The sequence below is a fragment of the Psychrobacter sp. BF1 genome (genome assembly GCF_019279065.1).
In the GTDB taxonomy this organism is placed as follows: Bacteria; Pseudomonadota; Gammaproteobacteria; order Pseudomonadales; family Moraxellaceae; genus Psychrobacter; species Psychrobacter urativorans.
Genome location: NZ_JAGYWV010000003.1, coordinates 115344 through 230686, shown reverse-complemented (window position 1 = coordinate 230686; position 115343 = coordinate 115344). Strand labels below are relative to the sequence as shown.

Annotated in this window: 100 protein-coding genes, 2 tRNA genes, 1 other RNA gene and 1 pseudogene (2 of these 104 cut by a window edge); 68 read left to right on the top strand and 36 right to left on the bottom strand. The window is 41.5% G+C overall.

What is annotated here, in order from left to right; translation table 11 throughout:
- A protein-coding gene (locus tag KZA12_RS05795) for a lysine exporter LysO family protein (protein WP_218689551.1) crosses the window boundary here: on the bottom strand, positions 1-735 show its 5' portion. Its footprint begins 177 nt before the window's first position; only the first 735 of its 912 coding nucleotides appear in the window; its start codon is at positions 733-735; its stop codon lies off the left edge, out of view.
- Between the two features lie 344 nt (positions 736-1079).
- On the opposite strand from KZA12_RS05795, the gene KZA12_RS05790 reads away from it, so the two are divergent.
- Genes KZA12_RS05790 through KZA12_RS05780 form a run of 3 tightly spaced genes read left to right on the top strand, consistent with a single transcriptional unit; the run spans position 1080 to position 6232 of the window.
- Positions 1080-4094: an alpha/beta fold hydrolase gene (locus KZA12_RS05790; RefSeq protein ID WP_218689550.1), complete on the top strand. Its 3015-nt coding sequence runs from the start codon at positions 1080-1082 to the stop codon at positions 4092-4094.
- Positions 4094-5371: a patatin-like phospholipase family protein gene (locus KZA12_RS05785; protein ID WP_218689549.1), complete on the top strand. Its 1278-nt coding sequence runs from the start codon at positions 4094-4096 to the stop codon at positions 5369-5371. Before KZA12_RS05790 ends, KZA12_RS05785 begins: the two co-directional genes overlap by 1 nt.
- Entirely contained in the window at positions 5372-6232 is an 861-nt protein-coding gene (locus tag KZA12_RS05780; RefSeq protein ID WP_218689548.1) for an SDR family oxidoreductase, read from the top strand.
- A gap of 4 nt (positions 6233-6236) precedes the next feature.
- Here the strand turns inward: KZA12_RS05780 and KZA12_RS05775 are convergent, their stop codons facing one another.
- From KZA12_RS05775 to nadA, 3 genes are all read right to left on the bottom strand, one after another.
- Positions 6237-7202, bottom strand: coding sequence for a phosphatidate cytidylyltransferase (locus KZA12_RS05775; RefSeq protein ID WP_218689547.1), 966 nt, complete (start codon positions 7200-7202; stop codon positions 6237-6239).
- A 92-nt stretch (positions 7203-7294) separates the two neighbouring features.
- Positions 7295-9616 carry an L-aspartate oxidase gene (locus tag KZA12_RS05770; protein WP_373416585.1) on the bottom strand — a complete coding sequence of 774 codons (2322 nt, stop codon included), beginning with the start codon at positions 9614-9616 and terminating at the stop codon, positions 7295-7297.
- A complete protein-coding gene (gene nadA / locus KZA12_RS05765) occupies positions 9564-10712 on the bottom strand; it encodes a quinolinate synthase NadA (protein ID WP_218689546.1) in 1149 nt (382 codons plus the stop codon). Before nadA ends, KZA12_RS05770 begins: the two co-directional genes overlap by 53 nt.
- Before the next feature lie 392 nt (positions 10713-11104).
- Between nadA and KZA12_RS05760 the strand changes: the two genes are divergently transcribed.
- From KZA12_RS05760 to KZA12_RS05750, 3 genes are all read left to right on the top strand, one after another.
- Positions 11105-12160, top strand: a complete 1056-nt coding sequence (locus KZA12_RS05760; protein WP_218689545.1) for a hypothetical protein — start codon at positions 11105-11107, stop codon at positions 12158-12160.
- 409 nt (positions 12161-12569) lie between these two features.
- Positions 12570-13439: a carboxylating nicotinate-nucleotide diphosphorylase gene (gene nadC / locus KZA12_RS05755; RefSeq protein ID WP_218689544.1), complete on the top strand. Its 870-nt coding sequence runs from the start codon at positions 12570-12572 to the stop codon at positions 13437-13439.
- A 301-nt stretch (positions 13440-13740) separates the two neighbouring features.
- Positions 13741-14382 (top strand): MarC family protein, encoded by a 642-nt coding sequence (locus tag KZA12_RS05750; RefSeq protein ID WP_201623226.1) that lies wholly within the window; start codon positions 13741-13743, stop codon positions 14380-14382.
- 144 nt (positions 14383-14526) lie between these two features.
- Here the strand turns inward: KZA12_RS05750 and KZA12_RS05745 are convergent, their stop codons facing one another.
- On the bottom strand, positions 14527-15129 hold the full coding sequence (locus KZA12_RS05745) for a LysE/ArgO family amino acid transporter (protein WP_218689543.1): 603 nt from the start codon (positions 15127-15129) through the stop codon (positions 14527-14529).
- Positions 15130-15424: 295 nt separating this feature from the next.
- Between KZA12_RS05745 and KZA12_RS05740 the strand changes: the two genes are divergently transcribed.
- The 3 genes from KZA12_RS05740 to KZA12_RS05730 all read left to right on the top strand — a co-directional run bounded on the left by KZA12_RS05740 (position 15425) and on the right by KZA12_RS05730 (position 17749).
- Positions 15425-16201, top strand: coding sequence for a hypothetical protein (locus KZA12_RS05740; protein ID WP_218689542.1), 777 nt, complete (start codon positions 15425-15427; stop codon positions 16199-16201).
- A gap of 126 nt (positions 16202-16327) precedes the next feature.
- Positions 16328-17161, top strand: a complete 834-nt coding sequence (locus KZA12_RS14850) for a hypothetical protein (RefSeq protein ID WP_256932840.1) — start codon at positions 16328-16330, stop codon at positions 17159-17161.
- Between the two features lie 45 nt (positions 17162-17206).
- Positions 17207-17749 (top strand): hypothetical protein, encoded by a 543-nt coding sequence (locus KZA12_RS05730; protein ID WP_218689541.1) that lies wholly within the window; start codon positions 17207-17209, stop codon positions 17747-17749.
- A 170-nt stretch (positions 17750-17919) separates the two neighbouring features.
- On the opposite strand, the gene rluB is transcribed toward KZA12_RS05730, so the two are convergent.
- Entirely contained in the window at positions 17920-18843 is a 924-nt protein-coding gene (rluB, locus tag KZA12_RS05725; RefSeq protein ID WP_218689540.1) for a 23S rRNA pseudouridine(2605) synthase RluB, read from the bottom strand.
- A 524-nt stretch (positions 18844-19367) separates the two neighbouring features.
- Between rluB and KZA12_RS05720 the strand changes: the two genes are divergently transcribed.
- From KZA12_RS05720 to KZA12_RS05640, 18 genes and pseudogenes are all read left to right on the top strand, one after another.
- The gene (locus KZA12_RS05720; RefSeq protein WP_218689539.1) at positions 19368-20474 is read left to right on the top strand and encodes a polysaccharide biosynthesis/export family protein; all 1107 of its coding nucleotides are present in this window, start codon (positions 19368-19370) and stop codon (positions 20472-20474) included.
- 67 nt (positions 20475-20541) lie between these two features.
- Complete coding sequence (locus KZA12_RS05715; RefSeq protein WP_218689538.1) at positions 20542-20973, top strand: low molecular weight protein-tyrosine-phosphatase; 432 nt, start codon at positions 20542-20544, stop codon at positions 20971-20973.
- Between the two features lie 85 nt (positions 20974-21058).
- Positions 21059-23263, top strand: coding sequence for a polysaccharide biosynthesis tyrosine autokinase (locus KZA12_RS05710; RefSeq protein WP_218689537.1), 2205 nt, complete (start codon positions 21059-21061; stop codon positions 23261-23263).
- 77 nt (positions 23264-23340) lie between these two features.
- On the top strand, positions 23341-25338 hold the full coding sequence (locus KZA12_RS05705; protein ID WP_218689536.1) for a nucleoside-diphosphate sugar epimerase/dehydratase: 1998 nt from the start codon (positions 23341-23343) through the stop codon (positions 25336-25338).
- Positions 25339-25505: 167 nt separating this feature from the next.
- On the top strand, positions 25506-27059 hold the full coding sequence (locus tag KZA12_RS05700; RefSeq protein WP_218689535.1) for a hypothetical protein: 1554 nt from the start codon (positions 25506-25508) through the stop codon (positions 27057-27059).
- A gap of 126 nt (positions 27060-27185) precedes the next feature.
- The gene (locus KZA12_RS05695; protein ID WP_218689534.1) at positions 27186-28064 is read left to right on the top strand and encodes a glycosyltransferase family 2 protein; all 879 of its coding nucleotides are present in this window, start codon (positions 27186-27188) and stop codon (positions 28062-28064) included.
- Complete coding sequence (locus KZA12_RS05690) at positions 28061-29311, top strand: O-antigen polymerase (RefSeq protein WP_218689533.1); 1251 nt, start codon at positions 28061-28063, stop codon at positions 29309-29311. Before KZA12_RS05695 ends, KZA12_RS05690 begins: the two co-directional genes overlap by 4 nt.
- A complete protein-coding gene (locus KZA12_RS05685) occupies positions 29308-30381 on the top strand; it encodes a glycosyltransferase family 4 protein (RefSeq protein WP_218689532.1) in 1074 nt (357 codons plus the stop codon). The genes KZA12_RS05690 and KZA12_RS05685 overlap by 4 nt, the downstream gene beginning before the upstream one ends.
- 40 nt (positions 30382-30421) lie before the next feature.
- Positions 30422-31495 carry a glycosyltransferase gene (locus KZA12_RS05680; RefSeq protein WP_218689531.1) on the top strand — a complete coding sequence of 358 codons (1074 nt, stop codon included), beginning with the start codon at positions 30422-30424 and terminating at the stop codon, positions 31493-31495.
- The gene (locus KZA12_RS05675) at positions 31485-32627 is read left to right on the top strand and encodes a glycosyltransferase family 4 protein (RefSeq protein ID WP_218689530.1); all 1143 of its coding nucleotides are present in this window, start codon (positions 31485-31487) and stop codon (positions 32625-32627) included. The genes KZA12_RS05680 and KZA12_RS05675 overlap by 11 nt, the downstream gene beginning before the upstream one ends.
- A gap of 9 nt (positions 32628-32636) precedes the next feature.
- Positions 32637-33224: pseudogene (locus KZA12_RS14845) on the top strand (sugar transferase); the annotation flags it as partial.
- Positions 33204-33854 carry an acetyltransferase gene (locus KZA12_RS14840; RefSeq protein WP_256932849.1) on the top strand — a complete coding sequence of 217 codons (651 nt, stop codon included), beginning with the start codon at positions 33204-33206 and terminating at the stop codon, positions 33852-33854. The pseudogene KZA12_RS14845 and the gene KZA12_RS14840, both read left to right, overlap by 21 nt.
- 7 nt (positions 33855-33861) lie before the next feature.
- Positions 33862-34080, top strand: a complete 219-nt coding sequence (locus tag KZA12_RS05665; protein WP_218689528.1) for an acyl carrier protein — start codon at positions 33862-33864, stop codon at positions 34078-34080.
- Positions 34081-34120: 40 nt separating this feature from the next.
- Positions 34121-35119 carry a ketoacyl-ACP synthase III gene (locus tag KZA12_RS05660; RefSeq protein WP_218689527.1) on the top strand — a complete coding sequence of 333 codons (999 nt, stop codon included), beginning with the start codon at positions 34121-34123 and terminating at the stop codon, positions 35117-35119.
- Positions 35120-35123: 4 nt separating this feature from the next.
- Positions 35124-35879, top strand: coding sequence for an SDR family NAD(P)-dependent oxidoreductase (locus tag KZA12_RS05655; RefSeq protein WP_218689526.1), 756 nt, complete (start codon positions 35124-35126; stop codon positions 35877-35879).
- Between the two features lie 9 nt (positions 35880-35888).
- Positions 35889-36902, top strand: a complete 1014-nt coding sequence (locus KZA12_RS05650) for a 3-oxoacyl-ACP synthase III family protein (RefSeq protein ID WP_218689525.1) — start codon at positions 35889-35891, stop codon at positions 36900-36902.
- Between the two features lie 155 nt (positions 36903-37057).
- On the top strand, positions 37058-38266 hold the full coding sequence (locus KZA12_RS05645; RefSeq protein ID WP_218689524.1) for a DegT/DnrJ/EryC1/StrS aminotransferase family protein: 1209 nt from the start codon (positions 37058-37060) through the stop codon (positions 38264-38266).
- Positions 38267-38407: 141 nt separating this feature from the next.
- Positions 38408-39859, top strand: coding sequence for a capsule assembly Wzi family protein (locus tag KZA12_RS05640; protein ID WP_218689523.1), 1452 nt, complete (start codon positions 38408-38410; stop codon positions 39857-39859).
- 175 nt (positions 39860-40034) lie between these two features.
- On the opposite strand, the gene scpB is transcribed toward KZA12_RS05640, so the two are convergent.
- The 8 genes from scpB to mrdA form a co-directional block, all read right to left on the bottom strand.
- Complete coding sequence (gene scpB, locus KZA12_RS05635; protein WP_218689522.1) at positions 40035-40655, bottom strand: SMC-Scp complex subunit ScpB; 621 nt, start codon at positions 40653-40655, stop codon at positions 40035-40037.
- Positions 40656-40837: 182 nt separating this feature from the next.
- Positions 40838-41701 carry a ScpA family protein gene (locus KZA12_RS05630; protein WP_256932839.1) on the bottom strand — a complete coding sequence of 288 codons (864 nt, stop codon included), beginning with the start codon at positions 41699-41701 and terminating at the stop codon, positions 40838-40840.
- 113 nt (positions 41702-41814) lie between these two features.
- Entirely contained in the window at positions 41815-42891 is a 1077-nt protein-coding gene (locus KZA12_RS05625) for a tryptophan--tRNA ligase (protein WP_218689521.1), read from the bottom strand.
- Positions 42892-43083: 192 nt separating this feature from the next.
- Positions 43084-44181 (bottom strand): lipid A biosynthesis acyltransferase, encoded by a 1098-nt coding sequence (locus KZA12_RS05620; RefSeq protein ID WP_218689520.1) that lies wholly within the window; start codon positions 44179-44181, stop codon positions 43084-43086.
- A 261-nt stretch (positions 44182-44442) separates the two neighbouring features.
- Positions 44443-44829: a 30S ribosomal protein S9 gene (gene rpsI / locus KZA12_RS05615; RefSeq protein WP_201623621.1), complete on the bottom strand. Its 387-nt coding sequence runs from the start codon at positions 44827-44829 to the stop codon at positions 44443-44445.
- A gap of 10 nt (positions 44830-44839) precedes the next feature.
- Positions 44840-45268, bottom strand: coding sequence for a 50S ribosomal protein L13 (rplM, locus tag KZA12_RS05610; protein WP_201623622.1), 429 nt, complete (start codon positions 45266-45268; stop codon positions 44840-44842).
- 273 nt (positions 45269-45541) lie between these two features.
- Positions 45542-46336, bottom strand: coding sequence for an RsmD family RNA methyltransferase (locus KZA12_RS05605; RefSeq protein WP_373416584.1), 795 nt, complete (start codon positions 46334-46336; stop codon positions 45542-45544).
- A gap of 121 nt (positions 46337-46457) precedes the next feature.
- On the bottom strand, positions 46458-48473 hold the full coding sequence (gene mrdA / locus KZA12_RS05600; RefSeq protein ID WP_218689519.1) for a penicillin-binding protein 2: 2016 nt from the start codon (positions 48471-48473) through the stop codon (positions 46458-46460).
- Between the two features lie 422 nt (positions 48474-48895).
- Here mrdA and KZA12_RS05595 point away from each other — a divergent pair, with 422 nt between their 5' ends.
- The 6 genes from KZA12_RS05595 to adk all read left to right on the top strand — a co-directional run bounded on the left by KZA12_RS05595 (position 48896) and on the right by adk (position 56133).
- Positions 48896-50230 carry a hypothetical protein gene (locus tag KZA12_RS05595; RefSeq protein WP_218689518.1) on the top strand — a complete coding sequence of 445 codons (1335 nt, stop codon included), beginning with the start codon at positions 48896-48898 and terminating at the stop codon, positions 50228-50230.
- A gap of 344 nt (positions 50231-50574) precedes the next feature.
- Positions 50575-52632 carry a heme lyase CcmF/NrfE family subunit gene (locus tag KZA12_RS05590; protein WP_218689517.1) on the top strand — a complete coding sequence of 686 codons (2058 nt, stop codon included), beginning with the start codon at positions 50575-50577 and terminating at the stop codon, positions 52630-52632.
- Positions 52633-52750: 118 nt separating this feature from the next.
- Positions 52751-53344 carry a DsbE family thiol:disulfide interchange protein gene (locus KZA12_RS05585; protein ID WP_227677295.1) on the top strand — a complete coding sequence of 198 codons (594 nt, stop codon included), beginning with the start codon at positions 52751-52753 and terminating at the stop codon, positions 53342-53344.
- Between the two features lie 89 nt (positions 53345-53433).
- The gene (locus KZA12_RS05580) at positions 53434-53934 is read left to right on the top strand and encodes a cytochrome c-type biogenesis protein (RefSeq protein ID WP_373416588.1); all 501 of its coding nucleotides are present in this window, start codon (positions 53434-53436) and stop codon (positions 53932-53934) included.
- A complete protein-coding gene (gene ccmI, locus KZA12_RS05575; RefSeq protein ID WP_201623628.1) occupies positions 53931-55214 on the top strand; it encodes a c-type cytochrome biogenesis protein CcmI in 1284 nt (427 codons plus the stop codon). The genes KZA12_RS05580 and ccmI overlap by 4 nt, the downstream gene beginning before the upstream one ends.
- 253 nt (positions 55215-55467) lie before the next feature.
- The gene (gene adk / locus KZA12_RS05570) at positions 55468-56133 is read left to right on the top strand and encodes an adenylate kinase (protein WP_201623629.1); all 666 of its coding nucleotides are present in this window, start codon (positions 55468-55470) and stop codon (positions 56131-56133) included.
- Between the two features lie 250 nt (positions 56134-56383).
- Here adk and secB read toward each other — a convergent pair whose 3' ends face one another.
- The 4 genes from secB to rsgA all read right to left on the bottom strand — a co-directional run bounded on the left by secB (position 56384) and on the right by rsgA (position 59189).
- On the bottom strand, positions 56384-56857 hold the full coding sequence (secB, locus tag KZA12_RS05565; RefSeq protein ID WP_218689593.1) for a protein-export chaperone SecB: 474 nt from the start codon (positions 56855-56857) through the stop codon (positions 56384-56386).
- A 62-nt stretch (positions 56858-56919) separates the two neighbouring features.
- The gene (gene grxC, locus KZA12_RS05560; protein WP_201623630.1) at positions 56920-57183 is read right to left on the bottom strand and encodes a glutaredoxin 3; all 264 of its coding nucleotides are present in this window, start codon (positions 57181-57183) and stop codon (positions 56920-56922) included.
- A 276-nt stretch (positions 57184-57459) separates the two neighbouring features.
- Positions 57460-57915 (bottom strand): rhodanese-like domain-containing protein, encoded by a 456-nt coding sequence (locus tag KZA12_RS05555; protein ID WP_201623631.1) that lies wholly within the window; start codon positions 57913-57915, stop codon positions 57460-57462.
- 170 nt (positions 57916-58085) lie between these two features.
- Positions 58086-59189 (bottom strand): ribosome small subunit-dependent GTPase A, encoded by a 1104-nt coding sequence (rsgA, locus tag KZA12_RS05550; protein ID WP_218689514.1) that lies wholly within the window; start codon positions 59187-59189, stop codon positions 58086-58088.
- A gap of 252 nt (positions 59190-59441) precedes the next feature.
- On the opposite strand from rsgA, the gene orn reads away from it, so the two are divergent.
- On the top strand, positions 59442-60035 hold the full coding sequence (orn, locus tag KZA12_RS05545) for an oligoribonuclease (RefSeq protein WP_201623633.1): 594 nt from the start codon (positions 59442-59444) through the stop codon (positions 60033-60035).
- Between the two features lie 144 nt (positions 60036-60179).
- Here orn and cynR read toward each other — a convergent pair whose 3' ends face one another.
- Complete coding sequence (gene cynR, locus KZA12_RS05540) at positions 60180-61070, bottom strand: transcriptional regulator CynR (protein WP_218689513.1); 891 nt, start codon at positions 61068-61070, stop codon at positions 60180-60182.
- 118 nt (positions 61071-61188) lie between these two features.
- On the opposite strand from cynR, the gene KZA12_RS05535 reads away from it, so the two are divergent.
- The 3 genes from KZA12_RS05535 to KZA12_RS05525 all read left to right on the top strand — a co-directional run bounded on the left by KZA12_RS05535 (position 61189) and on the right by KZA12_RS05525 (position 63919).
- The gene (locus KZA12_RS05535; RefSeq protein WP_218689512.1) at positions 61189-61851 is read left to right on the top strand and encodes a carbonic anhydrase; all 663 of its coding nucleotides are present in this window, start codon (positions 61189-61191) and stop codon (positions 61849-61851) included.
- A gap of 183 nt (positions 61852-62034) precedes the next feature.
- Entirely contained in the window at positions 62035-62505 is a 471-nt protein-coding gene (gene cynS, locus KZA12_RS05530; protein ID WP_201623636.1) for a cyanase, read from the top strand.
- Between the two features lie 163 nt (positions 62506-62668).
- Positions 62669-63919, top strand: coding sequence for a CynX/NimT family MFS transporter (locus KZA12_RS05525; protein WP_256932837.1), 1251 nt, complete (start codon positions 62669-62671; stop codon positions 63917-63919).
- A gap of 6 nt (positions 63920-63925) precedes the next feature.
- Here the strand turns inward: KZA12_RS05525 and KZA12_RS05520 are convergent, their stop codons facing one another.
- The gene (locus KZA12_RS05520; RefSeq protein WP_218689511.1) at positions 63926-64837 is read right to left on the bottom strand and encodes a UDP-2,3-diacylglucosamine diphosphatase; all 912 of its coding nucleotides are present in this window, start codon (positions 64835-64837) and stop codon (positions 63926-63928) included.
- Positions 64838-64910: 73 nt separating this feature from the next.
- The gene (locus tag KZA12_RS05515) at positions 64911-65426 is read right to left on the bottom strand and encodes a peptidylprolyl isomerase (protein ID WP_201623675.1); all 516 of its coding nucleotides are present in this window, start codon (positions 65424-65426) and stop codon (positions 64911-64913) included.
- Positions 65427-65675: 249 nt separating this feature from the next.
- Between KZA12_RS05515 and KZA12_RS05510 the strand changes: the two genes are divergently transcribed.
- From KZA12_RS05510 to KZA12_RS05490, 5 genes are all read left to right on the top strand, one after another.
- Entirely contained in the window at positions 65676-67418 is a 1743-nt protein-coding gene (locus KZA12_RS05510) for a glutamine--tRNA ligase/YqeY domain fusion protein (RefSeq protein WP_218689510.1), read from the top strand.
- 175 nt (positions 67419-67593) lie between these two features.
- Positions 67594-68892 (top strand): TerD family protein, encoded by a 1299-nt coding sequence (locus KZA12_RS05505; RefSeq protein WP_218689509.1) that lies wholly within the window; start codon positions 67594-67596, stop codon positions 68890-68892.
- 377 nt (positions 68893-69269) lie between these two features.
- A complete protein-coding gene (locus tag KZA12_RS05500) occupies positions 69270-69908 on the top strand; it encodes a peroxiredoxin (RefSeq protein WP_201623641.1) in 639 nt (212 codons plus the stop codon).
- Between the two features lie 273 nt (positions 69909-70181).
- Entirely contained in the window at positions 70182-70841 is a 660-nt protein-coding gene (locus KZA12_RS05495) for a glutathione S-transferase family protein (protein ID WP_218689508.1), read from the top strand.
- 41 nt (positions 70842-70882) lie between these two features.
- Entirely contained in the window at positions 70883-71779 is an 897-nt protein-coding gene (locus KZA12_RS05490; RefSeq protein ID WP_218689507.1) for an META domain-containing protein, read from the top strand.
- Positions 71780-72022: 243 nt separating this feature from the next.
- Here KZA12_RS05490 and ruvC read toward each other — a convergent pair whose 3' ends face one another.
- Complete coding sequence (ruvC, locus tag KZA12_RS05485; protein ID WP_201623644.1) at positions 72023-72607, bottom strand: crossover junction endodeoxyribonuclease RuvC; 585 nt, start codon at positions 72605-72607, stop codon at positions 72023-72025.
- 219 nt (positions 72608-72826) lie between these two features.
- Between ruvC and KZA12_RS05480 the strand changes: the two genes are divergently transcribed.
- Complete coding sequence (locus KZA12_RS05480) at positions 72827-73474, top strand: FxsA family protein (protein ID WP_218689506.1); 648 nt, start codon at positions 72827-72829, stop codon at positions 73472-73474.
- 204 nt (positions 73475-73678) lie between these two features.
- Here the strand turns inward: KZA12_RS05480 and ssrS are convergent.
- A non-coding RNA gene (gene ssrS / locus KZA12_RS05475) (6S RNA) lies at positions 73679-73874 on the bottom strand.
- 388 nt (positions 73875-74262) lie between these two features.
- Between ssrS and gpmI the strand changes: the two genes are divergently transcribed.
- The gene (gene gpmI / locus KZA12_RS05470) at positions 74263-75891 is read left to right on the top strand and encodes a 2,3-bisphosphoglycerate-independent phosphoglycerate mutase (RefSeq protein ID WP_218689505.1); all 1629 of its coding nucleotides are present in this window, start codon (positions 74263-74265) and stop codon (positions 75889-75891) included.
- 378 nt (positions 75892-76269) lie between these two features.
- Entirely contained in the window at positions 76270-77754 is a 1485-nt protein-coding gene (locus KZA12_RS05465) for a S41 family peptidase (RefSeq protein WP_256932836.1), read from the top strand.
- Positions 77755-77811: 57 nt separating this feature from the next.
- On the opposite strand, the gene KZA12_RS05460 is transcribed toward KZA12_RS05465, so the two are convergent.
- The 3 genes from KZA12_RS05460 to KZA12_RS05450 form a co-directional block, all read right to left on the bottom strand.
- Positions 77812-79458: a sigma-54 dependent transcriptional regulator gene (locus KZA12_RS05460; RefSeq protein ID WP_218689503.1), complete on the bottom strand. Its 1647-nt coding sequence runs from the start codon at positions 79456-79458 to the stop codon at positions 77812-77814.
- Positions 79459-79605: 147 nt separating this feature from the next.
- Positions 79606-81441 (bottom strand): PAS domain-containing sensor histidine kinase, encoded by a 1836-nt coding sequence (locus tag KZA12_RS05455; RefSeq protein WP_218689502.1) that lies wholly within the window; start codon positions 81439-81441, stop codon positions 79606-79608.
- A gap of 282 nt (positions 81442-81723) precedes the next feature.
- Positions 81724-82359 carry a response regulator gene (locus tag KZA12_RS05450; RefSeq protein WP_201623650.1) on the bottom strand — a complete coding sequence of 212 codons (636 nt, stop codon included), beginning with the start codon at positions 82357-82359 and terminating at the stop codon, positions 81724-81726.
- A gap of 420 nt (positions 82360-82779) precedes the next feature.
- On the opposite strand from KZA12_RS05450, the gene KZA12_RS05445 reads away from it, so the two are divergent.
- Both KZA12_RS05445 and KZA12_RS05440 read left to right on the top strand, forming a co-directional pair.
- Positions 82780-83862 (top strand): serine hydrolase, encoded by a 1083-nt coding sequence (locus KZA12_RS05445; RefSeq protein ID WP_218689501.1) that lies wholly within the window; start codon positions 82780-82782, stop codon positions 83860-83862.
- A gap of 170 nt (positions 83863-84032) precedes the next feature.
- Positions 84033-84746, top strand: coding sequence for a thiamine phosphate synthase (locus KZA12_RS05440; RefSeq protein WP_218689500.1), 714 nt, complete (start codon positions 84033-84035; stop codon positions 84744-84746).
- Positions 84747-84767: 21 nt separating this feature from the next.
- Here the strand turns inward: KZA12_RS05440 and KZA12_RS05435 are convergent, their stop codons facing one another.
- Complete coding sequence (locus KZA12_RS05435) at positions 84768-85097, bottom strand: TraR/DksA family transcriptional regulator (protein WP_201623652.1); 330 nt, start codon at positions 85095-85097, stop codon at positions 84768-84770.
- A 471-nt stretch (positions 85098-85568) separates the two neighbouring features.
- Here KZA12_RS05435 and KZA12_RS05430 point away from each other — a divergent pair, with 471 nt between their 5' ends.
- From KZA12_RS05430 to ruvB, 6 genes are all read left to right on the top strand, one after another.
- Complete coding sequence (locus KZA12_RS05430) at positions 85569-86783, top strand: phosphoglycerate kinase (protein ID WP_218689499.1); 1215 nt, start codon at positions 85569-85571, stop codon at positions 86781-86783.
- Positions 86784-86883: 100 nt separating this feature from the next.
- Positions 86884-87417 (top strand): DUF2058 domain-containing protein, encoded by a 534-nt coding sequence (locus KZA12_RS05425; protein ID WP_216581027.1) that lies wholly within the window; start codon positions 86884-86886, stop codon positions 87415-87417.
- A 178-nt stretch (positions 87418-87595) separates the two neighbouring features.
- On the top strand, positions 87596-88000 hold the full coding sequence (locus tag KZA12_RS05420; protein ID WP_218689498.1) for a hypothetical protein: 405 nt from the start codon (positions 87596-87598) through the stop codon (positions 87998-88000).
- Between the two features lie 365 nt (positions 88001-88365).
- Positions 88366-89403 carry a class II fructose-bisphosphate aldolase gene (gene fba, locus KZA12_RS05415; protein WP_216581025.1) on the top strand — a complete coding sequence of 346 codons (1038 nt, stop codon included), beginning with the start codon at positions 88366-88368 and terminating at the stop codon, positions 89401-89403.
- A gap of 61 nt (positions 89404-89464) precedes the next feature.
- Entirely contained in the window at positions 89465-90085 is a 621-nt protein-coding gene (gene ruvA, locus KZA12_RS05410; protein WP_201623657.1) for a Holliday junction branch migration protein RuvA, read from the top strand.
- 200 nt (positions 90086-90285) lie between these two features.
- On the top strand, positions 90286-91266 hold the full coding sequence (ruvB, locus tag KZA12_RS05405; protein WP_201623677.1) for a Holliday junction branch migration DNA helicase RuvB: 981 nt from the start codon (positions 90286-90288) through the stop codon (positions 91264-91266).
- A gap of 230 nt (positions 91267-91496) precedes the next feature.
- Here ruvB and KZA12_RS05400 read toward each other — a convergent pair whose 3' ends face one another.
- From KZA12_RS05400 to KZA12_RS05375, 6 genes are all read right to left on the bottom strand, one after another.
- Complete coding sequence (locus KZA12_RS05400; RefSeq protein WP_218689497.1) at positions 91497-92927, bottom strand: FAD-binding oxidoreductase; 1431 nt, start codon at positions 92925-92927, stop codon at positions 91497-91499.
- A gap of 122 nt (positions 92928-93049) precedes the next feature.
- Positions 93050-94708, bottom strand: coding sequence for an AarF/ABC1/UbiB kinase family protein (locus tag KZA12_RS05395; RefSeq protein ID WP_218689496.1), 1659 nt, complete (start codon positions 94706-94708; stop codon positions 93050-93052).
- 456 nt (positions 94709-95164) lie between these two features.
- Positions 95165-95899, bottom strand: a complete 735-nt coding sequence (locus tag KZA12_RS05390; RefSeq protein WP_218689495.1) for an SCP2 domain-containing protein — start codon at positions 95897-95899, stop codon at positions 95165-95167.
- A gap of 76 nt (positions 95900-95975) precedes the next feature.
- Positions 95976-97088, bottom strand: coding sequence for a bifunctional demethylmenaquinone methyltransferase/2-methoxy-6-polyprenyl-1,4-benzoquinol methylase UbiE (ubiE, locus tag KZA12_RS05385; protein WP_256932835.1), 1113 nt, complete (start codon positions 97086-97088; stop codon positions 95976-95978).
- Positions 97089-97182: 94 nt separating this feature from the next.
- Positions 97183-97896, bottom strand: a complete 714-nt coding sequence (locus KZA12_RS05380; RefSeq protein WP_201623661.1) for a hypothetical protein — start codon at positions 97894-97896, stop codon at positions 97183-97185.
- 61 nt (positions 97897-97957) lie between these two features.
- A complete protein-coding gene (locus KZA12_RS05375; protein WP_218689494.1) occupies positions 97958-98668 on the bottom strand; it encodes a hypothetical protein in 711 nt (236 codons plus the stop codon).
- 342 nt (positions 98669-99010) lie between these two features.
- On the opposite strand from KZA12_RS05375, the gene KZA12_RS05370 reads away from it, so the two are divergent.
- Entirely contained in the window at positions 99011-100732 is a 1722-nt protein-coding gene (locus KZA12_RS05370; protein ID WP_218689493.1) for an ATPase, read from the top strand.
- A gap of 516 nt (positions 100733-101248) precedes the next feature.
- On the top strand, positions 101249-102856 hold the full coding sequence (locus tag KZA12_RS05365) for an inorganic phosphate transporter (RefSeq protein ID WP_201623664.1): 1608 nt from the start codon (positions 101249-101251) through the stop codon (positions 102854-102856).
- A gap of 183 nt (positions 102857-103039) precedes the next feature.
- On the opposite strand, the gene KZA12_RS05360 is transcribed toward KZA12_RS05365, so the two are convergent.
- On the bottom strand, positions 103040-104833 hold the full coding sequence (locus tag KZA12_RS05360) for an aminotransferase class I/II-fold pyridoxal phosphate-dependent enzyme (RefSeq protein WP_218689492.1): 1794 nt from the start codon (positions 104831-104833) through the stop codon (positions 103040-103042).
- A 662-nt stretch (positions 104834-105495) separates the two neighbouring features.
- Between KZA12_RS05360 and msrB the strand changes: the two genes are divergently transcribed.
- From msrB to KZA12_RS05295, 13 genes are all read left to right on the top strand, one after another.
- Positions 105496-105921 carry a peptide-methionine (R)-S-oxide reductase MsrB gene (gene msrB / locus KZA12_RS05355; RefSeq protein ID WP_201623666.1) on the top strand — a complete coding sequence of 142 codons (426 nt, stop codon included), beginning with the start codon at positions 105496-105498 and terminating at the stop codon, positions 105919-105921.
- 169 nt (positions 105922-106090) lie between these two features.
- Positions 106091-106579, top strand: a complete 489-nt coding sequence (locus KZA12_RS05350) for a glutathione peroxidase (RefSeq protein WP_218689491.1) — start codon at positions 106091-106093, stop codon at positions 106577-106579.
- 383 nt (positions 106580-106962) lie between these two features.
- A tRNA-Val gene (locus tag KZA12_RS05345) sits at positions 106963-107038 on the top strand.
- Between the two features lie 64 nt (positions 107039-107102).
- Positions 107103-107179: transfer RNA gene (locus KZA12_RS05340), tRNA-Asp, on the top strand.
- Positions 107180-107396: 217 nt separating this feature from the next.
- Entirely contained in the window at positions 107397-108788 is a 1392-nt protein-coding gene (locus tag KZA12_RS05335; RefSeq protein ID WP_218689490.1) for a serpin family protein, read from the top strand.
- A 48-nt stretch (positions 108789-108836) separates the two neighbouring features.
- Positions 108837-109307, top strand: coding sequence for a DUF4825 domain-containing protein (locus tag KZA12_RS05330; RefSeq protein WP_218689489.1), 471 nt, complete (start codon positions 108837-108839; stop codon positions 109305-109307).
- A 90-nt stretch (positions 109308-109397) separates the two neighbouring features.
- Complete coding sequence (locus KZA12_RS05325; protein ID WP_218689488.1) at positions 109398-110744, top strand: serpin family protein; 1347 nt, start codon at positions 109398-109400, stop codon at positions 110742-110744.
- A 53-nt stretch (positions 110745-110797) separates the two neighbouring features.
- A complete protein-coding gene (locus KZA12_RS05320) occupies positions 110798-111082 on the top strand; it encodes a hypothetical protein (protein WP_218689487.1) in 285 nt (94 codons plus the stop codon).
- A 40-nt stretch (positions 111083-111122) separates the two neighbouring features.
- Positions 111123-111761, top strand: coding sequence for a hypothetical protein (locus KZA12_RS05315; RefSeq protein ID WP_256932834.1), 639 nt, complete (start codon positions 111123-111125; stop codon positions 111759-111761).
- A gap of 50 nt (positions 111762-111811) precedes the next feature.
- Positions 111812-112135: a hypothetical protein gene (locus tag KZA12_RS05310; RefSeq protein WP_218689486.1), complete on the top strand. Its 324-nt coding sequence runs from the start codon at positions 111812-111814 to the stop codon at positions 112133-112135.
- A gap of 269 nt (positions 112136-112404) precedes the next feature.
- Positions 112405-112767, top strand: a complete 363-nt coding sequence (locus KZA12_RS05305; protein WP_218689485.1) for a hypothetical protein — start codon at positions 112405-112407, stop codon at positions 112765-112767.
- A gap of 282 nt (positions 112768-113049) precedes the next feature.
- Entirely contained in the window at positions 113050-113592 is a 543-nt protein-coding gene (locus KZA12_RS05300) for a hypothetical protein (protein WP_218689484.1), read from the top strand.
- A gap of 74 nt (positions 113593-113666) precedes the next feature.
- Entirely contained in the window at positions 113667-113858 is a 192-nt protein-coding gene (locus KZA12_RS05295) for a hypothetical protein (protein ID WP_218689483.1), read from the top strand.
- Between the two features lie 5 nt (positions 113859-113863).
- Here KZA12_RS05295 and KZA12_RS05290 read toward each other — a convergent pair whose 3' ends face one another.
- The gene (locus KZA12_RS05290) at positions 113864-114220 is read right to left on the bottom strand and encodes a hypothetical protein (RefSeq protein ID WP_218689482.1); all 357 of its coding nucleotides are present in this window, start codon (positions 114218-114220) and stop codon (positions 113864-113866) included.
- A 69-nt stretch (positions 114221-114289) separates the two neighbouring features.
- Positions 114290-115343, bottom strand: partial view of a serpin family protein gene (locus KZA12_RS05285; protein ID WP_218689481.1) — the 3' portion only. 311 nt of this gene lie beyond the right edge of the window; 1054 of the gene's 1365 nt are visible here — the last part of the coding sequence; the start codon falls outside the window, past its right edge; the stop codon is at positions 114290-114292.

Here is a 115343-nt window from a genome sequence, read left to right as displayed (position 1 = left end):
AAATACTGGTATAAATATTAGCGCAAAGAACTCACGAATCAAGTCATTAAACAGCGCTACGCTGCCCCAAATTGCTCCATAAGCATCCGTCATTACGATAGCTGATAGCGAATACCAACCAAATCCTGATGCCAAGGCTAAGCCTTTAGTCCATGAGACATCAGTGAATATCAGCGCAAATAGCAGCCCACCACCTAGTACCGCAAGCGTAAAGACAACACTCATCTGAACGCCACGCTTATTGAGTAGTACTTCTCTTAAAGTAATGCCAGAGCCTTTTAAGCCTATGCCGACCAGCAGAATCAAGATCATCAGCAGCACCGTCATAGTGTTTTCAGGTGGCATATAACCTGCTGGCAGCAAATAACCAATGACCATGCCGACTACTACGCAAATGACTTGCACTAGACTGCCGCGAATACTGACTCGATGCTGTTTCGACTTGGCAGTAGACTGTTTGGTATCCCAAGGGTTCAAACGATCAAATAGCATCAGTCCGAATAACCCAGCACCGATAGTCAATATCGATAATACCGTCACATACAGTGCAATCTCGCCCAACTGACTGCCCAGCCCTTCAACTTGTGAGAGCTCGATACCGATCAGAGTCAAGATGATAAACACTAGATAAGTTAGACCTTTATCAGCAAAGGCAGTCAACTTGGGAATAGAGGGAATAGCAAAACCAATAAACAGCGGCATCAGAACGAGAAATAGGGTAATTAGGCTTTGCATAGTGCAGGCTCGAGAGACTTTTATTAAGCTGGAGATTGTAACATATTGGCCTATCAATACCGATATCAGCGAGTCAAATTAGCTGAGAGAAAAGTCGGTTTTAGCGCTGTAAAGTTATCGTTAAGACAGTATTGCTGCTTACTAGTTCAGTGGCTATGGGTAGGGGCTAGCACTGTTGTTAATACTGTATCGAGAACAGGGTTGGCAAGAGTATTCATAGTAAAGGTGAAAATGATCTTTCAAATACAGTTCTTCAGGCTTTAACAAAAGCTTTTATAAGTTTACCTTATAGTTTTTTGTTGCTACATTAAGGGATTAAAGCCTATAGGCGCTGGGGCAATTCTATGTCTCTATATCAGCTCAAAAGTCAATTTCAAGATCAACTGCGACCGCTAAGTGATACGCTGGTCGAGCATGAAGTTACTGCCAACCAAGTGACAGTGACTGCAGTACTATTGAGCGTGGGCACCGCTTATGTGATAGCCAAACCTGCGCAACAGAAGCCGATACTAGGGCTATTATTGCCGACCTCATTATTCATCCGCATGGCGCTCAATGCCATTGACGGTATGATGGCACGTGAGCATGGACAAGCTTCCAAGCTCGGTGCATGGCTTAACGAAGCGTGTGATATTATTGCTGATAGCGCCTTAATCGCCAGTTTGTCACCCCATATCAGCCCTATTGCTAATAGCAAAAGTGAAGTTCAAATTAATTTGCAGCGTATTAGCCGTTTTATCACTTTGAGTGTCAGTACCGAATTACTGGCGATAGTCAGTAGTCAGTATTTTAAGGTACGAGCCAACCAAGGACCGCTGGGCAAAAGTGATCGCGCCTTGTTACTAGGTATCATTGGTATAGTAATGGGCACAAAACCTTCGTTATTGACTGCTAATATAGCGCTCAAATCTTTGGGCTTATTAATACAAGCCTTATTGATCAAGACTTGCCTAAATCGTTTATGTTTTATGGCGGAGCTTTATTTATTGCGTCATCCACCAGTTGCTAGGCTCAAGTCTGCTACTGCATCCGTTATTAAGCCCAGTACTGTTGAAGCTAATAGTTGTCAAGCTAATAGCTTTAAAGCTAATATTGCGGTTAATATTCAGCCTAATATCACCTTTACGCCTAGTTTAGCGGGCTCGCTGTTACTCGCTAATCCTCTCGCTAAATCTGCTTCTACATCTACTTCAAGTTTGTGCGCAGCTCGGGTGCTCTCGCCTAAGCTGGTCTCTATTGATACTGCTAGCTACCCTTCGGAGTATGACCTTATGCCAACCTCACTTTTAGCGGCTGAGCAAAAATCTGCCAGTGCTTTTGATACTGATACTGATACTGATATTGATACTAAAGCGCTTGATAACGGCCAAATGGTCAATGTTGCAAGCTTTGATCACTCAAACCTTGATAAACAAAGCGCTGATAAGCCGACTGCTAGCCGCCAAACTGCCGTCCCTGATCTGATCGCTGGCGAGAGCTGCTACAACGCTTATGATGGCACCGCTATTTATTATCGATACTGGCTGACTATGCCTTTAGACACCCTAAAAAACGCCACCTCAGCATTGCGACAAGTCATCTTATTGCATCGCGGCCATGAGCATTCAGGACGATTAGCAGAGCTTGGCGAGCAGTTCGCTAATGCGGGTTATCAAGTATTTGCTTGGGATGCGCGTGGTAATGGACGCTCAGGGGGTATCAAGGATCATGCCAAAAGTGTCACTGAGCTTGAGCGTGATTTGGATGATTTTGTGCAGTTGGTTATCGCTCAAACAACTATAGCTATCGAAGATACCTTAATAGTGGCTAGCAGTATTGGCGCAGTGCTAGCCGCGGCTTGGGTACATGACTATGCGCCTAATATCCGCGCTATGATCTTAGGCACGCCTGCACTAAGTATTCGTTTGTATATGCCGTTTGCTATTCCAACCCTAAAAGTCGCGCGTACCCTTGGGCTTATGGCTCGGGTCAGCAGCTACGTCAAGGCACAAGTTTTAACTCATGATAAACAAGCTCAGCAAGCTTATAATGCCGATCCCTTGATATCGAGTAGTATTTCAACCGATCTGTTAATCGACACTCATGCAACTGGGCAGCGTTTGCTAGATGACGCTGCAGCGATTACCGTGCCAACGTTTATTCTGTGTGCGGGCAAAGATTATGTCGTCGACAAGCAAGCCGAACGTAGCTTTTATGAGGCGATTAATACCACTAATAAACGCTGGCAATTATATCCAGATAGCTATCATGCTATCTTTCATGAGACTAATAAAGCTGAAGTCTTTGCCGATTGTATTGAGTTCGCTGCGCAAGTCTTTAGTACTACTACTGCCACTACTGATCTACGTAGCGCCCATTTGAGTAGCGCTAGTAAAGATAAAGTTGATCGCTTAGCTATTAAGCCATTCAATGCCAACTTTGCCATCACGCGTTTTGCTATGCAAAAATTCGGTAAAGTCAGCTCCGCTATCGCCACAGGTCTAGAGCATGGTTTTGACTCAGGCAACTCACTGGATCATGTCTACTATAATCAGCCTAGTGGCAAAGGCGGCTTAGGTAAAGCTGTCGATAAGTTCTATCTTAATAATATTGGCTGGCAAGGTATTCGTATCCGCCGCGAGCATATATTAGAGCTAGGAGCGCACGCACTAGCAGAGATTGAATTAAAAAATAACTATAAAAATAAGCATGACGACACTCAGGGTAAGGGCGATTTACATCAGGGCTATCAATCAAAACCCTATCAATCAAAACCCTATGAAGCAAAGCTCTATCAACCAAAGCTGTTAGATATCGCTTGTGGTCATGGCTTTTATGCCTTTGATCTATTAACTAGCTTTGCTGAGCTACAAGCTGAACTACGTGATTATGATACTCATAATATTCAGGCGCTACAGGCCAAGGCACAGCGTCTAAATCTTGGCGATCGAGTGCTGGCTTGTCAAAGAGATGCCTTTGATCCGGCCAGTTATCAGCAAGATAACAATAGCGAAAAATTCGATATGGCCATCGCTTCTGGGGTGTTTGAGTTGTTTTCGGACAATACGCTGCCAGCTACTGCTTTAACAGGAATATATGCTAGCTTAAAAGAGCAGGGTTATTTACTTTATACCAATCAGCCTTGGCACCCTGAGCAAGAGTTTATTAGTAAAACTTTGAATAATCATCGAGGTAGCAGCTGGGTAATGCGTTGCCGCTCGCAAGCTGAAATGGATCAGCTAGTTGATGACGCCGGCTTTGATAAAATCGCTATGCGCATTGATAAGTTTGGTATCTTTACGGTATCGCTAGCGATAAAGCGGCCAATAATCAAGGATCAGTCTCTCACAGTAGGCAAGCAACAGCGGGCTGCTAGCTAATGATGGCTCAGAGCAATAAACTTTATGAGCGCTTACAGCTATTCTCAGGTGGCGGCTCACGCTTTGGCTACTATTTGGGTAGCTATGCGGCGCTAGTCGATAATGATCTGATCCCAGATATTATTATCGGTACTTGCGGCGGTAGCTTATCAGCGTTGCTGGTTCACCTTGCACCTGATCCTAAACAGTTGCAGCAATTGGCTTATAGTGCTGAGTTATACCGAGTAATCAAAGCTATCAGACACGTAGCAGCGCATGAAGCTAATATTGGTCTAAAGCTGCGTTATAGCACGCAAGCTATTAAGCGTTGGCGTTTGTCCCGTAATACCGCCCAGCGCCACCATCGACTGGCTGAGACTCATAAACAGTTGCTGGATGAACTACAGCAGTTAGCAATGTTTCGGGTTGATAATGAGGAGCAATGGCTCGATGAGCTATTGCAGTTTTTACCTAAAGACGTTTTATCTGATGCTAGGCAAGAGGGCAGTTTTAAGCCTAGTGCACCAGACATAGCTATTATCGCCAGTCGTTTACAGCCAGCGGTTAATTCAGCTCATCATCATGATAGTAATGTTGCTGCATTGCAGCCTGAGACAGCTAAAGGTAGCGCTCAATTACAAGAGCTGTTATTTGCGCCAAAGCGTTTGTCACTAAACGCTAATGACAACGCAGAGCTAGCACTAAGTAACACCTTAGTAGCGCCTGCGCACTTTTTAGCCAATGGACGCATTCAACCAGCAGTTAAGACTGTGACTGAGTGGGATTTCGCTACCGCTGTGCGGGCTTCTATGGCTGATATGTATTATCTACCGCCAATAGAGGATCAGGATTTGGGCTGGTGCTTAGGCGGAGTGATTAACCTGACTCCTGTAGAGCTGGGTTGTCAGTTGGCAACTACAGTATTTGCTGAAAGCAAAGCTGGCTACGATCTTTGGCTTGCCGCACCAGCGATTCAGCGGGTATTTGGTTTTGATCCCAATCAGCGTTTGGCACAAGTGCATAGTTTTTCACCAAGCTTTTCACCCAGTATTCACCCTCACTTCTCTGCTAATTATTCTCCTAATGCTTCAGGGCAAGACAACAGTCAATTGCATTGGTTACCGTTTGCGGATAATGGTCAGCAGCTAAGCGGACAAGTACAAAAACGCTTTAGTCTCCAGCAGCTTACGGTTGAGCTTATTCATAGTGACTACGATGGTTTTGTAGAGCAGATGCAGGCGCAATGGCAATATGGCTATCAGCGCACCGCAGATTATATCCAGCAGCAGGGGCTATAAATGCCTAATCTAGCAGTTATTAATATAGCAGGTACTGATCAGTTGGTTACTAATCAGGTAGTTATTAATCAGGCAGCAGCGCATATCATTATCATAGGAGGCACTAGCGGTCTCGGGTTGGCGCTAGCAGTAAAGCATCAACAGCTGGGCTGGCAAGTAACTGTAGTTGGTCATAGCGCTACTAAGATTACCAAGATTAATGCTGACTACCCGAATATCAGCACTTATCGCTGTGATTTAACGGACTGCACTCAGCGCCAAGACTTACTGGCTAAGTTAGCTAAGGTGAGGTTTGAGCGGCTTATTTATAGCGCCGGCAGCTATACTAACGAGCGTATTCATCATTTAAACCAAGCCGATAGTGAGCGGATGCTAGCGATTAATTTGCAAGCCTTTGAGGCGATCTTTAACTGGGCCAGTCAGCAGCTAAAAGCACAAAAGGAGGAGGGAGGTGACTCGTCAGTTGCTTCAGTTAAACGCAGCCTAATTAGTATCGCTTCTATTGCTGGTACGGTGGATTATCCTTATGCCAGTCTCTATGCCAAAAGTAAGCGGGCCATGATCGCTACTACTAGTGCTTATCGCTGCGCCCTTGCGCCTTTTGCTATTCAAGTTAATTGCATAGCGCCCGGTTATATTGATACCCAAGCCTTACGAGATTTGAATAACGGCGATGCTAGTCATAAGCCGTTTATCATCAGTATCGATACTGCGGTAACTCATATTATGCAAGCTATCGATAATAATGTAGAGCTGGCAGTGTTTCCGTCCTCTATGCGTCATATAGTTCAGCTATTAAATCGGCTGCCTAAACCGCTATTAAATCGGCTATTACGCAGTAAGTTAGATAAAGAACCTTAACCAGCTAACCTATAAGCAAATATAACAATGTGAATAAAGGCACACCTAATAGCAAGCTATCTATCCTATCGAGTACTCCACCATGACCAGCAAGTATAGTGCCAGTATCTTTGACCCCATGTTGACGTTTAAAGGCTGATTCTAATAAGTCGCCGGCGATACCTAATACTGCTAACATATAAGCCATTATTAAGCATAACCACCAACTAAACGGCGTTAGCCAAACACCCAATAGTGCTGCGAGTAGGGCGGCAAATAAACTACCAAAAATAGCCCCTTCGATACTTTTATTGGGGCTAATCCTAGGAGCAAGCCCACGTTTGAACCATCGGCCTTTAAACAGCTTACCGCATAGATACTGAGCAATATCATTAAACTGGCTGGCGAACAATACAAACAGCAGCACTCCGTATTCATGGCGCTGCCAAGTCAATATTTGCAAAAAAATAAGACTGATGATTAAGGTGATAAAAGCTAAGCTAAAGATGATATCTAAAGCATTTAGATAGGCATAAGCTTGGGCGTTATTGGGCGGCTGCTTTTGAGGGCTGTGCTGATAGTTGTGCTGAGAGCTGTTTTTATCATGATTTTGCAGACTGTTTGGATGGTCAATAGCAAATTTTTTAGGATAAGGGATGGCGACCGCGTTTGCTTGTAGGCCACGCGCTTGTAGTTTACGAATTAGCCTAGCTTTACTTTCTAAGCGCCACAAACGACTGATTTCATAGCTACCACGCAGACCAATCAACAAAAAAAGCCCAACGAGTAGCCATTGATAAGGGTAATGACTATTGATTTTTATTTTAGCAATTAAGTAGCAGACGCTAAGCACGGCTAGCATCCACCACCAAGAACGGGCTATTAGATAAACAGAGGGCAAACGCTGACGACAACGAGGTAAGGCAAGAATACCCCAAACCAAAGTGACGACAGTCATCAGTCCAATTATAAACACGCTATCAGTCATCATCATCGCAACCCTCTACTTAAAGGTATTGGCTTGACCCGCTTACCCAATGGGTTAAATCTGCTTCCATGCACATTTGGCTGACTACTATTTGACTAACCACTCTCTGCCATTGCATACGCCTGATAGTGCTGAGCATAGTTTATCTCAGCGGCCTCTGGCTCAATTACACTGACCGTGGCTTGGTTAGCTAAAGTAGGATAATCCAGTCGATAATGTCCACCACGACTTTCACAACGTTGATAAGCTGATTGTATAATCAAAGAAGCCAGTTGTAATTGACGTGCCAGCTGAAATTGGGTTAATTCATTGAGTGTAACAGAACTATTGCTAACCGTTAAGCACTCTATATCTAGCGACAGTGATTTTATACGTTTCATATCAGCAAGCTGTTGCTGCCAGTGGCTTATTTGTATTAGCGCTTGCTGCAATGATTGAGCGTTACGAGTAATCCCTAAGTGACTACTCATCAGCGCTTTTAGCTCTATGCTGATCGTGGCTAACTCAATTGACTGAGCACTATAGTTTTCAGTGCTTATTTTTTTAATAATTTGTTGTTCAGAGCTTTGTGGTTTAGAGCGTTGCTGGTTAGTTGCTTGCTGCTGGAGTTTGCCGTTTTTAGCGCTAAGGCTCTTGCTTTTACTTAATAACTGCTCATCTGAGAGCTTTTTATTTGATGCCTGTTTATCTAATAGCTGGGTACTTGACGCCTGCTTATCTAATACAAGGCAGCTAGATAAGCTTATAAGTTTATCATTGTCTATTAGGGGCGCAGTCCATTGATGGGCGTTTAAATAAGTTGGCAGATGCGCAGCAATATTACGGCCAACGACCACACATTCTAATAAAGAATTACTGGCTAGGCGATTGGCACCATGTAGGCCAGTGTAAGCCACTTCGCCGGCAGCATATAACCCCATAACGTCAGTTAAACCGTCACTACAAGTCACTATACCCCCACAGCTATAATGAGCAGTCGGCGCAACCGGAATAGGGTCAGTAGTGAGGTCTATACCAAGCGCTAATAAGGTCTGATAAATCTGCGGAAAATGCTGAGTCAAAAACAACGCTGGCAAGTGACTGACATCCAGATGCACAAAGCCAAGGCCGTTAGTAGCAATTTGTGCTGCAATAGCACGAGCGACGATATCGCGTGGCGCTAGCTCAGCGCGTGGGTCAATAGCCACCATAAAGCGCTCAGCAGTCAATGGGCAATATAGATGTCCGCCTTCACCCCGCAAGGCTTCCGAGACCAAAAAGCTACTGTTTGCTAACGCCAAACCTGTCGGATGAAACTGGATAAACTCCAAGTTGGCTAAGCGGCAGCCAGCCTGCCAGGCCATCATTACTCCGTCGCCAACACAGACATTAGGCGCGCTGGCACGAGCAAACAGCTGACCTAAGCCACCACTGGCTATAACGACAGCGCGACTGGTAATAGTTAATTGCTGTTGCTTAGTGTGATCGAATACTAACGCCCCTTGGCACTGGCGTGGCAGCTGTCCTTGCGGTTGGATATGTATGGCGGTAATAGCATTGGGTGCATTGGGCGATTTGACTGCTGTAGATGGCGCTACAGGCGTGGACGCTGAGCTAGTCAGTAACTGTAAAGCTTCGTGATAGGGCAGGATAGTAATATTAGTCGCCAGCTGAGCCTTTGCTAGTAAGGCCTGCATAGTATGAAGGCCAGTAGCATCGTCAGCATGAGCCACCCGTCGACAGCCATGTCCGCCTTCTTTGGTTAAATGTAGATCAGCGGTGGTTAACTGAGTAGTGGCGTTTGACTGGTTGGAGCTATCATTAAGACTATCAGTAGCGCTATCAGTAGCGCTATCGGCAGGGCTATCAAGACTATCAGTAGAACTATAGTTTTGCTTCTGCGCTGCTAGTGTAGTTTGGGTAAAAGGTACGCCTTGAGAGCATAGCCATTGTACTGCTTGCTGGCCTTTGGTTAGAATACGGCTAGTATTATCAGGCGCGCACAAGCCAGCACCAGCAATAAGCGTATCTGCAATATGATCATTAACGCTGTCGTCTTTATCTAAGCTGGCAGCGATACCGCCTTGCGCATAATGACTAGAACATTCTTCTAGTCCAGCTTTACTCAAGACGGTTATCTTAAGCGTGTTAGGCAAGGCCAGTGCGGTAGTTATTCCCGCTAACCCTGCACCAATAATAAGCACGTCAGTAATGAGGCTAGTAGCAGTAGCATCAGTATTAACATCAATATCAACATCAACATCAACATCAGTACTACTATCGCTACCGAGGTTGGCTGTAGCGTTAACCGCATTATTTGACTCATAGTCCGGCATTAGTAAACCCTCATCTATTGTCAGTACGGTTGCGGCTACTAAGCTCATATCAAGCTGCTCCAACATTAGCGAATAACGCGCGGTCTTTGACGATATCACCACTTGCCGCCACTCGTTGCTGCTGTGACTGAGCGAAGTCAAGCATCCGTTGTAAAGGCTTTTTGGCAGCAACGGCCATCTCTGCGCTCAAAGTTACTTCATATTTTGTGCTATTTGCCTCAGTCAAACACTTTTCAACTCCTTGTAGACCATTCATAGCCATCCAAGGACAGAAGGCACAGCTCTTACAGCTAGCACTCTCACCAGCAGTGGGCGCTGCCAAAAAGCGCTTGTTCGGCGAGCGTTTTTGCATCTCGTGCAAGATCCCTAAGTCAGTAGCTACAATAAAAGTATCCACGTCCAGCTCATAGGTAGACTGTAATAGCTTGCTGGTCGATCCGACTACATCAGCGAGTGCCACTACACTATCAGGTGACTCAGGATGCACTAGAACTTTTGCTTGGGGATATTCAGCTTTGAGCTGTGCAAGCTCAGTGGCTTTGAATTCATTGTGCACTAGACAGGAGCCTTGCCATAACAGCATATCTGCCCCTGTCTGTTGAGCAATATAATTTCCCAAGTGTCGGTCAGGCCCCCAGATAATAGTTTCTCCTTGCTGACGCAAGTGGCGGATGATATCGATACCTACTGATGAGGTCACTACCCAGTCTGCCCGCGCTTTTACAGCGGCACTAGTATTAGCATAGACGACTACTGTACGCTCAGGGTGCGCATCGCAAAACGCTGAAAACTCATCAGCTGGGCAGCCTAAATCCAGCGAGCATTCCGCCGCTAAATCTGGCATAAGAATAGTTTTCTCCATGCTCAATATCTTGGCAGACTCGCCCATAAACCGCACCCCAGCTACTACTAAGGTTTGGGCACTATGTGCTTTTCCAAAACGGGCCATCTCTAATGAATCACCGACACAGCCGCCAGTCGCTAGTGCTAAGTCTTGAATAAAGGGATCGACATAGTAATGGGCTACTAATACCGCATTGTGTTCGATCAATAGCTGTTTAATATTTTCTTCAACTTGCAAACGTTCGGAGCGTGGTAAGTCTACTGGTATTTTGGCTTTGGCATATTCGATATTGAGCTTGATGGCATTGCGCTTGTCAGCGCTTAATGTTGGCGCATCATAAGGATAACTAGTCATGCGTAGGCCTCATAGTGAGTTAAAGAGTAATAGATTTATTAGACAATGCTTTAATTATGCTCATTTTGAGCATTAATACAAGATATTTTTAAATTATTTCTCTATAAAACTGAGCTTGAGCTACGATTTATTAGCTAGTCTGAGCTAGGTTTTTGTCATCTATATAAGGCTCTACAAGGATAAAACAGTATTAAAAATACCATTCAGGCTATACTGGATGGTAATAATCAGTCTTTAAACGTATTTGAGCTTTTTTAAGTGCTTTTAAGCGTTTTTAAACGTTTTTAAACGTTTTTAAACGTTTTTAAGAATTATCAAGCGTTTTAAGCATAGTTAAGCATGGTTAAGCAATATTTTTAGAATTTTAACTCTCAAGGATAATAATAGACTCTATGAGCTTGTCTTATTCACACGCGCATCAGCAGGGCAGTGGTACTACCGAAGTAGTGGCCGTGCTCGTAGCTATCACTAACCATACCGCAAGAGTATTAACTGTTGATCAAGGTAAGTTATTGCCTAATGGTCCTCTTATGCCTCTACACCGCTCGTTGCAAGCAGGAGTACGTCAATGGGTAGAGGAGCAAACTCAACAACCGATGGGCTATCTTGAACAGCTATACACTTTTGTAGATACCAACCGCCGTAACCGTGAAGGTCATGCTTTGGTCTATGTCAGCTATCTTGGCTTAGTACAAGAGACGCAGACCCAACAGCTGCAGACGCAAGCCGTTTGGTGCGATTGGTATGATTACTTCCCTTGGGAAAATCATTTGCAGGGTATGCCAGAGATTATTACTAGCTTAATTGTACCTGCCCTTTTTGCCTGGGCAGATAGTGCCGAGGACGCTACCGTTAAGCACAGACGCTATCAACGTATACGCTTGTGCTGGGGCATAACTATAGATAGTGATGGTAATGGTAATGGTAATGGTAATGGTAATAGTGATTGGGTCGCAGAGCATGTGTTGTTACGTTATGAGATGCTCTACGAAGCAGGATTGATTGCCGAAGCGCCCAACTATCAGCCTATTTACAAACCTCGCCATCAATCCAACTCTCAGCTGAGCTCTGAACACGAGTATGAGTCTGATGAGCAAGTGGTTACTAGCGCACAGATGCTAGGCATACCGATGTACTATGATCATAGGCGAGTTATTGCTACTGCCATCTCTCGGTTGCGAGCCAAGATAGAATACCGACCGTTAATCTTTGGCTTGATGAGCGAAGTATTTACGTTATCGCAACTACAACAAAGCATTGAGGCCTTATCAGGCATCCCTTTGCATAAGCAAAACTTTCGCCGATTGCTCGATTCTCAAAACTTAGTGTTGCCTACTGGCGAGAGTAGTAGCGCTCAACGGGGCCGCCCAGCCAAACTCTATCGTTTTGCTCACGATATAGAATTACAAAGTCTACTTATGGATAGTAGGCTACCTAAACGCAAATAGTGAGCATCGATTAATTGTTAACTTATTTGTGATAGTTAAGCCTCTAGCAAATATTAGATTTAAAAATAAAGTGCTACTGGGATATGTTTTTTGCGATCTCGACCAACGTATCCCGCAAGAAAAACTTATACTAGTAATACGCGGTGACGTTTGCACTGATTTTATTTAGTATTACTATTTTATTTAGTATCACTATAGAAACTTCATTAGCCACTCCAGTCTCGATCTGAATAAATACCTCACAATAAAACTCAGCTATTGGCTATAAAAAAGCAACTTGGCTTGCGAGTAAGCTCACTTTACGTTATATTTATGCTCAGATTGAGTTTAATGATATTTCAGTATAATTCACTTATACCTCACTTATAAACAGTGATTTATAATTAATGACGTATAAAGAGGCAACTAGATGAGTAAGCAAGTATCGCCATTACTACCAGCATTAGATACCGTATTACTTGAAAGCTTAGTAAGGTTGGCACTGATCGAGGATTTAGGCCGGCGCGGTGATGTTACTTCCCAAGCGACTATTCCAGCACAGAAACAAGCGCAATTGCAGATTCGGGCACGGCAAGCTGGAGTGATTTGCGGGATGGACTTAGCGCGTTTAGCTTTTGCGTTAATCGATGGCCAGATTGAGTTTATAGCCGCAGTTAGTGATGGTGAGCGGGTAGCTGCTGATAGTGTATTAGCCACTGTACGTGGCAATGCTAGGCATCTGTTAACGGCTGAGCGCACGGCATTGAACTTTTTGACCCATCTTAGTGGTATTGCTAGTGCTACCCAGCATATTGTCGATAGCGTAGCGGATTATCCAGCGCAGATTACTTGCACACGCAAGACTATTCCAGGCTTACGTATAGTACAAAAGTATGCGGTACGCTGTGGGGGTGGTCGCAATCATCGTTTGGGCTTGGACGATGCGATCCTAATCAAAGACAACCATATTGCCATCGCTGGTGATATTACTACTGCTATTGAGCAAGCAAAACAGTTCGCCGGACACTTGATACCTATTGAGGTCGAGGTCGACACTTTAGCGCAGTTAAAGCTGGCGTTAGATGCTGAGGTTAGCTTAGTGCTATTGGATAATATGCCCGCTGATGTGTTGCAGCAAGCTGTCGCTCTGTGTAAAGGACGTGCCAAAACCGAGGCATCGGGTGGCATTACCCCTGAAACGGTGCAAATAGTAGCAAAAACAGGAGTGGATTTTATCGCTATGGGTTATTTAACTCATAGTACTACCGCTTTAGATATTGGCCTTGATTTCAGTGCTTAATTTTAGGGCTTAATTTCAGTGCTTAAATAGCTGGTAAAATTGATGTTACTCGATATATTGCAGGGATATTACGCTGATCACTTTCCATTTGAAGCCAGCGAGCAAAGGGTTTTATTGAGCGCACCTATTATCAACAATTAACCAAAGTTAATGATTTAATTAACTTATACTCCTATGATACAATATTGAGAATAGCACGGCGATAGCGTAGCGTTGCTTACTAAACACAGGGTCATCGTTGCAATTGCACGATGGCCTTATCTTTTTGCTGGTTTTATATAAATAGACGAGTGAGCGTTCAGTGAATACTGAAATTATCAAAATTATCTTAGCTTTTATGGTGTTGATCAACCCATTTAGCGCGTTGACCTTGTTTTTAGACTTGACTCGTGGCTATTCGATGACCGATCGACGTAAAGTCGCCCGGGTGGCTAGCCTAACTATTTTTATTACTATTAGCTTTTTTACCGTAGCGGGCGAGACTTTACTTAAGGCGCTAGGTATCTCTATCGGTTCGTTCCAATTAGCGGGGGGGATCTTAGTATTTTTGATCGCTCTTAATATGATGAATGGCGATGGTAACCCAGTCAAACCTGATCAAGAAAACTTCGATGTTGACCATGTGCAAAGCTCGCCACCGACTACTGCTGCGGCGGTAGTACCTTTAGCTATTCCTATGATGATTGGTCCGGGTGGTATTTCAACCGTAATTATTTACTCTTCGCAAATATCTGGGGTACTAAGAGTGTCTGCGGTGATTATTGCTGGACTATTAATTAGTATGTTTTGCTATTTAGCCTTGATGGCAGCAGGACGTATTAGCCGTCTATTAGGGGATACAGGTCTCAATATTATGAGTCGAATTATGGGGATGTTACTCGCTGCGGTGTCTATTGAGATCATCGTTAATGGCTTACGTACTTTGTTCCCAGATTTGGTATAACTTATTGAGATTTATGGTTCTGTATTCACTAGTACGTTGACATCTCAATAGCCACAATGCGGATCGAATGCTTTAAAAAACCAAACGCCCTATATAGAGTGTTTGGTTTTTTAATGGCTGATACTTACTACTTACTACTTACTACTAACTATGGGAAAGGTGCCAAGCTAGATATAGCATTAGGATACCTACTAGGCCATCTAATATATTCCATGCTTTTGGCTTAGCAAATAAGGGTGTTAATAGACGAGCGCCGTAGCCTAGAGCAAAAAAGAAAAACAATGAAGCACTGATGGCACCTAATGCGAACAATAATTTACTATCCGCACCAGTTGAAACCATGCCTACTAGCACCAAAGTATCTAGGTAGACGTGTGGATTGAGCCAAGTAAAGCCTATGCATAACAGTAGCGCTTTTTTTAGACTAGTCGCTACTTGACCCTCAGTATCTAGGGAGTGCGATAAGCGCACACTGGCATATAAACTTTGTAAGCCATAAACCAATAAGAAAATTACCCCCGAAATTTTGGCTATAGTGACAACTTGTGGATAGCGGGCAGTCACTGCGCCAAATCCTGCTACTCCAGCGCAGATTAGTAGGGCATCACTCACCGCACAGAAGAGACAAACCATAAAGATATGCTCACGTCTTAACCCTTGTTTGAGAACAAAAGCGTTTTGTGAGCCAATAGCGATAATGAGCGATAGTCCCAGTAGGAATCCAGAAATATAGTCTGAAGCAGGCATAATAGTTACTTATTATAAGAAGTAGCCGCGCAATAATATCAATACTTAGTTTGACGTTTGCTTACTGGCAGACTGCAAAAAAACTGTTAAGATACTCTATTGGCTTAGGGTGGGCAATAGTTGCTTTAACTATAAATAATAAAATAGCCCATGCTCGCCGCTATTTTGCCGCCCAAATATTTTAGCTCTGATAGCATCAGTTTCAATAACATTGGTCTCAATACCCTTAGTCTAAATACCCTTAGTCTCAGTACCGTTAGGAGCGCAGCAGGTCATGGTGGTAAGTTTGGCGAGAATGCTACAGTCATTTACACAAGCACAGGATGACCTGCCCACGCAAGCTGCTCGGTCTGTCAAAAATGCTCAGCGTGCAGCTGCGCAACAACAGACCTCAGCTTTAACTGACAGCAATAGTAAACATAGCACTAGTACCGCTAGTAACAATGAAGCTATCAATAGCAGTCAAAGCCCCATTACTGCATTGACTGAGCCTAAGCGCGTCAAACGTATCTGTGATGCTTTGGCACAAGTTAATGATATTCGCTCGCCTACGCCTTTGACCGATCGTTACTTAGCCAACCGAGCGCAAATGCGCCCAACCAATCGCCCGCCTTTTGATCCTGATACTTTGTGGTATCTTAAACATGGACGCTGCCCGATTATGACCGAACTTATCGATGTGGTTGACGAAGCCACTCTCAATGCTATGCCTATCGAGGCAGTAGCAATATTAGACCGGATTAATGATAAGCTCAAACGATATCGGGACTGGAGCGAAGAGCTCAATGAGCAACCTCAGCAGCAACATAATGAGCGCCAGTTCGTGATAGATAAGCTAGTAAAGGAGAGTATTCCTGAAGCGCTTCATCACTACGAGCAGCTTTTACGCTTTAGTCCGCACCGTACTAAGAATAGCACTGTGCAAGGTAAGATGAGCGCAGGTGATATGCTGACGGATTTGTTTTTAGAGATAGATTATGAGTTAGATGAACTATTAGATGAGCTGCATCAGACGGTACTTAATCGTCTGGCCTCAACTCATCGTTATGTCAAAAGCCGAACTCAAAACTAGTATCAATGTCAATGTCAATGTTAATAGCAGTTTTAAAGTCAGTAGCTTGTACACGTTGGTGTTAAAACTACTACTGTTAACTTAGCTATCGTTAAACCGCTATCAATTAATTACAAGGAAACCTTAATGACTCAAGTAACGGCTATGTTAGTGATGTTTGTCTTATATGGGATACTTCCAGCAGCAGGATTATACTTGGGCTATCGTGGTATTAAAAAAGTCACTGCGCCGAAGATGCTGGCCTACAAAGCTATGCCGCAGCTGGGTTATATTCCAGAAAAAAGCTTACCCAATGACGTCAAAGCTGCCTTAGACTTGATCAATCAAAAAGGCGAAAAGCTTAGTCTTATCTATGGTGATACCAATAATGATGGTCAAATAGATGACAAAGATACCGTCAATGAAACTTATATAATGCTTCAGAACTTAATGGATCGTCATGTTCCGCAAGCAGTGGCTGACTATCGTCGTTTACACGATTTGGATGGTGCACGTGCTGATACTACTAAGATTAAGCATTCTAATGTCACTGGCAAAGAGGCTCTATTAGAGGTTTTAGGAACTATTAATGTGCAATTCGACGATCTGCTCGATGCTTCTTATCACCAAGATGGGCAGAAGCTGCTAGTCACTAACCGTTATCTACAACAGCGCTTTGATAATCCAGTCTCTAAAGATCAGGCTCGACATTCTATTGAAGGCCTTGGCGAAGATAGTAATAGCAGGATAACTAATCCTATAAATAGCAACACTAACAATCCTAACCGTACTACTATCATTGAGAGTCCTGTAGCGGCTAAAAACACTCAAAGTGATGAGCTCAGTGCCAGTGCCAGTGCCAGTGCCAGTGCCACTATTAGTGACAGTAACAGCAACAGTAACAGCAACAGTGAAATTAGTAGCGTTAAGCGTGATCCTTTGATAATTGAAGAGCCGAGTCTCGATAAGCGTGAAGGGTAATAGCAAAATTTGCTAGTCAATAGCCAGGGAAGAGGAACTGCTAAGATGTTAATGTTGCTAAGTATGAGTGTACTCGGCACGGTTACTGTCTACTACTTGGGTAGGAAGGGTTGGCTGATGCTACATCAGGCAGCCGGTATTACTCCAGGCGCACTGAGCTATCAAAACCCGAACACACCGCTATTGACCAATGCTTTAGTGTGGAAAAATTTAACCATAAATAAGCAACATCTGCTTCACTTATCAGATAGACAGCTGCGCCAGCTACAAGCTATTGATAGTAAAGTCGCTATTTATCGACACTGTCAGCAGTCTTTAGCGCAGCAGAATATCACCGCTATGATGACTGAGCAGCAGTTTGTACTGCATAAGTTATTACAGACACGCTTGCCAGAAATGCTGGCCAGCCATCATCATCTAGTGAGCGTCAGTACTAACAGTAATAAGCAGACTGAAGCTAAACAGCTATTACAAAATCTATTGGACAATGTTGAGCAGCGTTTGCAGTCTTTATTAGCGCAAATGGAAAATACGCATTTGCAGGACTTGCGAGTTATGAAGCAGTATTTAGCCAGTCATGATAGGTAGGCAATAGCTTTATAGTCCGTATAGAGGCTTTAAAGGATTTAAAGGGTGTAGGGCATGCCCCATGCTTGTGATCGATAAAATCATTAACTTTAGAGTAACCCATAAAAAAGCGGCCGATGATTATTTATCATCGGCCACTTTTTTATGCTAAAACTAATACAGCGTTTAGCTTAACGCTTGCTATTGCGATCACGAGTATTACGCGAACCACGACTAGCTGGGCTAGCGCTACTTTTTGGCTTAGCAGTGCTAGTAGTACTGCGAGTGTTTTCGCTACGACGTGCTTTGAGCGGTTTGTTTTTGATACGCTCTTGCTTATCTTTGGCAGCACCATGTAGACCAGTACCATAGCGTGGGCGTAGGCTAACTAAGTCCGTCAAGGTATTGATATCTTTTCTATCTAGCTCTAAAAAGCGACCAGTACGTAGCTCTTTAGGCAAAGCAATACTGCCATAGCTAGTACGTAGCAGACGACTTACTTTAAGACCTTGCGACTCAAATAGACGACGGACTTCACGGTTACGGCCTTCATTTAGCTTAACATGATACCATTTGTTGACGCCTTCACCGCCGCCTTCTTTGATATCATCGAACTTTGCCATACCATCGTCTAGCATTACGCCCGTAGTCATCGCCCGAGCGATTTCAGGGGTTACTTCACCCAATACTCGTACAGCGTACTCACGAGTGACTTCGCTAGAAGGATGCATCAAGCGATGCGCCATTTCACCATCATTAGTGAATAATAATAGACCGCTAGAGTTAATATCTAAGCGACCGACCATCACCCAGCGATCATGCGTCAATTTAGGCAAGCGCTCAAAAACTGTTGGACGACCTTCTGGATCGTTAGCTGAGCAGATCTCGCCTTCAGGCTTATAGTAAGCTAGAACCCGACGACGTTTTTCGTTTTCAGCGGTATATTTGATCTGACGACCATCAACCCGAATTTCATCACCTTGACTGACACGATCACCAATAGTAGCAGGGCCGTTATTCACTGACACTCGTCCAGCTTTGATCACTTCTTCCATTTGGCGGCGTGAGCCAACACCCATACGGGCGAGGGCTTTTTGTAGTTTTTCGTCTTTCATAACTTAATCCTTGATTCGGTTGGTGTTACATTTCTCAATGTAGGTAACAGCATATTTATTGTGGCATTATTGCGCAGCGCCACATTATACGCTATTTATAAGCAGAGTGCAGTAATTAGCTATCATAGTTCTTTGTAAACTTAGCAAAAACTATTGATATGATTGGTTTTTTACAATAGGCACAATCTATAGTCTGGGCGCTCAAAAACCTTAATATCTGTAATATAATATTCCAAATTTTGATAGCGAAGTACCTCTTTAGTGACAGTGTCTATAACAGCTCTATACCAGTAGCGTAGTATTGTCTTAACATGGAGTGGCCTATATACTTTCAATTGCTAAAAATAAGCTATAAATTTAGAGTTGAATGATAATAAATTTAAGCGATAAGAGTTTATTAATTTTTAATCAACTATGGTATTATGGCCTTTTATATTATACGTAACATATTGATACAACAGTGGTGTTGGTGTTGCGAATGATACTTATTATTGGTTATTACTGAGTTTATAAAGGTTCTTGTTATGGGTCAATCCTCAAAGCTACTAGGGGCAACAAGCTTACTGCTGATCAGTTTGTTATCTGGTTGTGCGACTACTACTATAAACTCCGGCTTACAGTCTGGTGACTTGCCGCCAGTAGGTAGTTTCGTTGCTGAGAATGGTCTACAGTTCAATGTGCAACCGTTAAACTTAGCTACCCTACCTCCACCACAAGTATCTAGACCTAGCAATGATATCTATCAGCTAATAGCTAGCTCTACTAAGAATGAATATCGTATTGCGCCAGGTGACATCTTAAGTATTAATTTGGTAGGCTATCCAGATATTAAATCACTGCCGTCAAATGGTAACGATAATAGCCCTTCGGCCGCAGGATACCCAGTAGATCAACAAGGCTTTGTACAGTTTCCATTAGTAGGACGGATTAAGGCCAGTGGCATAAGTGTGCCGCAGTTTACAGCTAGTCTACAGAGCAAGCTACAACGCTATCTTAAATTCTCAGATCCGCAAGTAAAAATCATCAAATATCGTGGCAATAAGTTCTTTATCGATGGTGAAGTTAAGCAACCTGGCGAGTTCGCTATTGAAGACGCCCCAGTATCTTTATACAGTGCAATATCTATGGCTGGTGGTGCTACTACTACTGGTGATTCCAATAGCTTAATATTGAATCGTAAAGGTAGAAACTATAATATTGGCTTACAAGCGTTAAGACAAATAGGCTCATCAGGTAACCAAATCTATTTGCAAGATGGTGACTCCATTCATGTCAATAGCCAAAGCCGTAATACAGTCTACGTATTGGGCGAATTTGGTCAAGTCAAGCCAGTGCCTATACTAGAGCAAGGGCTAACCCTAGCGCAGGTAGTAGGGGAGTCACAAGGCTTGAATGCACTTACGGCTAATGCCTCTAAGATATATATTGTTCGCAACACCCCGGGATATCAGCTCACTGATATCTATTATGTCAATATGCAGACGATCACTAACCTTGCATTGGCCAGCCGTTTTGAGATGCAGCCTAATGATATAGTCTATGTCGATCCTACGGGTTTAACGCGCTGGAACCGAGTTATCAACTCTCTGCTACCTTCGAGTACAGCGATCAGAAGTCTTGCTGGTATATAAGTGCTGGGTCTAGAAGTGATAAGGTTCTACTTAGTACCAAATCGATATTAATTAATAGGCAATGATTATGGCATTTGATAACATTTTAGTGGTATGCGTGGGCAATATTTGTCGTAGCCCTATATTAGAAGCGTTGCTCAAAGAACAATACCCGAATAAGCATGTAGAATCCGCAGGTCTGTCAGCAGTAGTCGGTAATGGCGTTGATCCTAAGTCGCAACAAGTAATGACTCCCTATAATATAGATATGTCTGCCCATATCGCTAAGCAAATAGATGAAAAGCTAGTTAAAAAAGCAGACCTTATCTTCACTATGTCAGATGGTCAGACTAAGTGGATTGAAGAGCGCTGGCCACATTGCCGTGGCAAGACTTTTAAAATTGGTCACTGGAATGATAAAGATATTGCTGATCCTTATCAGCACGATATATCGCTATTTGAAGTAGCAAGAAAAGATATTGTTGAAAGTCTTAAACCATGGATCGATAAAATCGGTTAAAGATTATTAATTATTTGGCTTATAAGTAGTGCGTTATAAACTGATTAACTTTAACTGATTAACTTTAAGTGATGAATATACAGTTATGAATACAGATTCAAAAAGCCTATCAAAGCCCATTGAGCAAAAAGATGAAGATGAAATCGATCTATTAGCTTTGCTATTCGCATTGTTGCGTGGCTGGAAAACTATCTTGTTTTTTGCCTTGATTGGCTTACTTATAGGGGTGCTTTATAGCCGATATGTTAATCCCACTTTTAAATCAGATGCTCTTATTCAGATTGACGATAAGTCGGGAGGTCTTCCTGCCCTTGGAGAAAATATTTCTGAGCTCTTAGGATCACAGGATAGTAAGGCACAGACAGAAGCAGAGCTAGTCAGGTCACGTATGATCTTAGAGCCAGTAGTCAATCTGTTAAATCTACGTATTAGTCTTAGCGATCCACAAATAAGCTATGTAGATAGGATTAAGAATAACCGTACAGATACCCAAATTAATTCTCCCGAAGCAGTAACACTTAGAACGGCAGATGGTCAAGCAGCAATTAGCCAGTTTAATGTCTCACAAGGCTATTTGAACCAAGATTTTACTCTAACTAGGACTGACTCAGGGTTTTTACTGAGTAACGGTTTTGATGATTTTAAAGGACAGCTTAATCAGCCTGAGAAGTTCAAAGGGGTAGATGGTCAACTTCAGATTACCGTAACAGATTTGCCTAGCAATTCGCATCCTGTGACTATTACCAAGAAGTCGCTACAAGCCACTACTAATGAGATAAACCAGGCTTTATCAGTGGTAGAAAAAGGCAAGCAAACAGGTATCATTGAGCTGTCAATGACTGGGCCAAATCAAGAACAAGCCAGTTTGATTTTAAAAGAGATAGTCCTCTCCTACATAGGTCAAAACCAGTCACGCGGCTCTGAAGACACTACCAAGACTATTACCTTTATGGAAACTCAAATTCCAGTACTTAAAAAGAAACTCGAGGATTCTGAAGCCGTCTTTAATGAGTTTCGTAAAAAGTACGGTACTATTGACGTTGCTAAAGAAGCCGAACTATTACTAACAGAGAACTCACAAATTGACTTGCAGCTTAATGAGCTAAAGCTTAAAAAAGCGGATCTAACTACTTATTATACTGAAGAGCATCCACTAGTCATTCAGATCAATGAGCAATTGCAAGTACTTAATAGCAGAAAGCAAGAGATTGATACTACTATTGGCGGTTTACCAGAGCTACAGCGAGAATTTTTAAAGTTATCACAAGATACCGAGATAAACAGAGAAATTTACTTAACTCTGCTGAAAAACTATCAGCAATTACAGATTGCTAAAGCTGGGCAAACGGGTTTTGCACGTATTATCGATTTGCCTATTAGCACCTTTAAAGCTATTGCTCCTAAGAAAGCACTGATATGGATGTTAGGGCTCATAGTCGGATTGATGTTAGGCACAATGCTAGTATTATTGAAAAACTTATTAAAAAATGTAGTGAAGGATCCTGAGCGTCTTGAAGCTAAGACTGGTATACCAGTTATTGCCACTATTCCACGCTCGCCATTATTGACTAGACTCGGCAAGAGCAAGAAGTCACAAAATAGATTATTGGCTTATGCTGATAGCAATAGTTTAAGTTATGAGGCGATAAAGAGCCTTAGAACCAACCTTATGTTTGGTATGCCTATCACTAGCGACAGCGCTCAACGTGCCAAGGTCATCCTGATTACTGGCGAGAGTCCAGGGGTCGGTAAGTCATTTATATCTTCTAATCTATCTGAGGTATTCGCCCAGCTCAATAAGAAGGTATTAATAATTGATGCTGATATGCGTTTAGGTGAGCTGCATAAGATGTTCAATATGACTCAAGACAATGGTTTGGGAGACTACCTAGCACACGATGCTGCTATCACTACGGTAGTTCATCCTACTATTATGGATAATGTTGATTTCATGCCTAGAGGGCAACATCCTCATAACCCAGCATCACTACTGTCAGGGGATAAGTTCACTACTATGATGACTGAGCTAAATGCTCATTATGATTATATTATACTAGACTCCCCACCGATATTAGCCGCTTCTGATGCCATCATTATGTCACAATATGCTGATAAGGTATTGATGGTCACCCGTTATGATAAGTCAATCGAAGGCCAAGTGGTTTATGCTATCAAGCAGATGCATAAAGCTAATGTTCAAGTAGATGGCATTATCCTTAATGATGTGCAACAAGGACTCTTGAGTAAGTATAGTTATCACTACAGCTATGCTTATGGTAACAATAACTAACTGCTGTTTTTGCGGGCTATAGCTATAGCCTTGCTTTATAATTGATATCTAGAGTTTCAATAAAATGGTTGGCTGTTATGTCGAAAAAATCAGAACATCTTAGTAGTCAATACAGTGCTGAACCTAGCAACTGGTCACAATGGATTGCTGGGTCTCTACTAGCGTTACCGCGCAGTGCTAAACGCACTATCTTATTAATCGCTGACTTTGTGATGTCGGCAGCTTGCTTATACTTGGCGATAGCAGCTCGCTATGGCTATATGGGCAATCATATTAGCCCATTACGGCTAGTATTGTATGCTTTGATTCCAGTAGTAGGCTTATACGCCATTGGCTTTTATAAAGGGGTAGCACGTAGCTTCTTCGATGCGATGATGGGCCGGGTGCTACAGCTATTCTTTGTATTGATCATAGTGGCGCAAGCTATACTTTATTTGAAGTTGTTACCCGATGTTCCTCGTGCGGTGCCTATTCTATATCTATTTTTATTGTTTATTTGGTTATGGAATAGTCGTTTGACTATTAGGGAGCTATTAGCACGTTGGCAAGGTCAGCGCCAGCAGCGCGGTGATGCTAATGAATATGACAGCGTGCTTATTTATGGTGCTGGGGAAGCGGGAAAAGAGCTACTAGAAGGCCTTAAGAACTCTCATAAGTATAATGTCGTGGCTTTTGTAGATGATGACCCTCAGCTAACTGGCGCTTATATAATGGGTAAGCGTATCTATAGCGCCCAGCAACTAGTAGAGCTAGTGGCAAAACTAGATATTGCCCAAATATTCTTAGCGATGCCTTCTATAAATCGGGCTCATAAAAGAGAGATTATTGATAAGCTCTCTGGTATCTCTGTCAAGATCAAAGAGCTGCCAAGTTTAGAAGAAATAGCTGATGAAAAAGTTACCGTTAGTAGTATGCGCAAAGTCGATATCTTGGATGTATTAGATCGTCAAACCGTTGAGCCGGTTGCTAGCCTATTGCAAATGAATATTAAAGATAAATGCGTACTAGTTACTGGTGCTGGTGGCTCGATAGGTAGCGAGCTGTGTAGGCAGATCATGAAGAATAATCCTAAAGTGTTAGTGCTCTATGAGCTATCAGAGTTCGCTCTCTACAGTATCCATCAAGATCTATTAGCTAAACAAGCCAGTAAGGTTGGATATGCTGATATTGAGGTAGTGGCTATCATTGGTAATGTGACCAACCAAGATAAGCTATTACAAATATTCAAGCGCTATCATATTCAGACGGTCTATCATGCCGCAGCTTATAAGCATGTACCTATCGTCGAGCATAACCCATTTGAAGGAGCGATAAACAATAGCAAAGGTACTTATCATTGTGCCCGAGCTGCTATTGAGGCTCATGTTGAGACTTTTGTACTGATTTCGACTGACAAAGCTGTAAGGCCTACTAACGTTATGGGTGCTACCAAGCGTCTAGCAGAGCTCGCTTGCCAAGGCTTAAGTCAGGATAGCAATAATCAACACACTTGTATCAGTATGGTGCGCTTCGGTAATGTCCTTGGATCTTCAGGGTCAGTAGTGCCAGTATTTACTAAGCAGATCGAAAAAGGTCAGCCGATTACTGTGACCCATCCTGATGTTACCCGTTACTTTATGACCATACCTGAGGCTGCGAATTTAGTCATTCAAGCCGGTGCGATGGCTAAAGGGGGTGAGGTATTCGTATTGGACATGGGTGCACCAGTGAAGATTATCGATCTGGCCCATCGCATGATCCAGTTAAGTGGCTTTGAAGTGAAGGACGAAAAGAATCCAGATGGGGAAATCGAGGTAGTATTTACTGGTCTGCGACCTGGTGAAAAGCTTTATGAAGAGCTAATCATCGGTGAAGACAACGTTGAAAATACTAGTCATCCACTGATTATGCAGGCTATGGAGTCTAGCTTTCCATTGTTAGATATAGAAGAAATCTTGAGTGAACTGCAGCATAGAGCACAATTATATGATGTTGAATGGCTTAAAAAACAATTTAAGCATTTTGTTACTGGTTATCAGGAAGGAAGTAATGACACGAGCATAAATAAAATAATTAGTATTTATGATATTAAATAGGTAGGTCAATATCTTTCTATAAATAGTTAATATTGTATACATGAAGCGATAATAATTACGAAGATAATAGATATTAACAAAACAATGAATGTATAGCAGCCAAAGCTATATTTATTATCAAATAATGATATGAATTAGAATGCAATATTAAACATCAGGATATACTATTGGAAAAAAAATTATCTTCTTCGAATAAACTCATAGCGAAAAATGCATTATTTCTCTATTTTAGACTTCTATTTACATTATCAATTGGATTGTACGCTTCTAGACTAATTTTAAATATTCTAGGAGTAGTTGATTATGGTATATATAATGTTGTAGGAGGAGTTGTAGCATTATTTGCTTTTTTACAAGCATCTTTAAGTGGCGCTACTACACGATTTTTAAACATACATATGTTAAATGGTATTGAACAGTTAAAGATAGTCTTTAATACTGCTCTGATCATGCATTTTATACTAGCAATAGTAATACTTATTTTTTCAGAAACACTAGGACTTTGGCTCGTAGTTAATAAGTTATCTATTCCTGAAAATAGAATGACAGTATCTATAATTGTGTATCAACTTTCAGTTGTCTCAGTTATTGTATCGATTCTTCAAATTCCATACGATGCAGCTATCATTGCTAATGAAAAAATGAATATTTATGCATCTTTTTCTATCCTAAAGGCTATATTCAATCTAATTCTCATATTTTTTGTTAGATATTTACCTTACGATAAGCTTTTTGTTTATGCAATATTAATTCTAATTGTATCTATAATAGTTCTTATTTTAGTTCAATTATATTGTAGAAATTTTTTTTTAGAAACTAAGTTTGCATTCTTATTTGATAGAAAAATATTTAAGGATATGACATCATTTTTTGGGTGGGACTTATATGGTAATATGAGTGTGGTTTTAAAGATACAAGGGGTGAACATTATACAAAATATTTTTTTTGGACCTGTTATTAATGCTTCTGTAGCTATAGTGAGCCAAGCTCAAAGTGGATTATCAACATTAGGTAGTAATCTTGCGTTAGCTGCAACACCCCAAATGATACAGTGCTACTCTAAAAATGATATAAATAGAATGTTTCTTCTTCTAAGTCAAGGAACTAGGTTAGCATTTTATTTAGTATTAATAGTATCATTGCCTTTAGTTTTCTATCCGAAATACATACTAGGGTTATGGTTAGGGACAGTTCCATATTATGCAGATAGTTTTTTATCTTTATCATTACTTAGCTCAATAATTAGCATATCATTTTTGTTATTAAATCCTATTATCCATGCTACTGGAAAAATGTTTAGAATAAGCTTTATTACTGGAAGTATTTATCTTGTATCTTTGCCTCTAACTTATATGTTGTTTAAATACGGTTTTAGTCCTATGGCTCCATACTATTTAAATTTTGTAATAGTAATACTAGCTGGAATAACAAACTTGTATATTGTTCAAAAATATATACCTCAGTTTAAAGTATCGATATTTTTTAGAAAAGTATTATTCAGAATGTATATGGTCTTTTTTTGCTCTTCTTTGGCCGCATATGTAATATCAAATAATTTTAAACTATATCCTATTTTTTCGATGCTAATTATAGTGTTTTTTATATTTATACTTATTTTATCGATTGGAATAAATAAAACTGAAAGGAAATATCTTTTAAATCTTATTCGAACTTTTATTAGAAGTAACGAACTATTCAAAAAAATAAAAAATAAAAAATAAAAAGTAAATAAGACTAATATATTTGTTAAAATAAGAGTTGTGATTTAACGAAGATAAGGTATATATATAAGAAATTAAATAGTTAAAACCTTAAACATCAACATTCATAGTCTAAGTTGAGAAAATATGTTTTCAATTGTTATTCCGCTGTATAACAAAGAACTGAGTATAACAAACACTATTAATTCGGTTCTTAGACAGACTTACCAAAAATTTGAGATCATTATCGTAAACGATGGATCTACAGATGCTAGTGTAAAAGCTGTTGAAAGTATTAAAGATGATAGAATTATTTTAATACACAAGCATAATGAGGGAGTATCATCTGCACGGAATTCAGGAATATATGAAGCAAGATATGAATGGATTGCATTGTTAGATGGAGATGACTTATGGGAACCTAATCACCTTGAAGAAATAATAAAAATGATGAAAATATTTCCTAAGCATAGTGTTTATGCAACATCATTTAAATGTTCTGACAAAAGAAAGATGTTCAAACATATCCGCAAAAATAGCATATTTGAAATACAAAATTATTATGTAGAAGCACTATCTGAATATATTATGTGGACAAGTATAGTAGTGATTAAGAAAGAGTGCTTGAGTATAGTAGGTGGTTTTAATCCCAAACTCAAAATTGGCGAGGATGTGGATTTGTGGGCTAGACTAGCAAAGGAATATGTTATTATAAAGAGTGCAACTGTAACTGCTATATATCGAGTTGATGCTGAAAACAGAACTAGCCTAAGTAAAAATATTGAAAATTTACATGTTTATTACTATAATCTTAGTGATTATAAGAATTTAGATGAATATTATTACTATAAAAAACTAATATTACATCATCTTGTTTCTTACTTTTTTGCTAAAGATTATATCAACTTCAATAGAATAAAGAATCGACATCCTGAAATTAGTTATAATGATTTTTTTATTTACTTACTAACATATTTAACTCCTCATGTAATTAATAAATTAAAATTTTTTAAGCAAACAAAATGATAAAAAATCTTATTATTATAATTCTAATGTTCTCAACACTTTTTCCTATAAGCTTTTCTTTTCTTCCAAGTGTAATTTCAACTAGGTTTATAGCTGCTATATTAGGAAGTTTTATCTTATTTTTATCAATAATGCGTAGAAGAAAAATAAGACAGGGTAAGATGTTAACAGTTTTTATGTTAACAATATTAGTTTCAGTTTGGTCGTTTTTATGCACTTTGATCTTCAACTTAGCAGGTGACTATACGTATGTAAAATTACCAGTGACAATTTTTATAATTTATTTATCTAGCTACCTGTGCTTGTCAGCAATAAAATCTTTTCATGGTAAGGTCGACTTTAATTTAGTAACTAAATATTTTATATATACCATAGTTTTTCAATCAATTATAGTTATAGCTCAATTCTCTAGTCCAGAAATAGCAGGATTTCTTATAAAAATTCAAAGACTTACGGAAGAGCAAGCTGGTATAGCAAATTATCATTTGGAGGATGGTTCGAGATTCATAGGATTTGGTTTATTATTTTATACTGCGAGCTTCTTCTATGGCACCGCACTTGTTCTTATTGCTTTCCAGTTAAAATACAATGGTTACAACAGAAAAGAATTAATTGTTTCCTCTCTGTTATACTTATTTATATTTTTCGTAGGTATGGGCTTGTCTAGAACTACTGTAGTTGGCTTTATAACGTCTATGCTTTTAATTATTTTTCCTATAAATAATTTCTCGATACTCTTAAAATTAGTATTTAAATTTATTATTTATATATTTCTTATTGTTTTATCTGTATTTACAGTTTTAAAACTATTTCCAAATCTTTTTAGAGGTCTAGATAATTTAATCGGGAATGCTTTTGATTTTTTTATAAGTTACATTAATACTGGTAGTGTAAGTTCAGAGTCTGCTTCTGGTACTTTAGACTTTTTAGTTTTCCCAGAGCAAGCTAGTACTTATATAGTGGGGACCGGACTATATGAAATGTACTCCTCTATAGGAGACTTTAACTATTCGGATATTGGTTATCTTAGACTAATATATTACTTCGGATTTCCAGGGTTAGTTCTATTTTTCTTAGTCGAGATTAAAATCTTAAATTTAGCCTTTAAGAGAAAAAAGTTATTACCTATTTATTATTCTATGTTAGTAATACTGTTAGTCACAAATTTCAAAGGTTTAACAACTTTAGCTGTTATTGCTATGATGTTTGCATTAATACCAAACGATAGAATAGAGGAAAGTAAATGAATATAGCTTTTTTTATACCTAGCCTATCTAATAGGGGTGGAGTTGAGATTTCAACTATAAATATCATTAATTCTCTTGCTAGTAACTGTCAGATTAATTTGAGTCTTATCGTGTTTGATGATAGTTACTTCGTAGCTAATTTAGACCCTAATATAAATGTTGTTTCACTAAATATTAATAATTATAAAAAGCAGTATCTGACAGTATTGATAAGGCTGAGACTCTCCATTATAAAATACGATGTAGAGATTCTTATAACTGTTGAATCAATGTCCTATTTATTTAGTTTTTTTCCATTAATGGCTTTAAGGAATCGTCCGAAAGTCGTCGTCTGGGAACACTTTAATTATAGAAATGATAATGGTAGAAAATCAAGAAGATTTTTGAGAATTTTAGCGGCTAAAACAGCAGATCTTATTATATTGCTGACTGAAAGAGACGTCGAAGAATGGAAAAAAAATATTAGGTATAAGGCAAAAATAACTTATATATATAATATTTCTACTTTTAATGCAGTTAATTATAATTATAATATGAATTCGAAAACTATTATTGCGATTGGTAGGTTTACTCAGGTTAAGGGTTTTGATAGGTTAATTGCAATTTGGAAGATATTTCAGGATAAGTATGATTCTTTGGACTGGGAACTCCATATCATTGGTTATGGAGAGGATAAAGAACACCTTTATAATATAATTAAAAAATCTGAAGCTAAAAATATAGATATTATTAGTAGTGAGAAGGTAGAACTTAACTATGCAGATGCTAGCTTTTATTGTATGACTTCGTATTTCGAAGGTTTACCTATGGTTTTGATTGAAGCACAAAGTTTTGCACTACCATGTATTGCTTTTGATATATTTACAGGTCCATCCGAAATATTAGATGACTCTACAGGAATATTAGTAGAAGATAAAAACTTAGAAGCTTATGCCGATGCGATCTATCAACTTATATCCAATAATGAGTTGAGAGAAAAAATGAGTCTTAATGCATATAACGCTAAAGATAGATATTCAAAGCAGGTTATAGCAGAAAGGTGGTTCCAAGAATTAAAAAGTATGATGTAATATAGTAAATAAATAATGATTTTTGAAGGCTTATTTTAAGATGAATGTACTATATGTTATAACGGGACTAGGGCTAGGCGGTGCAGAGAAAGTTGTCTCTGACCTTGCTGACCAAATGGTCGTATTAGGGAATAATGTAAAAATTGCTTATTTAACAGGTGATATATTAGTTAGACCCATCTCTCAAGACGTAGAACTTGTTGCTTTAAATCTAAATTCAGTAAAAAATTTATTACTAGCATCAAAAAAATATCGAAAACTGGTTAAAAGCTTTCGTCCTGATGTAGTTCATGCGCATATGGTACATGCTAATATATTTACTCGAATAAATCGTATTGCTTGTTCTGTTCCTAAATTAATTTGTACCGCTCACAGCTCTAATGAAGGTGGCAAAGCTCGCATGATAGCTTATCGGCTTACTAACCGTTTATCAGATGTTAATACTAATGTCAGTCAAGAAGCAACGGCTACCTTTATAGCTAAAGGTGCATTTGCTCCAAATAGCCTTTTAACTGTATATAATGGGATTGACCTTAATAAGTTTGGAAAAACCTCTATTAGAGTTGGTTTAAGTAAAGATGTTGTAAATATTGTTACAGTTGGTAGGTTCAGCGACGCTAAAGACTATCCAAACTTAATTAATGCATTTGCATTACTTAAAAAAAATATACCTATAGCTATGACTACTAATCTGACTATTGTAGGTGATGGTGAGCTTAGATATCAAATTGAAGCTTTGATTAAAGAACTAAAGTTAGATAACGATGTTATATTGCTGGGTAGACGTTCAGATATTCCACAACTATTGAGTCAGGCTGATATATTTGTATTAGCTTCCAAGTTTGAAGGCTTTGGTTTAGTTATTGCTGAAGCTATGGCTTGTGAATGCTATGTAGTAGCAACAGATTGTGGTGGTGTAGCTGAAGTAATGGGAGGTACAGGAAAACTGGTTCCTATCAACAATAGCAATGCTTTGGCAAATGCATTGAAAGAAGCAATTGAATTAAATGTAGATGATAGAATAGACAACAATAAAAAAGCAAGAGAAAGAGTTGAGCAGCTTTTTTCTTTAGAAACATCTGTACAGAAATGGCTGCATATATATGAAATCTAATAAGAAAGTCATTCTAATAGGTACCGTTGCTTCAAGCTTTTATGGTTTTCGCTCTGATCTAATTAAATCTTTGTTGGAACAGCAGCATATAGTGTATGCATTTACCTCTGAGTCTAGTCCTGACGATATTAAAAGGATAGAAGCATTAGGTGCTATACCTATTACCTATGAGTTAAACCGTGGTGGGCTAAACCCATTAGCAGATATAAAAGGTACTCATGGCTTAGCAAAAAAGATAAAACAGATAGCACCAGACTTAGTTTTTTCTTATTTCACTAAGCCAGTGATTTACGGAACTTTGGCGGCAAGAATAGCTAAAGTTCCACGTGTCATAGGAATGCTAGAAGGACTAGGTTATACCTTCACCGACCAGCCTGAAGGGATAACTAAGAAAACAAAATTGATCAAAAGTATTCAAGTGTCATTGTATAAATTAGCTTTACCTAAGTTGGATAAGATTATATTTTTGAATCCCGATGATCCTAAAGATTTGTTAGAAAGATATAATATACAAGTGAAGCAAGTTGAAGTATTAGGTGGTATTGGCTTGAATTTAGAGCATTATCCTTATCAACCTATAGTAAATAATGAAGCACCATTGAACTTTTTGTTCATTGGTCGTTTGCTAAAAGAAAAAGGGATTCACGAGTTTGTTTCAGCTGCCAAGATAGTAAAGGAAAAATATCCTGAAACTACATTTACTGTGTTGGGTAGTATTGATACGTCTAACTTAGGAGCATTGAAACAGTCAGAGCTTGATGACTTAATCTCATCTCGAGTAGTGAACTATCCTGGTCACGTGGATAATGTTAAAGACTGGATTGCTAGTACAGACGTATTTGTATTGCCCTCTTATCGTGAAGGTGTACCGCGCAGTACGCAAGAAGCAATGGCTATAGGAAGAGCAGTTATCACTACTGATGTACCAGGCTGCCGTGAGACTGTAGTTGATGGGGTTAATGGTTTCTTAGTAGAGAGATGGAATCCACAAGCGTTGGCAGAAAAAATGATTTATTTTATAGAAAACCCTGGACAAGTGGCAAAGATGGGCCATGAGAGTTATAAAATAGCGCAAGAGAAATTCGATGCTGATAAAGTAAATAAACGACTAATAAATATATTAGGGCTATAAGGAATAGCAATGATAAAACGCCTCTTTGATATAACCGCTGCTACAGCTGCTCTAGTAGTACTATCTCCGGTATACGCCATTACCGCCTATAAAGTGAATAAAAATCTTGGCTCACCTGTTCTATTCCGTCAGACTCGTCCGGGCAAGCATGGCGTTCCATTTGAAATGATCAAATTTCGATCCATGAAGGATGCTATAGATACAGATGGTAATCCGTTACCAGATAGTGAGCGCCTAACCCCATTTGGGCAAGCATTACGCAATACTAGTCTTGATGAGCTACCAGAGCTATGGAACGTAGTGAAAGGGGATATGAGCTTAGTCGGTCCTCGTCCGTTATTAATGGAGTATTTACCCTTATATAGCGAAGAACAAAACCGCCGTCATCAGGTTCGTCCTGGTATTACTGGCTATGCACAAGTCAATGGCCGCAACGCTATTGGTTGGGATAAGAAGTTTGAGTTAGATACTTGGTATGTAGATAATCAATCATTATGGTTAGACATCAAAATACTGTTCAAGACTGTAAAAAAAGTATTAGTAAAAGACGATATTAGTGCGGATGGTGAAGCCACTATGTCTGCATTTTCTGGTAATGGGAACTTGTATATCTTAGGTGCAGGTGGTTTTGCTCGAGAAATATATAGTTATTTAGCTGACAATAATTTCGTTCATAATCATTTAAAGTTAGAAGGTTTTCTAGACGATAATTTAAACGCATTAGATGATTTTGATCTATCTCACAAAATAATGGGTAGTTTAAAGAATGCAGATTTAAAGGCTACAGATCGCTTAATTATCGCAGTAGCCGACCCTACGATTAAAGAGCAAGTTTTCGATTTTTATGATAAAAACAACGGTACTATTATTACTTATATACACCCTTCAGCCATTATTGGACGCGACGTAAGTGTTGGTGAAGGTACTGTTTTCGCACCGCACTCAATGGCTACAACTAATATAACTTTGGGGTACGGTTGTACAATTAATGCGTTTTCTAGTATTGGGCATGATGCCGTTCTAGGTGATTTTTGTACATTGAGTGGGCATTGTGATGTCACTGGCAATGTTAAGCTAGCTGATAAAGTTTTTATGGGTAGCCATGCGTCAATTATTCCTAGTGTTCAAGTTGGCGCTGGTGCTATTATAGGTGCGGGTAGCTTGGTAATTCGTAAAGTTAAAGAGAATACAACAGTATTTGGCAATCCTGCCAAAAAAATAATGTGAGGTTAAAATGTCTAAAGAAACTAAATTACTTGAAATTGTTGCTGAGATTTTAGAATGTGAACTAGAGGAAGTTTCATTAGAAACAGAGCTCAATGAAGACATTTGGGATTCATTATCTGTTGTGTCATTTATGGCTGAAGCCGATTCAGAGTTTGGTAAGACGCTTTCACCAACTGAAGTGGTTGCAGTGAAAAGTGTTAAAGACTTATTAGATTTAATTCAATAGAATATGCAGAGCGCCTGCTTGCAGGTGCTCAGGAGTTCATATGTTAAATATTAGTGATGTTGATATTGCAGCTATAGCATCAACTGTGCCAGCAGATAAAATTAATAACTTTAGTCTAGCTGAAAGTTTTGGTGAGGCCGAAGTCAAAAAAATAATTAAAAATATTGGTGTCGAAACACGCCGCATAGCTAACGTAACGCAAACAACATCAGATTTTTGTTATGAATCTGCTGTTCGAGTTATTAAAAGTTTGGAATGGGAGCCTGAAAGCATTGGGGCGCTAATTTTCGTCAGTCAAACACCTGATTATCAGCTTCCAGCTACAGCTTGTGTGTTGCAAGCAAAACTAGGTTTAAGTAAAAAAACTATCGCTTTTGATGTGAATTTAGGCTGCTCTGGCTATGTGTACGGGCTATATTTAGCCGCAAGTCTAATCAATTCTGGTGTTGATAGGGTGTTACTACTTGTTGGTGATACTATTAGTAAAATCGTCAATAAAGACGACAGAAGTACAAGTTTGCTATTCGGTGATGCAGGCACAGCAACTGCGTTGCAGAAAAAGACAGGCAAAAGACTAAGCTTTACATTAGGCTCTGATGGTACTGGTTTTGAGCACATCATAGCAAAAGATAAAAGTATACAAGACAATTCTGAACGTGGTATGTCTTCAGCATACTTAGCTATGGATGGGGGTGAGGTTTTTCAGTTTACACTTGCTGCTGTACCTGAAATGCTCAATAGCTTTATGGCTGAGTTAGGTGTTGCAAGTGAGGATATTAATGCATGTATCTATCACCAAGCCAATCGCTTTATGTTGAAGCACCTATCTAAAAAGTCTGGTTTTACTGCAGAGCAAGTACCTTTAAGTATTGTTGAATACGGCAATACAAGCAGTGCGTCTATACCTCTCACGCTATGCAGCCAAAATATTGTCAATACAGATGCTATATTGATGGCAGGTTTTGGGGTTGGTTTGTCTTGGGGTGCTGTTTATGCTGACTTGTCTGAGACTGCTTTATTAGCTGTTGTTGAGGTGTAACATAATGCATAATTTACTTAAAGATAAAGTGGTGCTTATAACAGGTGCATCATCAGGTATCGGTAAGCGAACTGCTATTTTCTTTAGTCAACAAGGCGCTAAAGTTATTGTTACAGGTCGCAATCAAGAGCGCTTGATAGAGACTTTTAATGAATTACAAGGTGACAAGCATTTTTCTCTTTGCGCTAATCTAGACTCGCCAGACGATATTGAGCAGCTTATTAAGTCTATAGTTAGTGAAATGGGGCCTTTGGATGGTGTTGTGCATTGTGCTGGTGTGCAAAAAACTTTGCCAGTGAAAGTATTAAAAGAAACTCATTTTGATGAGATTTTTAATGCTAATGTTAAGAGTGCACAGTTTTTAGCTAAAAGTATCAGTAGAAAAGGGCGTTTCAATCCGCAGGGTCTAAGTTTGATTTTCTTAAGTTCAGTGGCCGCAGTATGTGGTGAGCCAGCTATTTCCACTTATGCCGCTTCTAAGGCAGCGTTACAAGGTCTATCTAAATCTTTGGCGCTTGAGTTAGCAAGACTCAAAATACGGGTTAACTGTATTGCACCTGGGCATGTACAAACGGAAATGGCTAAAGAGTTTAGCCAACAGCTGACTTCTGAACAATATAGGGCTATAGCTGACAAGCACCCATTAGGTTTAGGTACTCCTGAAGATGTTGCCTATGCCGCTGCTTTTTTAACTAGTAGTATGTCGCGCTGGGTTACAGGTACAACATTATATGTGGATGGTGGTTACAGTGCTCATTAAGGAATTAATATGAAAGCTTATATTGCTGCAGTAAGTTCTTACTTACCTGAGAATACATTAACCAATGAAGATTTAGCGCTTGAGTTTCCTAGTTGGAGCGTTGACAAGATTTTTTCAAAAACGGGTATACATACTCGACATATCTGTCATGCAGATCAGACTATATCTGAGATGTCTGTTGCTGCAGCGGAGTCATTAATATCTGAGCATGCAATTGATAAAAGCACGATAGATTATGTATTGCTCTGTACACAGAGTCCTGATTATTTTTTACCTACAACCGCATGTTTGGTTCAATCTGAGCTTGGTTTGTCGACATCCTGCGGCGCTTTAGATTTTAATTTAGGTTGTTCAGGTTATGTGTATGGGTTGAGTCTTGCCAAGGGCTTGATTGAGACTGGGCAGGCTAGCAATATTTTATTGATTACATCTGAAGCATACTCTAAACATATTGCTGCAGGTGATAAGAGCGTGCGTACGCTATTTGGTGATGCTGCGACCGCAACCTTAATCAAAGGTAAAGAATCTAGCCATGACTTAATTGGTCCTTTTGTATTTGGTACTGATGGTAATGGTGGTGATAACTTAATAGTGCCTGATGGCGGTAGTAAAAATCCTATCACTGATGCTTCCTCTGTTTTGACTGAAGATACATCAGGCAATGTAAGAGCATCGAAGAACTTATATATGAACGGTGCTGAAATTCTTCTATTCACAATGAAGACTGTTCCATCTAGTGTTGATACTTTATTAGAAAAAGCTAATTTAAATAAAGATGATATTGATTATGTGATATTTCATCAGGCTAATAAGTTTATGCTCGATAAACTTAGATCTAAGACAGGTTTTTCTGAAGAGCGCTTTTTAACATCCTATGAGCGTTACGGTAATACAGTGTCTTCTACTATTCCTTTAGGTATAAAAAAAGCTATTGCTGAGCAAAAATTTAAAGCCGGGGATCGTATATTATTGGTTGGATTTGGCGTTGGATATTCATGGGCTGGAACAATTATTGAGTGGTAGGCACATTTTAGATACAGCTTAATTATCATTGTGTGCTCAGGTACCACTGTAGTTAAGAGTGTTGGTAATCCTGCCATAGCCCTAACCAAATAGAAATTACTATCTGTACAGCGAAAAACTAAGCCTTCAGATTTTATAATAATAGAGATTATTCTATGCTAAACACTCCATTTTCACCATGGCCTAGCTTCACTCAAGAAGAAGCGGATGCGGTCAGCCAAGTATTACTCTCCAATAAGGTAAATTATTGGACTGGGCAAGAATGCCGCGAGTTTGAAAAAGAATTTGCAGACTGGGCAGACAGCAACTATGCTATCGCTCTAGGTAATGGTACTTTAGCATTAGATGTGGCCTTGCAAGCCTTAGGTATCACAGCTGGTGATGAAGTTGTGGTCACTCCTCGTACCTTTATCGCTAGTATTTCTTCAGTGGTTAATGCTGGTGCTACTCCAGTCTTCGCTGATGTGGAAGCCACTACAGGTAATATCAACGCTGAGACTATAGCTGCCGTTATTACTCCTAAGACTAAAGCTATAGTCTGTGTGCATTTAGCAGGCTGGCCTTGTGATATGGATGCTATTATGGCGCTTGCAGAGCAGCATAATCTGTATGTCATAGAGGACTGCGCCCAAGCCCATGGCACTCGCTATAAAGGGCGTAGCATCGGCAGTATCGGTCATATTAGTGCTTGGAGCTTTTGCCAAGATAAGATTATGACTACGGGCGGTGAAGGCGGTATGGTCACCACCAATGACGAGCAGCTATGGCGCAAGATGTGGGCCTATAAAGATCATGGCAAGAGCTATGCCGCTGTCTATGAGACTGACCATCCCCCAGGCTATCGCTGGCTACATGAGAGCTTCGGTACTAACTGGCGCATGACAGAGATGCAAGCGGTGATTGGCCGTATTCAGCTCACCCGCATGAGCGAGTGGACCGCCAAGCGTACGGCAAATGCCCACGCCATACTGGATGAATGTGATAAATGGCAAGCCAAGGGGTATTTATCTGTCCCTAGATTAGAGCATACGCCAGCTTTTACTGACTCGACTCATGGCTACTATAAGCTCTATGTCTACGTAGAGTCGGACAACTTGCCTGCAGACTGGTCACGCGATCGTATCATCGCTGAGATTAATGCGCTTAAGGTACCTTGCTTCTCAGGGTCGGCCTCTGAGGTCTATTTAGAAAAAGCCTTTGATAATACCGGACTGCGTCCTGAAACTAGGTTGCCTATCGCTAAACAGTTGGGTGAGACTAGCTTGATGTTCTTAGTACATCCAACCTTGACTAGCGCTGAGATTGAGCAGACCGTAGCGGCTATCGATACTGTGTTCACTAATATGAATGCTTCTAGCCAATAATAACTGCTGTATAATAGTGGTATATATTGTTAATAAAAACCTATATTAATAAAAAACCTATCAAATACTGCTGGGTTTTTTAACCCTAGTACTTTGTAAAAATACAGCCATTATTAAACATCGCTATAGAAGCAGACCCTTATGAATAAAAAGTTAGTTACGGTATTAACGGCCGGTGTAGTATCGATAGTTTCTATCTTATCGACAACGGCATCGGGACAAAACCTATATATGAATGATCTGCGGCTAAAGGCTGATATTGACTGGCTCAATAGTCAAGGCGTGACGCAGATTACTACTAGCACTTGGCCATTAACGGCCAATGAAATCAAACGTGGTTTGAGTACGGCTAAGGCGACAACGCCTGCGCAGCAGCAGCTATTACAGTCAGTAGCTACCAAACTTAAGCAAAACCCTAATTCGATAGTCCATGCCGATGTAGGCCTGTATTTACAGGCCAATCGTCAGCAGTTACCACAGACTTTTGCGGATAACCAGTTGGCTGGGCAGCAGATCAGTGGCTCTGTAGGGCTTAGCGAAGACAATCTAGAGTTCAATCTACAAGCCAATCTAAAGAATGACAAGCTCATTGAAGACGGCTCTGATGTTAGCTTTGAAGGCTCTTATGTCGCCGGTAAGCTGGCCAATCAGTGGCTAGTAGCGGGCAAAATTCCAGCATGGTGGGGACCAGGTACTGATGGCAGCCTGATTAGAGGTGATGCTAGTATTCCCGTTACTGGTATTACTATGCAGCGTGATCAGCAAGCAGCGCCAGTCTCGCCGTACTTATCTTGGGTAGGCCCTTGGCAGTATCAGCTGTTCGCCGGTCAGCTGGAGGATTACAACGCTATACCTGATACCAAGTTATTCGGCGCGCGTCTTACCGCTAGTCCTTGGCCTTGGCTAGAGTTAGGAGCTTCGCGTACCTTTATGTGGGGCGGTGAAGGTCGACCACAGAATATTAGATCTTTTACCGATGCCGTTTTAGGTACTAAAGATAATGGTGGTAATGAGAATGGCGATCCTGCTAATCAGCTGGCCGGTTTTGATGCGCGTTTGAGTTTAGCGCCTTTGATTAATGTCCCTGCTGGGATCTATGCGCAGCTAGTAGGCGAAGATGAAGCCGGCGCACTGCCAGCTAAAAATATGTATTTAGCGGGTGTCGACTACGCTTCAGCTGCTTATGGTAAGCCTTATCAGCTCTATGCTGAATATGCCGATACTCGTACTGGCGGTAAAGTACAAGGCATATCTTACGATCATAGTATTTATACTGATGGCTATTATCAACAAGGCTATCCGCTAGGTCATTCATTAGGTGGTGATGCTGAGAGTATTTCAGTCGGTGGTAAACTATGGTTGGATGAGCGTAATTTTATCAATGCAAAATTACAGCATGCTAAAGTAAACCAAGCAGATGAGGGCATTAACCAAGCTTTCCCAACTACCGATAAGTTAACCGCTATTGATGTGTCTTGGGAACATCAGCTACAGCCATTAACGACGATTAGTACTAGACTATGGGCTGTTGATTCAGATACCCAGTCGACTGAGATTGGTGCTGGTATAGGCTTACAGTTAAAGACTTACTAATTTTAAATTTATAGTTATAAGCTCATATCTGTAATTATTAAGTCTATAGTTTTAACATCAGTGGGCTAAATGGTTTTTTATTAAAGATATCTGTACATAAAAAGGGTCTATTGAATTATCAATAGACCCTTTTTTATAACCATAGTTTATAACAGCGCTATTAGCCACTAAATGCTCAGTTAGATACTGAACCAACTGCTGCCAAATCCGGCATAGGGGGCAGCTGCTCTAAATCTGTCAGCCCAAAAGCATCTAAGAACTGCGCGGTAGTATGCAATAGCGCAGGTCGACCTAAAGTGTCTTTATAACCTTCCTCAATTATCCAACCTTTATCGAACAGCTGTCTTAAAATACCACTAGATAAAGTCACTCCACGTACGTACTCAATGTCACTACGAGTCACTGGCTGCTTATATGCAATGACACTTAGAGTCTCTAGCAAGGCTTGGCTAAGGCGCTGTTGACGCTGCGGGAACACTTGCTGGATTAAAGCGCTGTACTGGTCTGCTACTTGTAAGCGATAGCCGCTGGCAGTCTCAGTAAGACTTAACACCCCGTTATCTAAACGCTGTTGTAATATCTCTAAAGCCAGTTGCAGCTCTTTAGTGGATATAGACAAGTACTGTCTAATACTACTAGCCGTTAGCGGCGCTTCGGAGGCATGCAGCAGTACTTCGATATCTAGACTGATACTTTGGTGTTTATCAGGGTGGTGATCTTCAGGATTGCCTTTAGGATCATTGCTTGTAGAATTATTATTTGTAGAGTGATCTTTAGGGTTATCAAGGTTGGTCATTAGCATACTGCTCTAAAGAGTGGGTTAAAATTTTTGCAACAGTTGAAAGGGTACTACCATTAGCGCAGCGTAATCCACCAATGGCATAAGTTGCTAAAGCACTACGTTAAGCTTTAGCATTTTTATTATTAAAAATTAAAATTAAAATTAAAAATTAAAAATTAAAATCCATAAAAGTCAGCCTAAGCTAACCATTGCAGAGTTAACTTGTTAGTTTGATGATCGCCTTCACTGCTTTGCTCATTATTAATAACACTATCTGCTTTGACCACCCCGACCAATTGGCGCTTCATTAACTCTAGTACTGCTACAAAGCTAACCACTACCCCGATTCTGCCTTGCGATCTATCTAACAGCTGATAAAAACAATGCACTCCATTAGTACTAAGCTGGCGGCTGATGCTGGCAATACGATCAGCTAAAGGTACAGCATCTACTTTTACCGTATGCGTTTGCAGTTGATAGTTAGCCTGCAATTGCATCTTAAACAAGCTTTCGATCAATAAATTCGGTGAATAGCTCGGCAGTTCAGCTTGCATAATATCTTGATTAGGCATGCTAACTAGTGCTAAGAATACGTCACGCTCAAGACGTACTAAGGTGTCTAAACGCAGGCTCGCCTCTTTAATTTGCGCATAAGCTTCTAGGCGTTCTATCAGCTCAGCTTTTGGGTCACGCTCATCAGTTGGGTTTTGCCGCTTAGGTAATAACAGCTCAGACTTAATAGCAATTAGGGTCGATGCCATCAGTAGATAGTCACCCGCCAATTCAAAATGATCGGTATCCAGCTCGCCGATATAAGCCAAATATTGCTCAGTGATAGGCAGTATCGGCATCTGAGTGAGATCGACGTTGTTCTTTTTGACTAGATAAAGTAAAAAGTCTAGCGGTCCGGCAAACTGCTCTAGCCAAATGGCAAACGCTTGCGGTGGCACATACAAGTCTGCTGGTAAGTGCTGCACTGGCGTCTGATAAATGCGCAAATTACTATTACTTTGAGTACTGTCATTTGTATCGATATTTATGGCAATAGACCCCGCGTTCAACTGTCTAAAATTATTAGCGTAGGCTGGGTTAAAAACCCAGCTTGAAACTTAGTAAAATTGAAATGCTGGGTTAAAAACCCAGCGTACAAATAGTTTGTATTGAATAAGGACTATTACTTAAGCTTAGCAAGCGGACGGATGCCGATAGCACGACGAGTTTTATCCAACTGTTTACGGCTATGGCGACGGGCTTTATCCGCTCCCATTTGTAGTATTTCTTCTAATTGTATTGGATTATTCATCAGCTCTTGGTAACGAGCGCGGAATGGTGCAATCTCATTGTTTATTTTTTCAAATAGCGCTTGTTTGGCCTCACCCCAGCCAATACCAGTAGCGAATTGCTCACGCATAGCTGCGACTTCTTCAGCACTAGCAAAGGCTTTATAGATTTCGAATATAGCGGAATCATCAGGGTCTTTTGGCTCGTTAGGTAATTGCGAGTTAGTAACGATCTTCATAATCGCTTTATGCATCTGCTTCTCTGAGCTCAGTTGTGGGTTCATATCACCAAATAGGGGGATAGTGTTGCCATAGCTTTTGCTCATTTTACGGCCATCAAGCCCAGTCAATAAGGGAGTTGCATCATCGACTACCGCAGTTGGCATAGTGAATAGCGGCTTATATCTATGATTAAAAGTACCAGCGATATCACGAGCCATCTCGATATGCTGAATCTGATCACGACCAACAGGCACATGAGTGGCGTTGAACATTAAGATGTCGGCAGCCATTAATACCGGATAGCCAAATAGCCCCATAGTAACGCCTTGGTCAGCATCAACACTATTAGCTACATTGACATCGACTGAAGCTTTATAAGCATGGGCACGATTCATTAGACCTTTAGCACAAGAGCAATTAAGAATCCAAGCCAATTCTGGAATCTCTGGCACATCGGACTGACGATAAAAAGTGACACGCTCAGGATCTAGGCCACAAGCCAACCAAGTAGCCGCAATCGATTTAGTAGATTCATGAATCACAGCAGGATCATGACAGCCAATAATACCGTGATAATCTGCCAAAAAGAAAAAAGCTTCATCATCACTGTTTTTAATCGATTCAATAGCTGGGCGAATAGCACCAACATAATTGCCCAAATGTAGAGTACCAGTCGGTTTAATACCTGTTAACACACGTTTGGCGGGCTGTTGGCTATTCAAAGGGGTCACACTGTCATTATTATTCATGAAAAATCCGTATCCGTCTTTATTAAGGTGTTATTAAGGTGCTATTAAAGGGTTATGCATGTTTTATTAAAATGTCATTAGGGTTCTGTTAAACGGTGTCAAGGCGACTGAAGCTTACTGAGGCTTACTAAAGCTTACTAAAGAAGTGAAGTATAGCAAATTTGCATTGGCGCTCATATCAGTTAGCTTATATTACTTGTAGATGTCAGTGCGTCCATTCGGACCATTTTTGAAACGTCGATGAAACCACATCCATTGGGTAGGATCGATACGAATCAAACCTTCTAGCAGCTCATTAACTCGAGTAGCATCAGTAACGGCATCATTACTAGGATAGTTGTCCAGTTCAGGAGTGATAGTTAAATGATAATGGGGCCGTTTGCCTTTAGGTATATTGTCAGGGGTTTGTCGATAGGTATGTAGCGCCATGACAGCAGGGAGCCTTGCTTTATCTCCTATTACAGCTAGTCGCCGTGTCGCTGTAAGAGTAGCTGCCGGAACACCAAAAAATGGAGCCATCACCCCTTGTTTAAGACCATAATCTTGATCCGGCGAATACCAAATGACATGGCCGGCTTTAATAGAGCTAACCACACTACGCATATCACGACTAGAGATTTGCTTACTCAAAATACTACTACGGCCGTTATAAACCAACCAATCGAGTAGGGCATTGTTCTGCGGTCGATACATGCCATCCATCGGAAAAAACTGAGTACAAAGCATACCACCCAGATCTAACAAAGTGTAGTGGGCCCCTAATAAAATAACGGCTCGTCCTTCATTCTGAGCAGTGATTAGATGCTGTAATCCTGAGATCGATACGGTACGAGTAAAAACATTCGGACGATACCAAGCGCATAAAGTCTCGAATACACCGATACCTTGGTTAACGAAGACTTGCTTGGCCATTAGTTCGCGCTCAACTTCTGGCTTTTCCGGAAAGGCTAATTTTAAATTAATCAGCGTATCACGGCGGCGTGAGCCGATTAGCTTATAGAGGCTAATACCTAGCTTACGACCTAACCAAAACTGCCAGCGTAGTGGCAAATATACTAAGGGTAATATCAGCGCCAACAGCAGCCATATACCCCAATACTGTGGCATTAACAAGCGCATTTCAAACGGCTTTTTGACGGCAGCGTTAGTTTGCTTGTGGGTCTGAGTAATCGTAGGCGTACCAACAGGAATAGCTGGTGATTTGCCTTGCTGTAGCGCCTTAGAGGGCGAAGCGCTAGGAGCACTGGACTTAGTTATTTTGCTAGGATCAAACTGTTCAGGCGCTTTCATGGTATTAAGACTGATGCAGAAAAGGTACTGTTATGATGGGGCAGCTCTGACGACTTTGCAAGCTGGTTTTTTAGGCAATGAGGAGGTTTGAGGTTATGGATTGGTTAGCGAGTCAATCTTTCTATATTTTATCAGCCATAAAAAAACCTTATAAGCGGTAAACCACTTATAAGGTTTTGCAAATCTACTAATTTATCACTTATAGCTAGCTTATTCTTATAATAAGAGCAGTAGCCATAAACCAATAAATAATAGCTTTGATTAACGTTTTGAAAATTGTGGACGTTTACGTGCTTTACGTAGACCAACTTTCTTACGTTCAACTTGACGTGAGTCACGAGTAACAAAACCAGCTGCTTTAAGCGCAGGCTTGTTAGTTTCGTCAAGCTCAACTAGGGCACGAGTGATACCGTGGCGAATAGCGCCAGCTTGACCACTAATACCACCACCTTTAACAGTGATATAAAGGTCATAAGCAGTAATAGAGTCAAGTAACTCTAGTGGCTGACGAACAACCATACGTGAAGTTTCACGGCTAAAATACTCATCAAGTGGCTTGCCGTTAACGACAATGCTACCAGTACCTTTAGCTAAAAAGACGCGAGCAGTAGAAGTCTTACGACGACCAGTTCCGTAATTGCGTTCCATAAGTGTATCCTTAGATGTCTAGTTCTTTAGGTTGCTGGGCTTCATGCGGATGTTCAGTTCCCGCATATAGTTTCAGCTTCTTGATCATCGCATAGCCAAGAGGGCCCTTTGGTAGCATACCTTTAACTGCTTTGTGTAAAACATCTTCAGGCTTATGTGCAATCAGCTTGGTGAAGTTAGTTTCTTTAATCCCACCTGGATAACCAGTGTGACGATAGTACTTTTTGTCTTGCGCTTTTTTACCAGTAACCGCGATTTTTTCGGCATTGATAACGACAATAAAGTCACCAGTGTCAACATGCGGAGTATAACAAGTCTTATGCTTGCCACGTAAGCGACTAGCGATTTGAGTGGCTAAGCGACCAAGAGTTTTGCCGTCAGCATCTACGACAAACCAGTCATGGGTCACTTCAGCTGGTTTTGCACTAAGTGTTTTCATGATAAAACCTTAAATTTAGAATTCGTTGAGAGTTTAGCTGGGAACGGGGCTCTCAAAAAACAGACTGCACATTATAAGCAGTAGCGTAGATTGTTGCAAGCTGCATTGGGGTTTATTTTCGCAGGCTTACCATTAAAACAGTATATTTGACCATTTTTTGGTAAGTTTTAGCGATTATCAGCTGCTTTTTTTATGCAAAATGGATGGTTTACAATAAGTAGTAGCCGCTAATAAATAAGTAGCTATTAATAAATCATAGCATAAGCTGTTCGATTATGACGATGCTAGCGTGTAAAGTCCAGCGACAACTTGTCCGACTTTGGTTTGTTTTAGACAGTCAAAACCTTGAAAGTCTGCTGTAGGCGCATTTTGCCTAAGAGTAGCCGCTAACACAGCCAATTGCTCGGTCAGATCTTTATCCGCTTCTAGGTAGATAACACTAGTAGCATCAATCCACTGGTGCTCGATTAAGGCAGTCAAAATAGGCTGCCATAAGTCATCAGCGTAAGGCGGATCAATAAAAACCAGATTAAAAGGGCTGACATAGTGCTCACTATTTTGCTTAGAGTCCTGGGCATCTATTGGCGTTGATGCTGACGTTGATTGTGCTAACAGGCACGGTGACAAGCTTAGCAAAAACTCTGCTGGTTTTTTTAACACTTGCTCGGCTTGCCCTTGAATGACTTGGTACTGAGTAGCGTCAAGACGCAGCTGTTCTGCGCTGTACCGTAAGCGCTGACTTTGCACAGCATTCATTTCAATAAAAGTGCAATGCGCTGCGCCACGTGACAAGGCCTCAAAGCCTAATACCCCGCTACCGGCACAGCTATCGAGTACACGTGCGCCATGGATGTCAGCAATTAGCCAATTGAACAGCGTTTCCCTCAGGCGATCAGGGGTAGGGCGTAACCCTTGCGCATCGATAAAGCTAATACTGCGCCGCTTGAACTGCCCACCGATAATACGGACTTCGCCAGCAGTAGCACTTTTAGCTTTAGAAGCCATTTTAGTATTACCTTTATTGGCAGGTTTAGCAGTTACTTTACGGGAAGATACTGGCTTTTTCATAAGGTCTTTATCTTATTCTATGACGTTATTTTATTAAAAGGGGCTAGGTTTTGCGCCAACGGCAAACTAAGCTAGCTATTGTTAATCTGCGGCTATTTTAACAGAGTTAACGGTTGGGAATTTAGCCGCTTGTGGTTGCGGTTGTCACTGTCGCTGCTGTAGTAATTGCTGTTGCAGCTTTGGCCTCAGCTTCAGCTTGTTCTTTTAGCGCCTGCTGTTGATCACGTATTAAATCACGAGCCGCTTTATCCACCGCTTTTTGACGTTTAATAATAGCAAGCTGTTCCGCGCTCGGCGGTAAGATAGGGTCATTTTTGCGTTGTATTACCCAGTAATCGAATAAGGCACGACCGATAGGAGCGGCTACCGCACTACCTCCACCACCGTTTTCTACTAGTACCGCAAGGGCGATTTGTGGATCATCTACTGGGGCAAAGCCATTGAACCAAGCGTGATCCCAATGGCGTTTATCCAAAGCCGCTTTATTATAGCTTTTGCCTTGCGCGATTGATTTTACTTGCGCGGTACCCGTCTTGCCAGCGATACGATAGCGATCAGTATAAATGCCGCGACCAGTACCGCCTTTTACCACGTTTTCCATGGCGCTATGCATGCGTAGCCAGTCAGAGGGCTCGCCATTATATTCTATCTTGCCGTCAGGCTTAGTGATGATATCGACTTCAGCGCTACCTACGCTACTCTTTAGTAGATGCGGGGTAATATGATAGCCTTGGTTAGCCGTCATCGCCGTAGCATTAGCAATCTGTAAGGGCGTGGATAAAAAGTACCCTTGGCCAATACTGACAGAGATAGTCTCACCAGGTAACCAGCTTTTATTGTAAGTGTCTTTTTTCCATTGCGGCGAAGGCATAATACCGGACTTTTCATTAGGCAAGTCAATTCCCGTCTGTTCACCAAAGCCAAAGCGTACCATCCAGTCATGCAGGCGCTGGATACCCATCTCATAAGCCAACTTGTAGTAATAAGTATCGACCGACATGGCGATAGATTTATTGAGGTTGACTGTACCGTGTCCGCCACGCTTCCAGTCACGGAAACGATGCGAGTCACCAGGCAAGCTAAAATAGCCTGGGTCATAAATCGTAGTATCCCAGTTACGTAGACCGTAATGCAGACCACCCAGCCCTTCAAACGGCTTGATAGTGGAGCCTGGCGGATACATACCTTGCAGCGCTCGGTTATACATCGGCTGATCGAGATCATCTCGCAGCTCGCCGTAATCTTTAAAAGAGATACCTGATATAAAAGGATTAGGATCGTAACTTGGATTACTGACGAACGCTAATACATCACCGTTTTTAGGGTCTATCGCCACAATAGCGCCACGACGACCATCGAGCTGCTGTTGAGCTATCGTTTGCAGGCCATAGTCTAAGCTTAAAGTGATGTCATTACCGGCTGTTGGGGCTTTTGACTCTAACTGGCGCAAGATATTACCGTGGGCATCGGTTTCTACCGACTGATAGCCAGGCTGCCCAAGCAAAATATCTTCATAGAAGTCCTCAATACCAATTTTGCCGATTAGATCAGTACCAGCGTAGCGATCCTTATCGATGGTTTTGGTCTCTTTATCATTAATACGACCAACATAGCCAATAACATGGGCGAACAGGTCGTCATAAGGATAAGAGCGAGTTAGCTTGCTTTGAATGTTAACGCCATGAAAGAAAGGTTTGCGCTCACTAAACTGCGCCAATTGCTTTTCAGTCACATCGATTTTTATGGTGACGGGATCGTTTTTGCTGCGACTAATACGGGCTAAAATGTCAGTTATATCGCTAGCCGTTAGCTCAAAGATAGGAGCTAATAAAGTTAGCGTACGTTCAGGGTTAGTGACTTCATCGGGGCTTAGCATAGCGGTAAATACTGGCTGATTGTCCGCCAATATTATGCCGTTACGGTCATAGATGTAGCCACGGCTGGGCGGGGCTGATATCAGTTTGATGCGGTTATTATCAGCGTTAGTTAAATACTGTTCATGAGCATAAACTTGCAAATAGCCGTAGCGCAGTAGCAGGCCACTTAGTCCTACCACTATAATCAACCCAAAAATAATAATTCGCTGCATAAAAATGCGGTTCACTAGTTCAGTATCTGGCGTAAGCGGTTTATTCATGTAAAGTCAGTACCAAATTATTAAGTCGCGCAAAAGTATTAAGGCTAGCCACGGCGATCAGTAGCAAATTATAACAGAACAAAATAGACTCTGTTGCCTTCGCCCTAGCAATTGTGGTTTGCTAGATCAAGGGCCGGTAATCACTAACCGAAGGGGTGCATTAACAGTTAATTCTGCTAAAACAATAACCTGTATTAGTAGTGATGACAAAAAAAAGGACAATAAAAGCTCAATCTAGTGAGATTAAGGGTAGTACCAACAGTCATTGAGCTTAACTAGTAAGCCGTGCTAATAAATGGCAAGTATGTTAAAATCAGGCGGTTTATTTTATAGCATTTTTGCTAAAAACATTGTTTTAGTAATCAGTCATTAGTTATGACTGTAGATTAAAGCTAATCCTTATGTCAGGGGTATAAACAGTCATGGTTGCAACTTCAATATGGCAGACGCTTGCTGAGCATCCAGAGTTCCTTGCCATGCTGACCATACCGCCAGTGACCGCATTTGTCACTTGGATACATGTATGGATGGCACTAAAGATGCTGTTTTACCCTATTAAGTTTCGGGGTATTCGTATCCCAAACTTTCCTTTTTTTGGCTTACCTGGAATAGGCTGGCAAGGTATAGTGCCGCGTAAAGCTGGCAAGATATCAGGGGTTATTGTTGACCAAACCTTATCTAAACTAGGCTCGCTTGATGAATTCTTTCAGGCGATGGAGCCTGAGCAAATGGCAGTATTCATTACTGATACTGTTGATCAAAACCTCGAATCTTTAATCGATGAGATCATGCTTGAGCGCTCAGAGACCTTGTGGAATAATATTCCCTATGCCTTAAAGCGGCGTCTGTATACCCAAGCTCATCAACAGCTGCCAGGCATCATGCAGTCGCTAGTGACTGACTTGACTTATCATGTCGAGGACTTAGTCGATATGCGGCAGATGATCGTCAATAAGATGGAGAGCGATCGACGCTTGATGGTCAATATGTTCTTAAAAGTTGGTCAACATGAGATCAACTTTATTTGGCATATCAGTGCGCTGATTGGTTTGATATTTGGTGTTATCCAGATGTTTATTTTTTTGGTAGTACCAGTGCATTGGACGGTCCCTTTCTTTGCGGCAGTGTGGGGCTTACTGACCAACTGGATTGCTATTTGGATGGTATTTAACCCGATAGAACCTAAATTTATTCCTTGTATAAAATTCTTTTGTTGGCGTAAAGGCTTTCCTTTTATCAAGTTACAAGTGCCCCATATTACCCAGTTTCGCTGGCAGGGCGGCTTTATGAAGCGTCAAGAGGAAGTCTCTGAGGTGTTCGCTGAGATTGTGGTAAAAGACTTGGTCACTCTTGAGAATATCATGAACGAGATGATGTATGGCGAGCGGGCGGCACAAACTCGTGAGCTCATGAAGTCGCATCTATATGAGGTGTTGGATTCACCGTTAGTCAATACTACTTTACGTATGGGACTAGGTCGTCGTGAATTTGGTCAGCTAAAGAACACTATTATTGATAAGTCGATCAGCGCTACTATGATACCGATGCGTGATCCTGAATTGAATGAGAGTCGTGCTAGCAAAATATTTGGCTTATTTCGTGACCGTATCCGTGCTTTGTCGCCGCGCGAATTTCAAAACTTATTACGCCCAGCCTTTCAAGAGGATGAATTAACCTTGATTATATTAGGTGGTATTACTGGCTTCTTAGCGGGTTGGTTGCATTTGGTTCTAGTATTCCTGCCAGCAGTTAGTTAAGTGATTAATGATGAATTTTTATAGTGACATATTGAAGCTGATAACCTTAAGCACCATCAAAATATCATTAGCATAGTATCCCTACAGATGAAGTCATTATTTTTGTCAGAACCGTCAAAGTAGAATAGTGCAATTATAATTAAAACAGTAGAACAGGCTGATAAGTAAGTTAAATAAAGCATCAACTAAGACAAACACAGCAAATAATCATCTATAGCCGTAATCGTATAAAAAACCACCGTTAAAACCGTCAAAAATTCGTAACAGACGCTAAGTGTCTTGGCCAGTTATAAGTCGACCAAGCTGCTACAGCAAACTATTAGCGTATAACAAGGTTAGACCGTATGTTAATCACAGAATTAGGTTATTTGGCCTTGCTGGCCGCCTTTATCTTAGCGATCTTGCAGGTCGTGTTGCCAACCGTAGGGATCGTGCAAGGTCGTGTCGCTTGGCAGCGTTTGGCACCAAGCTTAGCTTGGGCACAGTTTGCCGCTATGGCCTTCTCATTTGGGGCGTTGATGGCAGGCTTTTATTACAATGATTTTAGCTTGGCTTATGTCGCTCAGCATTCCAACACTTTGTTGCCTTGGTACTATAAGTTATCAGCAACTTGGGGTGGACACGAAGGCTCATTGCTACTGTGGATGACTATTATGGCCACTTGGTGTGCCTTAGTATCTTATTTCAGCCGTGGCTTACCGTTATCTATGCGAGCACGAGTATTAGTAATATTAGCAGGGGTGCAGCTGATGATGCTGGCCATGCTAATCTTTACTTCCTCACCTTTTGATCGCACTCTACCTAATCTAATTGTCGATGGTGCAGATCTTAATCCAGTATTACAAGATTTTGGTCTTATTATCCATCCCCCTATGCTGTATATGGGTTATGTCGGTATGGTAGTGCCCTTTGCCTTTTGTATGGCGGCGCTATGGGAAGGTCGTTTAGATGCGGTCTGGACTCGTTGGTCACGGCCTTGGGCGCTAGCCGCTTGGGGTTTCTTGACTGTAGGTATTGCCTTGGGCTCATGGTGGGCTTATTACGAGCTTGGCTGGGGCGGTTGGTGGTTTTGGGATCCAGTAGAGAATGCTTCGTTGATGCCTTGGTTGGCTGGTCTAGCGTTGATTCATTCGTTAGCCGTTACCGAAAAGCGTGGCGTGTTCAAAGCTTGGACTATCATGCTGGCTATCTTTGCCTTTGCGCTTAGTTTACTCGGTACTTTTTTAGTGCGCTCTGGGGTTATCACTTCAGTGCATTCATTCGCAGCTGACCCAACTCGTGGCTTAGTTATTTTAGCTATTTTGGGCATAATCATCGGTGGTGGTCTACTGATGTTTGCGGTTCGTGGCTGGCGCTTGACGGTGGAGAGTCAGTATCAACTGGTTTCTCGCGAGTCTTTTTTAGTCATCAACAATGCCATTATTCTGATCTCAACTTTAGTGGTGCTACTAGGTACTTTATATCCTATCATCGCTGATGCCTTTAGTTTAGGTCAAGTTTCAGTAGGCCCTCCGTACTTCAATGCGCTGTTTGTACCGCTAACATGGCTGCTATTGATAGCGATGGGTATGGGCTCTAATATCCGTTGGAAAAAAGACAGCCGTCCACTATTGGGCGTTGGTATGGTGATTGCGGTCAGCAGCTTAGTGCTAGCGGCAATTATTACTTACTTTGTTAGCCCGTCCTCTATGCTCAATATCGGCGTAACTTTAGCCGTAAGCTTTTGGGTATTGCTATGGATGGTGGTTGATTTTAAAGATAAGACCAAAAATGCCCCTAGCCTGTTTAAGGGTTTACGCCAGTTACGCTTAAGCTATTGGGGTCAACAAACAGCCCATATTGGAGTGTTAATAGCAGTTATTGGAGTGGCCTTTACCAGCAGCTTAAGTATCGAGCGCGATGTAGCGCTGGGGCTTGGTGATACAGTAACGGTGCAAGGCTACGATTTTGCTGTTACCGACTTTAAAGAAGTTAAAGGCAGTAACTTTGATGCCACGCAAGCTAAAGTAGAAGTCAGTAAAGAGGGCCGCTCAGTGGCAACTCTGTATCCTGAAAAACGTACTTACGTTGTGAGCATGATGCCAATGACGGAAGCTGCTATTGATGCCAGTATTATGCGTGATTTCTATGTGGCTTTAGGCGAGCCTATCGCTGCAGATAGCAATCAGTGGGCAGTACGTATTTATGTGAAGCCGTTGATCCGTTGGATTTGGTTGGGCGCTATTATTATGGCTTTAGGTGGCTTAATAAGTATGCTTGATAGACGCTATCGCATCAAAAAACCTCAGTCTACCCTTTTAGCTACGGATACTCTAACTAGCAGCAATTTGAGCCTTGAGGCAGAAACTAAGGCTTTGAATAAAGCAGTAACGACTACGGCATCGACGACAGGGGAGCAGTAGAATGACTACTTCAAACCATAATCCTGATCAAAACGATGACCTTAACAATAGTGCTAACACTAATATCGATAATACTAATATCAATAACACTAATAACGGCAAGCGTGCTAGCAACACCATGAAACCAAAGCAGATGAAGCTATGGTTCTTGATTCCGCTAATAGTGTTTTTTGGCATAGTAGTTATGCTTTATATGCGCTTAGGTAAGCCGACAGAGATTGTGACTAATACCGCGCTTGAGCGTCCAGTTCCTACCTTTGAGCTGCCATTATTGTCTGACACTAGTCGTAATATGACTAATAGTAATTTGCCCAATAAGCCATTTTTAATGAACGTCTGGGGCTCCTGGTGTCCTACTTGTATCGTCGAGCACCCTTTTTTGATGCAGCTTGAAGAACGAGGCGTGAACATTATTGGGGTCAATTATAAAGATGACATTGGTAATGCGCTTAGCTACTTAAACCAGCGTGGCGATCCGTTCTCGATGTCTATTCAAGATTCAAAGGGAGAGTTCGCCTTAGACTTAGGCTTAACTGGTGCTCCTGAGACTTTTATAGTTGATGGAGATAGAGTTATTCGTCAGCATATTATTGGTGAGATTAATGAAGCCAATTGGCAAGAGCGTATTATGCCTTGTTTGAAGATACTCAATGAAGCTAGCGATAATGCTACCGCCCTCGATCCAGCTCAAGTTGCGGAGGTCTGCCAATGATATTTAATTTAATAAGCATCAACCTACTCAAAAATCGTCAAGTCTCTAAGTGGCTAGCCTTAGGGTTAGCTGCGCTGCTGGCTACTATCATGAGTATGACTGCTAATGCTGCTATTGATGTCTATGATTTTGACTCAGTACAGCAAGAAGCTCAGTACCGAGGCCTGATCGCAGAGCTACGCTGCCCAAAATGTCAAAATCAAAACTTGGCTGGATCTGATGCTCCTATTGCCCAAGATCTAAAGCAAAAGACATATGATCTAATCAAAGAAGGTCGCAGTGACGGCGAAATTCGCGATTATATGCAAGAGCGTTATGGCGACTTTATCAGTTATAAGCCGCCAGTACGTCCTTCTACTTGGATATTGTGGTTTTTCCCACCGTTACTACTCATCTTGCTAATCGCTGGCTGGTTTTGGCAAACCAAACGCCGTCAGCTTACCGCACGTGGTCAGAGTGGGCCATCGGTAGATCATACTACTACCCCATTAAATGCTACTGAAAAGGCTGAATTGGAGCGTTTATTATCACGTTCTGACAGCGCTAATGGCTTTGATCGTGACATTACTAGCACCGAGGACAAAAAATGACCCAATTCTCTACACTCGGCTTATTTATTGCTCTAAGCTTATTGATTACTGTAGTACTGTCGATCATCGTGGTGATGCCTTGGCTGCGTGCTAAGCGCGCACAAAACAAACCGGTAGATAATCAGTTATTAGATATTAATATCGCAGTATTCCGTGAGCGTTTGGCTGAGCTTAAGATCGATAAAGATACGGGCACTATCGATGACAGTCACTATCAAAATCAAAAGCTTGAGCTTGAAAGACAGCTATTAGATGCACAGCGCCAAATAGAACCTATGGTTGTTCCAGGCGTAAAGAACCGCTTATTACTTATCATTTGGGTGCCAGCATTAACAGCATTGGCTTATCTATTAATCGGTGATCGCACGCCCGTATTTAACTTCTGGTCGGCTGAAGACAAAGTCGGTCAAGTTGCTGATGATCTATTAACTGGTAAGCTTGACCAGCCACCAGCGTGGGCGATCGAAGACGATGGGCGTCAGCTTATTACCGCTATGCAAAGCAATGTCCATCGCCATGCTGATGATCCTGATCGTTGGATGCGTTTGTCAGAACTGTTCTTATCACTTGAGTCTACTGACTCAGCCATAGAGTCACTATCACGGGCTTATCGCTTAGCTCCTGATAATGAAGAGATCGCTACTACTTATGCCCAGATTAGCTTTTTTGCCAATCAAGGCCAGCTCGATACTAATACTCGCCGAGTATTGCAGGACGTATTAGCCAAAAATCCACAGCATGAAGGCGCGCAAATGCTGATGGCTATGGGTGAGGCTCGTGGTAGTAACTATCAGCAAGCTCAAGGTTGGATCAAGCGCTTACGCGATAATATCGCCGCTAAGCCGGGTGATCATAGCAAAGCTTTAGCAAGTTTGGACGAGCTGAGTGCTAATGTCTCTACGCAGAAAAAACAAGCGGCGCTAGGGATCGATGTGACCGTAACTATTAACGCCAGCTTATTGCCTTTGATAAAGGCTGATGATGTGTTGTTTGTGGCTATTCGTGATGTGAAGGGAGGGCCACCGTTTGCTGCTAAACGCTTACCTATTAGCATTATTAAGCAAGGCCAAGCCACTATCAGCTTGAGTGATCTCGACGCTATGATGCCTGAGCGTACTATTCAAATGGCACGTAGCGAAAAAACTAAATTGGTAGTCGTTGCCCGCGTCAGTCACACGGGTAATGCCATTGCTGAATCTGGTGATCTATCGGGTAATCCGATAGTGATAAGCGCTGAACAAAACCAAGTCAAGGTTGAGATTAATGAGCAAGTACCTTAATGACTATCGTTTATAGTAGTGATAAATAAGTACTATCGCTTATAGTAGTGATAAATCTTCTCATAAATCTAGCACGTTTTAGCTGACGACTGTAGCGTGCAATCAATTTATATGAACAGTCAAGTCATAGCCAGCTATCACTCTCAGGTTAAAAATACTTGAGGTTTACAAAGCTGCAAGGTAAGGTAAGCTTTACCATTTAACAATCCCTAGGTTTTATCTACCAATCCCACTCATTAAGGAGAGTCGTACAATGATGCGCATTATTTTGCTAGGACCGCCAGGCGCCGGTAAGGGCACCCAAGCTCAGTTTATCTCAAAAGAGTATGATATCCCGCAAATCTCAACTGGTGATATGCTCCGCGCTGCTATCAAAGAAGGCAGCGAGCTTGGCCAACAGGCGCAAGGCATTATGAATGCTGGTGGCTTAGTCTCTGATGATCTAATTATCAATTTAGTGAAAGAGCGCATTGCCAAGCCTGACTGTGCTAATGGCTGTATTTTTGATGGTTTCCCACGTACTATCCCACAAGCACAAGCCCTTGCAGAAGCAGATGTGGCGATCAATCATGTGATTGAAATCAGCGTTCCTGATGATGAGATCGTCAAGCGTCTATCAGGTCGTCGTCAACATGCTGGCTCAGGTCGTGTTTATCACATTGATCATAATCCTCCTAAGCAAGAAGGCCTTGATGATGTCACTGGCGAAGCGTTGATTCAACGTGAAGATGACAAAGAGTCTACTATCCGTGAGCGTTTAGCCACTTATCATCAGCAAACTTCTACTTTAGTAGGCTTTTACCAAGATCAAGCCAAGCAAAGTGCTAATGCTAACAGTGCTCCTGATTATGATAAGTTCGATGGTACGCAAGCTATTGATACTGTTAAACAGCAGATTTTGACTGCATTAAAAGGGTAAGGTTCACGTAGCTAATTTTGCTAAAATGATTTGGCTTCATTAGCTTTATTAAACTAGCTTCACTGAACTAGATTCACTGAACTAGCTTCACTGAACTAGATTCACTGAACTAGCTTCACTGAACTAATAGTTAGCCAAAAAACCTCAACTTAAATAATTGAGGTTTTTTTATGCTGGTAATCAGCAGCTAAAAAAGCCGTCACCTTAGCTAAGATGACGGCTTTTTTATAACCAACTACAGCTTAAAAACTTACGCTTTGCCTTCAGCGTCTATTTGAGCATTTGCTGAGTCGCCAGCTTGCTCTTGGCTTTGGGCATAAGCCTGATCAAAGTTAACAGGAGCTAGTAGTAACTGCGGGAAACTACCACGAGTAACGATGTCGCTGATCACTTCACGAGCATAAGGGAACAAAACGTTAGGGCAATAAGCACCTAAGATTTGGCCTATTTGATCTTCAGGAATATTCTTCAATAAGAAGATACCTGCTTGATGTACCTCAGCGATAAAAGCCGGTTGTTCAGCGTTCTTAGCAGTAACGCTCACAGTCAAGATAACTTGATAATGATCGTCATCAAGCTTTTCAGCATTGCTCGAAAGATTGATGTCTAGCTCAGGGTTCCACTCTTTAGTGAACACTTCTGCGCCTGGTACTTCTAATGACATATCTTTAACGTAAATGCGTTCTAGGGCTAGTTGTGGTTGTACTTGTTCGTCAGCCATGATATTTCCTCAAAAATTAAAATTTTATGGTTATCTTAGAATTAGCTCACTTGAATAGTGAATTATTAGCCTGCTAATAATTCGTCAAGCTTGCCTTGTTGATTAAGCTGATTCAGCTCATCAAAGCCACCAACAAAAGTATCGCCAATGAATATCTGAGGTACTGTGCGATAATTATTGGTTTTTTTCATCAGCTCGCGACGCTCTTCGCTGCTAATATCATGCATGCCAACTTCTTCATACTCAACCCCTTTATTTTTTAATAATTGTTTGGCGTTTGAGCAGTATGGGCAGATAGGAGTAGTATATACTTTTACAGATACAGTCATAATAATTCCTTGATAGGTTTGTTGATTATATAGGGTTAAGACAGTACCGAGGCTATAATATAATGATTACCGCTAATAATAAATTAATAGTTAGTAGGTATTTGTCTATCTTCAGTTATAAAGTGGGGTTGAGGGTTATTAATTCAAGCGCAACTAGCTATAATCGAGTAAATAGTCATAACTGAACTACAAATGAGAAATAAAAAAGACACCATAGTATTATGATGTCTTTTTTATTTCTCACTGCCATGACAAGGCAACCACCATTAAGGCAAGTTATTTATGCAAGCTTGGCTTGGTTCTGCCTTTAGCCTTTGGCTGAGCGTCTTTTAAGCCCACTAGAGGCATACCAGCTGCTTGCCAGCCACCGATACCGCCATCTAAACGATAGACATTTTCTTTACCGATCATTTGTATCGCAGCGCCAGCAGTGGCCCCCATATCACAAATAATAACTATCGGGTCTTCGATAGCACGTACTTCTGCTAATCGCTCTTTTAGCTCAGTGAAGGGAATGTTACGACTGCCTTGAATGTAGCCAGTAGTGAATTTCTTATTGGCGCGAATATCAATCAATTGCGCGTTTTGAGAATTAACCATCATACCAAGCGTGTTGGGCGACACTTTTTTACCGCTGCGTTTGCTTTCAATGGCAAAAAACAATATGGCAAGTACTGCTAAAATACCAAATAAAAACGGGTGGTTACCCACAAATTCAAGCGCACGATCCAAAACATACCTCCAAAAAATAAGTGTTCTTTTAAGTTGTGGATACAACTTAACCTAGTGAACAAGGCGCTATTATACCGATTTGGTCAATCATAGTAAACGCAGGATAGCAAAGCGTTTGCTAATCTAAGGTTTGCCAACTAATAAATAGCTTATATCGACAAAGCAAAGCGCTAATAAGGCTTAGTATCTGCTTCTTCCATCAAGGTCACTAAGTTTTCGACACGGCGTTGTAGCACTTGGCCATCAGCTACCGCTTGCCATAGTGCGCAGCCTTTGCTGTTATAAGTATGACGACAGTCGCGGAACTGACAGTTACCTGCTAGAGGTGCTAGCTCAACGAAGCCTGAGATAATATCATTAGGAGTCAAATGCCAAATACCATATTCGCGGATACCTGGAGTATCGACGATGCCGCCTTCCGTCAAGTCATCAGGATTAAAAGGCAATAGCCGACTAGTAGTAGTAGTGTGCTGACCAAGTTTTGAGTTATCGGAGATGATATTGACGCTCTGTGCCGAATCAGGCAGCAACGCATTGATTAAGCTACTCTTACCAACCCCTGATTGACCAGCAAAAATCACTAGTTTGTTATTGATATAACGTTGTAACTCACTGAGTCCTTGTTGATCATTGCTAGCGGCGACATTTTCCGGACAATCCACTGAGGTTAATACACTCTCATAACCTAAAGCAGCATATTGGATCAGTAACTCATTAGTATTGGCATCATCATTGTCAGCCAGTAAATCGGCTTTGTTTAGTACTAATAAAGGCTTAACACCGGCATGATGACAGACGACTAGATAACGATCTATCAAAGTCGGTGCAGCAGCAGGTAGCGGTGCAAACACGATCGCTAGAATATCGATATTAGCGGCGACTGGCTTGAGCTTATGGTAGCGATCAGGCCTTGAGACCATAGAAGTACGCGGCTTTACTGATTCGATACGGCCAAAGCCAGTATTAGAGTCTGCTCCCCAACGTACTTGATCACCAGCAGCTAACATAGGCAGGTTAGTACGGACGTGACAGCGCCAAATATCGCCTAAGGCCAATGCTTGCCAAAAAGGTTCAGGGTCGTCAGGAGCTATCTCCGGCTGTACAGGGATAACGATGGGTAGGCTGATCACTTGCACTTCTAATTGCTTACCGTAATGCGCCATAACTACGCCATCCATCAAGCTCTCATCAATACTGTCTTGACTCTGCAGCTGTTGCTTATCGATACGACGAATCTGCTGTTTAGTTAGTTTGCGCTGCCGGATTAATGCCATGAGTAAGACCTATTATAAAAATATTGTTAAGTGTAACGTGAAAATTTGCTAACATACAGCCTAAAGTAATCGTCATAGACAGAGGTTTTGTAATGTTATTTACAGACCTGATGATGAGTCAGCGAAGGCTCGTTTATTAAAACCCAATTTACCCAAATTTAACTCATGAATGATTATGGCTTAAATGACTGATTTTAATGAAGCATCACTTACTAAAAGTTGCTGCAGAATTTATTGAACCTAGGATAGCTTATGAGCACCACAGACCATCCCAACAAGATTAAAATTAAAAACCAAGGTAAAAAAGGGCTGGTATGGATAGATTTGGAAATGACCGGACTTGATACTTTAAACGATGAGATTATCGAAATTGCTACAGTAGTTACTGATCAAGATTTAAATGTGTTAGCTGAAGGTCCAGTATTTGCCATTAAAGTCTCTGATCAAATTCTAAACCGGATGGATGACTGGAATACTAAGCAACATGGTCAGTCAGGACTAGTTGATCGTATTCGTCGTAGCACCGTAACTTTGGCAGAAGCAGAAGCGGAAACTATTAAGTTTTTGAATAAGTGGGTCGATAGTGGCAAGTCACCAATGTGTGGCAACTCTATTTGTCAAGATCGTCGCTTTATGGCGCGCCAAATGCCAGAGCTTGAGCGGTTTTTCCACTATCGTAACTTGGATGTATCGTCAATCAAGGAGCTGTGCTTCCGCTGGCGTCCTGATATTCTCAGAAACTTTGAAAAAGGCGGTAGTCATTTAGCCTTGGACGATATTCGTGACTCTATTCGTGAACTAAAGCATTACCGTCAGCATTTCTTTAACTTAATTGCTGAAGATTGAAGCATTGCCGCTTTAACTTAAGGCTGAAACAGAGCTTTGACTAGAATTGTAAGAAAAAATCTCATAAAAAGGGTCTATCGCTTATGCCATGGACCCTTTTTTATTGGCCAATTTTTATAAATAGCTAGGCTATTAGCTTATTGATTATCCTGATTCCTCTTCCTCACAAACCTTATGCGCTAAAGCAATAAATGCCTCAGTAGCGGCACTGCGATAAGCGCCTTTGCGTTGTAGCAATACGGCAGTACGCTTTAGTAAAGTCGGCGCCAGTTCAATAGCGATCAGCTCGTCACGAACATGGGCAATATTGCAGGGTAGTAAAGTACTCAATTGAGTATGACGGACTATTTCGATAACCGCACTTAAAGAGTTAGCTTCCATCATCACTTTGGGTTGAATGTCATGCTGCCGACAGTAGCGCTCAATCTGTTCACGGGTGACAAAGCTACTACTCAAAAGCACCATCGACTGTTCGTTCAAGGTTTGCAAATCAATAGTCAGATACTGGGAGAGGGGGTGGTTGTTATTGACTACTAATGCCAAGGTCTCAACAAGCAAGGTCTGTACTTCTATGTCAGCGGAGTGCACCTCTGCAAAAGCAATACCGACATCGAATTCATCATCGAGTAACTGCTTCTCCATCTGCTCTTGTGACATCTCTTGCACACTTAAGGTGATATTAGGATAGCTAGTGTGAAAGGCCTTGATCAATGGCCCTATCAAATAAGTAGTAAAGGTTGGGGTAATAGCAATTCGCAAAGCACCACGACTTAAAGTCTGTACATCGTGCAGCGCTCGGCGTCCTTCCTCCAAATCCTGCAACGCTTTACGCGCATAGCGAGCATAGACTTCACCGGCATCTGTTAGCTTGACACTGCGACCTGAACGATCGAATAAACAAGCGCCTAAGGTTTGCTCTAATTGCTTTATCTGCTGCGACAAAGCAGGCTGCGAGACATATAGAGACTCTGCTGCCCGTGTAAAACTTTGATGTTTGGCCACTGCCAAAAAATAATTAATATGTCTAAGTATCATAGTGTTTTTTTTAATCTATCTATAAGTATTGGTTATCAACATCATAACATACTAGTCTTTTACCTTATTATCGCAACAGCGTAGAATTCATTTTATCGAAACAACCCCGAGCACTGAGATGAAAGATATTATTGAAGGATTTTTAAAATTCCATAGCGAGGCTTATCCTGAACGTGCTGATTTATTTAAAGGCTTGGCCACTCAGCAGAACCCACGCACCTTATTTATCTCTTGCTCAGATAGCCGTTTAGTTCCTGAATTAGTCACTCAACATGAGCCCGGTGGCCTGTTTGTCATTCGTAATGCGGGCAATATTGTACCTTCTTATGGTCCTGAGCCAGGCGGAGTATCAGCCTCAGTAGAGTATGCGGTAACCGCCCTACAAGTAACCGATGTAGTGATTTGTGGTCACTCAGACTGCGGCGCTATGACGGCTATCGCCAATTGTACTTGCATGGATCACATGCCAGCGGTTGGTAGCTGGCTAAAATATGCTGATTCTGCACGAGTAGTCAACGAATCTATCGAGCATTTAACCGATGGTGACCGTATCGAATCTATGGTGCGAGAAAACGTCATCGCCCAGATTGAAAATATTAAAACCCACCCCTCGGTACGTCTGGCTATAAGAGAAGGCCGCTTATCATTACATGGCTGGGTGTACGATATCGAAACCGGCAGCATTGATGCCTTAGATGGTGCTACTAACGACTTTGTTTCGCTAGCAGAGCATACCGAGGTTCGCGCTTATCCTATACAGCAGCTCCCTGTCGCCGTTTAAGCTTACTGTCTTTTAAAACACTATTGATTTTTTGCAACAATACTCATTTTTATAACTAGTTCTTCATAACTGGTTTTATAGCTGATGATTATCAAGTTAACTATTACTACCCAAATATTATTAACCAAATATTACTAACCAAATATTACTAACCAAATATTACTAACCATAAAAGGTATTACCATGATTCAGTCTCAAGTTAGCAACAGCGCTCGTCAAGCCTTAACTGATACTATTATTGCCGCCAAAGCTGCAAAAAACTTATCATTCGAGCAAATAGCTGCCAATACAGGTTTAAGCGATGTCTATGTGACAGCAGCTCTACTAGGTCAGCATCCATTACCAAGCGCAGTAGCACAACAAGTTGGTGAGACTTTAGGTCTGGATGATGACGCTATCGCCTTATTGCAAGCTATTCCACTGCGTGGCAGTGTTGGCAGCGAAATGCCTACTGATCCAACTATCTACAGATTCTACGAGATGATGCAAGTCTATGGTACGACCCTTAAAGCTCTAGTTCATGAGCAGTTTGGCGACGGTATCATCAGCGCTATCAACTTTAAAATGGATATCAAAAAAGTTGCAGATCCAGAAGGCGGTGATCGCGCTGTTATTACTCTAGATGGTAAATTCCTACCTTTTAAACCTTTTTAAGCCTTAGTAAAAAATTCTAAGCTTATTAAATAAGCTTATTAAATAAGCTTATTAAAAAGGCTATCACGCCATAATTATTATTAAAGTTATTACTGAAATTACTACTAAAATAGTTACCTAAAAATATAACCTACTGAAAGTCGGCGTTCAGCGTCGGCTTTTTATGGCTAAGCTTTTGGTGACAAGGGGCATCGGTTTGCTGATGAACACTAAACGCATTTCTATCAATACTAAGCAGTCAGTACTCAGCTCACTTTGGCCTATGGTGGTCATTGCTGGATTTGCACTGACTCTACGACCAACGATAACCTCTACGGGACCCTTGTTAGCCGAGATTCGCTTAAGCACAGGCATGGGCCTGCAAGCGGCTTCATTACTAGTAGTATTACCAATGCTATGTATGGGTGTCTTTCCTTTATTGCTACCTTGGATCGGTCGCCGACTGAGCGAGAGTGCTTGGATAACTGGCGGCTTATTGGCTATTGCTTTAGCAGGATTATGGCGTTTTTCATTGCAATCAGGTTGGGCGTTAATAGCCAGCGCTTTAATAGGCGGTACGGGTATCGCTATTGTGCAGGCAATGGCACCTGGGGTGGTCAAACGCTGGTATCCCAAACGTGTACCGTTAGCGATGGGGTTTTATTCCGGCGCATTGATGGCTGGCGGTGGTATCGCCGCTATGCTAAGTCCGCTGGTAGCTCAGCATTATGGCCGTTGGCAATCGGGGCTTGGGATTTGGCTAGTCATGCCAGTAATCGCTCTGCTGCTTTGGTGGCTAAGGCCTACGCAAGGCATGGCAACCATCACAAAAAGTGTGCCTATTAACTTCTTCAGCAATCGCCGTGCTTGGTTGTTGGCCAGCTATTTTGGCTTAGCTAATGCCGGTTACGCTTGTATGATTGCGTGGCTACCTAGTTACGCACGCAGCTTAGGCGGGAGCGCGCAAAGTAGTGGCGAGTTGATCGGCATCATGACTGTTTTTCAGGTACTAGGGGCTATAGCTATTCCTGCACTAGCTTCTAATCGTTTAGATCGCCGCCCTTGGTTATTCTTTGCCGTCAGCATTCAGATTATTGGCTTTGCCGGATTGATGCTAATGCCAGCTCCGATGTTGATCGTTTGGGTATCGATGATAGGGTGTGGTCTTGGTGCTTGCTTTGCTTTGACGCTAACCGTGGCGCTAGATCATTTATCTAATCATAGTATGGCTGGAGCCTTGACTGCCTTTGTACAAGGCATTGGCTTTGTCATTACGGCAATTATGCCTTATATAGCAGGGGTAGTACGCGAGTGGTCAGGTGGTTTTCAGATCGTTTGGCTGATGCTTATCTTCACCCTTGTGGGTATGCTGTTAGTCACTATAAGGTTTGCTCCTAGACAGTATGCTCAGGCTATAAATCTGGCTACTAGCTGATAATTATTACCGAAGCAAAAATTCAAACTCTACCAAATCGAACTCGGCACTAGCGTTATTGAAGTTTGAGGCTATAGCATTATTGATATCAGCACTATCGACATCAGCACTATTTATATCAGTACTATCGGCAACATCAGCAGTGATAACACCGATCACCGCACTAACTTTAGGCTGGCGTGTGTCCACATCGAGTAGTCGCCAATCGCCGAGCACATAGCGGCTACGGCCTTCATTACTATGATAAGTCTCTGGACGATGAGTATGTCCATGTAATAGGGCGTCAAATTTAAAGAGCGCTTTGTCCACTGATGCTTGGTTAACATCCATAATATAAGCCGCTTTCTTAGTATTATTGTGCTTACTTTTTTGCCGGATATTAGCGGCGATAGCTAGTCTTTTTTCTAGTGACTTATTAAGTAAATACCATTTAGTAAATCTATGACGCATCACTTTACGAAACAACTGATATTTCATATCATCGGTACATAACGCATCACCGTGCTCTAAGCGAAATTTTTGCTCACCAACTTTTATCGCATAAGGCTCATAAATCAGCTGACCGTCGAATAGGTCGCAGAATGTTTGAGCTAATAAAAAGTCGCGATTACCATGCATCACCAAAATATCACAGCCATTTAATCGCAACTGTTTAAGCTTAGTGATCATAGGCGTTAGCCAGTGGGTTTGCTGCTGCGATGGCGATAAGCTTAGATAAGCATCATCGCCAAGCCAGACCTCGAACCAATCCCCTAAAATAAACAGACGTTTGAGCTCTGGCAGCACTAAGCAATCATCAAGCAAAGCCAAAAAAGCCTGCACTAAGGCAGGCTCTTCAGGTGATAAATGCAAATCGCTAATCAATACTTGCCGTAGCTGATGCGGGCGGGTCGTTATTAGATGATTAAATGTCTGCATTTATCTTAACCTTTATGGCTCATTAAGTTTTTGCACAGCTGCAAAGGCCTATGTATAAGCCTTGATTGACAAATTATTCAGAAATAATTTTTGCAGAGGTGATAGTAACTGGTGTTTTTGGCACATCAGCATGCATACCGAAACGACCTGTAGGTACGCCGCGCATTTTTTCGATAACGTCCATACCGCTAGTGACTTTACCAAAGACGGTATAACCCCAGCCTTGAGCGTTCTTGCCAGTATGATTCAAAAAATCGTTGTCTTTTACGTTAATGAAGAATTGGCTAGTCGCTGAATGTGGATCTTGCGTACGAGCCATAGCAATCGTGCCAGCGTTGTTTTTTAGGCCATTATCGGCTTCATTTTCAACAGGCTTGTTAGTTGGCTTTTCATTCATTTCAGCGTCCATACCGCCGCCTTGAATCATAAAACCATCGATAATGCGATGAAAGATAGTACCTTCATACTGACCTGATTTTACATAGTTCAGAAAGTTGGCAACCGTTTTTGGTGCTTTTTCTTCGTTAAGTTCGATAACGATGGCGCCCATACTAGTGTCAAGTTGTACTACTGGTGGCATATCTACCATGTGATAATCCTTTTTATTAGCAGCACCTAAAGTGGCGCTGTGTTGAGTTGATAATAAATTCATGGTTAGTCTAACGGCTTTTTTGTCGTCTGTCATGTATCTGGCTGTTAATGAGTTTGTAAAAGCTGATAGAATAACGCAACTTTATATCTTTGTTATAATTTTTCTAAAACCTTTTTTATTTGCAAATTTTTATGAGGCGTGATGATGCGTCGCATAAATTGATAAATTGCCTAGGAGCAATGATTGATGAGTAAGCCATCCAACAACACTGAGCTAAAAAAAGAACCAAAAAACGATTTTATCCGTAATATCATTCGTGATGATATTAAAGCGCAAAAGTATGCGCAGATTGTCACTCGTTTTCCACCAGAGCCAAACGGTTACTTACATCTGGGTCATGTAAAGTCTATTTGCTTAAACTTCGGTATCGCCGAAGAGTTCGGTGGTATCTGTCATTTGCGTTATGACGATACTAACCCGACCGCTGAAAAACAAGATTATATCGATAATATTAAGACTGATGTGCAGTGGCTAGGTTTTGAGTGGGCAGGTGAAGCGTTACATGCCTCTAGCTACTTTGACCAGCTCTATAGTTGGGCGGTAAAACTGATCGAGCAAGGCGATGCTTATGTTGATCTACAGACACTCGAGCAAATCAGAGATAATCGCGGCTCGTTTAAAGAAGCTGGCACAGACTCACCGCAACGTGATGCTAGCGTAGCAGACAACTTGCAGTTATTTGCAGATATGAAAGAGGGCAAATATGCTGATGGCAAAGCGGTATTGCGTGCCAAAATTGATATGGCTGATGCCAATATGAACATGCGTGACCCTATTATCTATCGCGTGATGCATCAACAGCATCATCAGACTGGTGATAAATGGTGTATCTATCCGATGTATGACTTTGCTCATCCATTATCAGATGCTCATGAAGGTATTACTCATTCTATATGTACTTTAGAGTTTGAAGATCACCGTCCGTTTTATGATTGGGTAGTTGAGAAAGTAGGCTTTGAGCAACCGCCGCATCAGTATGAGTTTTCGCGTTTGAATGTCGATCATACTTTGACTAGTAAGCGTAAGCTCAAGCAATTGGTCGATGAAGGTATTGTTGATGGATGGGATGACCCCCGGATGCCAACGATTGCCGGTATGCGTCGCCGTGGTTACACTCCTGAAGGCCTACGTGATTTCTGTGATCGTGTTGGGGTTGCTAAAGCTGATGGCGTAGTTGATATGCGTCTACTAGAGTTCAGCATTCGTCAATCGTTAGACGATACTACCGCTCGTGGTATGGCGGTGCTAAACCCTCTAAAAGTGACTATTACCAACTTTGATGAAGCGCTCAAAGAATGGCAATCGTTAAAGGCAGAAAGCGTTACTGCGCGCTTTGATGATAACACGCAAACCCTTTGGTTAACTCAGCCTAAGCATCCTAACGTTGAAGATATGGGTGAGCGTGAGATTCCATTTACTAAAGATTTATATATAGATGCAGGTGACTATGAGATTGAGCCACCAGCAGGTTATAAGCGTCTGTCGCCTGAAAAGCCTGAAATTCGTCTGCGTAATACGTACGTACTAGCGGTGAGTGAGCATGTGCTCGATGAGAATGGCAAAGTTATTGAACTAAAAGCCACGATTGATCCGACAACTTTAGGCCAAAATCCTGAAGCTCGCAAAGTCAAAGGCGTTATCCATTGGGTATCGGCCAGCCAAGGTATTCCAGCCACGGTACGTCTGTACGAGCCGTTGTTTAGCGTTGCAGATCCAAGTAGTGTTAGTGACGTGCATGCAGCGTTGAACCCTAACTCTTTAACTCAGCTTAATGCGGTAGTCGAGCCATCATTAGTGAGTGCTGACGCTGGCACACGTTTCCAGTTTGAACGAGAAGGTTACTTTATATCTGATGCTATCGAGCATAGCCATGAGCATCCAGTATTTAACCAAATCGTAAGCTTACGTGACAGTTATAAGCCTGCTTAGACGGTTAACGAGCAGTTTAGTTTAAGCTGGTTTTTGTGAGCTAAATTAAACAATAGTAGTTTGCAACATCGCCTATTTCTAGTACGCTAGAGATAGGCTTTTTTTTGGGCAATGATAATGATGTTTATCGCTAGTTAGGATTATAAATAGTTAACACTTAACGGGAATTACTCTGATGCTCAATTTAATAACGGGTCAAAAAGCGAAATTTACTGACGCTGCCATTGCCCAGCAGTTCACCTTAGTAGTAGAGCTGACCACTAGCATGGCTACTGATGTGGCTTGCTTTGGCCTAAATGCTGAGCAGCAGCTAGCGAATGATGATTATATGACCTTTTATAACCAGCCCAAAACCCCTTGTGGTACTGTGAGCTGGCAAGCAGATAATCAGCAGCAGCGCTTCAATATCGACCTGACTAAACTGCCTAGCTCGATAGATTATTTAGTGCTGACAGCGACTATTGACGGTCAGGCGACTATGCGTGAACTTGGGGCAAGCACAGTGAAACTTGAGCAAGCAGGGCAAGTATTAGCCAGTTATACATTCGATGGTAGCGGCTTTGATAATCAGCGTGCTGTTATGCTATTACAAGTTTATCGCAAGAGTGGCATTTGGCGTATTAACGCTATTGGTCAAGGATTCAACGGTGGTTTGAGTGCGTTAGTGACGCATTTCGGTGGTGAGGTAGCTGAGGATGATGAGCAAGCTAACACTGTTATTGACAGCCATATCAATGCCAGTAATAACTCTCTAAGCCCTACAAGCCCTACCAGCACTACAAACCCTGCTAGTTCAACGAGCAGCGTTATCAGTAACTCGCCAGCGCTTAATCTAAAAAAAGTAACCCTCGACAAACCCGGTCGCGAGCACCGAATTACTCTTACTAAAGGGGATAATGAGCATTTAGTGGTAGAAGCGATCTGGATGGATAATGGTGATGCTAGTGCAGATAATGATGACTTAGATTTACGCGTTGGGATATTGGCTCACCACAGCAAAGACATGAGTTATATCCATGCTCCTGCGCAAATTGGTAGCTTAACGACTATGCCTTTTATCCAGCATCAAGGCGATATAAAAGTTGCTAGCATTAATGAGCCTGGCAAGGAGATAGTGTTAGTCAATCCAGCTATCGCTAAATATTATGGCGGCAAAGTAGCCTTAGTATTCTCAGTCTACTCAGCAGTGTCAAACGGCATGGTCTCTATCGCCTCATTACAGCCAAAAATGCGCATGCAATATAAAGATCAAGTCGTCGAATGTGTATTTAATATAAAAGCTTCCGCTAAAGCCAAAAGTAATTTGGTTTATACTTATGTCATTGGTATAGCGATCATTGATGAGCAAGGCATTACTTTGCAGCACTCAGGTGAGGTTAGTAAGCGTATGAGTGAGGCGACGCCAAGATTGATGTGGAAAAAAGATAAAGTTGAGTTAAAAATTGACGGTGCACCGATGTTTAAGGCCAACTAGTATTCAATGGTTAATCAATAGTTAATCAACAATTATTTTGCAATCGCTGGTTTTATGATGCTTTTTTAACACAGCCTGCCTTATGATAGCTGACTAGTGAATGCATTAGTCATCGCTAAGCGGCAAAAGCGGGTAGATGAGTTGCTTATCCATAACTGGAATAAGCGCATTACAATCGGTCACAAGACATTCATAACCAATTTGTTAAGCTAGAGGAGGTTTTTGACTGAGGCGTTGCTAATAATGATTAGCCAGCTGCATGTCATTCTTCCTAATACAGTATCCCTATAAGTTTGAATATTAACGCTCATCCTTTAATAAACCAAATTTAATAAATCAATTTTAATAAATGAATCTCAATAAATAAGGAATTAGCAATGGCACATTTACGATTGGGCGATAGCGCTCCAAATTTTGATGCAAGCACTACTGATGGCGATATCAACTTTTATGATTGGGCCGGTGATAAATGGGTGGTGTTTTTCTCACATCCAGCCGATTTTACCCCAGTATGTACTACTGAGCTTGGCCGAGCTGCTGCCTTGAATGGCGAGTTTCAAAAGCGTAACGTTAAGCCAATTTGTATCTCAGTGGATGGCTTAGACGATCATCATGAGTGGGCAAAAGACATCGGTGAGACTCAAGGTACAGCATTGAACTTCCCAATTATCGCTGATCCTAATAAGGATGTGGCGAATCTATATGACATGTTGCACCCTAACGCTAGTACTACTGCTACTGTCAGGAGTGTGTTTATTATCGATCCAAATAAAAAGATTCGCCTAATTTTGACTTACCCTGCTAGCTGTGGCCGTAACTTTGATGAGATTATCCGAGTTATTGATGCCCTGCAATTATCTGATAAATATAATATCGCTACCCCAGTAGACTGGAAAGATGGCGATGACGTTATTATTCCGCCAAGCGTTAAAAACGAAGATATCGCTGCTAACTATCCAAAAGGTCATACTGAAATCAAACCGTATTTACGTACTACCCCTGCGCCTAACAAATAAGCTATTCATTAGTCTTAATAGTTAAATGCAAAGTACAATTAATCGCATTTTATCTATATTAATCAATATGATAAATACTATACAAAAGCCCCATAGCCTCAGGTTGTGGGGCTTTTGTGATTTTTCCACAAGTGTCAGTAGGGTTTTGCTATGATAAGAGCAGTAGGGTTACTATTAATTTAATTTAATTTTAAAGACTACTACTTAATGTTTATCAGCAAAAACTATAAGCACAGGCTGTCGCTCTCTGACATTACTTACTAGGAATATATCATGAAAAAATTATACGTTTCTCGCACCGCACCTAATCCACGTAAAGCGCTAATTTTATTAGCTTCCAAAGGTATCGATGTCGATGACATGGACGACTTAGATGTGGTAGATATTGATATTACTGCTAATGAGCATATGACTGAAGCTTTTACGGCAATGAATCCTATGCAGACTGTACCAGTGATGACTTTGGATGATGGTACAGTGCTTAATGATTCACAGGCTATTTGTGAGTATTTAGATCGGGTCTATGGTGAACGTTCAGTGATGGGTAATGATGTAGTACAGCGTGCCCAAGTCTGTGCTATGCGCCGTATTGCCGAATTTGAAGTGTTATATAATTTTATGCTAGCTTTTCAGCATAGTCATCCATCCAAAGCAGCACGTGTTGATCAAGTGCCTGAGTTTGCGCAGAAGTCTACTGCTCGAGCAGTTGCTGCCCTACCTTACTTTGACAATGTGCTCGAAGGGCGTGATTACCTTGTTACTGATCACCTAACTTTTGCTGATATTGTCTTATATATAGGTCTTGATTTTGGTAAAGCGCTCAAAGTAAACCCAACCAAACAAGGCGATAACTTGGCGCGTTTTTATCAGATGATGCATGAGCGTTTTAGTATTCAAAACATGGCAAAAGCCAAAGATAGCGCTGACGACTAATAAATAAGCAATACAAAATAAGCAATACAATAGGTACCATTATGAAGCCAATAACCAAATCAGCCAAACTAGTCTGGTTGCCAAGTTTACTAGCCGCAAGCTTAGTATTAAGCGCCTGTAACAATACCTCTCAAAACAATGATCCTAAGGTTACAGCTAATACTACTAGTGATGTTGTGGCTGATCCTACTGTGACTGCCACTGATACTACCAACGCTGTTCCTGCAACTGCTGAGCAAACCATGATTGATAATCTTCCTCGCTACCGTTGGATTTTAGCTACGGCTATGGATAATAATAACCAGCCTTTGAGCGCCCTTATGGCGATCAAAGATCAAGTAACTTTAAATTTTAATCAGTATCAAGGCCAGAACAGTGTTAGCTATAGCGTTGGCTGTAATACTATGGGCGCCGCTTATCAGCTAGAAGATCAGAAGCTTAGCATCGAGGATAGCATGAGCACCAAAATGTCCTGTGGCGACTTAGATATAGTTGAAAACCGTTTAAATGAGTTGATGCAAGGCGACAGTGAACTAAGCTTAGTGGTAGGAGAGGTTACTGAATTAACTCAAGTGACTAGCGATGGCGTTACTTTAGTATGGACTGGGAAAATGACCCCACAAGCTAAATATAAAGGTAAAGCGGAGACTGTGTTTTGGGCAGTAAGTGCCAATACTAAGCCTTGTGTAAATAATAACGGGCAGATGTGTTTGCAAGTAAAACCGGTTACTTATGATGAACAAGGAAGGAAAATCAACGAGGGAGCAGTAGTAGAGTTTGCGGGCACTATCGATGGTTATGAGCACGATAATACTCAGGATCAAGTATTACGTTTACAGCGTTTCAAAACTGAAGCTGATACAGTGCTGGTAGACAATATAGATTCAGAATATGCGTATGTTCTAGATACCGTCATAGAAACAAGCGCTATCAGATAGCTTTTTATTATTTATTAGAATAGCTAATAGCTAATAGCTAATAGCTAATAGTTAAGTAGCTATTTAAGTTACAAGCTTTACGCTAAAAGCTTGAGCTAAAAAACGCGTTATGATCAACAGTAACGCGTTTTTTTTCCGTTAACAGCCTTATTACTGAACTTCTACTTATTCCTGATCTTCTATGAGTATTTAAGTGATAGAACTTGCTGTCATAGGATAGTAGTTATCTAAGGCTATTGAGGGTTATCTAAGATTGTTTAAATCCTCTTCGGTAAGGCGCCAACGACCCTTCTTTTTAGAAGCACCACGTCCGCTTAGGCCGCTATTTAGTAATAGCTTATTCATAGAGTGACTTGAATGAGCATGGCAGATAGCACAAGCTAAACCGTCTGCTGCATCCTGTTGTGGCACCACATCTAACAATAAGATACGACAAACCATCTCTTGAACTTGCTCTTTAGCGGCAGCACCATAGCCACAGACGGCTTGTTTTATTTGACGAGCAGTATATTCTGATACTTCTAAGTCCAAAGCCACCATAGCCGCAATAGCCGCGCCACGTGCTTGTCCCAGCTTAAGGGCTGAGTCTGGATTCTCTGCCATAAACACTTGTTCAATAGCAGTATGAATAGGCTCGTTGGCATACTTGATATGATGTTGTGTGATGCGTGTTAGACCGTTAAAAATACGTTTAAGACGTTCGGGCATCTCTTTAGTGTCAGTGCGTATAGTCCCTGCATCGATATAAGTTAGTTTGTCGCCCGTTTGTTGGATGATACCGTAACCGGTCATACGTGAGCCGGGATCAATCCCAATTATAATTGCCATAGTTTTCCAATTCAGGATTGTAATTAAGTAGTCTATACTGCTTAGCTTTTATTGTATGGCTTATTATTTATTCACTTAAAAATAGGCCATAAGTTTGATAGTATAACAAGCCATCCCCATATACATCATAAGTTAGGCCATTTAATTTGCTTAGTAGTTGATGTATGTGATGGTTAATATAGTTATTTATGTATTTTTAATTTTATAGGACGGTAGTTTATGGGTCAGATAGTGGGTATTGCCATCGTTTGGTTTATTATTGAGATGTTGATCTGGTATTTACTGGCTCAATTCATTAGTGGCTGGCTAGTATTTGGTTGGTTTATTATTGCCGCTGTTATTGGTATCTCTTTTATTCGTAAAGGTATGGCTTCCCTCAATCCTATGGCGCAGCAAATGAAAGCTGGTGGTATGATGAATGCTTCAATGCGCCCTGAAGAGTCGACTATGCTTAAGAGTGTAGCAATGGCGGTTGCTGGTATTTTGTTATTGATACCGGGTGTCATTAGTGATCTGTTGGCTCTGTTGGTAGTCCTACCACCCGTACAAAAGCGCCTTAAAGATATGGCTAATAAGTACGTAATGAATAATCAGCAAAAAATGATGGCCATGATGGCTAAGCAAATGGGCGGCGCTGGTGGTATGGGTGGTCAAAATCCGTTTGGTGGTATGGGCGGTGGCCAAAATCCTTTCGGTGGCATGGGTGGTCAAAACCCATTTGGTGATGCTGGTGGCCAAAATCCGTTTGATAAGCAACAGCAAAATCCATTTGGTAATGTGTTTAAGCAGCATACTACTATTGATGGTACTGCCAAAAATATCCCTAAAGATGTCAAAAAGATCACTCAGTCTGCTAATGACGAGTAGAAGTATCTTTGATAAATATGCAGCTAACAGTGATGCTTATGATGAGTGAGAGCGCTTTTTATAAGCACACTGTATGATAGGGATGCTAGTCTAAAACAGCAGTCGCTGGTAGATTACGCAAGAAAAAGCCCCTGACGCTAATAACGTTAGGGGCTTTTTAGTGAGTCTCAATATTAGCTATTTAAGCAATAATAATCCTCGAATTAAACAACCGAAATGCCGCTGTGGGATGGTGACCCATGAACCGTGAAGTTCAGGGCGGATGCGTCATTGCCTCGGCAGGTTTCCTGATACACTGCAAGCAGTGCAGGCATACACAATGAAGCAATAGGTAGCGCATCCAGGTAAAGCATTATCGGCTCAGGGAAATAGCATCCACTCGCCAACACTTCAGAATAACCTAATACTACCCAATGAGATAAGCAATTGCAAGTTTGTTTTATAGTTATCGGTACAACCATTAGCAGATATATAGGCGCTTATTTAATAATATAATGGCAACAATAGCCGTGATAGCCCTTATTAGCTAAGGCCTACAGTTGAGTAGCTGTTATTAAGTTATCATTAGCACTCATAACCATAAGTCATGGCTTTTAGGACTATGCCTATTTTTATTTATACCGTTTAACAGTATCTCTCATATGCTAAGTTATAATATATTTTTTCAATTTTGAGTTAAAAAAGGTTGAATTTTCGGCTATTTTAAGATTTGTGTTAAGATAGACAGCTTTATATCTTGATCCTATTAATTTATGACCGACGTTCATCCACTTGAGGAGCGGTAATCTATGACTAATAAGCAACAATCAGAGTCTAATGACCAGAGTAGCGACCAACAACATAAAAAAGTACCTCGTGTATTAATGATATTAGATGGTTTTGGCCATCGTGAGGACGAGAATGACAACGCTATTGCTGCTGCTCATACTCCTAATCTTGATAGAATCTATCAGCAGTATCCCCATGGCCTCATATCAGGCTCAGGTGAGGATGTAGGATTACCAGATGGACAGTTTGGTAATTCAGAAGTTGGTCATATGAATCTGGGTGCGGGCCGAGTTCTTTATCAGGATTCAACCCGTATTTCAAGCGAGCTTGCTAACCGCGAATTCTATAAAAATGAAGCGCTAGTTGGCGCGGTAAATGCTGCCAATGAATTAGGGGGTAATGTCCATATTATGGGCTTACTCTCTGATGGGGGCGTGCATGCTCATCAAGACCATATTGAAGGCATGTGCCATTCAGCTTTAGTTCATGGTGCCAAAAACGTCTTTATACATTGTTTTTTAGATGGTCGAGATACGCCGCCTAAATCAGCTGATAAGTATATTAATCGCCTACGTGAATATATTAATAAGCTCAATGCGCATTATGAAGGCCGAGTACAGATTGCCAGTATTATCGGTCGCTACTATGCGATGGATCGAGACAATCGCTGGGATCGAGTCCAAAAAGCCTATGAGCTGTTGACAGAAGGCAAGGCAGATCGCCTGTCAACTCGTGCTGATGGTGCTGTACAAGCTGCTTATAAAGCTCGTGAAACTGATGAGTTTGTTAGTCCGACTACGGTTATTGAACATGGCGAGACTCCTTTCACTGTTGAAGATAACGATGCGCTGATATTTATGAATTTCCGTGCAGACCGAGCGCGTGAATTGGCTCAAGCTTTTGTATTGCCGGATCATGAGTTCTCGGGGTTTGCGCGTCATAAGCGTCCTAAACTTGCCGCTTTTGTAATGCTGACTAAGTACTCAGATATTCTAGCGGATAACAGTAAGACTAGTATCGCTTATTATCCGACTTCATTAAGTAATACGTTAGGTGAATACTTACAAGATCAAGGCAAGACGCAGTTGCGTATCGCTGAGACCGAAAAGTATGCGCATGTGACTTTCTTCTTCAGTGGTGGTCAAGAGGCGGAGTTTATCGGTGAAGATCGCATATTGATACCATCCCCTGATGTGGCCACTTATGACTTACAACCGCAGATGAATGCCCCAGAAGTCACCGATAAGCTGATAGCGGCCATCGACTCTGGTAAGTATGATGTGTTGATTGTGAATTATGCTAATGGTGATATGGTCGGGCATACTGGTAACTTTGCTGCGACAGTACAAGCAGTAGAAGCCCTAGATGTCTGCGTAGGACGAGTTGAAAAAGCCATTCGTGCTGCCAATGGGGAGATGCTGATCACAGCCGACCATGGCAATTGTGAGCAGATGCAGGACTACGATAGTGGTCAAGTGCATACTCAGCACACTACTGAACATGTGCCGCTTATCTATATTGGTGCACAAAAATTGCAGGTGCGTAACGGTGGTAGATTAAGTGATGTAGCTCCTACTATCCTAGGCCTAATGGATTTAGCCCAACCTGCTGAGATGACTGGTGAGAACCTATTAATTCCAGCAGTTTAATATTGATTAACGGTTACTATATTTTCGGGCTTTGTGAACTCTGCTAGTCCTTTTAACTTTGATTGCTATAACCTCTTTAATTGCTGTAACAGCTACTAGATTTTATCTAGTGCTAATAGACAATAGCCATTAGGGTGTAGCAGTGCGTCATGTATAGAAAAAAAGCGAGGATAAGCATTATCTTCGCTTTTTGCTTTGCGCTTTTCTATCTTTGCTAATGATACTCATTGTGCTTGCAATAATGATATAGAGTAAGGGTTAAGGTTAATGCTATCTTATCTTTGTTTGGCTAGTATTTGTTCTGCAGTATTCAGTAGTGATCGATTATTGCGCTAGTAATTATTTTATGGGTTTTTATTATTTTAGATGAGTCAATTTATGGGTTTATATGCTTGTGAACAGTCAAAAACAGGTACTGGCTCTAGGACGGTACTACTAAGCTACTTATTTAGTGCCTGTTGCGCCTTCAGTGTAGTACAAACTGCAACAGCAGCACCAGTAACTACTGTTAAGACTACTAATCCTACTGCCAGCTTGCAGCTTATAGACTTGCAAGGGGATGAAAACGAGGTGTCAGCAGATAATGGAATGGATACTCTAGAAGATGATGACAGTGGCATAAATACTAGCGATAAAACTGGGGGTTGGCTAGAAGGCGAACGCGCAGACAGTAACCCTCTAGTGGACAGTACTGACTACAATGAATCGATAAATACGGATATCCCAGTTGAAGTCGATCAGGTCTCTTTGAATGCAATCTCCCCTCAAACGCTGAAGACTTTTGTAGCTTTAGTAGATTTAGTACGCCGTGACTATGTGGATCCGGTGAACGATGAAGAGCTATTTGAGAACGCAATGAGCGGTATGTTGACTAAACTTGATAGTCATGCTGAGTTTTTGGATGCTGAAGCTTATGAGAATCTGCGGGCTTTTACCGAAGGTGATGTCGGTGATATTGGAGTAAAGGTCAGTTATAAAGCGGAAGAAGGATATTGGGTAGTCGTTGAAGTAGCGGATGATTCACCAGCGGATAAAAAAGGTATTACAGTAGGTGATTACATTCATCAGATCGATGAATTTAAGTTGGATGAAGACAAGCAAACTAACGATATCGTGCAGCTACTATCAGGTGTTGCTGGGACTCAAGTTGACATAGTAATATCGAAAGCAGGTCGTCGCAAACGCACTATCACCCTACAGCGTAATAACAATCATCCACAAGCTATAGAGACGCGCTTAGTCGATGGCATAGCTATTATAAAGCTACCTACTTTCCAAAATAACAGTCGTGAAAAAGTCTTACAAAGCTTGACCAGTTTGGACGCACCCGTATCAGGTATTCTATTAGATCTACGCGACAATCCGGGTGGGGTTCTGACTTCAGCGGTGCAGATTGCCAGCCTGTTTATGGATAACAGCGATATCGTGCAAATAAAAAGCCGTGAAAGCGCATTACGTACTTTATCTACTCGCGGTAGTGCTTTATTTAAGCCTTTACCGGTCGTAGTGCTACAGAATCGTTATTCAGCTTCAGCAGCTGAAGTATTGGCCAGTAGTCTGCAAAGCCAAAGGCGCGCTATGATTGTCGGCGAAGTCAGCTACGGTAAGGGTTCAGTACAGTCCGTTATACCGCTTAACAATGAACAAGCAGTAAAATTAACCGTTGCTCATTATCTGACTGCAACTGGTGAAAAAATAGATGGTATCGGTGTACAGCCTGACGTTACTTTATCGGGTAGTGAGAGCAGCTGGGAGCAACAAGCGCTGGATTTATTACGTCAACAAGTGAAGACATCAGGTATTCGCTTTGTGCAGCAAAGCCCAGTCGTTGATAGTGAGCTTAAGCCAAAGGTTGCAGAGTAAATTATTCTAACAGTAACGGTTTAATATCCCCTAAGGTTAATAATGAACAACGCTCTACTATTCATCATCAATCTCTAGTTTTTTCATCCGGTAACGCAAGGAGCGAAAGCTAGTACCTAATAATTCAGCAGCTTGGGTTTTATTACCCTCGGTTTGTTTGAGGGCGGCGATGATTAGACGCTTTTCCTGCTCCTGCAGATAGGTTTCTAAGCCGCTTGCAGGCAACTGTACAGTATCACCAGCACTGTGGGTGGAAGGCGTTGATTGCGGGCTAGTTGCTGCACTGGCCGACTCTCCAGAGCTGGCAAGCGTTTGAGCATTATTAATAGCCTTATCATGTTGCATAGGGGCGGCGTTGCTGACAAGGGTAGTGTTATTTGACGAGCTAATAGCAGTAGGGTAAGTTTGGCTACTAACCCGATAAGGATGTAGATTGGTAGTAGTAGACTGAGCACTGTTATTTTTTACTGTATTTGCATTATTTTCTGAACCGTAGCTGTCGTCAGCAACTTGAGCAACTGGCATTGGTTCAGTAGCGTCTACTAGTCCTAAGTGGGTAACATCGATAACATCAGTCTCTGATAAAGTAATCGCTCTTTCGAGGACATTGCGCAGCTCACGTACGTTACCAGCAAACGCATGCTGTTGTAGACGTTGATAAGCACTAGCGCTCAATTGTGGTGCAGTCGACAGTTGCCATTCTTTAGCAATCAAAGCCAAAAAATACTGAGCTAAAGCTGGAATGTCATCACGACGCTCATTGAGTGCTGGTAGCGTTAATTCAATCACATTAATACGATAGTATAAATCTTGACGAAAATCGCTGTCCTGTACTAATTGGCTCAAATCTTTATGAGTGGCTGAGAGAATGCGGATATCTACTGGCACCTCCTTAGTATCACCAATAGCTCGTACAGTCTTTTCTTGAATAGCCCGTAATAGCTTAACTTGCATAGGTAAGGGTAAGTCTGCGACTTCATCTAAAAATAAAGTCCCACCATTGGCTTGTTGAAACAGACCTAACTTATCGGCTACCGCCCCAGTAAAGCTGCCTTTTTTGTGACCAAAAAACTCTGATTCCATTAGCTCTGAGGGTATTGCGCCACAATTCACTGGCACAAAACTGCCATCACGGCGTGGACTCAAGTCATGGATTAGCCTAGCTACTACTTCTTTCCCTGTGCCTGAGGCACCTGATAAAAACACTGGAGCTTGTGAACGCGCTAGCTTTAGGATAGTTTTTTTGAGGCTTTGCATCACGGCTGCATTACCAATCAATCGGCTATCTAATAGCTGCTGTTCAGGACTTTGAGTGCTGGATGTTTGATCATCAGTGTCTTGACGTACTACTTTTAGAGCATTTTCGATTAATTGACGCAGACGAGGCAGCTCAAGCGGCTTATTAACGAAATCAAAAGCGCCGAGCTTGAGTGCTTCGATGGCTAAATCCATACTACCAAAGGCAGTGATCACCGCTACTGGTGTAGGGGAGCTATTACTGATTTGTCTGACTAACTCTAGTCCTGAGCCATCGGGAAGTTTAAGATCGGTCAAGCAAAAGTCGTATTGGTTTTTTTCCCAAAAGAGCTGAGCCTGCGCTAAAGTATAAGCAACATCGCACTTGATACCCATTTTAGTCAAAGTGATCTGCATCAATCGGCATAGGTCCATTTCATCATCAACGACTAACGCAGTTGCTGTCATATATAACCTCGTTTATTCAAAAGTACTAAAGATTGTCAGTTTTTTAATAGTTATGCTCGCCAGTAGTAAGCAGTTTTTATTTAGCATTTGCCACCAATATAGTTATGTTTTAGGGGGTGACGATGCCGATCAATAGCGCTTAGATGTTTATGCTTTAAAGTTTTTAATAGGCTCGATAGAGGAAGCCACAGCTGGGATTACTAAGCGAAAGCAAGTTTTTGCGTGTTCTGGCACGTAGGAGAGCTGAGCATGATTGGCCTCACTAAACGCTTGTGATAAATATAGCCCTAAACCCGTGCCTATTCTATCAGTAGTAAAAAAGGGTTCGAATAAGTGCTCAAAATTCTCACTAGCCACCCCATCACCAGCATCTAAAATGTCAATTATAACATCGTTCTGTAGGCCGTAAATTTCCACTTCTACATAAGCGTGAGAATGAGCGTAGCTGCTGTAACGCAAACCATTGTTAATCAAGTTAATCAATACTTGCTCCAACTGATGAGTATCAAACTGGATAATAAGCTGGGTGTGGATACGCAAAAATACATCGTGACTATAAAAATGGTTATTTACAAATAGGGGCATCCAACTAGCAATTTCTATCAGTTGCTGATGAGGTTGTTGCTGTCGTGACAGCTTTAACACATCTTCAATAATACGGTTAACCCTTTTAGTCTGCGCAAATATTATCTTATATAATTCATGATTGGCTTCTAGGTCGACAGCTGAGGGCGATGCTAACCGCTGGTTATTGCTGTTGCCATAAATGTCGTTATTATCGTTAGTAATAGCCTGCGCATTAATGTCTTCCATTAGTAGCTGGCTGGCTTGGGAAATAGCTGCTAAAGGATTACGTATCTCGTGAGCGATACTGGCGGTCAATTGACCTAATGAGGCCAGCTTTAACTGTTGAGCACTAGTCTGTTCACGGCGTAAATCTTCGAGTAGTACCAGCTGACTGGCATCTTTTAGAGGAATAATTTGGATACGTAATTTTTTGATAGTCGAACTTCCCACTATTTTAGGCAGCTCGTATATAAAAGTACGTGATTGATTAGTCGCCAAAGTCAGATAGCTCTCAATCAAAGAGTTATGCTGCTTAACTAGCTTTTTTTGAAAGGTAATCAACGGGTTAGGATTATTTTTACCATCACCTTTACTGAGGATATCACTATTCTTGGCAGTTTCTTGGCTGCGCGTAGCTTTGTTAGTAGGGCCAGAATCACTAGCCGCTACTACTTCAGGTTCTATACCTAATAGTTGATAAGCGGCGCAATTGGCCAAAACCACGCAGCGCTTATCGACTACTATCATACCGTTTATCATTTGACTGATAACTTCTTGGTTAATAGTGTTAAGTCGCGCCACTTCGTGTGTTTGCAGTAATGCCATCCCTTCGGCATTTACCAAGCGCTGAGACACTGACCAACTCAAGAATCCTACGGCTAAAAAGCTGGCAGATATCAGTAAGGCATCGCCTAGATTGACTAAGCTCATACTGTTAGCTATGGCATAAAAGAACTGCTGATAGATAACAAAAATAACAGCCAACAAGGTGACAATCAAGGCTTGGGTACTATTAAGTAGCAAAAAGCTAGCAGCTACCACTACCATATATAGCATAGTTAATTGCAAATCTGCTGCGCCATTGGCATACAATAATAAGCTTAAAATGATGATATCTAATACTAAGCCGAATAAAAGCTGTTGACGTGGCTGATGAGTCACGACTAAAAATAGCCCAAATAAAATAAGGCTGAGCAGCACATAAAAGCTGAGGGCAGTCTGCTGTAGTAGGCTAGGAAGCACTAAGCCATTATTTACTTTACTAGTGATATAGACCATCAGCATCAAAAACACACTGACAGCAAGTCGATAGCTATTGTAGATAATACCTAAGCGTCGCAACGGTGCCGATGGTAGCGTCTCGGCTTGTTGAAAATAAGCATTAATGGCAGTCATGACGCTAGAGGAAAGTTTCATAAGAGTGCCAAAGTATTAGGGTCCATTGATCATTCACAAGTAAATACTGCTGTGGTCGACTACTTAACAGACCCAAAAACAAGACTTAAAACCAATAGCGCCTAACCCGTCTTATGGCCCTACTTATGGCCCTACTTATAGCTCTACTTATAGCCCCGCGAGTTAACGGCTTTTGAGTTATCCACTTCCTAGACCTTACCATAACTCATTAACCATTAACCATGGGCTATGGCTCAATAAGCCGATGCAATAACCACATTGCACAGCCGCCTATTGTCTGCTCTATGGTTTGATCAGCCCGTGCCGAATAGCCATATGAGTCAATTTGACATCGCTATCAACACCTACTTTTTCGTAAATACGATAGCGGTAAGTGTTAATAGTTTTGACGCTTACAAATAACTGATCAGCAATCTGCTGTGGGCTTTGACAGTTGACTACCATCATAGCGACTTGCTTCTCACGATCACTTAGTAAATCAAACGGTGAGGCTGCATTATCTGATAACAACACTTCTGCTAACTGTTCTGCTACATCATGACTGAAGTAGCGCCCCCCTTGATACAGCTTTTTGATAGCACGTATCATTTCATCCAGCGGAGTACCTTTAGTGATATAACCATTAACCCCAGCTTTGAGTAACATAGAAGGATAAGGTTGGGTGGCCATACTGCTCACCGCTAATATCTTAATACCCATATTTAATTGTACTAAGCGTTTGGTAGCTTCAACGCCGCCAATATTGGGCATATTGACATCCAGTAGCACCACATCAGGGCTAAGTTGTTTGGCCATTTTTATCGCCATGTCACCGCTGTCAGCTTCGCCGATTACCTCGATATCTATACTGTCAGATAGCATACGACTGATGCCCATACGTACTAAATCGTGGTCATCTACTACTAATACTCTAATCATAGTTATACTCTTTACTGTCTAAGAAAATGCACGGTTGGCAAATGAGCTTAGAGCATGTTGAAAATAGCAAAAAATGTAAATCATTGACTATATTGCAATTTTTGCAGCTAAAATTGCTAATTATTGCTTGAATGTTAATAAATATTGCTGGCATCTAAAGAAAATGTAGTAGATTTTAACAAAATCCATAAAAAATCCATCAAGTCGCTTCATAGGATTAAACTTAAATGTAAAGCATGATACACTAAAAGTACAAAAGCTCTATATCAGCATACTCTATATCATTGTGAGTAACTATAAATGGATTTATTGTCTTTATCTAGAGGCACAGACAATCGATAATAAGCTCTTTATAGTGACTACGCATACTAATTACGCTATGGTTTTATGACTAGAGTGTTACCCATCCTCGGAGGAAAAATGACAAATTTACCATTAACCAAACAGCAACTATTGGTTGCTATGATAACGTTGAGTTTGGGCAGTGCTGCACAAGCGGCATTAACCATTAATGGTTCTGAGTCTAGTGCACGTGTAAGTTGGGGTGGGGCTGATAGCTTGTCAGAAGCACGCAATATCATGTCTAACTCAAACAGCGGTTCTGCCATCAAAAAAGTCGATAACGGCTATGGCACTACTAACATAACTAATGCTAATAGTAGCAATAGCAACTACAGTAGTAGCAGCAGCAGTAATACTTATAACACCACTTATCGTGGCAGTTTTGGCAGTAGTGATATGTTGCCAATCAGTACTGATTCGCGCAGCGTAGCAGTAATCGATGCCGAAACTGGTGAGTCTATCTATGAAAAAAATGCTAATACGGCTCACCCTATGGCCAGTATTACTAAAGTCATGACCGCTATGGTAGTGTTAGATGCCGGCTTAGATATGCGTGAGGAAATAACCCTTGACGCTGAGGATTTTATTGGGCCTAAGCGTGCCAGCTCTAACCTTAAAGCAGGTGATCGTCTAAACCGTGCTGAAATGTTACTGATGGCCTTGATGAAATCAGAGAACCCAGCGGCTAAAAGCCTATCGCGCAATTATCCGGGTGGTTATAATGCTTTTATTCGGGCAATGAACCGTAAAGCAGAAGAGTTAGGCATGAGTACGGCGTACTTTGGTGATCCAACCGGCTTAGATAAGCGTAATGTTGCCTCATCAAACGACTTAGTAAAAATGGTTCGTGCTGCTGGTAATTATGACGTTATTCGCCGCTTTACTACCACTAAAAGCTATGACTTCTATGTCTCTAACAGTAGAAGCGGTAATCGTACTTACTCAGCCAATAACACTAGTAGTCTAGTACGCTCAGGTGATTACCCAATTGGTATCTCTAAAACAGGTTTCATCAATGAAGCAGGTCGCTGTGTAGTAATGGAAACCCGAGTGAATAACCGCCCAGCTATCATTGTGATCTTGGGCGCTAGTAGCTCAGCTACACGCTGGGGCGATGCCAAAAACATTTTAAACAGCTTAGCCTCTCGTCGCACCGTATAACTGACCAATCACAACGGGTGCCGTTTAAAAAGGTACGCTTCAAAAAAACATCCCATTTAAACAAGTATCTGTATTATCTAAAAAGGCGGTTATACTCTATAACGGCCTTTTTTTTGTTTTAAATTTTTCCGAATTTAGCACAATAATATGATTAGGATAGACACATAGTGATGACCGTAATAAGCGATAAAGCGTTAAAAAGTTCCCTAAAAACGGCGGATAAAATAATACCCCCTCGATTATATCTACTGACCAATGATGATGCGATAGAGGTGCTATTAACTAAGCTGGAAGCCGCTTTTGCGACAGGCTTGATCGGACTGATACAGATAAGACGCAAGCAAGTGCTAGCCCAAGTAAATGGCAATGAGCAGCTGCATGATGAGGCATTACAAATCATTGCTTTGGCGCAAGCCTATAAAGTCCCTGTAGTTATCAATGATGATTTAGACTTAGCGGTTAAGCTTGGAGTTGGCGTGCACTTAGGCCAAGGCGATGGCGATGTCCGTATAGCAAAACAACAATTAGCGCTCAATCAAATCATTGGTCGAACTTGTCATTATGATGGTGAGCTTATAAAAGAAGCGCAGCGTGATGGTGCAAGCTATGCGGCAATGGGAGCAATATTTGCTTCTAGTACTAAGCCCAAGGCCAATACTATAAGTCGTCAGCAGCTTGTAGCAGGCTGTCAGCTAGGCATTGATAAAGGAATTGATATTTGTGCGATTGGTGGTTTGACCGCAGAAAACATTAAGCAGCTATTAGGTTTACCGATTACTTATATTGCGGTAGTAGGTGATATCATGGACTTGCCAGTAGAGCGGATTGCCGAGCGTTGTCAGCAGTGGCAGCAGGCACTTGACGATTGGCAAGCACCTACTTAATTTGGGCTAGTAATAGTACTCTTATTCAGCGTGATCCATACATAAAGTAGCATAAGGGACAGCAGCTAAACGCTGGGGCTGAATCTCTTCACCGCAAACATCGCATTCACCATAAGTGCCATTCTCTATATGGCTTAAAGCGTCCTGAACATAGATAAGATTTTGACGAGCTTCTGCTGCTAGTAGCTGGCGAGTATCGTTTTGACGAATAGCAATAGCTTGGTCTTCCCAGTCTTTATTAAGATCGTCTTTGGGGTTTTGGATATCGTCTTCTATTTTACTAATACGTGTTGTATATTCTTCTTTAAGCGCTAATAGCGTTTGTTTGGCACTGTCAAAGTTTTTGCTCATTTAAATCTCCTGAAAATGGTGGCTGTTATTATTGTTTACTGCTCTATGATAAAGCTGACTGTTAACGACTACCACCACTAAATGTTACTGCAAGTGGAGTGGTTGAAAATATTGTAAATTCTAGTAAAAAATAATACTGGATGTTACTTTCTGACTACTACTAAAGTACAAGCGTGCTAGTTAAAAAAATTTAGCCATATGATTGAGGTATTTGCTAGTAGAAGTTGACCTTGTAGGACACTCAGGCTTAAAATACAGCGAATTGTGGTAACCTCGAGCCACTATAAATAATCTAAGTTGGCTTAGAGCTATTATAAAAGTGGCTATTTTCAATCTAGCCGTTTTTAACCTAGCCATTTTTAACCTAGCTATTATGAAACCGTCTATTACAGAACTATCTAGTACAGTATTATCCCTTACAAAACTAATTATCAAATGACTTACTATAAAAGTTAATAAACAGGAGTGGCAATGAGTTTTTTGCGTATGAGTGAGTTGAATCTTACTGACAAAGTAGTATTGATTCGTGAAGATTTGAATGTGCCTATTAAAGACGGTAAAGTTGCCAGTGATGCTCGCTTACAGGCGAGTCTCCCTACTATAAGAATGGCTTTGGATAAAGGTGCAGCAGTTATTGTTTGTTCTCATTTAGGTCGTCCGACAGAAGGTAAGTTTGAGACTGTTTATTCATTAGCACCGGTAGCTGAGTACTTGACCGAGCAATTGGGCACCCAAGTGGCTCAACCGGTCACAGTTAATAGTGATTACTTAAAGCAAAAAGTAGCCGTTAAAGTCGGTAAAGTAGTACTTTTAGAGAACGTACGCTTTAATGAAGGCGAGAAGAAAAATGATCCAGCACTGTCTCAGCTTTATGCTGCTCTTGCAGATGTATTTGTGATGGATGCTTTTGGTACAGCGCACCGTGCTCAAGCCTCAACAGAAGGCGTCACCCAAGCCATGCGTCAAGCAGGTAAAACGGTTTGTGCCGGTCCATTGCTAGCCGCCGAACTTGATGCTTTGAGCCAAGCTTTACAGACTCCGGATCAGCCAATGCTAGCTATCGTTGGGGGCTCGAAAGTCTCTACTAAGCTTGAAGTGCTGCATAGTTTGGCGACTCTATGTAGCCAGATTATCGTTGGCGGAGGTATAGCTAATACCTTTTTAGCAGCACAAGGTCATAGTGTTGGCGCTTCTTTGTATGAGCCTGACTTACTAGATACAGCCCGTGAAATCATGACGAAGACTGATATTTTATTACCTGAATATGTGGTAGTCGCCAATAAAAATGAGATCGATTTTGCCGACTTTACCGGCTCTCTACAAAAAGCCACTGCGACTATCAAAGCGGTCGATGCAGTCGATAGCGACGATATGATCTTAGATATTGCCCCGCAGAGTGCTGAGAAGCTGGCGCATGCTATTAGTCAAGCTAAGACTATTTTATGGAATGGTCCTGTTGGGGTCTTTGAAGTGGATGCTTTTGGTGCCGGTACGCAGATATTAGCGCAAGCAGTAAAAGATAGTGCAGGATTTTCAATCGCTGGCGGCGGCGATACTTTAGCGGCGATAGATAAGTATCAAGTAGCCGACGGAGTAAGCTATATGTCGACAGGCGGCGGTGCTTTCTTAGAATTTGTAGAAGGCAAAGTATTACCAGCAGTGGCTGCATTGCAGCTTCAGTCTTAGCATTGATTTGAATGCTGACAACCCCTCGCAGAGTTTGCTACTATGCATGCTCATGTTTTGCGATTTATGATTTAGCTTCTATTATTTAGGTGATCAAATTATGGCCAAGAATGCCTTGCAGGCGCAACTTTTAAAAGCGGGATTGGTTGATAGCAAAAAAGCCAAGCAAATAAGCAAGCAGTCTCAACATGCTAAGCGTACTGGCGACTCATCGAACCTAGAAGCTAAAAAGGCATTGGCAACTGCGCAAGCGGAGAAGATGGCCAAGGATCAAAAGCTTAATCAAGAAAAACAACAAGTCTTAGAGCAAAAAATGCTAAAAGCTAATATTGTACAAATGATTAAGCAGCATCAGATTGCCGACACTCGAGGTGAGGTTGCTTATCAATTTAGCGATCAGTCAAAAGTAAAAAAAATATATATCACTCAAAAGCTCTATGATCAAATAGTGGCAGGCCATGTGGTTATTGCAAGTTTAGAAGAAAACTATGCTTTGCTGCCTCGTCCTTTAGCCGATCGAATTAATATGAAAATGGAAGGTTTTATTGTAGTGGCTAATGACAGCTCACAGGTTGAACTAGAGACTGATGATCCTTATGCTGCTTATGTGATACCAGATGACTTGATGTGGTAATAATAATTTTGCCGCTATAAAAATAGTTTTAAAATTATTTATAGTGACTATTATTAAGCAGGTCTTATTTGTTCTTATATTGTTATTGACTTTGAGATTTTTATTGCAAGTGCTATTTGCTAGATATAGAATAGCGCAATTATAGATGCTGAAATGCATTATTTACTAGAGGTCTATTATGTTAAAACGTCATTTGTTACTTGCTAGCTTACTTGCTGGTACTTTTGCAGTTACCGCTTGTAGCCAACAAACTGAAGATCAAGCTGCAGTTACTGCTGATCAAGCTGCAGATACTGCTGCGTCTGCTGGTGATGTTATTGCTGCTAATACTGAAGCTGCTACTGCTGAAGCTGAAGTTGCTGCTCAAAATACTGGTGCGAAAATTAATGATAGTGCAGAGAATGCTGGCGTCGCTGTTTCTAATGCGGCCGATAATGCAGGCGAAGCTATCACTGACGGTACTAATAAAGCCGTTGCCTCTACAGCAGCAGTAGTTGCTGATGGTGCAAGTTCAGTTGCTGAAGGCGCGTCTAATGTTGCTGCTGATGCAGAAGCTAAAGCACCTACTGATCAACAGTACTAATCTTTATAGACGCCCCTTAACAGCTAGTCGATTATGATCGGCTATTAGGGAGTCATAAAGATAAGCTGTAAATCATAAACACAAAAAAGCCTTAGAATTCACTAAGGCTTTTTTGTGTTTATGATTCATGTTTTATCAACAAAAATTTATGAGCAGTAAGTGGTCATTATTGGTTAGCGCTTTAGAACCTAGCAGACTATAAAATAGCGTCATATCCACTACGAGTAGCGGTTAAATTTTGTTATAATCAACAGCGTTAACAGCTGCACTACTTATTATCGAAAGATAGTAGAAAACAGCAAGCAAAGATATTTACTAAAATTGCTTGTTAAAACAGTCGCTAAAATCCAATCAGAGAGTGTTCCATGGCTTTAATTTCCCTACGTCAACTTTTAGATCATGCCGCTGAGCACAGTTATGGTGTTCCTGCTTTTAATGTCAATAATCTAGAGCAAATGCGCGCTATTATGATGGCAGCAGACAGCTGCGACTCGCCCGTTATTGTACAAGCTAGCGCTGGAGCACGAGGCTATGCAGGTTCAGCGTTTTTACGCCATCTAATTACTGCCGCTATCGAAGAGTGGCCACATATTCCAGTAGTGATGCATCAAGATCACGGCATGTCGCCAGCAGTATGCCAGCGTTCAATTCAGCTCGGGTTTTCATCAGTGATGATGGATGGCTCACTTGGTGAAGACGGCAAAACACCGATGGATTATGACTACAATGCTAGCGTAACTCGTGAAGTGGTTAAATTAGCTCATGCTTGTGGCGTTTCAGTAGAAGGCGAAATTGGCTGTCTAGGCAGTCTAGAGACCGGCATGGCTGGTGAAGAAGACGGCTCTGGCGCTGAAGGTGTTTTGGATCAAGAGCAGTTGTTAACTAGTGCTGATGAAGCAGAACAGTTTGTCAAAGATACCAACGTCGATGCGTTAGCTATCGCTATTGGTACTAGTCATGGTGCTTATAAGTTCACTCGTCCACCGACTGGTGATATTTTATCGATTGAGCGAGTAAAAGAGATTCATGCCCGTATTCCTAATACTCATTTAGTGATGCATGGCTCGTCATCTGTACCGCAAGAGTGGCTAAAAGTTATCAATGAATACGGCGGTGACATTGGCGAGACTTATGGCGTCCCTGTTGAGCAAATCGTTGAAGCGATTAAACATGGGGTACGTAAGGTGAATATCGATACAGATTTGCGTCTAGCATCGACAGGGGCCATTCGTAAGTATCTAGCCCAAAATCCAAGCGATTTTGATCCTCGCAAATACTTTAAAGCCTCAATGGTAGCGATGTCTGATATCTGTACTAATCGCTTTGAAGCTTTTGGTTCAGCGGGACAAGCCCATAAAATCCGTGCGATAAGTCTAGAAGGTATGGTAGGTTTTTACCAATAGATAACTATTGCCATTTGATTTAACTGCAGCTCATTGCATCACGTATAGCAGGTAGCAACTTATGATAGGACTGATCACTGGCCAAGTACAATATTTGCTAGCACCGACCGCTTGTGTAATGACAGCGTCTGGTGTTGGTTATGATATCGAACTGCCACTACCGTCATTTTGCCAGTTACAGTTGAATCAGCAAGCTAGTATCTGGACGCATTTTCATGTACGTGAAGATGCGCAGCTGCTGTATGGCTTTATCGATCGCAAAGAGCGTGATGTGTTCCGTCAGTTGATCAAGATCAATGGGGTTGGGGCAAAAATGGCGCTGGCTATGCTCTCTGCTATGTCAGCAGCCGAGCTTAAGATGCATGTCGAACAAGATTCAGAAGTGGCTTTGACTCGTATTCCGGGTATTGGCAAAAAGACAGCGCAGCGCTTACTTATCGAGCTCAAAGACAAGCTAAAAAATATCGAGGTCGATAGTAGCTCGCTAGAATTTTCTATGCAGCCTGCTGCGGTGTCACATGAAGGCAGTATTATTGCCGAGGTGGAAGGGGCATTGATAAGTTTAGGCTATAAAGAAAAAGAAGCTCAGCAAGCGATCAAGGCTGCTAAAAGTAACGGCGAGACTTTTGCCGATACTCAAGGGTTGTTAAAAGCAACGCTAAAGCAGCTGTCTGGATTCTAAGCCAGAGTGGTTTTAGCTTTTGTAGCTGCTAGCAGCGTGTTATAAGCTAAAGCCGCGCTGCACCAGTATATTTAAGCGACACTAGTTGTCGCTTATTTTTTTGCTAACTATTAATGTATGAGGTTTTGCATGACTTCTTGATGGAGTTTGGTTATGCTATTTACTCTCCCTATATTCTTTAAACAATGATAAAACCTATGATGCAAGACCGTTTGATCAATCCACTAGAAGGAGCTGGCGACGCTCCGGATTCTAATATTCGCCCTGCATTGTTGGCTGAGTATATCGGCCAGCCGGTAGTGCGTGAACAGATGGAAGTGTTCATTAGTGCGGCGCGTGCGCGTGATGAGGCCTTAGATCATACGCTTATTTTTGGTCCTCCAGGCTTAGGTAAGACCACCCTTGCTAATATTATCGCTCGTGAAATGGGGGGTAATCTGCGTGCCACCTCAGGACCAGTGCTTGAGCGTGCTGGTGATTTAGCGGCGATGTTGACTAACTTAGAAGCTGGTGATGTATTGTTTATCGATGAGATCCATCGACTTAGTCCCGTGATTGAAGAGATCCTATATCCGGCCATGGAAGATTTTCAGCTGGATATTATGATCGGTGAGGGGCCGGCTGCCCGCTCTATTAAGCTTGAATTACCGCCCTTTACCTTAGTTGCTGCTACCACCCGAGCAGGCTTATTGACTTCGCCTCTACGAGATCGTTTCGGCATTGTACAACGCTTAGAGTTCTATAATATTGAGGATTTGACTACTATTGTCAGTCGTGCTGCTCGTCTTATGCGGGTTTCTATGAGCCCAGATGGTGCAGTAGAGATTGCTCGTCGTGCCCGTGGTACCCCTAGGATTGCTAACCGCTTGCTGCGCCGAGTGCGTGATTATGCGGAGGTAAGAGGGGATGGTAGTATCAATGGCGCTATCGCTGGTAGCGCACTGGACATGCTAGCTGTGGATCGACGGGGTCTTGATCATTTGGATCGACGCTATATTGAGATTTTGCATGAGCGCTTTGATGGTGGTCCTGCTGGTGTTGAGGCTATAGCGGCAGCCATGGCTGAGGATAGGGGAACGCTTGAGGATGTGATTGAGCCGTACCTAATTCAACAAGGTTATGTATTACGTACCGCTCGTGGTCGAGTACTGACCCAAATGGCTATTGATCAGATGTTGTAGCTTAGATTAATAATAGTCTAGATTGAAGGCTTTGTCCCTAAAAAGCATTGCCCCTTAAAAGCATGGCCCTTTAGAAGTACTATAAGCAAAAAGCGCTTACTTTAAATCAATAAAGTAAGCGCTTTTTTAGGTTCACGGTCTTTTTCTCAAGTTCTCAACAGCTTTTTCTAATGAGTTTCGCCTAGATTCGCTTTATGATTATGCTATTACCTGATTATACTATTACCTGATTATGCTACTACTTCTAGAGGCTGCGGCCATATCTTACCCGGGTTTAGAATATTTTTGGGATCGAGTGCAGCTTTAATGGCTTGCATCATGGCGATAGCTTCACCGTGCTCTTGAGCCATATACTTCTTCTTGCCTTGGCCAATCCCATGCTCACCAGTACAAGTACCCTCCATCTCGATAGCACGAATAGCTAAACGACTGATAATACCGTCAGCGGTCTCGATTTCTAAAGGGTCATCAGTATTGACTAGTAGTAAAACATGAAAGTTTCCATCGCCAACATGACCAACGATTGGACCAATCATGCCAGACGCTGCAATGTCTTTTGCAGTAGCGCTAACACATTCTGCTAGACGTGAAATAGGGACACAAGCATCAGTGGACAGCGCACTAGCTTCAGGCCGCAGCGCAGAACTGGCATAATAAGCATTATGGCGAGCTTGCCATAGACGTTTGCGCTCAGCTTCATCCGTATCCCAAACAAAATCACTACCACCAAATTCTTCAATGATCTCAGTAAAGGTTTGCGCTTGTTCATGGACACTAGCTTCACTGCCATGGAACTCCACAAACAGCGTAGGAGTCTCAAGCAAATCCAGCTGGTCATAGAGATTGCAGGCTTTTACTTGCAAGGCATCTAACAGTTCGATACGAGCAATAGGTAGACACATCTGAATAGTAAGCATCACCGCCTGACAAGCATCTTCGACAGTCTGAAAGTGACAAATACCACTGCCTATACATTCGCTTAATCCAAACAGCTTGAGAGTGACTTCTGTGACGATACCTAAGGTACCTTCAGAACCTATCATCAGCCGAGTTAAATCATAACCTGCAGCCGACTTTTTAGCGCGTGTCCCAGTGCGAATGATAGCACCAGTCGCTGTTACCACTTCAAGCGCTAGTACCACATCCTTCATAGTGCCATAACGTACGGCATTGGTACCTGAAGCACGAGTAGCGACCATACCACCGATGCTCGCATTAGCACCAGGATCTATCGGAAAAAACAAACCAGTATCACGCAAATAATGATTAAGCTGCTCACGAGTAACGCCCGGCTGTACAGTAACCGTTAAGTCTTCACTATCAACTCGTAAGATAGTGTCCATAGTATGCATATCGATGCACAGTCCACCAAAAGGCGCATTGAGTTGACCTTCCAAGGAGGAGCCAATGCCAAAGGCAATGACTGGCATCTGATATTCACTACAAATCGCCACAGCAGTCGCTACATCTTGCTTATCATAAGCGGTGAGTACCGCATCCGGTGGCTGATTGGCAAGCCAAGTCATCGTATGACCATGCTGCTCACGTATAGTTTGATTAACGCTTAGCTGCTTACCAAACTGTGCCTGTAAAGCCGCAATAGCTGCGCTGTGATCTGTATGCGTAGTTTGACTATCAGGGTTAGTAATGACATCGACCATGGATCAAATACCTTATTAAAAAACATCTCAAAAATTCTAGCAGGGCTTTTTAAGCCATTATTAATACTCTAAGCAAGAGTCTAACAACAGTGCTATCTCTCAATGCTATATAGAGTCAACTGCTAAGATAAGATACGCCAAACCACAATTAGCAGCGCAAAAATATAAAAAATAGGCGCAAACCAACCGACTTGGGTAGCCGCGGCAATAGTTATACCAAAACCTGCCAATGCTAGCCAATCACGACGACGGTCATTGAGCATATCAGCACGTAGCTGTTGTATCTCACGCAGCTGACTGTCCTGTCTTGAGCCTTGTGAGGCTAAGCTCTGTAGACCTTGATCAAGTAACTTGGGAATGTCAGTAGCAGATAATAAAATCTCTGGTAGCTGCCCCCGTAGCTGTTGTAAGTTACGCACCGGATCAAGCTGTTCTTTAATCCAGCTGCTCAGAATTGGCTTAGCTAATGACCAGATATCCAAATCAGGATACAAGTCGCGGCCGAGACCCTCAACATGGACCAAAGTCTTAAGTAGCAGCATAAGCTGTGGCGGAATACTCATATGATGACGGCGAGCAATATCTAATATCTGCATCAATACTCCAGCGAAATCTATCTCATTAATAGACTTGTTGAGCATAGGGCCGACAGTACGGCTCATATCGCGCATCAATGCGTGCTTATCGGCACTAGGTGGTATCCAGCCAGCACGGCTGACGATATCGACCATAGCGCTAAAGTTATTATTCATTACTGCTAATAACATCCGCGCCACTATCAACTGATCATCTTTAGATAGCGTACCCATAATGGCGCAATCAAGCCCGATATAGCGTGGGGCATGACCCAGATCAACGTTTGCCATATCTGCCGTGAGCATTTGCACTGGTGGGGTTTCTACGAATACGTTACCCGGATGCATATCGGCATGAAAAAAGTTATCACGAAAGACTTGGGTAAAAAAGATAGTTAAACCCATCTCTGCTAATGCGGCACGATCGTAACCTAGCTGATCGAAGACTTCAACTTGCGAGATAGGTACCCCTTGAATACGCTCCATGACCATAACGTTCTTGGCAGCATCATACACTTCTGGTACATACATCAACGCTGAATCTAAGAAGTTATTGCGCATCTTAGTAGTATTGTCGGCCTCTAAGGTTAAGTCGAGCTCATTGAGCATCACTTGCCGATAGTCTTCTACTAAGTCAATAACATGCAACGCCCGTGCTGCTTCTATACGCGCAGATACCCAACTGGCCAGCTCACGCAACAGCTCAAAGTCAGTAATGATAGTCGTACGAATATCAGGACGAACGACTTTTACTACTACTTCACGACCGTCATGTAAGGCTGCCGTATGGACTTGGGCGATAGAGGCGGCTGCCAAAGGCTTTGAGTCAAAGCGTGCGAATAGGGTGTCGATAGACAGACCTAGACCTTGCTTAGGATCTTGAATTTGAGCAATAGCGATTTCAGGAGCAAAGGATTTGACCTTATCTTGCAGCTGGATTAATTGATCAATGATGTTAGGGGGCACTAAGTCACGACGAGTAGAGAGCAGCTGACCTAACTTAAGAAACAGGGTGCCCATATCTTCGAGCGCATACTTAATACCATTAGGCTGATGCTTTTTGCCCCAAGCAGCAGGATGCAAGCGAATCAACCGTGCTAGTGGTTGTAGCGGCGCTGCATCTTCGACAGGGAAGTGGGTATCAATGCGGTAGCTTGCGGCAATTCGCCACAATTCGAGTAAACGTTTTCTATGAGATAAAAGCATGGGACATTGTTACTCTAAGTAGATAGCGAAAGTCATTATAAAACCAGATAAGCAATAATATCATGGTCAAGATGCTTTAAGAAAGGCTGGCAGGTATAAAGTAGCAGCTAAGCTACCTATTGATTAGCTATCATAAGTTAGTTTTTAGTTTTTAGATATCGAGATTATAAGGATTTTTAGCAAGAATCTAGGCAGTGGGTATTCAACAGCGAATAGTCAGCAAACGGCTAAGCTCAAAAAAGGCTTTGGGGCAGTCCTACTAAAATATAAATAGGGTTATATTAAAAAAGCTGATGAAGGGGTTACCGCCTTTAGGGAGGGCCATGCCGATGATTTTCAGGATGGCTTGGCTACTGTGACTGCCGCTAAGTAACAATTTATTAGTAATAAAATAGGCAACCTAATACAGAAAGCTGTAGATTAAGTTGCCAGTGCTTTAAAGGTCGATGTCGATAATTATGGAGTATTTCTAAGCCGTGCTTGCTCAGCTCTAATAGCCATAAGTTTGGCTTCTTCACGCTCAACGTCAGCGCGTAATCTAAGCAATTGCTGCTTTAAATCATTGGCTTCAGCCTTTTCAGTAGGGTCAGGCTCATTAGTGCCCGCTACCTCATTGGCCCAATCGCTAACATCATCAAAGGCACGCTTAGCGGTATAGCGCAGTCCGAATTTGAGCTGCGATATTAGTAACTGTAGCTGACTAGCTAATGGTTTGCCAATGATAGGCTCAAGCTGTCCGGCGACGTCAGGATCGAAACCTGCTATGAGCTGTTTTAGTTGCATCAGTACAGTGTAGTCGCCAGCGATAGGGAGATTACCCTCAGCACCACGGATTAGATTCAATAGCTGTGCAGGGTTATCAACAGTGATAGTACAGTCAGGACAACTATGACCAATACTTGCCATAGCCGCATCAGCGCGTGCCCGTTCATCGATAGAGTGCTGATTAGTACTATAATCAGTACTGTAAGAAGAACCACCACGTGGCTCAAAAACGCTATCAGTAGTCACCGGCTCAAAACGCAAGCGCTCATGATTGAAGAGGATATCCAGATGAATCTCAGGTAAGGCCATCTCTAAGCGTAGTACCTTGCCCGCTAAAGGAGCTAGTCCTGCTTTGGTAATCTCATCACTTGCGATAGCGAGGTTAATGAGCTTTTCGGCACCGGCCAGTAGTAATACCGTAATCATAAGATTCCCACCTGTTGAATTAAATTTATCTGAACGACAATACTATCCTACCAGCCGCTGCATTTTCGAGCAGCGATTAAGCCTTAAAACCGCGATGCACGGCTACAATGCCCGCCGTTAAATTATTATAGTCACAGTTTTCGAAGCCTGCTTGTTGCATCATTTGCTTCAGCGTTTGCTGATCTGGATGCATACGAATCGATTCAGCTAAGTACTTGTAGCTCTCTGAATCATTGGCAACTATCTTACCCATGATAGGCAGAGCAGTGAATGAATATAAATCATACGCTTTAGATAATGGCTCAAAGATAGGCTTAGAGAACTCTAAGATCAACAGGCGACCGCCCGGCTTCAGTACACGGTACATCGAACGTAGAGCGGCATCTTTATCAGTCACATTACGCAGACCAAAGCTGATAGTGAGCAAATCAAAACTATTATCTTCAAACGGAGCAAGAGTCTCGGCATTAGCTAAGACAAAATCTACGTTATTGCAGCCAGCATTGATCAAGCGCTCACGACCAACTTCTAACATTGCCGCATTAATATCCGACAGTACCACATGACCATTACGGCCCACTTCGCGGCTAAAGACTTTAGCTAAGTCACCAGTACCACCGGCGATGTCTAGTACATGCTGACCTGCACGAACCCCAGACAAGCTAATGGCATAACGCTTCCACAGACGATGAATACCAAACGACATCAAGTCATTCATAATGTCGTACTTTTTGGCTACTGAAGTAAAGACATCAGCTACACGTGCTTGCTTTTCAGCCTTATTAACGGTCTGGTAACCAAAATGAGTTTCTTCAGCACCATCCGTATCGGCAGTGTGAGGATTATTGATATCATCACGCTGATTAAAAGCGCCTTGATTGTCTGTAGATATAGATTTTTTAGGTAGAGAGTAAGTCTGCACTGGCACGTTGTCAGCGTTACTATTATTCATACTGTTATTTGGCATAGTAGTCTGTTGACCTTGTGGCGTACCTACTGGTAGATCGGCCACTTGAGTAAATTCAGCAGCGTCAGGCACAGGACTTTGACGAGCTTGTGCTTGTGCGCTGATATTCTGCTTATGAGCAATACTCTCTTTGATTAATTTATCTTGAATATGGCTATGACTGCTGGCCTGCATGCTCGGATCTGCAGAATGGTTTGGCTTACTGGGGGTATGATCTGTCATAAGATTCTCTCACTGCTTATTTTATGGCTATAACTATCACTATAGCTGCTTAGTCAGCATTGTTAGCTGACTTTAGAGTGGTTAAAGTATTAGCTTAGGATACCTCAAATACTGAGGTGTCACTGCCATTATCCGCTTGGTGAACTCGGTCAATAATGGTCAGCTCAAGTTCACAAAAGGGGTCAATAAAACCACTAACGCTTTTTAGTGGTTTCATAGCAGCAAAACCGGCATCAATAAAGTCATATAGCGGCTGATAGCCATGACGATAAGCAGTACCTTTAGCTAAGCCGAATGCCTTGCGTAATACAAATGAATTTAAGTATTTATCTGTACGATAACAGACCTCTTTGAGATTACCAATTTGGATACGACGCTCAGCAGCTTCATCAACTTCACGATAGGCGGCCAACATGTTATTCTCATTAACGGTTAACTCATTAGATACTAACCACTGAGCTAAGTGCATGTCTAACTCGATAGCTAAGATAGCGGCTTGAATAGCCATACTACCAGTCTCTAAAGCGGACTCTTTAGCAAGGCGTTCAAGCTTTTTAGCTTTCGGTAGAATACGCTCTAATTGTTCGGCTAAAAGTTTGAACTCATCACCACCGTAAAGCTGGGTAAGGAAGTAATCGGCCATTGGTTTATTCTTTGGCTGCTCGAATAAAGCGCTATGAGTGCGTTGGATACGGGCACGTTGCCAAGCTTGTACTTCATTAAGCTTAGTATTAAGCTCAGCGTCTTGGTGATAGGGCAGTGCCCAATATTTAGTCAAATGGCGTTGCAGTTCTGATAGAGCAGACATAGTCTATAATCCTATTATAATCAGTAGTTTTTAGTAATTAATTTTGCTAAAGATGGCGAGCCTATGATACAGAAAACCCGGTGTGCTTGTCCTCTTTATTATCGTGTATTTGGTCTATAATCATTAATTCACGTTGACAAAATGGATCAATAAAACTCTTAACACTATCAAGCGGCTTCATGGCTGCAAAACCAGCGGCCACGAAATCATATAACAGCTGATAGTTGAGATGATAAGCTGTAGTTTTTGCTAATTGAAAGGCTTTTTGTAATAAGAAGGAGTTAAGGTATTTGTCAGTGCGATAGCAGACTTCCTTTAAGCCCTCTATTTGATTACGACGCTCAATAGATTCATCGATAGCACTATAGGTGACCATGATGTTTTTTTCAGTGACTGGTAAATCGTGAGCGACCAACCACTGTGCCAGGTGTAAGTCCAATTCAATAGCCAAAACTGCCGCTCCGATAGACATGCTGCCTGTTTTCAAGGCGGACTCTTTGATTAAGCTTTCGATTTTTTGGGCTTTGGGTAGAATACGTGCCAATTGTACCGCCAACATTTTAAACTCTTGACCACCATAGAGTTGAGTGAGGAAGTACTTTGCCATTAGCTGATTATTAGGCTGTTGGAACAGCTCATTATGAGTACGTTGAATACGAATACGCTGCCAAGCTTGTACTTCATTTAATACCGTATTAAGCTGAGGGTCATCATGATAAGGAAATGCCCAATAGCGCGTCAAATGTTGTTGTAACTCTAAGAAAGCAGACATGACAGCTAATCCTGTGTAATTTTAAATCATTGTCTTGTTACCATTTTAAAATCAGCACCTAAAATAGTCTCTGCCAAAAATGTATAAGTGTAGTGTTTGATGGTTCAACCTACCCTAGTAGTATCTAAAAGTAGTATCTAAAAGTAGTATCTAAAAATAGTATAGCCGTTACCGATAAAAGTTATTATTGCTAGTGTATATCACCATAAAATAAAACCGTCATGAATACAAATGTCAAACTGTTACTTAGCTCAGTTATCTTAGTGGCAAATGACTACGCTGATTAACAAGATTGGTGCGAATGACTACCGCTAAATTACTACCACTATAGTGAGGCTAATTATGTCTAAAAATAGCAAGAGCGATAAGCAGGATGATTGTAACAAGGTAGCGCGAGCAGCTAGCGATTACCTCGCAGCTCAAGTGGTAAGTCAGCGTTTGACCCCTAATCCACTGAGTGAGTTTTCATTGAACAAAGATGAGTTAAGGCTAGCCCTAGTCACTGCCCAATTTGCCCTGCGAGCCACGCGTCAGCAGACACCTTCACCGACCAATAAGCCTACTGGTTTATTAGTGCTAGTGAACGGTATGGAACAAGCTGGTAAGGGTACCGCCGTTAAGCAATTACGCGAGTGGGTAGACCCGCGACTATTAAAAGTGGAGGCCACTATTGGCTATCCACCACTAGCTTATCAGCCCATATGGCAAGCACATACTAAAGCTATGCCGCGTCACGGTGATGTGATGGTGTATTTCGGTAACTGGTACGCCGACTTACTCTACAATGTCATGCGTATGGTAGGATTGGATGATCTTAGTGATACTGAAGCCACTAACAATAATAAAGGCAAAGGCAAACAGAACAAAGACAACTCAGCTACTAATACTACGTCTAACGATACAACTTCCGATAAGCTACAAGCGCTACCGATTATTGAATGGCAACTGTATCTGCAACAACAGCTAAAAGAGCTTGCTGCTTTTGAGCGTGACTTGGTAGACAATCATACTAAAGTATTGAAGTGCTGGTTCCATATAGACGCCGACACCCTAAAAGAGCGCCTAAACGATGATGAAGCGGATCCGCAGTTTTTGTATCAAGTCGACTGGAGTGCTGCTGAAGTCGTTGCGCAGTTCAATCTGGTGGCGATCGCTATGTTGCGAGAGCAAGGGGATTGGGTAATTATTGATGGTAGTGATAAGTCGCAAGCAGCTATGAGCTTCTGTCACGAGATACTACAGGCGATGCAAGGCGCATTAGTCAGTAGTCAAATGCCTACCACAGCTCATTCTAACAGTTTCGCACAGCAAGCCTGTCAAGTCGTGCCGTTTGCTGCTGCTGATATTCCTAAGCAACTGACTACCATTAAAAAATCTGAGTTAGATAAGTCAGATTATAGTGAGCAGTTGGCTGCCAAACAAGCCAAGCTTGCCAAGCTGATACGAGCCCGTAACGGCCGACATGTGGTTTTTGCTTTTGAGGGTATGGATGCTGCTGGGAAGGGTGGCTCTATCAAAAGAATGGTAGCGCCATTTGATCCACGTGAGTATCAGATTTATAATATTAGCGCACCAATGCTATATGAGCTGCAGCATCCTTATTTATGGCGGTTTTGGACGCGATTACCTAATGAGCAAACCGATCGTATCAGCCGTATTGCCATCTTTGATCGTACTTGGTACGGCCGAGTATTAGTCGAGCGTGTTGAGGCGTTAGCAGACCCTACAGATTGGCAACGTGCTTATGATGAAATCAATCGTTTTGAGGCTGATTTAGTAAATGCTGGGACGCTAGTGATCAAATACTGGCTAGCTATTGATCAAGAGGAACAGCTTGAGCGCTTTGAGGATAGACGTGATACTCCGCATAAGCAGTTCAAACTGACTGATGATGATTGGCGCAACCGTGATAAATGGAAAGACTATGTACAAGCCGCTGCTGACATGCTGGCACGTACCGATACAGAAGCAGCACCTTGGTGCGTGGTAGCTACTAATGATAAACGCCAAGCACGTTTGCAAGTACTAGATCATGCAATCGAGCAGCTCGAGGCACGACTATAACGGTAAACTCTACGACAGCTACTTAGGGCTCATTTAGTGTTTGAATGCGCATATCGCAAGCCGACATTGAGTACTAGGCTACAATCAAAGCCAAGAAGTGGCTGTTGAGAGTGGACTAATAATATATAGAATTACTTTGACAAAGGCTGCTGAATGCTCATAATGTAGCCAACAAGCACTAAGGCTGTCGAGTTATCAAGCCAACCCAATGGGCAAATAAGCAATAATTAGATAGTTAAGAGCGCTTTTAATCAAAAAAAACACTATCAATCAGCTATAAATTGAACATTATTATTGTCAGAAGCACTATAATGATGCCCGCAGTTTTGAATACAATCTATTTAAGTTCTTTTGAACTATGGGCAGATCTTATCAAAGACTCGTCTATATTTTATATCATCACTTTACGCTGCTATTTATAATATGAGATCACTAGTTGATAACTTATAGTAAATAACAGGGTGGCGTTATCAATCGCAAGCCTCTTTATCAAGTTTACGCAAGGCGTATTAACCTATGGGTATTAGTAGCAGTCCTACAGAGTCCAATAAACAAATTGGCTCCATGAAAGTAAATCTATTTTTTGCCATCCTACTTATTGCCATGACCAGCTACTTTTTGTGGTGGGGTCTAGATTACACTATGCATCAGCAGACGACGCTATTTATCGTCGCTACTGCTTTTGGTATCTTTATGGCATTCAACATTGGCGGCAATGATGTTGCCAATTCATTTGGTACTTCAGTAGGTGCAGGTACGCTAACTATCCCACAAGCACTTGGGGTAGCCGCTATATTTGAGGTGTCCGGTGCCGTATTGGCAGGCGGAGCAGTTACCGATACTATTCGTAAAGGTATCGTCGACTTAGATGGTATGACGGTCTCGCCCAACCAGTTCATCTATGTGATGCTGTCAGCTTTAATCGCAGCGGCGTTTTGGCTATTATTTGCCACCCGTAAAGGCTTACCAGTATCGACTACTCATGCCATTATTGGTGGGGTAATCGGTAGCTCTATCGTACTCGGGTATGATTTGGGTGGTACTGACACCGCTTTATCTACAGTAGATTGGAACACTATAGGCACGATAGCGATCTCTTGGGTAATCTCTCCGCTATTAGGAGGGGTAATCGCTTATCTGCTTTATGGACAAATCAAGAAAAATATCATCGATTATAATGATAGAACAGAAGCCTACATTGCGGTTCTCAAAGAAAGTAAAAAAGAACTAAAGAACCAGCATAAAGTCTTTTTGGACAATATGTCTGAATCAGAGCAGCTAGCGTACACTTCTGCGATGCTTCGTGATCAAGAGATATATCGAGACGATGATTGTACTATTAATGATATAGAGACTGATTATTATAAAGATCTTTATAAAATTGAGCATGAGCGCAATGATCTTGATACGCTAAAAGCTCTAAAAAAGTGGGTACCTATTATTGCCGCTGCAGGCGGGGCAGTCATGTCCTCGTTAGTAGTATTCAAAGGTCTTAAAAACGTCAATAGTAATATGACTACCCTGCAAGGGTTTTTGATCATGGGTATGATAGCCGCCTTAGTTTGGTTGGCGACTTATATTTATACCAAAAGTATCCGTGGCAAGCATAAAGAGGACTTGACCAAAGCTACCTTTATTATGTTCAGCTGGATGCAAGTATTCACAGCTTCCGCCTTTGCCTTCAGTCATGGTTCCAACGATATCGCTAACGCAGTTGGGCCTTTTGCTGCAATTATGGACGTTATTCGTACTAATAGCATAGCCTCGCAAGCGGTTGTGCCACCAGCAGTGATGCTAACCTTTGGTGTGGCGCTTATTGTGGGTCTTTGGTTCATTGGTAAAGAAGTGATTCAAACGGTCGGTACTAATTTGGCCAAAATGCATCCAGCTTCGGGTTTCTCAGCCGAGTTAGCTGCTGCCGCTGTAGTAATGGGCGCGTCAACTATGGGCCTACCAGTATCGAGTACTCACACTTTAGTAGGTGCCGTATTAGGTATTGGTATCGTCAACAGAGACACTAACTGGGCGTTGATGAAGCCTATTGGTTTGGCTTGGATTATTACCTTACCTGCCGCTGCTATTATGTCAGCAATAAGCTTTATTATACTTAAGCAGATTTTCTAGAGTTCAGCTCTGTTGCGCGAGTAGTAGATAGTCGGCTTTGAGCTTTACCAAAGCTATCAGCCCATAAACAGGGTAAGCAATAAAAAACGCTTAGCGATTCAATATCGCTAAGCGTTTTTTATTGCTTAAGGGTCTAATTATTCAACAGATTTAAATCATTATTACCTTATTACTCTTAAGCTTTTAGGCATTTAAAGTTTCAGGTTTTGCAGCCTTAGAGCTTTTATTGTCTTCGGCTTTAACTTCTACAGCGCGAGGATTTTGGGCTTTATCAGTACCATACTGCTTACGTTTCTTAGCAAAGAAGCGATCTAAACGATCCATAGCGTTCTCAAGCTCATCTAAGTTTGGCAAGAACACTACACGGAAGTGATCAGGTGCGTCCCAGTTAAAGCCAGTACCTTGAACCATTAGCACTTTTTCTTCAATCAACAAGTCCATCATGAATTGCATGTCATCCTCGACAGGGTAGACAGCAGGATCCATTTTAGGGAAGCAGTAAAAGGCACCTTGAGGCATAGTACAAGAAATACCTGGAATCGCATTAAGACGAGAAATAGTTAATTCACGTTGCTTAAATAGACGTCCTTTAGTAGAGGTCAGCTCTTTCATGCTCTGATAGCCGCCCATCGCTGTTTGGATAGCATATTGGCCTGGTACGTTAGAGCACAAACGCATAGAAGCTAGCATGTCTAGACCTTCGATAAAGTCAGTAGCATGTTGCTTTTTGCCAGAAACCATCATCCAACCCGCACGGAAACCAGCAATACGATGTGATTTTGATAAGCCACTGTACGACAAGATCAATACTTGATCGGTCAAAGTGCTCATTGGCGTATGAACCATGTCGTCATAAAGTACTCGGTCATAGATTTCATCAGCCATAATCACTAAATCATGTTCTATAGCTACTTCAATGATCTGTTCTAATAGCTCATTAGTATATAGTGCACCCGTTGGGTTATTCGGGTTGATGATAACAATACCTTTAGTTTTGCTGGTAATTTTAGACTTAATATCTTCGATATCAGGATGCCAGTTATCTTCTTCGTTACAACGATAATGCACGGCGGTACCACCAGCTAGGTTAGCTGCTGCGGTCCATAATGGGTAATCAGGCATAGGAATTAGCACCTCATCGCCGTCACTCATCAGTGCTTGCATAGTCATAACAATCAGCTCAGAGACACCGTTACCCAAATAGACATCACGGACATCTACTGCTGACAGCAAACCTTTGGCTTGATAGTAATGCAATACCGCTTTGCGTGCAGAAAATATACCTTGCGAGTCTGAATAACCGATAGCATCAGGCAGATTCATGGCTACGTCACGCAGGATTTCAGGTGGGGCATCAAAACCGAAAGGCGCTGGATTGCCTACGTTTAACTTAAGAATACGTTGACCTTCTGACTCCATCTTATTAGCCGCTTTTAGTAACGGGCCACGGATATCATAACAAACGTTTTGTAACTTATCGGATTTTTTTAATGGGCTCATAGTTTTACTATCCTTAGCTGGTTTATCTTGCAAATTTATATATTTAACAGGAGCCGCTGAAGAGTCGCTTTCAGATTTCGCTGAGTCAGTAGTACTGGTAGAGCGAGGCTGATTATCGATAGGAACGGCTAGAGTTACGTTTTGGGTTGAAATACTTTTCTGACTAACCATGACGGGTGTTGCTTGTTGTTTTAATTTAGAACTAATATGCTTACTACTCTCGCTTATACTTATCTCGGTTTGGATGTCGCCACGTAATAAGTAGCCTTCGCTACAGCCTAGTATGCTTGCTAGAGTAGGGAGCTTAGAGGAGACAATACCGTTAGTACCGCGCTCCCAGTTAGAAATAGCGCCACGGCTAACTTTTGCGCCAGCTTCGGTCATAGCCTGTGCTAACTGAGCGGCAGTTAGTCCTTTTTTGCGACGTAATGCTACTAAACGTTGAGCTTGGGCTAACTTATCTTGATTATCATTCATTATCATCTGTCCCTTTTTTATAGAGAGTACTAAAGACTTATGGGGCAAGCCATATGAACTACTCTATAGTTGACGGTTTGCAATTACTGTTAATCAGAATAACGACGATAAAGGTCAACTACTAAAAGTCATTGATAATAAGTCATCAGGATACTGATTAGGTTACATAGAATTATAAACGGATCTTATAAGGGTATTTAAGTATTACAGTGGGTGCTTAGCGCTTAACTTGTTAGAATAAGCCGACTTTTTTCAGTGCTTAATGCAAGATATTATTGCATTTGCTTTAAGGTTGCAAGCACTTTATAACATTATTAATGCAAGATATGCTTGCATTTGTAAGCTTTCTGAAACGTTTGCAATTAACCGCTGATAGATATAGAGCTGCACCCTATATCATAGGAACGCTAAGCACTATACTGCATGATTTCCCGGCATAATTTGTAGTTACAAAAACTTGTTAAAGCTTAGCTTAGTAGACAGTTAAGGGGAGTAGACAGCTATAGATTAGGAGTTACCTTATCGAGTGTAAGTTTAGTAAAAACCACCTATCAACCCTTGCAACAGCCAGTAAAACACCCATATATTAGGCAACTAGCAATTATTGAATGTTGCAATCAGTTTGTTGGTTACCGTTAACTAAAAACAGTAAGGAATACGTTATGCAAGACAATCAACTTAGCAAAGAAGAAATCACCCAATTGACAGAAGCTGATTGGAAACAGCGCTTGAGTGCTGAAGAGTATCATGTGATGCGTGAGAAGGGCACAGAGCGTCCATTTACTGGCGTTTATAACGATACTGAGGACGAAGGTGTCTATCGCTGTAAGGGTTGTGGCGCTAACTTGTTCGATTCAACTAGCAAGTTTGATGCAGGTTGTGGCTGGCCAAGCTTTGATCAAGGTATCGACAATGCTGCTATTGATGAGCATGTCGATGATTCATTAGGTATGCGCCGTACAGAGGTCACTTGTAGTAATTGTGGAGCCCACTTAGGACATGTATTCCCTGATGGTCCACGTGAGACTACTGGTATGCGCTATTGCATCAATTCAGCCTCTATAGACTTGGATAAAGCTGAAGACTAATTAGCTTACATTCCTAGCTAGTGATTGCTAGTGCTTTAACATCTAGTGCTTTAATATCTAGTAAGGAAGCTTGTAATGATTTCCTTACTTTTTTATTGATCATTAGCTCTAACGTTTAAACATCTTTAAATATAGCAATCATAAGCAATAATTAAACTAAGGAAGAGTAATGAGTAATATCTATGATTTTACCGCTGAACGTATGGATGGCACGGCGCAATCTTTCGCTGATTACCAAGGACAAGTACTGCTGGTAGTTAACACCGCTAGCAAATGTGGTTTTACTCCGCAATTTGAAGGCCTAGAGGCACTTAATGAGCAGTATAAAGACCAAGGTCTAACGGTTATTGGTTTTCCTTGTAACCAATTCGGTAGCCAAGATCCAGGCAGTAATGATGAGATTGGTGCTTTTTGTCAAAAGAACTATGGCGTAAGCTTTCCTATGATGGCCAAAGTCAATGTCAATGGTGAAGACGCTCATCCTATCTTTAATTGGCTAAAGGAACAAAAAGGCGGTCTATTAACCGATGGTATCAAATGGAACTTTACTAAGTTTCTGATTGGCCGTGATGGACAAGTTATTGATCGCTATGCATCAGTGACTAAGCCCGAAGCTATCAAAGCAGATATTGAAAAGGCATTGGCAGTTAGTAAATAGCAACTAGCTACTATTGGCGAGTAAATAAACAATTAATGCACTGTTTTAGCAAAGATATAAAGTCAATAAAAACAACTGCTTGCTGTTATTATTGGCTAGCAGTTAAAAAATAAGCCATAAACTGCTAAATAATATTTGACAGGGCATAGGATTTGTATATAATACACACCCACAGCAAGGGGCTTTAATTAGTTATTAGCTGTTGGAGGTTTTGAGAGGTTAGAGGGTGACAACTTTAGCTATTAGAACTTCTAAGAGATCCTTATTACAGGATTTCGAATAGAGTGGAAAAAGCAGCAATGTTTTGGAAATTCTAGAAAATCCTATTTAAAGGATTTTCCTTGCGAACCTAAAATTGCAGTGCAATTTTTTAACGGTTCTCAGGGTGATTAGCTCAGTTGGTAGAGCGTCTGCCTTACACGCAGAATGTCGGCGGTTCGAATCCGTCATCACCCACCACTATTTAGTATAGTGTTACTCTTAAGTAGTACACTGAGTGGTTAAATAAACTAAAACGACCTTAGCAGCGGTAGTTCAGTTGGTTAGAATACCGGCCTGTCACGCCGGGGGTCGCGGGTTCGAGTCCCGTCCGCTGCGCCATATTTAAAACTTAGTTAACTTTTTAAGTTTAAGCAAAGTTTAAACCTCAAGTATTCATTTACTTGGGGTTTTTTTGTGTCTGCATTTCTCTTAAAAGTAGGTCAGCATAAATAAATAAATAAATAGATGGGTCTGCTTACCAAAATACACTAAACGATTGTATAGAGATGATACTAGAATGGCATCATCTTAACTCTACATTATTAGTGAAGCAGATATGAACAATAACCAGTATTGTTATCTTAAAAAAGTATATGGTAACCGTATCATAAGTGCATTGGCTATCACTAGTCTATTATTCGTAGTCAGTGGCTGTGACAGCACAATGAAGGGTACTAAGCCCACTGACAGCGCAGCCAATACCACAGCAAATCGAGACAAATCATCCTTACCAGATAAAGCCAAAAGCAACGCTGACCCTCAAGCAAATAGTCTGGTTGATTTTATTGCTGCTGATGATTCTGCTTCAACACCAGACGGCATCACACAAGTCACTACTGCCAACAATCAGTTCGCAATTGATATGTATCAGCAGATAAATGGGCAGAATCAGCAAGCAGATGACAACGTGTTTTTTTCACCTTATAGCTTGTCTACGGCGATGGCAATGCTGTATGCCGCAGCGGAAGGAGAAACCAAGCAGCAAATTCAAAAGACCCTGCATTATCCCTCAATGGATATTCTCAACCCCAATAGCGCCGCGCTCTATAATCAATTTAACAAACCCAATCCTGATTATAAGCTCGCCACAGTCAATGACTTATGGATGCAGCAAGGGTTAACGCCCACTAAATCCTATGTCGATGCCGTACAACGTTATTATGGCGGTCAAGTCACCAACCTTGATTTTGAAGGCAATCCTGAGCCTTCACGCATCATCATTAATAAAAAAATTGCTCAGCATACCAATCAGCTGATTCCTGAATTATTACCGAAGGGCAGTATCAAGCCCATCACGGTTGCCGTATTAACCAACGCGGTTTATTTTAAGGGCGATTGGAAAATGCCTTTCGAGGTTCAGAGCACCAGTGAGCAGCCTTTTTATAACCATGTGGGTACAAGCCCTAATATAAAAATGATGCAACTAAAGGCGAATTTTGGTTATAGCGAGGATAAGCAAGTGCAGATCGTGCAATTGCCTTACAAAGGTGAGGGTTTATCCATGCTAGTGGTATTGCCAAAATCAAAAGACAAAGCTGCGATGCAGCAGCTGATACGTGATTTGAGCGCTGATAAGATTAAACAGTGGAATAACAGGTTAGTCACTCAAGAAGTGAATGTTCATCTGCCAAAGTTCAGGCTTGAAGCAAGCTACCAGATGAAAAACCTACTCACGGATATGGGCATGCCAAGGGCTTTTCAAAAAGGGGCTGGGTTCAACTTATTTGACGATAGCCCGCCTATAAAGATTGATGATGTTTATCACAAAGCAGTGGTCATCGTGGATGAGAAAGGAACCGAAGCGGCAGCAGCGACGGGTATTGTTGCTGATGCAACTGCTGCGTCTGCTCCGCCACCTGTATTCAAAGCCGATCATCCGTTTATCTTTATGATTAAAGACAATAAAACCGATGCGATATTGTTTTTAGGGCAAGTGAATAAGCCTTAAAAGAGCGAATGATGGTATTAAGACTTAAATAACTATTGATGAGACATTATGAAAAAAATGCTTAAATTATTATCGTGTTCACTGTTGGTGGTTTCAGTCGCCAGTGGGTGTAATACGAAGACCAGTGAAGCGGATTTGTTTCAATACAAGAATGCTTATGTTGGTGATAATAGTGCAGTCATCAATATTGTAAATCGCTCTATGCAATCAGATAACTTCAGGGGGCTCGAGCTTAAAACCAAAGAGATGCCCTATGGGATCATCTTAAATTATGACGGGTCAGAGTCAGAAAACAATGATAGAAGAACTGTAATATATAATGCCACTTACTTATTTGCGTTGATTCAAAATGCAGAGTGGATAACATTTAATTTTGACCATCAACAATACAAGATAACAAAAGACGCTCTAATAGAGTGGTACGGGGAAGATTTCAGCACATTACAAAGTGAAGAGGAGCTGAAAACGCTAATACAAAAGAGATGGGATGATGAATACAAAGTAAATCAGTTATTTTAAAACCGTCAATTATATATATCTTTGCGGATTCCTATACAGCAGCCGAAAAGAGTGCCATTCTTTTAATTATAATTTATTATTGAGCTTGATATGAAAAATGACTCACTTTGCTACTTTAGATATGCAGCCCATAATCGTGTCATCAGTGCCTTAGCTGTTACCAGCCTATTATTGATGGTCAGTGGCTGTGACAATACTATAAGAAATAATAGAGCGGGTGCTGTAACAGATACCATTCCTCATAATCAGCCAAATATTAACCCTCAAGCGCCTCCTATTGAGGGAAAGGCTTTGATCTCGACACCAGAGGGTATAGCTGAAGTCATCACTGCCAACAATCAATTCGCCATTGACATGTATCAGCAGATAAATGGGCAGCCTGAGCAAGTAGATGACAACGTTTTTTTCTCACCGTATAGCTTGTCTACTGCGATGGCCATGCTCTATGCCGCAGCCGAAGGGGAAACGAAAGCGCAAATTCAGAAGACCTTTCATTATCCAGCACCAGCTATCCTAAACCCTAATAGTGCCGCGCTCTATAACCAATTCAATAAACTCAACCCCGACTACAAGCTGGCCACGGTCAATGACTTATGGATGCAACAAGGGTTAACACCCACTAAATCTTACATAGACACCGTGCAACGTTATTACAGCGGCCAAGTGACCGCTGTTGATTTTGAAGGTAGTCCTGATCCTGCGCGTCAGACCATCAATAAAAAGATAGCCGATAAAACCAATCAATTGATCCCTGAATTACTACCTAAGGGGAGTATTAAATCTGATACTGCTGTGGTGCTAACCAATGCCATCTATTTTAAAGGCGATTGGACCCTGCCTTTTACCGCTGAAAGCACCAGTACCCAGCCTTTTTATAATGCTATCGGCAGAGCCTCTAGTGTCCAGATGATGCGACAACAGTCTTATTTTGACTATTATGAGGACAAACATATACAGGTCGTGCAATTACCTTATAAAGGCGATGACCTATCTATGCTCGTAGTATTACCCAAACTCAATCATAAACTTGCTATGCAGCAATTAGCTAAGAGTTTAAGTGCAACTAAGATTAAGCAATGGCGTTCAGGCTTAGTAAGACAAGAGGTGAACATTCATCTGCCAAAGTTTAAGTTAGATGCGCGTTATCAGATGAAAACATTGCTCGCTGATATGGGTATGCCAAGAGCGTTTAATAATGGGGCTGAATTTAACTTATATGCTGATGGCCCACCGATAAAGCTCGATGAGGTTTATCATCAAGCGGTAGTCACCGTCGATGAAAAAGGGACCGAAGCGGCGGCGGCAGCCGGTGCTGTAGGTATGTACGTTGGTATGTCTTATCCCGTCGAATTTAAAGCCGACCATCCGTTTATGTTTGTAATTAAAGACAATAAAACCGATGCGATATTGTTTTTAGGGCAAGTGAATAAGCCTTAATTGAAGGCAATAGAAATAGATAGGGAGTTAAGTAGCTAACTATAAGGATAACCATGTTTAAGTTTCTAAAACATAAAAGGGGTGATACCTGTGTTGATAAGGCAATAATAACAGCGATACGTTTTATGATTGCAGGCTTTACCATGGTATCAGGCTACTTATTAGCTTTTGCTGCCACGATGGGACCACCCATTGCACCCTATATTTGGAATGGCAATCTGGATTTCGGTATTAGAATAAGCATTATTATTATTGGCTTTGGTTTGTGTGCTGCGATATTGATTTGGTTTGTTTGGACACTATGTGCTGATATTTATCGATTTATTAGTCGCACCTAATAAACTTCAGGTGACTGATTTTTGAAAAAAGGATTATAAAATGCGTTTTTTATATCGCCTGCCTATTTTAATCATACTATTTTTGTCCATGCAAAAGGTATGGGCTTGTATGCCGCATTCACCAAACGATGTATTTATTGCTCGTTTGCAATCATCGCAGCCCACACTAATAGATGATCAGCAAAAAGGCTTCGACTTGCAATTTAGCAATCCACGCTTTGTCTTTCGTACCCTTAGAATGTGGTTTTTTTACTCTAAGCCTGAGCAATGGCAAACTCATTCTGACTTCAAAAGTATTCAGCCCAATGACTTAATTATTGGTTTGGCTTATAACCAAGATGGCGGGAAACCAGCAGACTATACGGTAGTATCACTGGCAACATTAGACTGTAAAGACGACAAATTAATAATTGGCAAACCTTTAGTGCCTTTTTTAGCATGGAACCGAGAAAACGGCAGTTGTCGCCATGATAGCCACGATGGTATCGGCATATTAGATGGATTTATAGGAGAGGATCAGGAATATTATTTACAGCAGCTGCAAGCCAAATATCCTACCTGCAATAAGCTGAACGCGGCGTTCCCTAGCAACGCCAATAAAAGTGTGTCCGAACAAGAAAACCATCCTCAAACATCATTTTGGGAAAAGATTAAGTTATGGTTTGGGCAGTGGATATAACGCCTCCATACTTAACGAGAGACTATGGAAATATAAAATAAGGAGTTGCAATGAATGCTTTATATAAAGTAACAGGCTTAATGATATTTGGGTTAAGTTTGATGTCTTGTGATGCGCTATATAGTACGAGTACGAGTACGACTAAGAGCACAGTAGAGAACAATCATGTTAATACAGCCGTAAGCGTATTAGAAAAATCAATTACCGCAACAGATATGAGCGACAGTGATTTCAATAAGTTAACCCACACCATACAACCAAACTTTTCAAATAAGCCGCTGCCACAATACGACTTAACCTGGGCAGATAAGAATAAACGCTCCGATTGTGGTTTTGATATGCGCGTGGCTTATAAAGCAAAGCAGCTGACTTAAGAATAACGATTACTTGAAAGCCATTACCAGTATCCAAACTTATTTGGTTAGAGATTATTTACTGATTTGATTAAATAGGTATGATTTCGTAGTAAGGACTTGAACCTTAAACTGTGACTCATTCACACTACTGAATTAAAGCATCAAAATAGTAGATGTACATCTCAGATGTCCAGCACGTTAATTTTTGAGTGAAGGATTAGCCATTTGTATTAGTGTAGATTATTTTAATAAAATTGGAGTAAGTATAATTGTCCCATGATTTTAAGATGTCATTAATATTGGCTTTCTTATTCTTATCTTCTTGTTCTCAGTTTGAAGCTAATGAAAAACAGGAACAAGAGCCCATAATAGGTCAAGCAACTATGACAGCTGCATTTGATGGATATCTTCATTTTACTGATAATTGCATAATAGTGAGACCTGAAGGAGAAAAAGGCGTTCAGTTAGCAATATTAGGAGATCAAGTCATATCTGATCTTACCGAAAACTCTTTGGTATACGAAGGTAAAAAATACACTGAAGGTAATTATATTCGAGTAGGTGGGGGTGGTGTAGGTGATAGTGCCGCGTTTAAAAAAGAACATAACCTTAATGAATGCTCGGATCTAGAAATCTTCATACCAAATTAAAATTCAAATGGCACCCTCTCTATAAAAATCAAAACAGCTACTATTTCATAGTAGCTGTTATTAAATAAGATCTATGTAAGTATAAATATTTCAGGTCAAGAATACTTATTTACCAATTCTATTGATATCCATTCTTTCTATATAACCTATCATCCAGTAGTTAGCAGCATGGCAGCTATTTAGTACAGCAGTGTACTCTGCGCCTTCACCCTCAGACTTCCAAGATTTCCAAAAATGCGTATAAACAACATTTTTCTAATATTCAATTATGGAGACTAAAAAATGAAAACTTATATTCCGATACTTACTATCGTTTCTTTACTGGTTACAGGCTGTCAAAACCCTGTTCAAGAATCCACTGAGCTAACTGAAAATCCAGCGAACAACACTACAAGCATTAGTTCAGACACTCTAGATGCTAAGCCTGAATTTGTACTACCTACTTATGGCTCAAGCGATCCATTACCTGTAGGTAGTGTGGTGACAGAGTATGAAGCTCGCAATGAAGGTAGACTTACTATAAAAAACGGCTGTGTCACGCTGACCTATCCTAAGGATTATTATAAGGAATCTACAGCGCCAGACGATTTTGCCAGTATGCCTATTTTTCCTGGCTACTCAAAATTTATCGATAATGGTCAAGCTATTGAAGTCAATGACAAGATTTATCGAGATGGCGATTATGTTGAGATGAGTGGACGCGGAACCATTAGAGAGTTTTGGACCTCTTATCCGTCTGACATGGAATATGTTCCTGTACCAGATCATTGCATTGCTGATGAGTATTGGGAAGTTGGTGGCACAGGGCTGTATATTATGGATTAATTCTTAATTGCTGTTATGTTTCCTAATTTAATACAATCTGAATTTTATAATCGCTATACATATAAGGTTAATCTATGACTAACCAGAATGAATGGGGCGAAAAAGATAAAAGTATCGCTCAAGTTATTGATGAATTAAAAACTTTTGAAGATCAAGAGCTGATAGTTATGGTTTCAAGCGACGGTGGGGAAACGTTGAGGCCTGTTAAGCTACTTGGCAAAGAATTTGATAAAGATAATAAAGCTTATTGCACCCTGTTTATTTAAGTGTTTTAACCCTCATTAAGCCAATCTTTTATTAAATGCTCAATAAGCGGTAGAGATTCATGTGGATGCCTATAATAAATATTAAGTACTTCAACACTGCCTGACCCTTCATCGCCAAAATTACTGAGCCAGTAATCCATGAGATCCTTTTGACTTGGATCATAAGTAAGTTTGATGGCTTTATCATTAGTTGGATTAATAAAGCTCACGGTATCGTCAGTATAAGTATAAGTATAAGTATAAGTATAAGTATCTAGCAATGTACCGTCCGCCCCATGTTTATTAAAGTAGCTCTCCCAGCTGTCGGTTGCGCATGTCTTTTTTATGGATTCCCATGTTGCTAATGAATAAAAATATTTCATGACTTGCTCTGATTTGCACAGTTAATAATAGCTTTTAACAAAGGTTTTTGATAATAGCCTTTTAAACTATCAAGGTTTATTGACTTGACCCAAGAACAGTATCGTCCCTGTTGCGTTATCCTTAATCACAAATATAAACGGATGATCGGCAGTGAACTCAATACGGTTGGTAGAGTAGCCAAGCGACATAGGTACAATAATGACGCCTGTCGCTGCCGCAGCTTTAGTCCCTGTTTCATCCACTTCAATCACTGCTTGATGTACCATCGCATCGACTTTCATCGCTATTTGATCACTAAACAGACTAAAATCCGCCTGACTACTAAAAGCTATAGGCATGCCCATTTTAGATAATAATGGCGTCATCTCATAGCTTTGTTGCAGTTTGAATTTCGGTAAATCTACTATTACCTCACGTTTTACTAGGCTTTTATTCCACTGCTCAATCTGGTTTGTACTAAGACTCTCGCTTAGATTGTGCATCGCTGCTTGATCTTTGGCTTTGGGCAGTATTACCATCATGGAGAGCGCTTCGCCTTTATAAGGCAGTTTGATTATCTGTGCGTGCTCATCTTCCGTATAAGCAAAATCAGCCTTGTTATGCATCATATCTATAGTGACAGTGTTGCCATCAAATAAGCTAAATAGCTTCTTTTCGCTGGGGTTAAATGGCGTCTGCCAGTCTCCTTTAAAGTAAACAGCATTGGTCAATACAGTAGCCGTATTAGCACTGATACTACTTGGCGACATTAAAGCTGGGATCATCTGCTGGGTATAATCAGCAATAGTTGCGTTGATCTTTAAGCGCGCAGCTTCAGGACTGTTTTTAAAGTCAAGGTTGGTGACTTGACTGCCATAATAGTGGGCGAGCGTATCTAAGTAGCTTTTATTAGGCTTTAGCCCTTGCGCTATCCATATATCATTAGCGCTGACAAACTGATAATCCGGATTAGGCTTATTAAATTGCTGATATAGCGCTGCACTGTTGGCATTGAGAGTCGCTACCTTTGGATAATAAAAAACCTGCTCAATCTGCTGTTTAGTCTCACCTTGCGCGGCGTTATAGAGCATGGCCATCGCTGACGATAAGCTATAAGGTGAAAAGAAGAGGTTTTTATTATTT

Excerpts from the sequence above, each read along its gene's own strand:
- KZA12_RS05790 (WP_218689550.1), top strand. The coding sequence starts at position 1,080 with ATGTCTCTATATCAGCTCAAAAGTCAATTTCAAGATCAACTGCGACCG.
- KZA12_RS05785 (WP_218689549.1), top strand. The coding sequence starts at position 4,094 with ATGATGGCTCAGAGCAATAAACTTTATGAGCGCTTACAGCTATTCTCA.
- KZA12_RS05780 (WP_218689548.1), top strand. The coding sequence starts at position 5,372 with ATGCCTAATCTAGCAGTTATTAATATAGCAGGTACTGATCAGTTGGTT.
- KZA12_RS05775 (WP_218689547.1), bottom strand. The coding sequence starts at position 7,202 with ATGATGACTGATAGCGTGTTTATAATTGGACTGATGACTGTCGTCACT.
- nadA (WP_218689546.1), bottom strand. The coding sequence starts at position 10,712 with ATGACTAGTTATCCTTATGATGCGCCAACATTAAGCGCTGACAAGCGC.
- KZA12_RS05760 (WP_218689545.1), top strand. The coding sequence starts at position 11,105 with ATGAGCTTGTCTTATTCACACGCGCATCAGCAGGGCAGTGGTACTACC.
- nadC (WP_218689544.1), top strand. The coding sequence starts at position 12,570 with ATGAGTAAGCAAGTATCGCCATTACTACCAGCATTAGATACCGTATTA.
- KZA12_RS05745 (WP_218689543.1), bottom strand. The coding sequence starts at position 15,129 with ATGCCTGCTTCAGACTATATTTCTGGATTCCTACTGGGACTATCGCTC.
- KZA12_RS05740 (WP_218689542.1), top strand. The coding sequence starts at position 15,425 with ATGCTACAGTCATTTACACAAGCACAGGATGACCTGCCCACGCAAGCT.
- KZA12_RS14850 (WP_256932840.1), top strand. The coding sequence starts at position 16,328 with ATGACTCAAGTAACGGCTATGTTAGTGATGTTTGTCTTATATGGGATA.
- KZA12_RS05730 (WP_218689541.1), top strand. The coding sequence starts at position 17,207 with ATGTTAATGTTGCTAAGTATGAGTGTACTCGGCACGGTTACTGTCTAC.
- rluB (WP_218689540.1), bottom strand. The coding sequence starts at position 18,843 with ATGAAAGACGAAAAACTACAAAAAGCCCTCGCCCGTATGGGTGTTGGC.
- KZA12_RS05720 (WP_218689539.1), top strand. The coding sequence starts at position 19,368 with ATGGGTCAATCCTCAAAGCTACTAGGGGCAACAAGCTTACTGCTGATC.
- KZA12_RS05715 (WP_218689538.1), top strand. The coding sequence starts at position 20,542 with ATGGCATTTGATAACATTTTAGTGGTATGCGTGGGCAATATTTGTCGT.
- KZA12_RS05710 (WP_218689537.1), top strand. The coding sequence starts at position 21,059 with ATGAATACAGATTCAAAAAGCCTATCAAAGCCCATTGAGCAAAAAGAT.
- KZA12_RS05705 (WP_218689536.1), top strand. The coding sequence starts at position 23,341 with ATGTCGAAAAAATCAGAACATCTTAGTAGTCAATACAGTGCTGAACCT.
- KZA12_RS05695 (WP_218689534.1), top strand. The coding sequence starts at position 27,186 with ATGTTTTCAATTGTTATTCCGCTGTATAACAAAGAACTGAGTATAACA.
- KZA12_RS05690 (WP_218689533.1), top strand. The coding sequence starts at position 28,061 with ATGATAAAAAATCTTATTATTATAATTCTAATGTTCTCAACACTTTTT.
- KZA12_RS05685 (WP_218689532.1), top strand. The coding sequence starts at position 29,308 with ATGAATATAGCTTTTTTTATACCTAGCCTATCTAATAGGGGTGGAGTT.
- KZA12_RS05680 (WP_218689531.1), top strand. The coding sequence starts at position 30,422 with ATGAATGTACTATATGTTATAACGGGACTAGGGCTAGGCGGTGCAGAG.
- KZA12_RS05675 (WP_218689530.1), top strand. The coding sequence starts at position 31,485 with ATGAAATCTAATAAGAAAGTCATTCTAATAGGTACCGTTGCTTCAAGC.
- KZA12_RS14840 (WP_256932849.1), top strand. The coding sequence starts at position 33,204 with ATGTCTGCATTTTCTGGTAATGGGAACTTGTATATCTTAGGTGCAGGT.
- KZA12_RS05665 (WP_218689528.1), top strand. The coding sequence starts at position 33,862 with ATGTCTAAAGAAACTAAATTACTTGAAATTGTTGCTGAGATTTTAGAA.
- KZA12_RS05660 (WP_218689527.1), top strand. The coding sequence starts at position 34,121 with ATGTTAAATATTAGTGATGTTGATATTGCAGCTATAGCATCAACTGTG.
- KZA12_RS05655 (WP_218689526.1), top strand. The coding sequence starts at position 35,124 with ATGCATAATTTACTTAAAGATAAAGTGGTGCTTATAACAGGTGCATCA.
- KZA12_RS05650 (WP_218689525.1), top strand. The coding sequence starts at position 35,889 with ATGAAAGCTTATATTGCTGCAGTAAGTTCTTACTTACCTGAGAATACA.
- KZA12_RS05645 (WP_218689524.1), top strand. The coding sequence starts at position 37,058 with ATGCTAAACACTCCATTTTCACCATGGCCTAGCTTCACTCAAGAAGAA.
- KZA12_RS05640 (WP_218689523.1), top strand. The coding sequence starts at position 38,408 with ATGAATAAAAAGTTAGTTACGGTATTAACGGCCGGTGTAGTATCGATA.
- scpB (WP_218689522.1), bottom strand. The coding sequence starts at position 40,655 with ATGACCAACCTTGATAACCCTAAAGATCACTCTACAAATAATAATTCT.
- KZA12_RS05625 (WP_218689521.1), bottom strand. The coding sequence starts at position 42,891 with ATGAATAATAATGACAGTGTGACCCCTTTGAATAGCCAACAGCCCGCC.
- KZA12_RS05620 (WP_218689520.1), bottom strand. The coding sequence starts at position 44,181 with ATGAAAGCGCCTGAACAGTTTGATCCTAGCAAAATAACTAAGTCCAGT.
- rpsI (WP_201623621.1), bottom strand. The coding sequence starts at position 44,829 with ATGGAACGCAATTACGGAACTGGTCGTCGTAAGACTTCTACTGCTCGC.
- rplM (WP_201623622.1), bottom strand. The coding sequence starts at position 45,268 with ATGAAAACACTTAGTGCAAAACCAGCTGAAGTGACCCATGACTGGTTT.
- KZA12_RS05605 (WP_373416584.1), bottom strand. The coding sequence starts at position 46,336 with ATGAAAAAGCCAGTATCTTCCCGTAAAGTAACTGCTAAACCTGCCAAT.
- mrdA (WP_218689519.1), bottom strand. The coding sequence starts at position 48,473 with ATGAATAAACCGCTTACGCCAGATACTGAACTAGTGAACCGCATTTTT.
- KZA12_RS05595 (WP_218689518.1), top strand. The coding sequence starts at position 48,896 with ATGGTTGCAACTTCAATATGGCAGACGCTTGCTGAGCATCCAGAGTTC.
- KZA12_RS05590 (WP_218689517.1), top strand. The coding sequence starts at position 50,575 with ATGTTAATCACAGAATTAGGTTATTTGGCCTTGCTGGCCGCCTTTATC.
- KZA12_RS05585 (WP_227677295.1), top strand. The coding sequence starts at position 52,751 with ATGAAACCAAAGCAGATGAAGCTATGGTTCTTGATTCCGCTAATAGTG.
- KZA12_RS05580 (WP_373416588.1), top strand. The coding sequence starts at position 53,434 with ATGAGTATGACTGCTAATGCTGCTATTGATGTCTATGATTTTGACTCA.
- ccmI (WP_201623628.1), top strand. The coding sequence starts at position 53,931 with ATGACCCAATTCTCTACACTCGGCTTATTTATTGCTCTAAGCTTATTG.
- adk (WP_201623629.1), top strand. The coding sequence starts at position 55,468 with ATGATGCGCATTATTTTGCTAGGACCGCCAGGCGCCGGTAAGGGCACC.
- grxC (WP_201623630.1), bottom strand. The coding sequence starts at position 57,183 with ATGACTGTATCTGTAAAAGTATATACTACTCCTATCTGCCCATACTGC.
- rsgA (WP_218689514.1), bottom strand. The coding sequence starts at position 59,189 with ATGGCATTAATCCGGCAGCGCAAACTAACTAAACAGCAGATTCGTCGT.
- orn (WP_201623633.1), top strand. The coding sequence starts at position 59,442 with ATGAGCACCACAGACCATCCCAACAAGATTAAAATTAAAAACCAAGGT.
- cynR (WP_218689513.1), bottom strand. The coding sequence starts at position 61,070 with ATGATACTTAGACATATTAATTATTTTTTGGCAGTGGCCAAACATCAA.
- KZA12_RS05535 (WP_218689512.1), top strand. The coding sequence starts at position 61,189 with ATGAAAGATATTATTGAAGGATTTTTAAAATTCCATAGCGAGGCTTAT.
- cynS (WP_201623636.1), top strand. The coding sequence starts at position 62,035 with ATGATTCAGTCTCAAGTTAGCAACAGCGCTCGTCAAGCCTTAACTGAT.
- KZA12_RS05525 (WP_256932837.1), top strand. The coding sequence starts at position 62,669 with ATGGCTAAGCTTTTGGTGACAAGGGGCATCGGTTTGCTGATGAACACT.
- KZA12_RS05520 (WP_218689511.1), bottom strand. The coding sequence starts at position 64,837 with ATGCAGACATTTAATCATCTAATAACGACCCGCCCGCATCAGCTACGG.
- KZA12_RS05515 (WP_201623675.1), bottom strand. The coding sequence starts at position 65,426 with ATGGTAGATATGCCACCAGTAGTACAACTTGACACTAGTATGGGCGCC.
- KZA12_RS05510 (WP_218689510.1), top strand. The coding sequence starts at position 65,676 with ATGAGTAAGCCATCCAACAACACTGAGCTAAAAAAAGAACCAAAAAAC.
- KZA12_RS05505 (WP_218689509.1), top strand. The coding sequence starts at position 67,594 with ATGCTCAATTTAATAACGGGTCAAAAAGCGAAATTTACTGACGCTGCC.
- KZA12_RS05500 (WP_201623641.1), top strand. The coding sequence starts at position 69,270 with ATGGCACATTTACGATTGGGCGATAGCGCTCCAAATTTTGATGCAAGC.
- KZA12_RS05495 (WP_218689508.1), top strand. The coding sequence starts at position 70,182 with ATGAAAAAATTATACGTTTCTCGCACCGCACCTAATCCACGTAAAGCG.
- KZA12_RS05490 (WP_218689507.1), top strand. The coding sequence starts at position 70,883 with ATGAAGCCAATAACCAAATCAGCCAAACTAGTCTGGTTGCCAAGTTTA.
- ruvC (WP_201623644.1), bottom strand. The coding sequence starts at position 72,607 with ATGGCAATTATAATTGGGATTGATCCCGGCTCACGTATGACCGGTTAC.
- KZA12_RS05480 (WP_218689506.1), top strand. The coding sequence starts at position 72,827 with ATGGGTCAGATAGTGGGTATTGCCATCGTTTGGTTTATTATTGAGATG.
- gpmI (WP_218689505.1), top strand. The coding sequence starts at position 74,263 with ATGACTAATAAGCAACAATCAGAGTCTAATGACCAGAGTAGCGACCAA.
- KZA12_RS05465 (WP_256932836.1), top strand. The coding sequence starts at position 76,270 with ATGGGTTTATATGCTTGTGAACAGTCAAAAACAGGTACTGGCTCTAGG.
- KZA12_RS05460 (WP_218689503.1), bottom strand. The coding sequence starts at position 79,458 with ATGACAGCAACTGCGTTAGTCGTTGATGATGAAATGGACCTATGCCGA.
- KZA12_RS05455 (WP_218689502.1), bottom strand. The coding sequence starts at position 81,441 with ATGAAACTTTCCTCTAGCGTCATGACTGCCATTAATGCTTATTTTCAA.
- KZA12_RS05450 (WP_201623650.1), bottom strand. The coding sequence starts at position 82,359 with ATGATTAGAGTATTAGTAGTAGATGACCACGATTTAGTACGTATGGGC.
- KZA12_RS05445 (WP_218689501.1), top strand. The coding sequence starts at position 82,780 with ATGACAAATTTACCATTAACCAAACAGCAACTATTGGTTGCTATGATA.
- KZA12_RS05440 (WP_218689500.1), top strand. The coding sequence starts at position 84,033 with ATGACCGTAATAAGCGATAAAGCGTTAAAAAGTTCCCTAAAAACGGCG.
- KZA12_RS05435 (WP_201623652.1), bottom strand. The coding sequence starts at position 85,097 with ATGAGCAAAAACTTTGACAGTGCCAAACAAACGCTATTAGCGCTTAAA.
- KZA12_RS05430 (WP_218689499.1), top strand. The coding sequence starts at position 85,569 with ATGAGTTTTTTGCGTATGAGTGAGTTGAATCTTACTGACAAAGTAGTA.
- KZA12_RS05425 (WP_216581027.1), top strand. The coding sequence starts at position 86,884 with ATGGCCAAGAATGCCTTGCAGGCGCAACTTTTAAAAGCGGGATTGGTT.
- KZA12_RS05420 (WP_218689498.1), top strand. The coding sequence starts at position 87,596 with ATGTTAAAACGTCATTTGTTACTTGCTAGCTTACTTGCTGGTACTTTT.
- fba (WP_216581025.1), top strand. The coding sequence starts at position 88,366 with ATGGCTTTAATTTCCCTACGTCAACTTTTAGATCATGCCGCTGAGCAC.
- ruvA (WP_201623657.1), top strand. The coding sequence starts at position 89,465 with ATGATAGGACTGATCACTGGCCAAGTACAATATTTGCTAGCACCGACC.
- ruvB (WP_201623677.1), top strand. The coding sequence starts at position 90,286 with ATGCAAGACCGTTTGATCAATCCACTAGAAGGAGCTGGCGACGCTCCG.
- KZA12_RS05400 (WP_218689497.1), bottom strand. The coding sequence starts at position 92,927 with ATGGTCGATGTCATTACTAACCCTGATAGTCAAACTACGCATACAGAT.
- KZA12_RS05395 (WP_218689496.1), bottom strand. The coding sequence starts at position 94,708 with ATGCTTTTATCTCATAGAAAACGTTTACTCGAATTGTGGCGAATTGCC.
- KZA12_RS05390 (WP_218689495.1), bottom strand. The coding sequence starts at position 95,899 with ATGATTACGGTATTACTACTGGCCGGTGCCGAAAAGCTCATTAACCTC.
- ubiE (WP_256932835.1), bottom strand. The coding sequence starts at position 97,088 with ATGACAGATCATACCCCCAGTAAGCCAAACCATTCTGCAGATCCGAGC.
- KZA12_RS05380 (WP_201623661.1), bottom strand. The coding sequence starts at position 97,896 with ATGTCTGCTCTATCAGAACTGCAACGCCATTTGACTAAATATTGGGCA.
- KZA12_RS05375 (WP_218689494.1), bottom strand. The coding sequence starts at position 98,668 with ATGTCTGCTTTCTTAGAGTTACAACAACATTTGACGCGCTATTGGGCA.
- KZA12_RS05370 (WP_218689493.1), top strand. The coding sequence starts at position 99,011 with ATGTCTAAAAATAGCAAGAGCGATAAGCAGGATGATTGTAACAAGGTA.
- KZA12_RS05365 (WP_201623664.1), top strand. The coding sequence starts at position 101,249 with ATGGGTATTAGTAGCAGTCCTACAGAGTCCAATAAACAAATTGGCTCC.
- KZA12_RS05360 (WP_218689492.1), bottom strand. The coding sequence starts at position 104,833 with ATGAATGATAATCAAGATAAGTTAGCCCAAGCTCAACGTTTAGTAGCA.
- msrB (WP_201623666.1), top strand. The coding sequence starts at position 105,496 with ATGCAAGACAATCAACTTAGCAAAGAAGAAATCACCCAATTGACAGAA.
- KZA12_RS05350 (WP_218689491.1), top strand. The coding sequence starts at position 106,091 with ATGAGTAATATCTATGATTTTACCGCTGAACGTATGGATGGCACGGCG.
- KZA12_RS05335 (WP_218689490.1), top strand. The coding sequence starts at position 107,397 with ATGAACAATAACCAGTATTGTTATCTTAAAAAAGTATATGGTAACCGT.
- KZA12_RS05330 (WP_218689489.1), top strand. The coding sequence starts at position 108,837 with ATGAAAAAAATGCTTAAATTATTATCGTGTTCACTGTTGGTGGTTTCA.
- KZA12_RS05325 (WP_218689488.1), top strand. The coding sequence starts at position 109,398 with ATGAAAAATGACTCACTTTGCTACTTTAGATATGCAGCCCATAATCGT.
- KZA12_RS05320 (WP_218689487.1), top strand. The coding sequence starts at position 110,798 with ATGTTTAAGTTTCTAAAACATAAAAGGGGTGATACCTGTGTTGATAAG.
- KZA12_RS05315 (WP_256932834.1), top strand. The coding sequence starts at position 111,123 with ATGCGTTTTTTATATCGCCTGCCTATTTTAATCATACTATTTTTGTCC.
- KZA12_RS05310 (WP_218689486.1), top strand. The coding sequence starts at position 111,812 with ATGAATGCTTTATATAAAGTAACAGGCTTAATGATATTTGGGTTAAGT.
- KZA12_RS05305 (WP_218689485.1), top strand. The coding sequence starts at position 112,405 with ATGTCATTAATATTGGCTTTCTTATTCTTATCTTCTTGTTCTCAGTTT.
- KZA12_RS05300 (WP_218689484.1), top strand. The coding sequence starts at position 113,050 with ATGAAAACTTATATTCCGATACTTACTATCGTTTCTTTACTGGTTACA.
- KZA12_RS05295 (WP_218689483.1), top strand. The coding sequence starts at position 113,667 with ATGACTAACCAGAATGAATGGGGCGAAAAAGATAAAAGTATCGCTCAA.
- KZA12_RS05290 (WP_218689482.1), bottom strand. The coding sequence starts at position 114,220 with ATGAAATATTTTTATTCATTAGCAACATGGGAATCCATAAAAAAGACA.